The following is a 115,343-nucleotide window of genomic DNA, read 5'->3' as shown; positions in this document are numbered from 1 at the left end:
TCTACTACGGGTATTCCAACATCAAGCCAAATGCTGCAAGGATTTTTGTTAGCATTATGTTCTGGCGTTATAGCGACAATGACATTTTTCTTTGCTACTGACTTAGCCAAAGATAATCTCGCTCTACTTGGAGCTGTTGAAGCAACGCAAGCTGGAACGATGGTCTTTACCGTGCTTGGCGAAATTGTTTTCTTAAATGGTTCATTTCCTGGCGGGCTTTCCCTACTTGGAATGATTATTATTATGTTAGGAATGGTTGCAAATAGCATTTTAAACCGTTCTGTTCCAGTCGTTAAACAGAAAAAAACAGCATAAAAAAAGAGTATGGTTCTGTGACAAAGAACCATACTCTCTTTTTATTGTCCCCCTATTGCGCCTTATCAGAATAGTATTTCATTAACGGTTTATACTAAAACCTATGTTATAATACGGTTCATGCGCAACAATAGGAGGTAAATTATGTTAAAAAAAGCAATCGCTGAATTTATTGGTACATTTGTACTAGTATTATTCGGAACTGGAGTAGCTGTCATTGGCGGCGGAATTGAAGGAATTGGAACATTAGGAATCGCTATGGCTTTCGGTCTATCTATTGTGGCTATGGCATATAGCATCGGAACAATTTCTGGATGTCACATTAACCCAGCAGTATCAGTAGCTATGTTCATCAATAAAAGAATGAACGCTATGGAACTTTGTTATTATGTATTAGCTCAAATTTTAGGTGGTTTATTAGGAACTGCAACGTTAGTAACAATTTTAAAATCTGCTAAAACACCTTTAGATAATTTAGGTCAAAACGGTTTTGGAACTCTTGGTTTATCTGGAGCATTTCTAGTTGAATTTATTTTAACTTTCGTATTCATTTTAGTAATCGTTGCTGTAACAGGTAAAAAAGGAAGTTCTTCTCTAGCAGGATTAGTAATTGGTTTCACATTAGTTTTAGTTCACTTATTAGGTATTCCGTTAACTGGAACTTCTGTTAACCCAGCTCGTAGTATCGCACCAGCTTTATTCGCTGGCGGAGAAGCACTTTCTCAACTATGGGTATTCATCATCGCACCAATTGTTGGTGGTATCGTAGCAGCTATCGTAGGTAAATTCATTTTAAATACTGAAAAATAAAATTTTCAATATTTCTAAATAAAAAAAGGCGAGCCCTCATTATGAGGATGCTCGCTTTTTTACTCTTTCATTTTAGACTTTAAATTTGTAACTAATTGATCTACTGTTACATTTGCAAGTACATTTTCCATCGCTTCTTGCGCTTGCATTAAAATAATTTCTAATACTGATTGAATATTAGCTCCTACTGGACATTCAATGTTGGGATTTTCATGGAAGGAAAATAGCTGTCCTTCTTCTACAACTTCCACTGCTTTATATACATCAAGTAATGTAATTTCTTCTAAATCACGAGCAAGTGTCGTACCACCTTTACCAGCTTGTACATCAACAAGTCCTGCTCTCTTCAACATTCCTGTAATGCGACGAATCACAACTGGATTTGTATTCACACTACCGGCAATCCATTCAGAGGTACAGCGAGAGTTTCGATCTATCGCAAGTAATGTCAACATATGAACACCTACTGTAAAACGACTACTAATTCCCATCTGCACACCCTCCTTTTTATTCATTCTATTAAAAGACGACTCTTATTATTATATACTATTTTTAATTTATACATAAAGAAAAAGCACGATTTCAACAGGAAATCATGCTTTTCTCTCATTATTGACGCTTTATAAATTTCGCTAAATCTTTAAATTTTACTTTGTCTGAGTAATTCATTACACCATTTACGTAAATGCGACTTGCAAGCATATTGACGATAGCAATAGTCACCAATAAAATGACTAAAGTCACAATAATCTCTACAGTTCCTGCTTCACCCGCTACAAGCCTTGAAAATGTAACCATAGGTGTAAAGAATGGAATATACGAACTAACTACAGCTAATGTACTATTAGGATCAAATAGTGATTTAATACTAATGAAAAATGCTGCTATACCTAACATTGTAATTGGGAACGAAAGAGATTGCACATCCTCAATTTTTGATACAACAGCACCAACCGCTGCATATAACATTGCATATAGTAAGTAGCCTGTAACAAAATATACAACGAACATACTAATTACTACAGCATCCAACTTGGAAAAGTCTAGTGCAAGTCCTACTAAAGATGCATTTTCTAGGTCTACCCAACCTAATAAATACGGTACAAGAAAACCGAGAGAAGCAGTAATAAGTAATAGTAAAGCACTAGAAACAATTGCTAAAATTTTAGCATGTAGCATTGTTAATGGTTTTACTTTCGGAAGCATTAACTCCATAACACGGGATGATTTTTCGGATGCTATCGTCGTCCCAATTGCAGTTCCAAACACAATAATAAACATATATAAAGCAAACGAGAAAACATAGCCAATTCCAAAGGAAGATGCATGATCTTTTACCGCCTCTTGCTTTAACGGAATTTCCATCTGTAACTGTTTTGCTACTTCGGCAGATACGTTATTTTTTTCAATCATTACCGCTGTATACTGTTCCTTCAAATAACTTGCCATAAGTGTAGCCGTTGATTGACTCGGAAAACCACTATACATATACGTCACTTCTGGGATACCATTCTTTTCTGTAATACGGAATAAACCGTCTAAATCCCCATCTTCTACTTGCTTACGTAGTTTATTAAACTTACCCTTATTTTCTACCGTTACTTTAGCAGACGGAAGTAACTTCGTTATATCACTTTCTTGCACTTTATACGTATCGCTTTCTGTTACTACAGCAAATTTATCTTTTCCTTTATCGTTATCAGCTGTGAAATGATTAAATGCGAAAAGCCCAAACACAACTAAAAACAAAATCGCACTCGTAATTAATGATTTTTTAGATAAAAATGCTTCCCTAAAATAAAATGAAAATACGTGAGAAAATTTACGCATCGTTATTTCGCCCTCTCTACAAAGATTTCGTTTAACGTCGGCTCTAACATTTTAAATTGTCGTAAGGTAATACCTTGTTCTTGTAATTGTTGTAAAATGTTTAGAGCTTCTGCATCGTCTTGTACTCGCACATAAAGAAGGCCTTGTTGTTTTTCATACGATACATGAATAGCTTTTAATCCCTTCTCATTCTCTTCTGTATCTTCAATCGTTAAATTACGGAAACCATATTCTTTTTTAATATCACTTAATTGACCTTTTACGACTGCTTCACCTTTTTTCAAAATACATACATGTTGGCAAAAAGCCTCTACTTGTTCCATACGATGACTAGATAAAATAATTGTCTTTCCGTTCTGTACTTGTTCTTCAATAATGCTAGCTAACATCCCCGCATTCACTGGATCCAGTCCGCTAAATGGCTCATCTAAAATGAGAAGTTCAGGGTTATGAAGAAGAGCAGCAATTAATTGGATTTTTTGCTGGTTCCCTTTTGAAAGCTCTCCTGCCGTTTTAAATTTATATTCCGGTATTGCTAATCGATCTAACCAGTGATCAATAGCAAGATCTACTTCTTTTTTCGTCATGCCTTCTAATCTGCCAAAATATCGCAACTGGTCTACTACTCTACTTTTTGTATATAAGCCTCTTTCTTCTGGTAAGTACCCTATCGTTACTCCACTAGTCCCAAATGATTTTCCATCCCATGTAATAGACCCTTCATTAGGCGTTAATAATCCGAGAAGCATTTTGATTGTCGTTGTTTTTCCTGCACCGTTTCGTCCAAGCAATCCTAACACTTCACCTTTTGGTAATGAAATTTGCAAGCCGTTAACTGCTTTTGATTCCCCAAATTGTTTCGTTAAGTTTTGAATTTGTAAACTCAAAGTATAAAGCCTCCCCTTTACTATCATTCATACTCTCTTTCAAAGACTATGTTTATACAAGATAAAATATAGCACTACACTTTATCCTCTTAATATGTAACACCGCCTTAATCCATCATTTGTTCTATTTAGTTAAAATTGTAAATATTATCGTATGATTTGTCAATTATTATTGTCATTTCGACAATTAAACTTGTCAAAATAATTCCCATCATTTTTTCTCATCTTTCTAATATAGGACATACTACTACATATACAAAAGACAATATGCAAATGTTCATAAAAAAAATTTATATTTTAATATATAATATAAGATGATTTTTTAACATCAAGGAGGATACATATGAAGATGAAGAGGGGCATTACCACTTTATTATCTGTAGCGGTTCTATCTACATCGCTTGTAGCATGTTCAGGAACACAAGAGAAAACAGTGGCGAAAGAAGAGAAAGTAAAATTAACAGACCAGCAATTAATGGCTGATTTATGGTATCAAACAGCCGGTGAAACGAAAGCATTGTACTACCAAGGATACAATATCGGTCAATTGAAGCTTGATGCAGCTCTTGCAAAAGGAACCGAGAAAAAACCCGCTATCGTACTTGATTTAGATGAAACTGTTTTAGATAACAGTCCTCATCAAGCAATGAGCGTAAAAACAGGAAAAGGCTATCCGTATAAATGGGATGATTGGATTAATAAGGCTGAAGCTGAGGCCCTTCCAGGTGCAATTGATTTCTTACAATATACAGAGTCTAAAGGTGTAGATATTTACTACATCTCAAATCGTAAAACAAACCAACTAGATGCAACAATTAAAAACCTTGAGCGTGTAGGCGCTCCTCAAGCAACGAAAGAACATATATTACTACAAGACCCGAAAGAAAAAGGAAAAGAAAAACGCCGTGAACTCGTTTCTCAAACACATGATATCGTTTTATTCTTCGGTGATAACTTATCTGACTTCACTGGTTTTGATGGAAAGTCTGTAAAGGACCGAAACCAAGCAGTCTCAGATTCAAAAGCACAATTTGGGGAGAAATTTATTATTTTCCCAAATCCAATGTATGGCGATTGGGAAGGCGCTTTATATGATTATGATTTCAAAAAATCAGATGCAGAAAAAGATAAAATCCGCCATGACAACTTAAAATCATTTGATGCAAAATAAAAGAGGATGGCATGTGCCATCCTCTTTTATTGCAAATTTCTCGTTAAAGGTAAAATAAACACTTCTACACGTCTATTTTTCGCTTTTCCTTCTTGCGTATCATTTGGAGCAATTGACCGGTATTCTCCGTAACCAACTGCACTAAATTTTCCTGGTTGTAATTCTTTATTTTGCAGTAATACTTGCATAAAATTAACTGCCCGCTGCGTACTTAATTCCCAGTTCGATGCAAATTGCGCATTTGCAATAGGAACATTATCTGTATGTCCAGATACTGTGATTTCACGAGGTGATGCTGAAACAAGTAAATTAGACATTTCTTTCGCAATACTTAACGATTCTAATTTTACGTCCGCTTTCCCAGAATCAAATAGTACATTTTCTAATATCGTTACCTTCAATCCCTTTTCTGTTAAATCAGTTTTAAAAGAAGAAGATAATCGATTTTCCTCAATATACTTATCAATACCTTTTTGTACCGCTTTTAATTCGTTCATTTCTTGTTGCTTTACTTCAGCTTCAGCATTCTTTTTAATCTTCTCAGACTCTAAACTACTTGCTGATAATTCCTTTTCATCATTTGGCTTCTGATCACTTAAAAATTCTTTGTTACCTGTTCCACCAGCTAATTCACTTCGAAAAGCAACAGCCATCTGTTTAAACTTAGCAGCATCTATACTGCTCATTGCGAATAAAACGATGAACAATGCAAACAACAACGTTAACATATCAGAATAAGGGATTAGCCAAGTTTCATCGATATGTTCTTCGTGTTTTTTCTTTTTACTTCTTCTATTTTTTTTACTCCGCATTTTTTTCTGCCCCTTTTTCAAGCTTTTTGCGCTCAGTTGCAGAAAGTGCACCTAAAATGCGGTTCTTCATAATAAACGGATATGTACCTTCTTGTAACATTAATAGACAATCAATAATTAAACGTTTTTTCTCTAATTCAGCTGCAGATTTTTGCTTTAATTTATTTGCAAATGGATGCCATAGTATATAACCTGAGAAAATACCAAAAATCGTTGCAATAAATGCACCCGAAATAGCGTGACCTAACTTTTCAATATCAGTTAAATTACCAAGTGCAGCTACAAGACCAATAACAGCACCTAAAACCCCTAATGTTGGTGCATATGTACCAGCTTGAGAAAAAATTGCTGCTCCCTTTGCATGCCTTTCTTCAATTGCTTCTAATTCAGCTTCTAAAATTTGTTCTAAATCTTCTGCAGATACGCCATCAATCACAAATTTCATACCACGCAAAAGAAATTCATCTTGAATTTTGTCTAATTGCTGCTCTAAAGACAAAATACCGTATTTTCTACTTTCAGATGTCCAATGAACAAACAATTCTAGCAACTGTTCATAACTTAAATCTTTTTTATTAGAACCAAAAAGAACTTTAAATAATTTTGGAATCTTTTTCAATTGATTCATTGGAAATGCTATACATACTGCAGCAAATGTACCAACGAAAATAATTAATGCTGCGGCAGGATTAACTAAGGCCATTACGTCAGCGCCCTTGACGACCATTCCTACTACTACCGCCACTACTCCCAAAATAATTCCAATAAGTGTTGCAAAATCCATTCCCATTCACTCCTAGTCTATACAAGAAGTTTTTTATTCTCGATAATCGCTACATCTTCTTATGTGTATATATTACATAAAAAATGAATTTCATGAAAGACAAGAAATGAATTATATAAAAAAATACTACAATTTCACACATTTTCTGACATTTTCTTTGCATTTCTATTACGTTACGACTCTTATATTTCTTTTTCATTAAACTAGACTTATAATAAGAAACGATACACATTTTATTAAGAAAGGACTGTGATTACAAGGCATCATGAAAAAGATAATTATTATTTCTGCCACTACTATTGTAATCGGTATCACTTCTTTCGCTTACTTTAGTTCTAAATCACCACTACAAAATAATGCGAAAGCTGTCGAAAGTCAACAGCATAGTAACCACCAAAAAGAAGAGATTCCTGCTTTTCCAAAAGCTGATCATAATGCAAAGAAGCTAGACAATGATTTTTCCGTTGTAACAAATCCAGAGTCTAATCTTGTATTAGTTAATAAACATCGAAAACTACCAGACGGATACACACCTGAAGACTTAACGAGACCAAACGTACCATTTACTAGTCCAAAAGATAAAGAAAAAACATTGCTGCGCAAAGATGCTGCAGATGCACTTGAAAGTATGTTTGAAGCGGCAAAGAAAGAAGGACTAGAACTTACAGCTGTATCTGGTTATCGTTCATACAAACGCCAAAAATCATTACATGATACATACGTTAGACGTCAAGGTAAAGCTGAGGCGGATTCAGTAAGTGCCATTCCCGGTACGAGTGAACATCAAACTGGTTTAGCAATGGACATTAGTTCAAAATCTGCTAAATTCCAATTAGAGCCTATTTTTGGAGAGACAAACGAAGGTAAATGGGTTGCAAAACATGCTCATGAATTTGGCTTTGTCATTCGTTATTTAGAAGATAAAACAGAAACAACAGAATACTCATATGAACCGTGGCATTTGCGCTACGTTGGAAATCCATACGCTACATACATATATAAACATCATTTAACATTAGAAGAGGCGCTGGAAGACAAAAAATAAGAGAGCAATTTGCTCTCTTATTTTTCTTTCACTCTATCATTGTATTAATTTTTTCTTCCACTCTTCAGGCCACGGTTCGCCTCTTCCCGTTTTTTTCGATGCTTGGACCATCATTCCACGACCAACTAAACAAACCTCTCCTTCTGCATTCTTCACCATATAATGCAAATCTAATGAAGAATTTCCAACTGATCCCGCTTTTACATACACCTTCAACTGTTCATCAAAATATATTTGTTTAATAAAATTACATTGTAAATCCGCAACAACAATCATCGTTTCTGAAGATTCATGCGTCCATTCTTGCATAAATCCAAGTTCTTTAAACAATGCGATACGCGCTTCTTCAAAATAGGTGAAGGCAACGACATTATTTACATGTCCAAACATATCTACTTCACCAAAACGAACCTTTACAGGATTGTAAAACGAAAAACCACTTTCCCATTGCTCAAAGTCTTCAATATAAGAAATCCTCTTCATTGTTCCCTCTCCTTTTCGCTTTAAAATAAACAGAATAAACAGAAAAATATAGTTATAAATATTGCCTCTTCGATATGAAGAGGCAATATTTATTAATAGTTATTGTCGCTACCAAAGAAATCTTTGAACGATTGAATTGTTGTATCACGGTTTAACGCCGCAATTGAAGTTGTTAATGGAATACCCTTTGGACATGATTGCACACAGTTTTGAGAGTTACCACAGTTTGCAAGTCCTCCATCACCCATAATTGCACGTAAGCGATCTGCTTTATGCATTTCACCCGTTGGATGTGAGTTAAATAAACGAGCTTGTGATAACGGTGCTGGTCCAATAAAGTCCGATTTACTATTTACGTTTGGACATGATTCTAAGCAAACACCACATGTCATACATTTTGAAAGCTCATAAGCCCATTGACGTTTCTTCTCTGGCATTCTTGGTCCTGGTCCTAAGTCATACGTACCATCAATTGGAATCCAAGCTTTAACACGTTTTAGAGCATTAAACATGCGACTACGGTCAACTTGTAAGTCACGAACAACCGGGAATGTCTTCATCGGTTTTAAGCGAATTGGTTGTTCTAATTGATCGATAAGCGCTGTACATGATTGACGCGGTTTTCCGTTAATCACCATCGAACATGCACCACATACTTCCTCTAAACAGTTCATATCCCATGCAATCGGAGTTGTTTTGTTTCCTTTTGCATCGACAGGATTACGACGAATTTCCATAAGCGCCGAAATAATATTCATATTCGGACGATACGGAATTTCAAACTCTTGGTCAAACGCTTGCGCATCTGGTCCATCTTGTCTCGTAATGATGAGGCGGATTGTTTTCTCAGACATGTTGTTTATCCCCCTTCTCTTCACTCTTAGCAGCTACATCGTGTTTTGAAGAATAATCACGTTTACGTGGTTTAATTAATGAAATATCCACGTCTTCGTAATGGAATGCCGGTGCATTTCCTTCTCCTTCAAATTTCGCCATCGTAGTTTTTAAGAAGTTTGCATCATCACGATTTGGGAATTCAGGTTTGTAATGCGCCCCACGACTCTCATTACGGTTATATGCGCCAATTGTAATAACACGTGCTAATTCAAACATATTTGCAAGTTGGCGTGTAAATGAAGCACCTTGGTTGCTCCATCTCGCTGTATCGTTAATGTTAATACGTTTGTAGCGAGCCATTAACTCTTCAATTTTTGCATCTGTTTCTAATAATTTTTTATTTTCACGAACTACTGTAACGTTATCTGTCATCCATTCTCCAAGCTCTTTATGAAGAACATACGCATTTTCATTACCATCGAGTGTTAAAATATTGTTAAATTTCTCTGTTTCGATTAATTCATTTTGTTCATACACAGTAGATGAAACAGCATCTGATGATTTAGAAAGACCTTTCATATATTCAATTGCATTTGGTCCTGCTACCATACCACCGTAAATTGCTGATAATAGTGAGTTCGCGCCAAGACGGTTACCACCGTGCATAGAATAATCACACTCACCTGCTGCAAATAAACCTGGAATGCTTGTCATCTGCTTATAATCAACCCATAGCCCGCCCATTGAGTAGTGAACAGCTGGGAAGATTTTCATTGGTAGTTTACGAGGATCGTCACCTGTAAATTTCTCATAGATTTCAATAATTCCACCAAGTTTAATATCTAGTTCTTTCGGATCTTTATGAGAAAGATCTAAGTACACCATGTTTTCACCGTTAATACCTAGTTTTTGCTCTACGCAAACATCAAAGATTTCACGCGTTGCGATATCACGAGGTACAAGGTTTCCGTAAGCCGGATATTTTTCTTCTAAGAAGTACCATGGTTTACCATCTTTATATGTCCAAACACGTCCACCTTCACCACGTGCAGATTCACTCATCAGACGTAATTTATCGTCTCCAGGAATTGCCGTTGGGTGAATTTGAATGAACTCACCGTTTGCATAATATGCGCCTTGTTGATATACAGCAGAAGCTGCTGTACCTGTATTAATAATAGAGTTAGTTGATTTTCCGAAAATGATACCAGGGCCCCCTGTTGCCATAATCACGGCATCAGCTCGGAAACTTCTAATCTCCATAGTTTGTAAGTCTTGTGCAACGATTCCTCGGCACACACCTTCATCATCAATAACAGCTCGTAAGAAATCCCAACCTTCATATTTCGTTACAAGTCCTGCTACTTCGTGACGACGTACTTGCTCATCTAATGCGTATAGTAATTGCTGTCCAGTTGTTGCACCAGCAAATGCTGTACGGTGATGTTGCGTTCCACCAAAACGACGGAAATCAAGAAGTCCTTCTTCCGTACGGTTGAACATAACACCCATACGGTCCATTAAATGAATGATACCAGGTGCTGCTTCACACATTGCTTTAACTGGTGGTTGGTTCGCTAAGAAGTCCCCACCATAAATTGTATCGTCAAAGTGGATCCATGGAGAATCCCCTTCACCTTTCGTATTTACGGCACCGTTAATTCCACCTTGGGCACATACAGAATGCGAACGTTTTACTGGTACTAAAGAGAACAGTTCAACATTTACTCCTGCTTCCGCCGCTTTAATCGTTGCCATTAAGCCAGCCAAGCCACCGCCGACTACTATAAGTTTCCCTTTCATGCTCTCCCACTCCTTACTGGTTTGCTAGCTGTGGATCGATGAACGCTAATAATGCACTCACACCTACATAAGATAGACCTAAGAAAATAGCTAATGTTACATAAGTAGAGATTCTTTGTGAACGTGGAGATACTGTAATTCCCCAGCTGATGCAGAATGTCCATAGTCCATTTGCAAAGTGGAAAATTGTTGAAACAACACCAACTAAGTAGAATGCAAACATAGCTGGATTGTTTAAAATATCTGCCATCATGTCATAGTTTACCTCTTTACCTAACGCTGCTTGAATACGAGTTTCCCAGACGTGCCAAGAAATGAAAATCAGTGTAACGATACCTGAAATTCTTTGGAAGACGAACATCCAGTTACGGAAATAACCGTAAGAAACCGCATTGTTCTTAGCTGTAAATGCAATATATAAGCCATATATAGCATGGTACAGTATTGGTAAAAAGATAATGAAAATTTCTAGCGCATACCGGAATGGAAGGAGCTCCATAAAGCCTGCAGCTTTGTTAAAAGCCTCTGCTCCTCGTGTTGCAAAGTTGTTTACAATTAAATGTTGCGTCAAAAAGACACCAACCGGGATGACCCCCATTAATGAGTGCCACTTACGAAACGTATACTCGCGGCCTTTCATGTCCCCATTACCCCCCTTGAATGATTGACTGCTGTTTTCAGATTAGTTTATGGCAATAATGTTTTTTCACTATTGGCATAAGAAAAACTGAAAAAATTATTCGAAATATTTCAGCATAATTTGATACCAAGTTCATTTTACTCCTATTTTTGTCGAAGCGTCAAGAAAACGTATACATAATTTGCATATAATTTGCCAATTCTTTTTTTCTTCTTATATATTCAGATTTTCCTAAAGAAAAATCTGTTTTTATAAATGAGAAATGTTATATAATAATCCCTATAGAAAGAGGGGAATATTGTGAGTAAAAATACAATCGATACAACATCTTTAGAAGATGTTTCATTGAACGCCTTCGCTTACGAATTGCTACGTGAAGAATTACTACCTGATTTAATCGGTAACGATCTAGATGGTATTTTATACTGGTCCGGTAGAAACCTTGCAAGAAAATATCCACTAGACACAATTGAAGAAGTCATTCAGTTCTTTGAAAAAGCTGGCTGGGGCACTTTAAGCATTATTGAACATAAGCGTCGTGAAATGCAGTTCCAACTTAAAGGCACACTCATCGCTGAACGTCAAAAACAAAAAAGACATTCTTCTTATCAATTAGAAGCTGGGTTCATCGCTGAACAAATTCAAAAGCAACGAAACGTCGTTGCAGAGTCCTACGAAGAAAAGAAAAAACGTTCAGACTCTATTACATTTCTTGTAAAATGGGATATAAAAGATCTCATTGAAGTGTAGCATTACCCACAGTCAACTAGACATATCAGTTTAGTTGACTTTTTGCATTTTCATTCATTTGAATTTATTTTAAATCTTCAGAAATTATACCAAAAAATAGAAGACGTTGTAAACTACAACGTCTTCTTATCCGCTAAATAACTATAAATCGTCTCTGCGACATTTTTCGGCATACCTGCTTCGACAAATTCCTCTATAGAAGCTTCTTTCATCTTCTTTAATGAACCAAAATGTTTTAACAATACCTTTTTCCGTTTATCACCGATTCCGGGGATATCATCCAGTGCTGATTGAATGACAGATTTCCCGTGTAATTGACGATGAAATGTAATCGCAAATCGATGCACTTCATCTTGAACACGCTGCAATAAATAAAATTCTTGGCTATTTCTCTCAAGCATCACAGGTTCAGGTGGATCTCCAATAATTAAATGAGATGTTTTATGTTTGTCATCTTTTACAAGACCTGCCATCGGAATATATAAACCGAGCTCATTTTCTAAAACATCACTTGCAGCCGCCAGATGGCCTTTTCCGCCATCAATAATGATTAAATCTGGTAAAGGTAAGTTCTCTTTCAATGCCCTTGTATAACGGCGTCTCACAACTTCTCTCATAGACTCATAATCATCTGGTCCTTGAACTGTTTTAATTTTATATTTCCTGTATTCTTTCTTAGCTGGTTTCCCATCAATAAAAGCAATCATTGCCGAAACAGGATTTGTCCCTTGAATATTTGAGTTATCAAACGCTTCAATACGATAAGGCGTTTCAATTCCGAGCTGCTTCCCTAAATTCTCTACAGCTTTAATCGTTCGCTCTTCATCACGTTCAATTAAATAGAATTTCTCTTCCAAAGCAATCTTCGCATTTTTATTTGCCAGTTCTACAAGATCTTTTTTCTTACCGCGTTTCGGCTGTGTCGCTTCTACTTCTAAAAAGCGTTCTACTAATTCTGAGTCTATACTTCCTGGAACGACAATTTCCTTCGGCTTAAAATGACTGCTGTTTTCATAAAATTGACCGATAAACGTTAAGAACCCCTCTTCTGGTTCATCGTAGATTGGAAACATAGAAACATCACGTTCGATTAGCTTTCCTTTTCGAACGAAGAAAACTTGAACACACATCCACCCTTTATCAACTGCATACCCAAACACATCACGGTCCACTAAATCACTCATAATCATCTTTTGCTTTTCCATAATCGCATCGATATGAGCAATTTGATCACGTAACTCTTTTGCACGTTCAAACTCTAGTTTCTCTGAAGCTTCATACATTTTTGTTTCTAATTCCGAACGAACTTCTTTATGTCCACCATTTAAAAACTTAATAATTTCATCTACAATTTCTTTATTTTGTTCTTCCGTAACTTCTTTCACACAAGGTGCTAAACATTGACCCATATGATAATATAAACAAACTTTATCAGGCATATTTGAGCACTTACGAAGCGGATACATACGATCTAGCAGTTTTTTCGTTTCATGAGCTGATTGTGCATTCGGATAAGGGCCAAAATACTTTCCCTTATCCTTTTTTACATTTCTCGTAATAAGTAATCGTGGTTGTTTCTCAGCTGTAATTTTAATAAAAGGATATGTTTTATCATCTTTTAATTGAATGTTATATTTTGGATCATGCTTTTTTATTAAGTTCAACTCTAAAATGAGAGCCTCTAGATTTGAGGAGGTTACAATATATTCAAAATCTACAATTTCTCCTACTAGCCGAAGTGTTTTCCCGTCATGCGAACCAGTAAAGTACGAGCGCACACGATTTTTAAGCACTTTTGCCTTTCCGACATATATAACCGTTCCTTGCTTATCTTTCATTAAATAACAACCAGGTTGATCTGGTAAAATAGCCAATTTCTCTTTTAAATGTTCGTGCACTCGTTACCCTCCATTTCTACATGCTTAGCATTTTTATTTTCACATGAAAACATACTATGCCAAAACACCCAACATACGTTCTTTTATTGTAACGGAAAGGTGTAAAAAAGGAAAATAAAAAAAGCTACCAAATGGTAGCCCTTTTATTTTAGAAGTGTTTAGAAACTAATTCCACTAACGCTTCTTTCGGTTTGTAACCTAACGCTTGATCAACTACTTTACCGTCTTTTAATACGAAAAGAGCTGGAATGCTCATTACTTCGAATTGACGAGCAGTTTCTTGATTTTCATCCACGTCTACTTTTACTACTTTTACTTTTTCGCCTAGTTCTGCATCAATTTCCTCTAATACAGGAGCGATCATTTTACAAGGTCCACACCAAGGTGCCCAAAAATCTAATAATACAACACCTTCGCTAGTTTCTGCTGCGAAGCTTTGGTCATTTGCGTTTACAATTGCCATTTTATTTCCTCCTTCAAGTATATTCTACCAAGAGTATATCATTAACTTATATACGTGGCGAATAATATGTATCGTTATGTATTGTAACAAAAAAGTGTTCCTTTATACTATATAAAAATACGGATTAAATACTAAAAAGATGAGAGACAGGGGATCTCTCACCTTTTTCTATATATAGGGGTACTTCACTTGGAACTCAAGGGTACTCAAATCATGAATGTACTTTTAACTTTTTAAACTCTTCTGTTAAAAGAGGTACGACTTCAAATAGATCGCCAACAATACCGTAGTCAGCTACTTTGAAGATACTTGCTTCTGGGTCTTTATTAATCGCAACAATTATTTTTGAGTTAGACATACCAGCTAAATGCTGAATCGCTCCAGAAATACCGCATGCAATGTATAGGTCTGGCGTAACAACTTTACCAGTTTGACCAATTTGTAATGAGTAATCGCAATACTCAGCGTCACAAGCACCACGAGATGCTCCAACAGCGCCGCCTAATACGTCAGCTAACTCTTTTAATGGTTTGAATCCTTCTTCGCTCTTCACACCGCGTCCGCCAGCGATAATAACTTTTGCTTCAGAAAGATCAACGCCTTCTGCCGTCTTACGGACGACATCTTGAATGATTGTACGTAAGTCTTTCACATCTACTGTAATAGAAGACACGTCACCACTGCGAGACTCATCTTTTTCAAGCGTTGCGATGTTATTTGGACGCACTGTCGCAAATAAGATGCCGTCTGTTACAATCTTCTTCTCAAACGCTTTACCAGAGTAAATTGGACGAGTAAAGATAACATTTCCACCTTCAACTTCTAAAGCAGTTACGTCAGAAACTAGACCAGCTTCAAGCTTCGCTGCTAATTTTGGTGATAAATCTTTCCCAAGTGCTGTATGTCCAAATACAATACCTTCTGGATTTTCTTCAGCATATACAGCTAAAAATGCTTGTGCATAGCCATCAGATGTATATGATTTTAATTTATCATTTTCAACTGTCACAACGCGATCTGCACCGTAATGAATCAATTCATTTGCAAAAGAAGCAACGCTATCTCCAACTAGAAGACCTACTACTTCACCGCCTTCTGCAATTGTTTTTGCTGCTGCTACCGCTTCAAACGAAACGTTACGTAGCGATCCATCACGAACTTCACCCATTACTAATACTTTACGAGCCATAGATTTTCCCTCCTGCATATATAATTTCGTATTTTATTAGATTACTTTCGCTTCTGTATGGAGCAACGATACAAGTTCTTTTACTTGATCTTGCAGCTCGCCTTGTAACACTTTTCCTGCATCTTTCTTAGGAGGCAAATAGATTTCAATTGTTTTTGTCTTTGCTTCCACATCATCTTCTTCTAAATCTAAATCATCTAATTCTAATTCTTCTAGTGGCTTTTTCTTCGCTTTCATAATACCTGGAAGCGATGGATAACGGGGTTCATTTAAACCTTGCTGTGCTGTTACTAAAACTGGTAATGAAGTTTCAATCACTTCTGTATCACCTTCAACATCGCGCTCAATCTTCACGTTTGTACCGTCAATTTCAAGTTTTGTAATTGTCGTTACGTACGGAATATTTAATGCTTCAGCTACACGCGGACCAACTTGTCCAGATGCACCATCAATTGCAACGTTTCCGCCTAAAATTAAATCTGCATCTTTATCTTTTAAATATTCAGCAAGCACTTTTGCTGTTGTAAACTGGTCACCATTTTCTACATCATCTTCAATATTAATTAATACCGCTTTATCGCAGCCCATCGCTAACGCCGTACGAAGTTCTTTCTCACTATCTTCGCCACCAACTGTTACGACAGTAACTTCTCCACCTTGTGCGTCTCTTACTTGAATTGCTTCTTCAATTGCATATTCATCGTAAGGGTTGATGATGAATTCCGCTTCGCCATCGTAAATTGCACCGTTTTTAATTACGATTTTTTCTTCTGTATCAAATGTTCGTTTCATGAGTACGTAGATGTTCATTCCATTTACCCCCTTGTTTTTCAGAAAGATTCTATCAATTTTAATTTTCTGTTAATTTATATTAAAAAAATAATTGAACTACCTGCCGCTAAATGAAGGCTTACGCTTTTCTAAAAATGCTGCGACACCTTCTCTTCCATCTTCACTCGTAAATACTTCACCAAAGATTTGAGCTTCGCGTTGTACACCTTCATAATAATGAGACGATTTCGTTGTTTGCAATAACTCTAGTACAGCACGAGTCGTCGCTGGGCTTTTTCCAGCAATCTGTTTTGCAACTTTAAGCGTATCATCTAAAAATGTTTCTTCAGCAAAAACTCCGTTAACTAGTCCCCATTTTAATGCTTCTGCACCAGTAATCGGTGTACTTGTTAACATCATTTCACAAGCTTTCGCTTTCCCAACATAACGTGGTAATCGCTGTGTACCTGCAAATCCAGGAATTAATCCAAGTGTTAATTCAGGTAAACCAAGTTTTGCACTTTCAGTTGCAAAGCGCATGTGGCAAGACATAGCAAACTCAAGGCCGCCGCCAAGTGCCGCTCCATGAATTGCCGCGATAACTGGTTTTGAACATTTTTCAACGCGCTCAAACGTAACTTGTCCAAGCTGCGCTAATTCAGTCGCTTGCTTCGCTTCAGTAACAGATGTAAATTCTTTAATATCTGCTCCCGCCGAGAAGAAACGCCCTTCACCGTGAATAACAACAACACGAATGTTATCATCCTTCTCCACTTGATCAATTAATTCAGTAACGTCATGCATAACTTGTGAAGACATCGCGTTAGCTGGCGCATGATTTAACGTAGCCACCGCGATATGATCTTCAACTCTTACAGATAGGAATTTCAACATGATCCCTCCCATTATTGACGATAACCACAAGCTGCAATAAGTAGCCCATGTACCGTTTTTGAAAGTGCGACCAGATCATACTTATGATCGCTCATTACCCAATTGGTCACAACTTCATCTACTGTTCCAAAGATCATTTGTCTTGCCACGCGAACATTTAAATCCGCTCGGAATTCACCTTGCTTTATACCTGTCTCTAAAATCTCATCAATAACTTGTAAGTAGCCTTTTAATACTTCATTTATTTTTAGGCGTAAGTCTTGATTGGACTGTCTTAGCTCTAATTGCGTAACGATAGCAAGAGGATCATTTTGCGACAACAGCAAGAAGTGCGTTTCTACCAACATGAATAACTTCGATACAGCGCTTTCAATTCCTGCTGTTTTTTGACGAATTGTTTCGACAAATTCTCCCATCTTCTCTTGGAATAAGGATATTAATATATCTTCTTTATTTTTAAAATATAAATAAATCGTACCATCAGCTACCCCAGCTTGCTTTGCTATTTTAGAAACTTGCGCTTGATGGTACCCATTCTCCGCAATCACAATGACTGCCGCATCAATAATTTGATTGTATTTCGGTCTATTTTTCTTCACTTTACTGTCCCCTTCAAGAAGATGACTGAATGAATAGTCATTCATATTCTTATAATACTGACTATTTAGAAAAGTGTCAATCCCATTTTTTCAAAAAGAAAGGGCCTTAGCCCGTTTGCTCATCCTCATTCTTTCTTTTCTCTTCCTCAATTAGGACACGGCGTAAAATTTTTCCGACTGTCGTTTTCGGCAGTTCATCTCTAAACTCATATACTTTCGGCACTTTATAGGCCGCTAAATATTTACGAGCAAACTGATTTAATTCTTCCTCAGAACACTCCGTACCTTCTTTTAACACAACAAACGCTTTAACTGTCTCTCCCCTATACGGATCAGGAACTCCAATCGTCACTACTTCTTGCACTTTTTCATGCTCATATAATACTTCTTCTACTTCACGAGGATACACATTAAATCCACTCGCAACAATCATATCTTTCTTACGATCTTTCACATAGAAAAAGCCATCTTCATCCATGTAGCCAACGTCCCCTGTATGGAGCCATCCATCTTGCAGTACAGCTGCTGTTTCTTCTGGCTTATTCCAATATCCTTTCATAATTTGAGGGCCTTTTACTACAATTTCACCGATTTCTCCCGGTGGTAATGCCTCACCAGTTTCAAGCGACATAATCATTGCTTCTGTATCTGGCCACGGAACTCCAATGCTACCTGGCACTCGCTTTTCCCATAAAAAATTACTATGTGTAACTGGAGATGATTCCGTTAAGCCATATCCCTCTACTAATTTACCCCCTGTAACTGTTTCGAACTTTTCCTGTACTTCTACTGGTAGTGGTGCTGATCCACTAATACAAGCACGAATAGACGAAATATCGTATTCTTTTAAAAGCGGGCTATTTAAAAGAGCAATATAAATAGTTGGTGCTCCTGGAAACAATGTCACTTTATGCTTCTTAATCGCTTCAAAAACCATTTTCATATCAAATTTTGGAATAAGAACCATTTTGTATCCTTGCATAATACTTAAATTCATGACAGCCGTCATGCCATACACGTGGAAAAACGGAAGAACCCCAAGAACGACTTCTTCTCCTTCTTTGCAATTATATAACCATTGAACTCCCATCAAAGTGTTAGAAACGAGGTTTTTATGTGTTAACATAACGCCTTTCGGAAATCCAGTTGTTCCTCCTGTGTACTGTAAAAGAGCTAGATCATTTTCAGGATCACAAGGCACCTCAACACCTGTATTCACTTCTTTTTCTACTGAGTTCCAAAGGTGAATCGTTTCACTCTCTGATACTTTCACAACTAAATTCGACTGTTTTTTCTGCACAAATGGATACAATAGATTTTTAGGGAAGGGTAAAAAGTCCGCAATACGCGTTACGATAATATGCTCAACTTTTGTAGCAGATTGAACATTCGTTACTCTTGGAAATACTAAATCGAGGCAAAGAATGACTTTTGCTCCCGAATCATGAAGCTGATATTCTAATTCTCTTTCTGTATATAGTGGATTTGTTTGTACTACGATACCTCCTGCAAGTAATGTACCGTAATAACCAATTACAGCTTGCGGACAATTCGGCAACATAATTGCAACTCGATCACCCTTTTCCACACCGAGCTTTTGAAGATAATTTGCAAATCTCTTCACCTTATCATGAAAGTCTGAAAATGTAATATCCTTCCCTAAAAAGTGAAGCGCTTTCTTTTCTGGGTAGCGAGAAGCCATCTGTTCTACATATTTATGAAGCGACTGAATATCATAAGAAATTGTACTTGGAATTTCCTCTGGATAATTTTTCAACCATGGTTTTTCCACCTTCATTCCCCCTTCAAATACATAAAAAATAAATGAATGTTCATTCATGAGGTTGTTTTCATTATATTATAGTCACCACAACGTTACAATCATAATATTCTGACTTTTGTATAACTATGCTTCATTCCATTAACTTCTTATTATATGTACAAACTCTCCTAATCTATAAAAAATAAGAGAGTTATTTTTTTAGCTTAATCTTATTATCGTTAACACAGCTCCTGGTGTAGTTGTTGATAATGTTGCAACAGCTAACAAACCAAATAATTGCAAGCTAATAGCATCTCCTGCTGCGAGAGTTGTAATAATTGTTGCGCTAAATGATGTGGTTGCTACAGCAGGAGAATTTATCGTCCCAGCAAGGGGTGCTCCATTAATTGTAATTCGTGAACTGACCAATAATGAAGCTGTTATATTAATCGAATATGAAATATAATAATTCCCAGCATTTGCAACCGTAAATACTGTATTTCCCCCGGAAACCGTAATACCAGGACCGATATTTTGATTATTCGGAAGCGGGACATTCGTTCCACCGAGAAGTACCGATATCGCTGTTCCCGACGTATTATTTGCAAATGCATACGTCGCCGTGATACTTGTACCTGTTACTCCCGTCGCTCCGGTCGGACCTGTTGCTCCCGTTGGACCCGTTGCTCCTGTTATTCCTGTCGCTCCGGTCGGACCTGTTGCTCCCGTTATTCCTGTCGCTCCGGTCGGACCTGTTGCTCCCGTTATTCCTGTCGCTCCCGTTGGACCCGTTACTCCCGTTATTCCTGTCGCTCCGGTCGGACCTGTTGCTCCCGTTGAACCTGTTGCTCCAGTTGGACCTGTCGCTCCCGTTGGACCTGTTGCTCCCGTTGGACCTGTCGCTCCCGTTGGACCCGTTGCTCCCGTCACTCCCGTTGCTCCCGTTGGACCCGTTATTCCTGTCGCTCCCGTTGGACCCGTCGCCCCAGTTACTCCCGTTGCTCCCGTTATTCCTGTCACTCCGGTTGGACCTGTTGCTCCGGTTGCTCCCGTTACTCCCGTCACTCCCGTTGCTCCCGTTGGACCCGTTGCTCCCGTTATTCCTGTCGCTCCCGTTGAACCTGTCACTCCGGTTGGACCTGTCACTCCGGTTGGACCTGTTGCTCCCGTCACTCCCGTCACTCCCGTTGCTCCCGTTGCTCCCGTTGGACCCGTTGCTCCCGTTATTCCTGTCGCTCCGGTCGGACCTGTTGCTCCCGTTGAACCTGTTGCTCCGGTTACTCCCGTCGCTCCCGTTGGACCTGTTGCTCCCGTTATTCCTGTCACTCCGGTTGGACCTGTTGCTCCCGTTATTCCTGTCACTCCGGTTGGACCTGTTGCTCCCGTTGGACCCGTTATTCCTGTCGCTCCCGTTGGACCTGTCGCTCCCATTGGACCCGTTGCTCCCGTCGGACCAGTTGGACCTAGCTTAGGCACTGTCCCATCGCAACTAAAACAACACGAATCAACATGTACACCATTTTGATTATTACACTCACAATACCCATTTATATTATTGCGCCATGAAGACATGTTGATCCCCTCCTTCAAATTCAATCTTTTAAGTATAAGCAACAAATAAAAAAACACCTATCAAATACCCCAGAATAACTTTACTCCGTACATTCTAATAATTATTACATGCGATTTTTACCCCTTTTGCTTGTACTTTTGCCTTCTTACTCAAACGAAATTCTTTTTCTTAATAAAACCACTTGATGTTCTCGTACTTGGAGCACCTTATTTCTTATAGTTGATGAGGGAGAGTGGGAAGAAAGTTAATAAAAAAGAGGCTTCTTGTTAGGAGTCTTCTTTTTTATTTGTTCTTATAGGCCAAAAGGAAACTATCTTTTTTTCACGAATGTAACCTATGAACATAACTAGGAGGGATAACTATGTACCAAACAATTGAAGGCTTCTTGCAATCATGGACATACGAGACTGAGTCTACTCAAAAAATGCTCGATGTACTAACAGATGAATCTTTGTCACAAGAAATCGCACCTGGGCACTGGACGTTAGGAAGAGTCGCTTGGCATATCGTGACGGCAATTCCTGTTATACTATCTGGCACAGGGCTAAAGTTTGAAGGAGAAACGAAAGATTATCCCGTACCAACTTCAGCAAAAACAATTGCAGGTGGATATCGTAAAGTGAATACAGCTTTTGTTGAAGCACTTCAAAGCGAATGGACGGATAAAGACTTAACTACTATTAATGACTTCTTTGGCCGCCCTATGCCAAATTCTATATTTTTAATGACACTCATTAATCATCAAAATCACCACCGCGGACAAATGACAGTTTTAATGCGCCAGGCTGGCTTAACAGTTCCTGGCGTATATGGTCCTGCAAAAGAAGAATGGGCTACAGCTGGAATGGAAGCTCCTAAAATGTAACTACAGAAAAAGACAAGGTGTTTACACATCTTGTCTTTTTCTGTAACTTGTTTCATGTGAAACTATTTTACGTATTCTTATCATACAGTTATATCTTCCTTCTCTATATTTTTAATTCCGTAATATGCAATGGCAACTCCAATTGCTGCCAATGCTAGTTGAAGGGGAAGAAAAGTTGCCGTTGAAAACATTGGGGTGTTATTAATTGCAATTGATACAACGATAATTGATGAAACAATTGTAGTTGGCACTGAACGTTTACGCATTCCGAAATATAGTGGGATTAAACTTATTCCCGCAGTTGCAACGGCTAAAGGAACAAGGTTTATCCCTTCTTGCATCAATTGATCTACTGTGAATGAATGAGGAAGAATTGAAAAATAGCTATCTATCCCAAAGAAAACTCCTACTACTAAAATATTAGATAAAATAACTGTTATAAATGTTAATGTTGCTGTAATAATCAACTTACTAACCATCATTTTCTTTCGGTTAATTGGATAAGAAAACATAAGTAGTATTGTTTTGTTTTTATATTCACCAATTATTAACCTTGCGATTAACACACTACCAAAAATAATAAACGTTGCTCTTACTAATGTACTAGCCATTAACAAAACCATCTGTGGATCTCTTATTTCTGGATCGCCTTCTATTTGAGAAACGATGCTCGTAAAGATCAGTAATGTCAGTATAGCGATATTTGCAATAATCGCTCCCCTTACATACCATCCAAGCTTAAACTTCTTCATTTCTAGCTTCATAAGACGTAGCATAATAGTCCTCCTTTCATTTGAAATTTAATCGATATAAATCGCTCCTGTTTTACTTAAAATCTTCATTTCGTTTTTCGCATCACCAATGGTTCCTGCTTTTACATGTTCTGTATTTTTATCTTTCTTAAGTCCTTTTACATTCACCATTACGTCAGACGAATTACTTTTAGCCGTAAGTTTTAAAGAAGTCGGAACACCTTTATACCGTACGCCAATATCTCCTGATTTTGTTTCTACAAATAACGATTTTCCTTCTTTCATATCCTTCAGTAATACTTCTCCCGATGTTGAAGTGATGTTCATATTTGAGTTACTTACATTTGTTATATAGTTATCACCAGTCGTAGACTTTATATTTAATTCTTGTACTGAACTATCTTTTACAGCTAACTCTCCACTTTGCGATATGAATTCACCTTTCTCAGCTGATAGTCCTACAACCATTTCATCTCCAGACTTGCTTTTTGTCACGATACTTTTTACTACTATATCGCTTATTTTCACATCACCCGATTTATTATTTAATACAATTTTATCTATTTCTTTCTTCGGAATAGCTATACATATACTATTTTTCTTCCTAAACGTGAAACCATTAAAAAATCTGGTCGCCTTTTGTTTTTGCTTAACTATAACTTTATTCCCTGCCTGTTCTATTTCGACAGGATCTACCTCTTTATCTAAACGTTTACCTTGAGCCGAAATGACTATTTTGTTAGCTTCTGTACTTTTAAATTCAATATCCCAGTTTTCATTGTCCACTTCTATTTCTTTTATATTATTTATCTCAAAAGACTTTTCTTTCTTAAAATCTTTCCCCTGAAATACTTTAAAACAAAAAAACGCACTAGCAATTGTAATGAATAATATTGCAATTACTATTATTTTTTTCACTATTCATACCCCAGTTCGTTATTGTTTTATGCTACATCGATCTTGTCGATTTTACGATACGATAAATAACTAATAAAAATTCCTAATAAACAGAGTACAATTGGGATAAATATAAAATCATACATACTTACTTGACCGCTTCCAGGACCTACGTTACTGTTCATTAGCATCCCAATTATTACTGCAGAAGTAATTGTTGTCGGTGTAGATTTCTTTCTCATCCCAAAAAATAAAGGAATTAAGCTTATACCAGATATCATAAATGCACTTATAAAGGTAGCTGGAACAGTAGCTATTATTTCACCCATCGTAAGAGGTGTTTCAATTAACCCCATCATTGGGTTCATAAAAAATATGAGCAAACTAATAGTGAACGTAGCAATAATCATGCTGATAAAACAAAAACTAAAAACAATTGTTAATTTCGTCCTCATTAGCAATTTCCTTTGTAATGGGTACATAAACAATAGTTGCATTGTTTTGTTCTTATATTCATCAATTACTAAACGCGATAAAATGACTGCACTAAAAATAAGAAATGTCATTCTTATAAAAATGTTTGCTAAAGTCATATATTTTGTGAAATCAGTGAGGGCTGCGTCTACTTCACCTTTCACTCCCATCCCCATAAGACTTACCGCAGCAAAAATTGCTATAATACAAATTGCTACCCCTTTAAAATAACTAGATAATTTATGTTTCTTCCATTCAAGTTTCATCAATTTAAACATATAAACCAAGCCTCCATTACTGACATAACTATCTCTATGCTACTAACATTCTAATTCCAGCAGTAACTACGCTCATCATTCCTATCACTATTATAATTAACAACCATTTCCGCTCAGGTTTTCTATAATATAAAATTGCACTTATAAACATTACGATTAATCCACTCACTAGATTCACTAACAATCCATTAAGCATGAATGCCCTCTCCATCCATTACATTTAAGAAATACTCTTCTAAGGAACTATGTTTCTTATTCATACTTTCTATTTCCACATCGTTCATAATAAGTGCTTTTGAAATAGCCTGCTGCGTCGCCTTCAATTCATACACGCGAATCATATTTCCACTCATTATTTTGTAATTTTTTATACCGAGTTTATCTTCTAAAATATAAGCTGCACGCTTCACATCAAGAACAGTAATTTCAATGTACTCTGTTTGTTTTCCGTTAATACTCTGCATTGAAACTTCTTTTATTAGTTTTCCATTTTGAATTACACCAATTGTATCCGCCATTAGTTCCATCTCACCTAAAATATGACTAGAAACTAATAACGTAATGCCATATTCTTTGCAGAGCATTTTAAATAAGTCTCGTAACTCTTTAATACCAATTGGATCTAAACCGTTAATTGGCTCATCTAAAATGAGTAATTCTGGCTTTGTCATGATCGCCCTTGCAATACCAAGTCGTTGCTTCATCCCTAATGAAAAATCTTTTACTTTTTTATTATCGATCCCTTGCAATTTTACTAAATGTAAAGCATTGTCAATTGCGTTTTTATCGTAATAGCCCATATATTCACAATGTAATTCTAAGTTTTCTTTCGCCGTTAATTTATCATAAAAGATTGGATATTCGATAATTGTCCCCATGCGCTTTAATACTTCATAAGATGTATCCGTTAACTTCTCACCGAAAATTTCAATATCACCGCTCGTCGGTTTTATTAAATTTGTGATCATTTTCATAATCGTTGTTTTACCAGCACCATTCGGTCCTAAGAAACCGTATATCTCTCCTTTTTTCACATGCATGTTAACGCTAGAAATAATTTCTTTCCCCTTAAACACTTTCGTTAACTGATTCGTTTTTAATATATATGTCATGTCGTTTTCTCCTTTCGCACTACTTTATACTTCTATAATAGACAACGGAAATCTCTTTTTTCTTACCCGTTCCTTACAAATTCCTTACGCTGAAAAAAAGCTTGTAGAATCTATTTCTCTACAAGCTAAAACTGCATCTTTGTTAATACAATTGTAAAAATTGTTTTTTCATACGGCTTACTAAAAAGATGTATTTCTCCGTCCATCGCTTCTACAAGCCTTTTCGTAATCGTTAAACCTAGACCGCTTCCTTGGTACAATCTATTTCTGGAATCTTCAAGTGTGTACATACGCTCAAACACTTTATCAATATGAGATTCATCAATTCCTTTTCCTGTATCCCATACATCTATATACACATTCGTTTCATCATCTCTTAACGTCATACCGAGCGTCTTTCCATCATCTCCATATGTAATTGCATTTGATATTAAATTATTCAATACTCTACCTAATACTTCTACATTTCCAAGTGCATATATATTTTTTTCTGGTATATTAATATGAACATGAAAACCTTTCGTCGTCACTAAATCATAAAAAGATAAAATTTTCTCACGGCAAACTTCATTCATATTTACTTTTGTCATCTCGATTGCCTTGTCACCAGATTCTAGTTTTGCTAAATCAAAAAACTTATGAATCAGTTCCATTACTTCTAATGTTTTCACATGCACCTTTTCAAGTAATATTTGTTGTTCTTCTTCGTTTATCGTTTTATCCTTATTTAACATTTCTGTATATCCAAGAATAACTGTTAGTGGTGTTTTCAAGTCATGTGAAATATTTGAAAGCATTTTTCTCATCGAAATTTCTACTTTCGCATGATCAGCATTCGTTTTCTGTTTCGCATCTAACAATTGATTAATTGCCACTAACAACTTTTGCAATTCTAGATCATCTGTCATAACGAGTAACTTCTCGCCTGTTTTTTCATTAACAATACTTTCTAATTTTTCATATGTGTATCGCAAATTTTTGCTATTATTTTTCCTCATTTTATATTGTAGATAAATGACACATAACAATATAAAAATAATACCTATTAACAAATTGACCATATTACATCACGTCCAGCTTGTAACCGATACCCCATAACGTTTTAATGTATTCTGGATTAGATGGATCACTTTCGATTTTCTCACGCAATCTTCTCATATGAACATTAATAACGTTATCGTCACCGTAATACTCTTCGTTCCAAATTAGCGTATATATTTGTGCTTTCGTAAATACACGATTTTGATTCTTTACAAACAGTTTTAAAATCTCAAATTCTTTTAAAGTAAGTTTGAGAGGCTTCCCGTTTTTTTCCACAGTAAAATTAATTGGATCGATTGTTAAATCGCCAATTTGAATCATCTTTTCTGTTGTTTCTGTAGCTGAATATTTCGTAGACCTCCGAATACCCGCTTTTACACGCGCCGCCAATTCAATCATAGAAAACGGCTTACAAATGTAATCATCTGCTCCTAGTCCTAATCCAACAGCTTTATCAACATCTGTATCTTTTGCCGACATCATTAAAATCGGTACTGCACTTTTTTCTCGAATGATTCGTACAACCTCTAAGCCATCTAACTTTGGCATCATAATGTCGAGGATAATCAAATCAAATGAACCTTGTAAATATGTGTTCACGCCTTCCTCTCCATCAGACGCGATTGTAACTTGAAAGCCCTCTTTTATTAAATACTTCTGCACCATCTCTTGAATTGAAATATCATCTTCCACTAATAAAATATGATGTGACATATATCTATCCCCTTTTTTACAAACATTAACATTTTAATTGTATCGTAACTACTACAGACTGGAAACAATTATATGAATTTTCAAACCAACTTCCCTTCCTTCCATAACAATGATATGATGAAATTTACTACGATAGTTCATAATTAACTTTATATAAAGGAGACTTATCATGTCAGAAAACAAAAAAGTAAGCTTAGCTGATTTAATGCGTGAACAACTTGCAAAGAAAAAGCAAGGTAACGGTAATGGTCAAAATACAAAAAACCAAAGCCAAGAAACAAAAAAACTACAAAACCAACAAACAAAGAAAACAAACAACCAACGTAGACGTACAGGTGTATAAATGAACGGACAAAAACGTTCTAATATCGTACCCGGCCTTGAAGTTGATATTGTATTAAAACAAAATCAACGAACTGGCAAATTAACACGTGGCATTGTAAAAGATATTTTAACGAACTCCCCTTCTCATCCGCATGGCATTAAAGTGCGCTTGCAGGACGGGCAAGTCGGCAGAGTACAAAATATCGTTCAATAAGAAAAGGAGCTCAACTAAACTCGAGCTCCTTTTTCTTTATTACCCTTTAATTTTCTCAATGAAAACTACTTTTAAATAGTCTCCTTCTTTAAATTGATCGATTGTACGGAAATCTTCTGGTAAAGAATGTTCTTCTAATATTTTATATTTGCCATTCATTTCTTTAAATGCTGTATCGATAAAGCCTTTAAACTTTTTCATATCGAATGCGCTACAATTTGTTGAAGCAACGATAATCCCGTTATTTTCTGTAATGGCAATTGTTTCTTTTAATAAGTTTTTATAATCTTTCGCTGCACTAAATGTATATTTTTTTGAACGCGCAAAGCTTGGAGGGTCAAGTACGACCATATCAAATTTCATTTTTTTCTTCGCTGCATATTTGAAGTAAAGAAATACATCTTCTACAATGATATCTTGCGCTTCATAATCAACTTCATTTACACTAAACTGCTCAATCGTTTTACTTAAACTACGATTTGCAAGGTCGACACTCGTCGTTTTGCTCGCTCCACCAAGCGCTGCAAATACAGAAAAGGCACCTGTATAAGAGAACATATTTAACACTGTTCTTCCCTTCGCATACTTATCACGAATTTGTTTTCGCACGTTACGCTGATCTAAAAATACCCCAACCATCGCTCCGTCATTTAAATAAACAGCAAAGTTCACACCATTCTCTTTTACGATAAGCGGGAACTCACCGCGCTCTCCTGCTACAAAATCATCGCCTTCAATGTATTTTCCTTTCGTATCAAAACGCTTCTTCTCATAAATACCTTTAAAATTTGCTACTTTTTGAAGAGCTGCTATAATCTCATCTCTGAAAGTATAAATCCCTTCGCTATACCAACTTACTACATAATAGCCGTCATAATAATCGATGATTAAGCCTCCAAGCCCATCACCCTCACCGTTTAGGGCGCGGAATGCTGTCGTATCACTTGATTTGTAAAATTGCTTTCGTTTATGTAAGGCAGATTTTATTTTACTTTCAAAGAAAGATTGATTAATTTGTTCACTCTCTTTTCTCGTTAAAATCCAGCCGTATCCTTTATTTTGTTTTCCATAATAACCTTTTCCGACAAAGTGGTTCTTCTCATCTACCACTTTAATGATTGTTCCTTCTTCCTGAACATCATTTAAATTTTGAATCGCATCTTTTAAAATAAGCGGATATCCACTTTTAATTTCTTTTATAAATTTCGGTTTTATTTTTACAGTTACTTCTGATCGCATATAAAAACTTCCTTTCCATTTGCATGCTTTCTCTATAGGAAGCATTTGAAAAACGAGACTGAAAAAACAGCCTCGTTTCACTATACCATATTATTGCTTTGCTAGTACAACTCACTCATTCTCTCGCTTAACCGCCACCTATTTACTACATTTTGAAATGGAAATCTTACTGTCCAACATAATAGAAAAAATACTTATATATTTCATATTTACCATTGACAATGATAATGATTTTCATTATCATTTAATGTATATGAGTTCTCGAAAATAAAGTCTACAACTTATAGGAGGAATAAACATGATTATTGTTACAAATACAGCTAAAATCACAAAGGGAAATGGACATAAATTAATTGATCGTTTTAATAAAGTAGGTCAAGTCGAAACAATGCCAGGATTTTTAGGATTAGAAGTTCTTCTAACGCAAAATACAGTTGATTATGACGAGGTAACAATTAGCACGCGCTGGAATGCAAAAGAAGATTTCCAAGGTTGGACAAAGAGCCCAGCATTTAAAGCAGCTCACTCACATCAAGGCGGAATGCCAGATTATATTCTCGATAATAAAATCTCTTACTATGATGTGAAAGTTGTACGTATGCCTATGGCTGCAGCACAGTAAAAACTGTTTTTTAAAAGTATAGAATATGAGAAGCGTTACCACTTCTCATATTCTATACTTTTTTATTTACTGTCTTTTTACTAGTTTCGCATGTACGACTAATCTTCCTGCTTCTGGATCAAGTGCATAGTCACATGTAGAAAGTGTTATAATTTCATCATTAGCCGTCAATTTCGTATCCGTTTTGTAAAGGGATTTATCTTGAATTTGCTTTAAGAACGCTGTATACGCTGCATCGCTTTCAAAATCCGTTTCAATGTAATAAAAGTCCGTCGTTGTCGTATATACTGAAAAAACTTCAACGTCGTATCCTTCAAATAATGTATCGTAATACAATTTACGATGGGACATGAAGAAATCTTCATCCAACATCTTTTTTAAACTTCCAAACATAGAACCGTCCTTCATACGATGACCATATAAAATAGTATTTCGGTTTTGAGATTTCACATCATTACGATAATCCATAAAAATACTTCCCGCTCTCATATCCTCGCCTTTATAATTACGAAATAAATAGTAATCATTATCCTTCGCTTGAACGATTGGATAATTGATTTGTGTATCATCCATCGTAATCCATCCCACTATTTCTGGATTAATTTTTTGGAGAGCTTGAAACTGTTTACGTACTTCCCCATCTTCTGATTTTTCTTCCATTGGACTTCTCTTATAAATATGTTGCGCTTCAGCCATTACTTTACGATTTTCATAATAATCCATGAAAATCCCACCCAATTCATACATTGAATAGAAAAAGATTCCTAAAAATACAATTGTAAGTATTCGTTGAAAAAAAGAATTCTTTTTCCGTTCTTTCTTACTATTCAAATTATCACCTCAAAACGGATTATGCCCAGCCTTTAAATTCCCATTGGTACCATGTATAACCCTGTATCTTCGTCTTGTTTCACAACGACATCTACACCATATATTGCTTTAACCATTTCTTCTGTTATTACCTCATTAGGATTACCTTTCGTAACAATTTCCCCATCTTTCATAACGATAATATGATCACTATAACGAATGGCTTGATTAATATCATGTAGTACCATCACAATCGTTAATCCATACACTTCATTTAATTCTTTCACTAACTCTAATATTTCTAGCTGATAATAAATATCTAAATATGTTGTCGGTTCATCTAAGAAAAGCATTGGTGTACTTTGAGCTAATGTCATCGCAATCCAAACTCGCTGTCTCTCTCCGCCCGATAAAGCATGAATTGGCTTTTCACGCTTACTTTGCAAATTCGTACATGTTAGTGCACGCTCAATTGCTTCTCTATCTTCATTAGTTTGCGAAGAAAAAATATTTTTATATGGCATACGTCCAAAGCTTATTAGTTTTTCCACTGTAATATCTGCTGGCGCCTCATTTTGTTGATGGACAACAGCTAATTTTCTAGCAAACTCTTTCGGTTTATACTCACTAATCGCCTTTCCATCAAGTATTACTTCCCCACTATTAGGAGCATGATTTCTAGACATAACACCAAGTAATGTTGATTTCCCGCAACCATTCGGACCAATGATTGTTGTAATTTTCCCAATTTCTATTTCACTACTAACAGACTTTAAACGATTTGTTACATTATCGTATGAAAAGGTTACATTTTTAATTTCCATGAACTTTATCACTCTTTCTAAGCAAGAATATTAAGAATGGGCCACCAATAACTGCCATAATCGTCGCCGCTGGAATTTCGTTAGGTGGCACAATTAACCTTCCAATCGTATCCGCCGTCAAAATTAATAACGCTCCTGCAAGTGCAGAAAATGGAATCAACACTTTATGGTCTGAACCAACTAGTTGTCTCGAAATGTGCGGAACAAGTAATCCTACAAAAGCAATAACACCTGCAATCGCTGTTGATACTGCCGCTAAAAGTACTGCAATAGCAGAGATAATAAGACGAACTCTCGTCACGTGCAAGCCTAAGTTTTTCGCAGTCTTATCTTGTAGTGATAATAAGTTACACCAAGCTCCTACAAACAGAGCAAGAATAAGACCAATTGTTCCATACGTAACCATTATTTCTACATCACCCCACGTCTTCATCGTTATATTAGAAGTCGTCGTTTGCTTAATACTCTTTATGAAATATCCACAAATCGTAATGAACGATTCATTTAATCCAGTGAACATCGCATTAATAGCTATACCAACTAAAATAATGCGAAGTGGACTTAACCCTGACTTCCATGAAAAGGCATAAACGAGATAACATGCAAATGCACCACCTAAAAAGGCAAATACTGGTGTCCAGAAAAAGAATTGCGGGAATAACGTAATAATAACAAGTGTCATAAAACTTGCTCCTGAAGATATACCGATCACTCCAGCATCAGCGAGTGGATTTTTCATAACAGCTTGAAAAAGCACACCTGAAACTGCAAGAGCCGCCCCAGTGAACAGCGCAATAATAATACGCGGGAAACGTAAATCTTTAATCACTTCCACATCTTCATTAGCCCCTGTAAATATTCCTTGTACAAGGTCTACTATCCCTATTTCTAAACTCCCTTTCATTGCTGACAATGATGTCATAACAATAAGTAATACAGTAACAATGAAGAAACTCCAAGTTTTTTTATTCATTCCACTCTTCCTTTATATGAAAATGCATCACGGATACATCATTTTCTTCAATTCATCTAACGCTTCCATTGCCTCTAAATTTCCCGTCGTTCCAAATAAACGCTCTTCTAAATCGTAAACACGGTTATTCTTAACTGCAGCGAAGTGTTTCCAAATATCATTTGTTTTAAATTCTTTATCAAACATTTTTACAACTTCATCAGGCATACCATGTGCTGCTCGTAAAATAATATCTGGATCAGCTTTCTTTAAATACTCTGTATTAGAGGCTAAATACTCTACTTTCTCACCTTGTACAATGTTTTTACCACCTAATTGTTTCACCAAATCTCCAATATAGGAATGCTCAGTTGCTACTAAATAGCTCCCTGGTACACCTAATAAAATAAGCACTGTCGGTTCTTTCTTTCCTTTTACTTCTTTTTGAATGCTAGCAACCTTTTTATCTAACTTCGTTACAACTGCTTCAGCCTGCTTTTCGCGTCCATATTGCTTACCTAAATTACTAATGGAATTTTGCATATTTTTTAAACTAGTTAAGTCCACAAAATTTGCTTTCATACCTACACCGTCAAACACCGGCTTTAATTCATATTCAAGTGTTGTCACGGATAATACTTCTGACGGCTTTAACGACTTTACTTTTTCCATATCAGGGCTCATCGGATTCCCGACTTCAGCTAAACCTTTATATCTTTTTGGTAAATCTTTCGTACTCGTTGGCACACCAACTAAATCTACTTCTAACGCATCCATAATTTCAGTAACAGCGACGGTCGTTGCAACAACCCTCTCTTTATTTTCACTCTTTGCCGGCTTCGCTGTTTCTTTTTTTTGTGGGGAGCAACCAGCTATACTCACTAATAAAATGATAGCCATTAGTACACTTGCAATTTTCTTCACTCTTAATCACCACTCCTTTCCAAACAATATGAAACAAGTCTTGATGCGCCCGAAAACGCATCAAGACTCCCAAAATTACAATCTACCAGCTCTATATTTACGAACTAGTAAAGCGAGTGACCCAAGCAGTAGCACCATGTATAAACCAAGCTGTGCTGTATCTGCAGTTTTTGAGTTTTTCTCTTTTTTCGCATCATTATTTGTAGCTTCGTTTTTCTTTTTACCATCTGCATTTCGGTTAAAATCAGGAGTTCCTACTGTTTTTACATTATCTACTTTCGGTGTAGTTACTGGATTTTTCGGATCATTCTTCGGATCTTTTTTTGGATCCTCTTTAATCGTTCCTAACGCACCAATATTATTTGTATCAAATTGGATTTGTACATCGTAGAAATGATGGTAGTTCATTTCGTTAATATCTACTTTTACTTTTGCATTTAATTTTGCAAATAAATCACTTACTTCAAATTGCACTACTCTCGTATTTGCATTTTTATCTTCGCTCACTATTTTCGCATCAGCAAATAGACCATTGTTTTCTGTTTGGAATTTCGTAATCCACGCACTATTTTTCAGCGTCATCTCAATGTACTTTTTACCATCTTTAACGATTAATTTTGCTGGATGCACAGTATAGTCATGCATCTTTGAAAGTTCATTTGTTTTGTCTTTTAACACTTTAAATGGAATATCGTATTGACCATCTACTAAATTTTTCGGATCAACGATTACTTTCGGCTTATTATCTCCTTCTTGGTTATTGTTTCCACCTTGGTTTTCATTTCCACCTTGGCTATTGTTTCCGCCCTGGTTGTCATTTCCACCTTGGCTATCGTTTCCGCCCTGGTTGTCATTTCCACCTTGGTTGTTGTTTCCATCTTCGTTACCTGAAACTTTAATACTATTTTGATCAAACACAAATTGAACATCGTAGAAATGGTGATAATTCATCGCATCAATATCTACTTTTACTTTTGCATTTAATTTTTTTGATAAATCATCTACTTCTATTTCTACTACCTTTGTGTTTTTTTCTTTGTTCTCACTTAACGCTTTCGCGTCAACGAAAGAACCATTTTTTTCATACTCAAACTTTGTAATCCACGCACTATTCGTTAATGTAAACGATACATACTTCTTACCATCTTTTACTTTTAATACACCTGGACTCTTTGTATATGTGTTCATGATTGAAATTTCTTCTGTTTGATCTTTTAAAACTTTAAAACCAATGCTATATTCACCATCTTTAAGAGCTTTTGGATCAATGGTTGTGTTATTGCCTTGGTTATTGTTTCCACCTTGGTTTTCGTTTCCGCCTTCGTTGTTGTTTCCGCCTTGGTTATTGTTTCCGCCTTGGTTTTCGTTTCCGCCTTCGTTGTTGTTTCCACCTTCGTTGTTGTTCCCACCTTGGTTATTGTTTCCACCTTCGTTGTTGTTTCCACCTTGGTTTTCGTTTCCGCCTTCGTTGTTGTTTCCGCCTTCGTTGTTGTTCCCACCTTGGTTATTGTTTCCGCCTTCGTTGTTGTTTCCACCTTGGTTTTCGTTTCCACCTTCGTTGTTGTTTCCACCTTGGTTTTCGTTTCCACCTTCGTTGTTGTTTCCACCTTGGTTTTCGTTTCCGCCTTCGTTGTTGTTTCCACCTTGGTTATTGTTTCCACCTTGGTTTTCTACTGGCTGAATGCTATCTTTATCAAATGCAAATTGGATATTGTAGAAATGATGGTAATTCATTGAATCGATATCTACTTTCACTTTTGCATTTAACTTCTTAGATAAATCGTTTACTTCTACTTCCACTACGCGTGTATCAGCCTTTTTATCTTCACTTAATACACTTGCATCAATAAACGAACCATTTTTCTCAAATTCAAACTTTGTAATCCATGCACTATTCGTTAATGTGAATGATACATATTTTTTACCGTTTTTTACCTTTAACACGCCTGGACTCTTTGTATACGTATTCATCATTGAAATTTCTTCTGTTTGATCTTTTAAAGCTTTGAAATCGATGCTGTATTCACCATCTTTTATTGTGTCAGCATCTGGATTCTTGTTTCCATCTGGTTTTTCTACTTCTGGCTTTTTATCTTCATCCGGTTGCTTTTCTTCGTTCTTAATTGGCTCAAGTTTTTCTTGATCAAATGAAAGCTGTACCTCATGCGTTTGTTTATAATTTCTTGATGCCATTTCAATAAAAACTTTTGCATTTAGTTTTTTAGATACATCGTCTACTTCAAATTCTACGACTCTTGTATCTTTTTCTTTAACTTCACTCACTACTTTTGCATCAATAAATGCACCATTTTTTTCCGTTTGGAAATTTTTAATTAATGAGCTACTTTTTAGTGTTACAAATGCTTTTTTCTTACCGTTTTCTACTTTTAATACTCCTGGATTTACCATGTAAGTATTCATTCTAGATTCTTCATCTGTCTTATCTTTTAACACTTTAAATGGAATACTGTACTCTCCATCTGCAATTGTGTTAGAATTTGGTTGTTGATCTGGGTCAGGCTTTTGGTCGGGCTTCTGACCTGGATCCGTAGTTTCCTTTGGATCTGGCTTATTAGCTGGGTCCTCTTTTTCATCTGGTTTTTCTACATGAATTGGTGTAATGCTATTTTGATCAAATGCAATACGAACATCATATTCATGATGATAGTTCAGAAAATCAATATCTACTTTTACTTTCGCTTTTAATATCTTCTCTACATCTTCCACATCGAATTCTACTACTCTTGTATCTTTTTCTTTATCTTCACTAATTACATTTGTCTCAACAAGTTGACCTGCTTTGTCTGTTTCAAATTTCGTAATCCATGAACTATTTTTTAATGTAAAGGACACTTTCTTTTTCCCATCCTTCACTTTTAAAGTTCCTGGACTTACAGAGTATTCATTCATCATGGATACTTCATCCGATGCGTCTTTAAGAACTTTAAAACCGATTGAGTATTCACCGTCAGCTAATTGAGTAGCTGCTTGAACTGCAAGTGGTTGTAGTGTCGATACGAATGTAAATATCATTAAAAACATAGCAACAACGATCTTAAGATACCTGTTCAATGAAATAACGCTCCTTTTTATTTATTTACTAAACTTCACGTTACGAATTAAGAAAACACCTGAAATAAGAATTAACACCGCAAATAATCCGATACGTGCTTCATCTCCTGTTTTAGGATTATCTGTTTTTTCAGCTTTACCATTTTCATTTTTTGTATCTTTATTTGTTTCTTTGTTCGCTTCTTTGACTTGTGTACCTGTTTTCGTTTGATCATTGTTTTTTGTTGTAGCAGCCGCGCCGTTTTCTCCACCTACCGCTTTTACATTTGCATCAAATGCAAAGCGAATTGTGTAGTTATGGTCATAATTTACGTTTGGTACAACAACATGAATTTTTGCAGCTGCTGGTTTAGATAAATCATCTATTTTAAACTCTACTGTTCTTTTATCTGCCGATTCATCTTTACTAACAACTTTTGCATCAACAAAATTCCCGTTCTCAGGTGCTTTAAATTCTGTAATCCAAGCACTATGATTCATCGGGATTTGCACTCTCATCTCACCATTTTTCACAACTAGCTTAGCTGGTTTTTCAAAATAATCATTTGCCATTGAAGCTGAATCATTTTCCGCTTTTTGAATGACATAGTTAATATCGTAAGTACCGTCAGCTAGTTGTGCTGCAACTTTCCCATATGGCATGACAAGAAAAGCTAGCATACATACGAACGTTATAATAAAAGCGGGTAATACAGAAATCTTTCTCATTTAGCTTACTTCCTCCTTGTTTATCTTTCATCCATACTTTTTGAAAATGATAATTATTCTCATTATATTAGAAAAAAATAATAATCTTCTATCCTTATTTAATTGTAATTTGTTTATGTAATACAGATATTATTGATTATCATTCTCAATTCATGTTAAAAATAATATCCCTCTCTATTCTTTATAAAGAGCGATTCTTATTTTAACATAAGTCCCTATTTATTTCGTTGATTATCATTCTCAATGAATCTCAAAAAAAATAAAACTATCCATTTTCCTACTTGATCACCTCTATCTACAAAAATAATATTGTTATAGAAAACTTTATACCTTTCACTCCTCACTTTCCTTCCAATATTTCCACAACTAAGTCAATCTTAGCCTACTCATAATTTTTTTGTCAACTATATTACGTATAAAATTTTAAATATCTAAATTTCTCTATATATGGCTTTCCCTACAAAAAAAGAAGCTTTCTTTCATAGAAAGCCTCTTTTCTCTATTTTTCTACAGCAACTTCTTGCTTTTGAAACAAAGAAATAATATATCCAATTACAATACCTACTAGAGCAGGAACGAACCAACCAATCCCTACACTATATAATGGAATTTTATTTAAAATTGGTGTTAATGCTGCAATCTCAAGATTTGCATTGTGTAACCCATCAAAGAAACTAATCATGAATGCTCCTACAATACCACCTACATACATGACTAAAGGAAGACGAATATAGTTTTCAACAAGTGATAATACAATAAGCACGATACCAATTGGGTAAATTGCAATTAAAATCGGTAATGCTAATGCATTTAACTGAGTTAATCCAAGATTCGCTACCATAAATGCTAATACGCAGAAAATGAAAACAACCTTTTGATAAGAAAGTTTTGGTAATAAAGAAGAGAAATATTCTCCGCAAGCTGCAACAATACCTACAGAAGTTGTTAAACATGCTGCTGTAATTGCGATTCCTAATAATAGAGTTCCGTAACTACCGAATAAATGATTTACAACGTTTGTTAAAATAATCCCTCCGTTTGCTCCCATTCCAAGAGAAACACTAGAAGCTCCGAGATAAGCAAGCGCCAAGTAAACTAGTAGTAAACCAAGTGCCGCAATAAATCCTGCAAAAATTGTTACTTTTGCAATGCTATTTTTATTTGTAATACCTTTTTCTTTTAACGCATGAATTACAACATTTCCGAATACAAGTGCTGCAAGTCCATCTAAAGTTAAATATCCGTCAATAAAACCTTTAAATAGCGGAGCACTATATGCTTCTGTTGGTGCACCAAATTCACCCATTGGTGTAATAAGTGCTTTCACTACAATAATTGCAATAACAGCTAATAAAATCGGAGTTAATACTTTACCGATGCGGCCCACTAATTTTGATGGGTTTAAAGCTAAATAGAAAGTGACAGCAAAGAAAATAAATGTAAAGATAACAAGTGGATACGATTGACCAGCTATTTCACTTGATAAAAACGGTGCAACACTCATTTCATAAGCAACAGTTCCTGTACGCGGCACACTTACGAATACGCCTAAACATAAATAAATTGCAGTAATAAAAACTAGTGCGAATATAGGGTGTACACGCCCTGCTAGCTCATTAATATCTCCCTTTAAAGCTATAACGATAACTCCTAATAAAGGCAATCCAACGCCTGTTACGACAAAACCAAATAGTGCGATCCATACATCTGTTCCAGCGCCTTGTCCTAATGCTGGTGGAAAAATCATATTACCCGCACCGAAAAATAGTGCAAATAACATTAAACTTATTGCAAACATCTCAGAAAACTTTAAAGATGATTTCATTTCTACTAACCTCCTACATAATAATTATAAATTAACAAAATATTCTGAATCAAAATCCGTCACATATCCTCTTTCAAGCATACTTCCCCGTAAAAGAACGCAAAAAACACCCGTCCCTAACAAAGGGACGAGTGTTGAAATCGTGGTTCCACCCTTATTCTAATAAAATGAATTTATAACGAAATAAGCTCATTTTATAGCTCGTGTAAATTGATAACGGTTTTATCCGCCAAGAATTACAATGCATCATGCAGTTCACTCTTGAAGTTTAGAGGTGGTAAGTCTGTCTTTTCGTATTAGGAAGCTCACAGCCTAAGGCTTCCCTCTCTGAGAATCGTAAAAAACAACTCATGTCCTCATCATTACTTTTATAAAATATCTTGTCGAAACTTGTTGTTTTTTATTATATGGGCTATTTTTTAAAAAATCAATAGTTTTATTTTTTCTGACAAAAAAATATAGGGAGAAAATTTTTCCTCCCTATAGCTGCCCTATTAATATTTCTAATTCCCCATCTGTAATGTTTCGCCATTTTCCTACTTCAAGATCGTCTAGCTCTATATTCATAATGCGTTCTCTCTTTAACTTTGTTACAGTAAACCCGAAAGCTCGACTCATTCTACGAATCTGTCTGTTCATTCCTTGCGTTAAAACGATTCGAAATGTAGACTGATCAACCCTCGTCACTTTACACGGCTTCGTCATCCCATCTTTAATCTTTACACCGCTGGACATCTCATCAATAAACCAATCTGTAAAAGGTTTATCGACTGTGACAACATATTCTTTCTCATGCTCATGATCACCGTGTAAAATTTGATTTGCAATCGCACCGTCATTCGTTAATAAAATAAGGCCTTCTGACGCTTTATCTAATCGTCCAACAGGAAAGATACGCTCAGGGTAATTAATATAATCAATAATATTATCCTCAATATGATCAGCTGCTGTACAAGTGATGCCAACTGGTTTATGGAATGCGATATACACCTTTTCTTTCTCTTCTTTTGCAATAACCTGCCCATCAATCGTTACAACATCACCATCACCCACGAGTGCACCGTGCGTACATATTTCACCGTTAATCGCCACGCGTCCAGCTTTAATGAGGCAATCTGTTTCGCGTCTTGAGCAAGATTTTGCTTCGCTTATGTATTGGTTGATTTTCATAGCTTATTCCTTTTCATATATATTAAAAGCGTCAATCTATGGCAATATCATTATGCCACGATTGACGCTCGTTTACTTCGCAAAAACAACTAAATAAATAACCCCAATCACCAAAAATATTCCGCAACAAGCTAACAATACTTTTGCAAGTTTGTCCATAAACATATAATGGTTTCCCCTTTGTTTCGTTGTTTTCTATTTTAATTCGACAACTGTTACGCCTAGGCCTCCCTCGCCCATATCACCGTAACGGAATGTTTTCACACCGCGATGCTTCTTCAAGTAATCTTGTACACCTTGGCGAAGTGCTCCTGTTCCTTTACCGTGAATGATTGATACGCGAGGATAGCTTGCAAGCTGGGCATCGTCTAAATATTTCTCGACGCGCGCCATTGCATTTTCAAATCGTTCTCCACGAAGGTCAAGTTCTAAAGAAACGTGATAGTCTCTACCTTTTACTGTTGCAACTGCTTTTTTCTCTGTTTGCTTCGGTGTGTTAATGTATTCCATATCGGATTCTTTTACTTTCATCTTCAGAATACCGATTTGTACGCTCCACTCTGTATCGCTTACTTTTTCAAGTAATTGACCTTTTTGACCGAACGTTAATACTTTTACTTCATCACCTGCGCGCAACTGTTGTTTCGGCGCAGTGTTTTTCACGTTTACCTTTTGTTTCTTTACAAGCTCTGGCGCTGCGCCTTCTAGACGGCTCTTCGCTTCAATTAGCTCGTGATCTTTCACGTTTGCAAGCTGTGCTTTGCGCAATTGACGAAGTTCTTGAATAATGCCTTCTGCTTCTTTCTTTGCAGCTTCGACTTTTTCTTCCCCTTCTTTTTGCGCTTTTAATAATCGTTCATCACGTTCTTCGTTAAATTCAATAATTTGACGTTGTAATTCGCGATGCAGTTTTTCCGATTGCTTGCGAAGCGCTTCTGCTTCGTTCCAGTCACGCTCTGCATTCTTTTGACTTTCTTCTAGCTTCGCAATCATATTTTCAATTTTGTTTGTATCTGTACTAATGTGGTTACGCGCTTGTTCAATGACGCGATCAGATAATCCAAGACGTTTCGAAATTTCAAAGGCATTACTACGTCCTGGTACACCGATTAATAATTTATACGTTGGGCTTAACGTGTTTACATCAAACTCAACGCTCGCATTAATAACTTGCTCACGGTTATATCCGTATGCTTTTAATTCTGGATAATGCGTCGTAGCAACAACGCGAGCACCACGATTACATACCTCATCTAAAATGGAAATGGCTAGTGCAGCCCCTTCTTGCGGGTCTGTTCCAGCACCTAACTCATCGAATAAAACTAAGCTTTCAAAATCAGCTTTTTCTAAAATATCAACAATGTTCACCATATGTGAGGAGAACGTACTTAAACTTTGTTCAATCGATTGCTCATCACCGATATCAGCAAAGATATTTTTGAATACACAAATCTCTGACTCATCCATTACTGGAATGTGAAGACCTGATTGCGCCATTAATACACAAATACCAACTGTTTTCAGCGTAACTGTTTTACCACCTGTATTCGGTCCCGTAATAACAATTGTCGTGAAATCTTTCCCTAACATAATGTTATTTGGCACGATAACTTCTGGATCAATAAGCGGATGACGTGCCTGTCTTAAATCCATATAACGCTCGTTATTTACAATTGGCTTCGTTGCTTTAATACGCTTCGCATAAAAAGCTTTCGCAAAGATGAAGTCAAGATTTGCAACTACTTCTACGTTTGATAAAACGATATCCGCTTCTACTGCCACTTCTTCTGTTAACATTAATAAGATGCGTTCGATTTCTTGTTTTTCTTTCACACGTGCTTCTTGAAGCGCGTTATTTAATTCTACAATGACTTGCGGTTCAATAAATAACGTTTGTCCAGAAGCCGATTGATCGTGAACAATACCGCCATATACGCCGCGGTATTCTTGTTTTACTGGGATTACGTAACGTTCGTTACGAATCGTTACAATCGAGTCAGACAGCATCTTTTGCGCGTTTGAAGAACGCGTCATATTTTCTAACTTTTCACGAATACGGCTTTCCGCAGTACGAATTTGAGTACGAATACCGCGTAGTTTATCACTTGCGCTATCGACTACTTCCCCGCCATCACCGATACAATTTGTAATTTTCTTTTCTAAATCATATAAAGATACAATTTGAGCAACATGCGTTTCTAAAATGGGAAGCTCGACACCATTATCAACCATATCTTCAATGAAACGTTTCATATTGCGACTACCATACATCGTATTCGCAATATCAAGTAGTTCATTTGGACTTAACATACTTCCAATCTTTGCACGCTTCACATTGGAGCGAATATCCGTAATACCACCTAATGGTGCACTACCTTTTAAACGAATGACTTTCGCTGCTTCATCCGTTGTATCTTGCATTTCTACAATTTCTTCAAAATCAGTGCTCGGCACTAAATGCTTCACTTTGTCACGACCAAGTGAAGATGCTGTATGTTCAAGTAATTGTTCTTTTACTTTATTGTATTCTAATACACGCAACGTTCTTTCTAACATGTTGCAGGTCCCCCTTGTGTTACTTATTACGTTTAATATAGTCTAATAAACGTTCAATATCCCACGTGTTAATCACGTTATCTTTTTGAATCCAACCTTTACGCGCTGCCGCTACACCTGTTTCCATATCTTCTAACATTTCAAGTGTATGAGCATCCGTATTAATCGCTACTTTTACACCAGCATCTTGTGCTTGTTTTAATAATTTCGCGCTTAAATCTAGACGGTTTGGATTTGCATTTAATTCTAAAACTGTATTTGTTTCTTTTGCGAGTTCGATTAATAAGTCTGTATCTACATCATAACCTTCACGGCGTCCAAGAAGACGTCCTGTCGGATGAGCAATCATTGTGACATGCTTATTCTCTAGCGCCGCACGAAGACGTTTCATAATCGTTTCACGGTCTTGTGAGAAGCTCGAGTGAATTGCTCCAATGACATAATCTAATTCTGCTAATACTTCATCATCAAAATCAAGCGAAGCATCCGGTAAAATGTCCATTTCAATTCCGCGTAAAATTGTAATGTCTGGATACTTTTCGTTCATACGTTCAATTTCTTTCGCTTGTTCACGAAGGCGCTCTTTCGTTAAACCGTTCGCTACTTTCAAGTATTGTGAGTGATCCGTAATTGCCATAAATTTATATCCACGAGCACGGCATGCTTGTACCATCTCTTCAATAGAAAAAGCACCGTCACTCCATGTTGTATGCATATGTAAATCACCTTGTATGTCAGAGAACTGAATTAAGTTTGGATACTCTTTAATTAATTCAATTTCTTTTCCATCTTCACGCACTTCTGGCGGGATAAATGGAAGACCGAAATGAGCAAAGAATTCTTCTTCCGTCTCGAATGTTTTCACTTCACCTGTTTCCAAGTTCTCCACGCCATATTCACTAATTTTCTCGCCTTTATCTTTTGCGATTTGACGCATTTTTACGTTATGGTCTTTTGATCCTGTGAAATGGTGAAGAGTTGTAATAAACTCTTCTGGTTTTACTAAGCGGAAATCAATCGAAATATCATATTCATATTGAAGACGAACAGAAACTTTCGTATCCCCGCTCGCAATTACTTCAATCATATTATCGAATTGTAGTAAATGCTCACGTACTGCAGCTGGTTCTGTCGTTGCAATAATAAAGTCTAAATCTTTCACTGTTTCACGAACGCGGCGCAAACTACCAGCGCGCGAGAAACGAATTACCTCAGCAATATTCGACAATTTCTCCTCTATTTCCCCGGCAATAGGCAATACCATCGCGATTGGTAAACGCTCTGGACGAGATCCTACTTGATCGATTGCTTCTAATATTTTCTCTTCTGTCTTCTTACCGAAACCAGCTAAAGCTTGTACTTTATTTTCCTCACAAACCGCTTTTAGCGATTCCATATCAACAACACCAAGTTCTTTATATAACTTAGCTACCTTTTTACCACCAAGGCCTGGTAATTTTAATAACGGTAATAAGCTACTTGGCACTTCTTTTTCAAGCTCTTGTAATACTTCAGATGTTCCCGACTCTATATATTCTTGAATAACTGCTGCTGTTCCTTTTCCAATGCCAGGAATCTTCGTGAAATCTTCAATCTCAGAAAGACTACGATCATCACTTTCTAATGCTGCTGCCGCTTTACGAAACGCCGATATTTTAAATGGATTCGCGCCCTTTAGTTCCATAAAAAGCCCGATTGTCTCTAATAATTTAATCACTTGTTTTTTATTTACTTTCATCATTGTCCCGCCTTTCTTTCATAGAAAAAAACTTCTCTTTCCGAAAAAAGAGAAGTTATACTCTGCTACCTGTCTGCCATAGTTCCTTCACCTTTTCAGAGAGAATCGGTGTATCGTCTACAATTATTTTGCTAATTGATGATTGTTGTAATGGTGTTTGTAATTGTTCAATCGGAAGAATGTTCCCAATGATAATTAAGACAAACAAAATAATATATACTTCTAAAAATCCGAGGATTGCCCCCGCAAACGCATTTACTTGCTTTAAAACCGGTATTTCTGCAAACATATTTAACAAATTACCAAGTAATGAAAGTGCAATTTTTGTGATAATAAACAATATGATAAACGCAAGCGCTTGATAAAATACTGTCTCAATATTATTTGCATCAATCCATTCTGGAACAGATACGTTTTTATCAAATGGATACGGAATAAATTTCGCAAGTGCTGGCGCTAAATCTTTACAGTACCAGTATGCAACAAGGTATGCGATAATAAAGCTTGTTAACTTTACAAGTTGCAAGATGAACCCTCTGCGTAAGCCGAGGAAAAATCCCATAACAAGCAGTAAAATGATAATAATATCAATCATGTTATTCCATTCCTTTTTTTGTCATACTTTCTTTCAATTTCTCATGTTCTTCTTTTAATTTTATGTAATCGTGTATGACGTTTACCGCCGTCAATACCGCTAGTCTACTCGTGTCAAGCGAAGGATTCTTGGCATTGAGTTCGCGCATTTTATCATCCACAATCGCTGCTACCATGCGGATATGACTTGTACTTTCATCGCCAACAACTGAATATTGCTGACCATAGATTTCTACATTAATTCGACTTTTCTTTCCCTTTTGTTGTGACAACTCACCGGCCTCCAATCACGTACAGAATCCTAAAGTTTATCATACCATGAACCTTCATAATATGGAAACAGAAAGAACAATCCGATATGATAAAAATAACAATATAAAAAAAGGGGCGACCATTATGTCAAATTCTATCGTAATTCAAACAAGTTCTACAGTAATTGAAGACATGAAACAACAATATAAACATTCGCTTAGCCCGAAAACTCCGCAAGGCGGAATCTTCATGGCAAAAGTGCCATCGTGCACCATTACAGCGTATACATCCGGAAAAGTAATGTTCCAAGGTGGACGTGCTGAAGCAGAAGCTGCCCGTTGGCAAACTGTCTCCCAAACTCCAAAAACAGCTGTAAAAAAATCTGTCGATTCACACCGTTATGCACCGCCTGCTTCTATCGGTACAATGTCAATCGTAGGGTCAGATGAAGTGGGTACTGGTGATTTCTTCGGACCGATGACAGTAGTTGCTGTATATGTGGATGCGAAGCAAATCCCACTACTAAAAGAGCTTGGTGTAAAAGACTCTAAAAACTTAAATGACGAACAAATTACTGCCATTGCGAAACAACTTCTTCACGTTGTCCCTTACAGCTCTCTCGTCCTTCATAACGAAAAATATAACGAGCTATTTGATAAAGGAAACAACCAAGGTAAGTTAAAAGCTTTACTACACAATAAAGCTATTACAAACTTATTAGCTAAAATTGCACCTACAAAACCTGAAGGCGTCTTAATCGACCAATTTACACAACCTGATACATACTACAAATATTTAGCAAAACAAAAACAGGTACAGCGTGAAAATGTTTATTTTGCGACGAAAGGCGAAAGCGTCCATTTAGCAGTAGCCGCTGCTTCCATTTTAGCTCGTTACTCATTCGTAAAACAGTTTGACGAACTAAGTAAAAAAGCTGGTATGCCGCTTCCAAAGGGTGCTGGTAAACAAGTTGATATCGCCGCTGCTAAATTAATTCAAAAACTTGGTAAAGAGCGATTACCTGAGTTTGTGAAACTGCATTTTGCTAATACAGAGAAGGCGTTTCGCTTATTAAAATAGTATCGACAAAAACAGGAGCCTACAAACTCCTGTTTTTTGTTTCACCCTACTATTGTCCTTATAGTTTTGTTATAATTATAATATACAGATTATTCTAACATAGGAGGAGATTCCCATTGCTACTTCTACAAATGATTCTAAATATTTTACTAGGTAACCCACACGAAAGACAGTTTGAAATTAGAGAAAACATTCAGCTACTCAGTGAGCAACGAGAGTTCAACGATTTAATAGAGCGTTACGGCCGGTCTTTCTTATTAAACTTTCGGATTCGAAGATTTATCGGGAAACACGATGCCCGCTCGTTAATACATAATCCAGCAAAACTGCAACACTTTTGTGAGGAACTTGAATGTATGATTAGAAAAAAGAGGTTTTTCATATGAACGCTGTAAAAGTTAAAAAGGTACTATATGCTTTCGTACACATCGTAGGTCCTCTTTCTTACCTCACTATTTCTACCATTTGGGGAGCTTTTTTCACTACTAAATCTACATTTGAAAATATATCTGATAATCTTGGTGTGATGGCCATCTATTACGTGTTCATAAGTTTACTGTGGTTTTTCTATTTAGATCGATTAGACAAAGATGTAGATAATATTACAAAAGAGATTCATGATAAAAAGATGTAATACATAAAAAAGGAGAGTCTTGGCGACTCTCCTTTTTTATGTTAGCTTCGTTTCTGCTTCTTATTTGATGAAGGTACTTTATGAGAACCTGTTTCATGTGTTGTCGTTCCTTGTCCTTCTACTTCTGGAGAACCTAGGCCCGATCTTGAATGATCTTTTTTCACTTTTTTACTCATTTATATTCACCCCTTCGCGTTACTTTTTGCTACAGGAGAATAAACTATACAAAATAAAAAGCGAGAGGAAATCCTCTCGCTTTTTTCATATTTTAGAATTCAGAAGAACCTGGAGTTCTTGGGAATGGAATTACGTCACGGATGTTAGCCATGCCAGTGATGTACATTAGGAAGCGCTCGAAACCTAGACCGAATCCAGCGTGTTTTGTACCGCCGTATTTTCTAAGTTCTAAGTACCACCAGTAGTCCTCTTCGTTCATACCTAATTCTTTAATTCTGTCTACTAAAACGTCCATTCTTTCTTCACGTTGACTTCCGCCGATTAATTCACCGATGCCAGGAACTAGAAGGTCAGTAGCAGCCACTGTTTTACCGTCGTCATTTAAGCGCATGTAGAATGCTTTAATGTCTTTCGGATAGTCCGTTACGAATACAGGGCGTTTGAAGATTTCTTCTGATAAGTATCTTTCATGCTCTGTTTGTAAGTCAATACCCCATTCTACTGGGTATTTGAAGTCAGCACCTGATTCTTGAAGTACTTTAATTGCTTCTGTATAAGTGATGCGACCGAAGTCAGAGTTGATTACGTTGTTCATGCGCTCTAGAACTGTTTTATCAACGAAACTGTTGAAGAATTCCATTTCTTCTGGTGCATGCTCTAATACGTATTTCATTGCATATTTCAGCATATCTTCTGTAAGGTTCATTACGTCACCTAGTTCAGCGAATGCAATCTCAGGCTCAACCATCCAGAACTCAGCTGCGTGGCGAGTTGTGTTTGAGTTTTCTGCACGGAATGTAGGTCCGAATGTGTATACATCACGGAATGCTAATGCATAAGCTTCAGCGTTCAGCTGTCCACTTACTGTTAAGTTTGTTTCTTTGCCGAAGAAGTCTTTTGATTCATCAACTTGTCCGTCTTCGCCTTTTGGTACGTTGTTTAAATCTTGCGTTGTTACGCGGAACATTTCGCCCGCACCTTCTGTATCACTACCAGTGATGATAGGTGTGTGAACATGTACGAATCCACGCTCTTGGAAGAATTGGTGAATCGCAAATGCTGCGATAGAACGTACGCGGAACGTTGCAGAGAATGCATTTGTTCTTGGACGTAAGTGAGCGATTGTACGTAAGTATTCAAACGTATGACGTTTCTTTTGAAGTGGGTAATCAGAATCTGATAAGCCCTCAATATCAATTTTTTCTGCTTTAATTTCAAATGGTTGCTTCGCTCCAGGCGTTACAATTACTTTACCTTCTACTTTAACTGAAGAGCTAAGTGGAAGTTTTGCAATTTCTTTGAAGTTATCTAATTCTGTATCGAAAACGATTTGAACGCTTTTGAAAAAGCTACCGTCGTTTAATTCGATGAAACCAAACGCTTTTGAATCACGTAAGTTACGAATCCACCCTGATACTTGTACTGTTTGACCTGCGTATTTATCTGTATCTCTATACAGACTTTTTACTAATGTGTTTTCCATAGTGAAATTCTCCTTTGCTGATATATTTAAATACAAAAAAACCTTTCATCCATAAAGGGACGAAAGGTTAAACTTCGCGGTACCACCCAATTTGTCATAAAGACCAACTTTAACTCGTATGTAATACATACTTCCCGGTTTGTAACAGGCCGGATTCCCGTCTAAGTCTACTCTTGAATACAAGATTCAATTTCGGTTAGCAACTCCAAGGTGTTCTTCACATATACCGCCTCATCAGGCTTTCACCGTCCCTGACTCGCTTTGGATTATAGTATATACTACTTTTCCTTATCATCGTCTTTCATTTTGTTAAACTAAAATTAATGTACTACATTCGAGAGAAAGATGCAAGATGTCGGAAAATATATCGGCGATTTTTGTAATATATCGACATTTTCCGACAGCCAATCCAATAAAAAAATCACCGGAATAAATCCGGCAATTTCTTATTACTTACGTAACTCCGCACCAAATTTCTCTTCTACCGCTGTTAATACACGGTTATGTGCTTCTGTTACTTCTTCGTCTGTTAACGTACGCTCTGGATCGAAGTAGTTCATAGAGAATGCAAGTGACTTCTTGCCTTCTTCCATTTTTTCACCTTCGTATAAGTCAAATAGTGTTACGTCTTTCAGAAGTTCCCCGCCAGCTTCAGCAATAACTTGCTTCATTTCGCCAGCTTTTGTTTCTTTCGTTACGACAACAGCCATGTCACGTGTCATGGATGGGAAACGTGGAATCGCTGAGTAGTAAGTTTCTTCTGCGTCTGCACCGAATACTTTTACAAGAGATAGTTCAAATACGAATGTATTTTTCACATCTAATTGTTTTTCTGCTTCTGGGTGCAATTGACCGATGAAACCAATTACTTCGCCATCTAATACGATGTCAGCTGTACGACCTGGGTGCATACCTTCACGTTTTGCTGGTGCATATGTGATTTGGTTTGAAACGCCAAGTACGTCGAATAGTCCTTCTAGTACACCTTTCATAACAAAGAAGTCTACTACTTTTTTCTCACCTTGCCATGCATGGTGAAGAGCAAGACCTGTCATAACACCTGCAAGATGTTGTTCTTCTTTCGGAAGTTCTCCTTCTTCTGTCGGTAAGAAGATAGAACCTACTTCGTATAAAGCAACACTGTCGTTTTTACGTGCAACGTTGTATGAAACTGCTTCTAACAATTGTGGTACTAAGCTTAAACGAAGTTGGCTACGTTCTTCACTCATTGGAAGTGCAAGAGCGACAGGCGCCTTTTCGTTTGGCTCAACCATATATTGTTTCGCTTTGTCAGTGCTTGTTAATGAATACGTGATTGCTTCATATAAACCAGCACCTTCTAAGAAGCGACGTACTTTACGACGTTTCGTTTGTGCTGATGTTAATTTACCACGAGTCATTGTTCCAGAAGGTAATGTAACTGGAATGTGGTCATAACCGTATAGACGGCCCACTTCTTCTACTAAGTCTTCTGAAATTGTAATGTCAGGACGACGTGCTGGTACATTCACGTGGAATGTTCCTTCTACTTCTGTGAATGGGAACTTTAAGTTTGTGAACATTGTACCCATTTCACTTGCAGAAATATTTGTACCTAATACACGGTTTACTTTGTCAGCAGTAACAGATACTGTACGCTCTTGTACTTGTAAGTTGTCAGCTTCTACTACACCTTCAAGCGCCTCACCGCCAGCGTATTTCGCCATTAAAGCAGCTGCGTGTTGAATTGCTTCAAATGTACGTGTTGGGTCGATTCCTTTTTCGAAACGCGCACTTGACTCACTGCGAAGACCTAAGTCTTTTGATGTACGGCGCACTGTTTGACCCGCAAAGTATGCAGACTCAATTAGAACGTTTACTGTCTCATTTGTAACTTCAGAATCCGCTCCACCCATTACACCAGCAACAGCTAAAGCTTTTGTACCGTTTGTAATGACAAGATGGTGGCTTTGTAATGTACGTTCTTGATCATCTAACGTTTCAATTTTTTCACCTTCTTTTGCAAGACGAACAACGATTTCTTTTGAACCTAATTTATCGTAATCGAATGCATGTAACGGTTGACCGTATTCCATTAAAATGTAGTTTGTAATATCAACTACGTTGCTAATTGGACGAATGCCAGCTGCCATAAGGCGCGTTTGCATCCACATTGGTGACGGACCAATTTTTACGTTCTTTACCATTTTTGCAATGTATAATGGGTTTTCTTCTTTCGCTTCTACACTTACAGAAATGTAATCAGCAGTTTTTTCTGCTGTTTCTTGTAAGTCGATAGCTGGAAGTTTTACTTCACGGCCATAAATAGCAGCTACTTCATATGCAACACCTAACATGTTTAAGCAATCTGCACGGTTTGGTGTTAAACCAAGCTCAAGTACTTCATCATGTAAGTTTAAAATTTCAAGTGCATCTGCACCAACTTCAGCGTCACTTGGGAAGATGAAGATACCATCTGCATATTCTTTTGAAACTAACTTTCCATCAATGCCAAGCTCTTGAAGAGCACAAACCATACCGTGAGAAGCTTCACCACGTAGTTTTGCTTTTTTAATTTTGAAATTACCAGGTAGTACAGCGCCAACTTTTGCAACTGGCACTTTTAAACCTTTTGCAATGTTAGCAGCACCACAAATAATTTGAACTGGTTCTTCTTCACCGATATCGATTAAGCATTTGCTTAACTTATCAGCTTCTGGGTGTTTTTCACATTCTAATACGTGACCAACTACAACACCTTTTACACCTTTATTTAATACTTCAACGCCTTCTACTTCAATACCACTTTTCGTGATTTTGTCTGCTAGTTCTTGTGCCGTTACATCTTTAATATCTACATACTCTTGTAACCAACGATATGATACGAACATACTTATCCTCTCCTTCCCTTACGCTCGTTTGAATTGTTGTAAGAAACGTACATCATTTGTATAGAAATGACGAATGTCATCTACGCCGTATTTCAACATTGCGATACGCTCTGCGCCCATACCGAATGCGAAACCTTGATATTCTTTTGAATCATAACCAGCCATTTCAAGTACGTTCGGGTGAACCATACCTGCGCCTAAAATTTCAATCCAACCAGTTCCTTTACAAGTGCCGCAACCTTTGCCGTGACACATCATACAAGAAATATCCATCTCTACAGATGGCTCTGTGAATGGGAAGAAACTTGGACGAAGACGGATTTCACGATCTTCACCGAACATCTTTTTCACGAATACTTGCAGTGTACCTTTTAAGTCACTCATACGAATATTTTTATCAATTACAAGACCTTCAATTTGCATGAACTGGTGTGAATGCGTCGCATCATCGTCATCGCGGCGATACACTTTACCAGGACAAATAATTTTAATTGGGCCTTTTTCTTTATTATTTTCCATCGTACGTGCTTGCACAGAAGATGTATGTGTACGTAGTAACGTTTCTTCTGTAATGTAGAATGTATCTTGCATATCACGTGCTGGGTGATCTTTCGGTAAGTTTAATGCTTCGAAGTTGTAGTAGTCTTTTTCTACTTCTGTTCCTTCCGCTACTTCATAACCCATACCGATGAATACATCTTCAATTTGTTCAACAACAGCTGTTAACGGATGGTGACAACCTGTTTCAACAGGACGACCTGGTAAGGTAACATCAATTGTTTCAGTAGCTAATTTCGCTTCAATTACTGCTTTTTCTAAGTTGCTGATTTTGTCATCTAGACGCGTTTGAATCGCTTCACGTACTTCATTTACTAATGCTCCCATACGTGGACGCTCTTCTGCTGATAATTTTCCCATGCCGCGTAATACTTCTGTAATTGGACCTTTTTTTCCTAAATACGCTACGCGTACATCGTTTAAGCCTTTTAGCTCTTTCGCTTCTTCAATAAGCTCTAACGCTTTTTGCTTTAGCTCTTTTAAACGTGCTTCCATTTGGAACCCTCCTAATTTTAAAAATAAAAAAACCTCGCTCCCAAAAAGGGACGAGGTAAATTCGCGGTACCACCCTAAATTGACAGAACATGTCTGCCCACTCATTAGTTATAACGATCAATTCTGACCGGAACGCCTTTACATATACATGGTCCTGGCGTCAACTCCAGAGGTGAATTCACTTCCGTCTACCATAAGAATGCTTTCAGTCTACGGCATTCTCTCCCTATATGGCGATTTTGTAAGCTACTCTTCTCTATCAACGTTTTTCGTTATTTAACTTTTAATATAATGTACTTCAACTTATTATAAGAAGTTTTTTATTTGTTCGCAACCGGGCTTTGCAAATAATACGTTAAAATCCCTGCTGCAACTGCAACATTTAATGATTCTGCCCCGCCGTAAATCGGAATATACAAGTTTTGATCCGTTTTCGCAAGAATTTCTTGACGTACGCCGTTTCCTTCATTTCCTACAATTAATGCAAAACTACCAGCTGGTGTTACTTCCCCGTACGGAACTCCATTTTCAAGAGCTGTTCCATATACAGGAACGTTATTTTCTTTTAACTTGTCTACCCATTCTTCTAAGTTCCCTTTTACAATTGGTAAGTGGAAAATAGAGCCTTGTGTAGAACGGAGTACTTTACTATTATAAACATCAACACAACCTTCTCCAAGCACAACGGCATGAATGCCAGCTGCATCAGCTGTACGAATAATCGTCCCTAAGTTACCTGGGTCTTGCAGGCCATCTAGTAAAAGAAACTTTCCATCAGCAAGAGCTACTTCTTTCTCATGCTTTTCACAGACAGCAAATACACCTTGCGTCGTTTCTGTTTCACGAAGTACTTTTACGATTGCTTCCGGTACGATATACATCTCTACATCATTAACTGTCCAATCTTTCGGAAGGTCTGTCTGATCTGAAACGATAAGTTCTGTTACAACTCCTACTTTTAAAGCTTCCTCCACTAAGTGGAATCCTTCTACAAAAAATAAACCTTTTTTATCGCGTTCTTTTTTCGTTTGCAGCTTTTTCCACTGCTTCACACGCGGATTTTGTACTGAATCAATGTTTTTCATAATATGTATTTCCCTCTCTTCTTGTCTTATCATTATAGCCTATTTTTCATACATATTTACATAAAAAAGAACAAAAACTAACGTCAGTTTCAATTCTGAAGAAGAGGTGAAAACAATGAGTTTTAATTTACGCGGTGCTGTATTAGCAAATGTATCTGGTAATACACAAGATCAATTACAAGAAACAATTGTCGATGCAATTCAAAGCGGTGAAGAAAAAATGCTACCAGGTCTTGGTGTTTTATTTGAAGTCATTTGGAAAAACGCCGATGAAAATGAAAAGTACGAAATGTTAGAAACACTAGAGCAAGGATTAAAAAAATAAGCAATTTGAAAATCACCTTTGCATAGGCCAAGGTGATTTTTTTTTGCGGAAAATTTTTTTCTTCTCCTAAACATTTCTACTTTACTAACGAACTATGATGGAGTACAATGTTCAAAATACATTTAAACCGATCGATTTTCTTTATAGACACCATAAGATAAAGTGAAACTTTAATTAGTGGGGAGGGGTGTTCATCCCCACTAATTATTAGTTGAACCAATCGGGCTTTTACGGGCAGTTGATTCCTCACCTAACTTCCCCGTATTCGCTGAATTTTGAAGTAGGAATCTTACTGCCCGTTAAAGCGGGATAAAAGGAGTGAATGTTTTATGCACCGTATTACGCTTGAACAAATTTTTAAACACCATATTACACAAAAATACGTAAATCGTTCTGGGATGGTCCACGCGATTGCTGTCGCTTACCATGCGTTTCACTTAGCTAAAAAGCATCACGCCTCAGTCGATGCTGCTACAAAGGCTGGTTTCCTTCATGATATCGGACATCATACGTGGTACACAGGCGGCGAATGGGACTATGATTTATATAAAAAGAATGATATACACGCAATTAAAGGAGCAGAAAGAGCTCATAAATTGCTTATTAGATTAGGAGAGCACCCTAAACTAGCAAAAGAGATTTCTATCGCCATTCTTCTTCATACTGATTCTTTCTTAGTAGAACAAGAAATTGAAAGAACATCTCTTCAAAACATTATTAAATGGGCAGACGAAGCAGATGAAGAACCGGGCGGAGCGCATCATTATCGAACAATTTCTTATGAAAAAGCATTAAAAGCTATTCAACAGTTAGACCGTTTAGTAGAGCGTGAATTGCAAATAGAGCAATCAAAATCGAATAACAAAGCAGAACATAGTTATCAATAAGAAAGAGGCATCACTATAGGGTGATACCTCTTTTATTATTTTATGGAAAATACACCTTTATATGTAATATTTAAATGTTACACCCGAAAACAATATGCTTTACAATTAAATATACAAATATAAAGAGGTGATTTTACAAATGCAACCCGCTACACAACTTTCTAATGAACAGAAATACTCTATGTCATGGTTACAATTTATTAGCTCCGTTTTATTCGCTTTTTTCGGAACCGGACTTATTACTGTGTTCCTCGCAATGCCATTAACAATTTATACAGCTGGTCTCACAAATAAAAAACAAATTGCCCTGTACGAATCTATTGCCAATACCGCAAGTACCGTATTACAACTAGCCGTACTGTTATTCTTCATTTTTAAATTCGAACCCGCAAAAAAATTACTACTAAAATCTTTTAACTTTAAAGCACTGAAAGAATGGCGTACATACGTATATTTACTTCTTTTCTTCGTTATAAACATCGTACTCAATTACATACTGTTAAATTATGTGTTCCAAAATGCAACGAAGCAGCAATCTTCCGCACTAAGCTTAGACGTCTTTAAGCAATATCAAATATTATTGCTTCTCAGCTTCGCCATACTCACACCCATTTTTGAAGAACTTATTTTCCGTGGTTTTATACTTCGCTTCTTCTCAGAACGCTTTCCATTTTGGATCGCAGCCATCGTAACAAGTTTCTTCTTCGGTATCGCTCATACATACTCACTTGGGGTTATGGTAATTACTTTCTTCATGGGATTATTAATGGCTATTTTATGTAAAAAAACAAAATCCATTATTCCAGCTATGTTATTTCATATTATGAATAATATGTTGGCGTTCTTGAGTTAAAAAGAGGTATCATCGCGATACCTCTTTTATCATAACTTCAAACTCTTCTTCCGTTTACACAGAACATCAATGTAAAATTACTACGGTCTGTAAATATTAGCCTCAAAATATCATTTTTATTACAATGATGACTTTTTTGTATAAATATCCTATAATTTTTATATATAATTATAAAGTATAAAAGGATAGGTGATTCACTATTATACAAGCCACGCAACTAACTTACCCACAAAAACATCCTATGTCACTCTCACAATTTCTATTTTCACTCGTTTTTGCAATTTGGGGAACAGGATTTCTAGCAGACCTCTTTATAGGTCTTCCTACCGTTATTTATACAGAAGGTTTAACCAATCCAAAACAAATTGCTTTAACAAAATCACTTACTACTTTTGGGAAGAATTTATTTGTATTGTGCATTTTATTAATTTTAATTTATGCATATAAGCCATTAAGAAATTTAATTGTCCCAACACTAAACTTTACAGCATTAAAAAAAGTAAGCACATACATCTATATCATTCTTTTTTATGGACTACATATCGTTAATGATATATTTATAATTAATAATATTCTTCCTGATGCGGTAAAAGAGCAGTCATCCGCTTTAGACCTAGAAATGTTAAAACAATACAAACTATTATTACTAATAGGTGGCGCTATACTTGTACCTATTTTTGAAGAACTTATAGTCCGCGGTATTATTCTTCATTTCCTACTACAGCGTTTCCCATTTTGGATTGCAGCGCTTGGGTCTAGCTTCCTCTTCGGAATAGGTCATATATACTCAACTGGTGTGATGTTTAGTATGTTCATCATGGGTCTATTTATGGCCATTTTATGTAAAAAAACAAAATCCATTATTCCAGCTATATTACTTCATATTATGAATAATATGTTAGCCTTTTTAGGATAAAGAGAGGTATCATCACGATACCTCTCCTTACTCTTTTATCACAACTTCAAACTCTTCTTCCACATAATGCTTCATAAAGATTTCTTTATCGTTCTTCTTTAAATGATTTAATATATGTTTCATATCATTACTAATCTCTTTTTTAGTAGTATCGGTATGTACCGCTATTTCATCTATTTGATCTATTCCTTTTTCATTTACTGTCTTCGTATATTTTCTCGCATAATCGATATATTTATATTTTGTAATAGCTACAATCCAATTTTTTTAGAATATTTTTCTCTTCATCATACTTTTCAATATGATTCCAAATTGCCAATAACACATCATCCATACATTCCTCTTGCACATCTTCAAACGAAGCTAAATACTTCTGAATAATACTTTTTATTAGTCCGCTGTACTGCTCGATAATAAAATATAATGCTTTTTCCTCCCTTTTCCTTAGCTGATTCACAACATTTTCTTCTGTAATTTTCATACGTCTCCTCCTCTCTCATGCTCTACATCTATTAATTCGTATCGGTACTACTCATTTCTATCAATTTATACATATTTGTTAATAATATCCAAAATAAACCTCATGTAGTAAAATATAACTGATTACAAAGAAGGAGATTATATATGTTGAGCTTACTTTGGATTGTTTATATGCCACTTCTTGTTTTATGCGGATTTTTCGGTGGTATTTTTTTAATTGTTACTAGCGTGAAACACCGTAAATTATTTGTCGGTTTAATGGGGCTACTTAGCTTTTCCTTTGTCACACTCCCTTTTGTTTTTTGGGGCATGGGAGTGGAGAGCAATACAATCATCCCTATTTCAACTACTTTATATTGGATACTGTTTTCTTTAACTGGATTATTAGCAGGGATAAGTGGATTACAAGCCAAAATTAAAAGTATACGTAATATGGGATTCATTATTTTTACCGCTGGAATATTAGGGGTTATTTTCTGGGTGCTCATGTCTGTAGGTGATTCATTCTATATATAACATTTTTTGAAAACCAAAAATCGGAGGTAATACAGAAGTGTTCGGAATATTAACTTGGATGATTTTAGCTCTTACTTTGATGATATGTGAATTCGTCGTTAGTATCTTTTTAATTATTGTTGGTATTAAATATCGTAAATCAGTTACAGGGGCTACAAAAAAGAAGACAAATACATCAGCAACTACCACTACGCATATCACATCATCTCTTAAGCCAATTTTAAAAGCTAATATTCAAATAACACCAAATGGCGCAAAGAAAGTTGCATATTCAGTAACACCAAATAAAAAAAGTGTATCAACAAGTAAGACATGGCATTACACAGGTAAAAAGAAATATATATCTGTAAAAACAGCCGTACAAGTTACAACATCAATGGGTGTTTCACCTAATGGTTCTTCTGCGGGAGGAGTTACACTTGGAAAATAAAATAAAAGGGGTAAGTTCATATGGTAAATTCCATATATTTAATACTTTTATTTATCAATGGTTTAAATCTAAAGTAAATAAGGGACATACATTAGTCTCCTATATTCCTTTTATTACAAATGAGAGTCAAGTTGATGAAATGCGTCCATTCTTTGAGGAAGTAGAAGTGAATGTAGAAGATAATGATATTCAAACATCTCATATGACACATGAGGCAATGGATTTGATTTATAAAACATTAGTTGATAAAGAATGGGATTCTTCTTATTCAGATATTTTTTCCTTTTTTAATGATGAAGCAAATAAATTTGCTGTGTTGGATTTTGATTCTTTGCATAAAAAAAGAGAAAAAATTTTTTATCGGAGAGGTTCAAGTGCCCCATTAAAATTTGATGATTTTATATCTAATCTAAAGGTTGCAGATGAAAATGCGGAAAATTTTGAGGATGAAGGTACATTTTTATTCCCACCACCACTTATCGTAAATGAAGAAAAGATAAATAAAATGATGGATTATTTATCTAAATTTGGCATCACTGTTAAGATACGTACAGTTTCTACTGATATTAGAGAAGAGTATTGTTTGGACTATATTAGTGTGAAATTTAATGGTTAAAAGTAAAAAAGCAGGGAAATTAATTCCCTGCTTTTCTATTTGGTTTATTTCCTGATTGTAAGAAGAACGATAACACCCATGCAACACCTGCTAATATTGTTGCAATTAAGAATGCATCGTTAATACCGTTAATTGCAGATAGCTTTGAAATTTGTCCATATAATAGTTGCGTGCTCATCGCATCTCCTGCTTGCGCTGATCCAGCTAAGGCCGCTAAGCTTTGCCCCATGCCATGTACTTTATCAACTAAAATTGGGTTTGACGTTGTTAACATGTTACCGTAATCTGCTACGTGAGCAGTTGTTTGTTGCGTCATAAGTGTGATTAAAATCGCTGTTCCGATTGAACCAGCTACCTGCCTTGATGTATTTTGCGTTGCTGTACCGTGAGAAATTAATTTCATCGGCAGTGCGTTCATACCAGCTGTCATAATTGGCATCATAATGAATGACATACCAATTGAACGTATAATATAGTCCGTCATAATAACGCTATATGGCGTATCCATTGATAACTTTGTAAATTCATATGTCGCAAACGTTGTAATAGCTAATCCAACAATCGCTAACGGACGAATTCCATATTTATCAAATAGTTTACCTGCAATAGGTCCCATGATTCCCATAATTAATGAACCTGGAAGTAATAATAAACCTGATTCAATTGGTGTGAAGCCACGAATGTTTTGCAGATATACTGGAAGTAGTAACATACCTCCGAATAATGCCATCGTAACGATTGCGTTAATTAATAAAGTGAAAGTAAATACTGGATATTTAAATACTTGTAAATCAAGCATTTTATTGTCTGTTGTCAACTCTCTCCAAATAAATAACGCTAAACCAATTACACCGATAACAAGTGAAATAACAACTTCGGCACTAGTCCAACTATTATTTCCAGCTTCACTAAATCCGTACAACAAGCTTCCTAGTCCAATACTTGAACTAATAACACCAAATACATCTAATTTCGTTTTAGATACTGGCTGAGCTAGTGTAAAGAATTTTAAAGATAGGAAGGTAATAATTAAACCGATAATAAACATCGCATAGAACATTAAGTTCCAGCTGTAGTTTTCAATTACCCAACCTGTTACAGTTGGTCCGATAGCTGGAGCTAAAATCATCGCTACACCTAGTAATCCCATCGCTGCTCCGCGCTTATGAGGTGGGAATAATGTCATGAAGATATTCATACCAACCGGCATTAAAATACCTGCACCGACCGCTTGAATAATACGACCTGTCATCATCATTGTAAAGTTTCCTGATGTAGCACAAATGATAGATCCTACAGTAAAGAATAACATTGCTGCTACGAATAATTTACGATACGTAAATCGTGAAACTAAAAAGGCACTAATCGGTACTAAAATACCATTTACAAGCATGAATCCTGTAATTAACCATTGTGCTGTTGAAGTTGATACGTTAAATTCATTCATTAACGGTGGCAATGCAACGTTAATAATTGTTTGGTTTAAAATAGAAACGAACATACCGAGAATTAATACTGTTACAACTGCTTTTACATTTACATTCTCTATAGGCATAGACGTTTGTTTTTTCGGCATTTCTTTTTCTTGTTTTACTTCTTCTTGCTTGCTTGTTTCTAACTCAACTACATTAGAAATTTCTACTTCTTGCTTTTGTTCATTTTCTTTCTCTTCTGTTTCTACCTTACTTACTTCTATTTTACTTACGGCTGGGACTTGTTCTTCTCCCACGTTCGTTTTTTTCTTTCGTAAAAGACGATTTACAAGGAAGAAGACGATTATACAAAATAGTGCATATCCTACAATTGCAATTGAGGACATCTCATCTCCCCCTTACTTATGAATACGAACTGACACATTCATTCCAGGAACAATATTTACTGATTTACTATGATCTAAAGAAATTTTAACTGGTACAACTTGCTTTACTTTCGTATAGTTCGCTGTTGCGTTACTTGATGGTAACATTGAGAATGTGTTCGCTGTTGTTAAGCCAACTTGTTCTACTTTTCCTGTTAACGTTGTATCTGGGTATGCATCTACATATACATCTACTGTTTGGCCTTTTTGAACATCATCAATTACTGTTTCTTCAATATTTGCTGTTACCCATAAATTGTTCATATCAAATGCATAAGCAATCGGGCTACCTGCTCCAACGAAAGCATTTGTTGTTGCGTTTGATTGTACAACTGTTGCGTTTTGCGGAATTGTTACATCTACTGTTTGTTCTCCATTTGCTGCTGCTACAGTAACAGCACCTAATTTATCGTTTTCATTGTAGTTCTTACCTACTTCTGCTTTCCAGTCAGTTAGTTTACCTGCTACTGGTGACGCAATCGGAATTACCTTTCCGTCAATCTTTGCATTGTCTGTTTTTAAGTAATTTTCCGTTTGGTTGTAATAGTAATAAGCGCCAATACCGCCGCCAACTAGTACAATTAATGTGATAATGTTGATAATTACCATTCTTCGAAACTGATTCATTGCATTCCTCTCCTTATATCGCATATAATTTTTTTCTAAACTATTTATGTCCTTATTGTTTAGATTGCTTAATTGTTAATTATATTAACTTTTAAACAAAAAAATCACACCATCTGCGGTGTAAATCGAAATTTATCTACCTGCGAGCGGTGCTGATTTCTGAAGGACTATCGTTTATAATTATAAATAATTATTTTAAATCTACAACCGACAATTTACGTATGAAATGTCGTTTAAACAACAATATAACGCTGATATGTTGTTTAAGTAAAGAAAATTAAACAAGGGGAAATAAAAATGTCTATTAAAAATACAAATGATCCACGTGTAAAACGGACGAGACAACTCATACAGGATGCTTTTGTCGCTTTAGTAGGCGAAAAAGGGTTTGAAAATGTAACTGTTCAACATATTGCAGAACGTGCTCCTGTAAATCGTGCTACGTTTTATAGCCATTATCACGATAAATATGACTTATTAGACAAAAGCATTGAAGAAATGTTAGAGAAGTTAACAAAAGTCATTAAACAAAAAAATAGAAATAAAGAAGATTTTCAACTTACATTTGATTCACCACATCCAAGTTTTTTGGCCTTGTTCGAACATATTGCAGAAAATGCGAACTTCTATAACGTCATGCTTGGTGATAAAGCTGCCGGAAATTATACGTATAAAATGATGAAAGCAATTCAAACACATTTAACATTAAGCCTCTCTATTTCACAACCTAACGATGAAAAACTAATGGTTCCACGTGATATTCTTATTAGTTATGTTACTGGTGCCCACCTCGGCATGATTATGTCATGGCTAAAAAAAGGAATGATATATACCCCGCATTTTATGGCCATGCAATTAACTCGTTTAATCATTTTAGGGGCTCATACTGCAGCTGGATTAGAACGGCCTTTTTAAAACATAAAAAAGCGAAGGAGAGGCTCCTTCGCTTTTTCTATTAATTAAATGTAATGTTATGTACTGCCTCTTTATCAAGACGTTTAATAACTTCTACAATTAACTTCACTGCATTTTCATAGTCATCACGGTGTAACATTGCCGCATGAGAATGAATGTAACGCGTTGCAATCGTAATGGCCATAGACGGAATACCATTTACAGCAATATGAATGGCACCTGCATCCGTTCCACCGCCCGCTACTGAATCATATTGGTATGGAATTTGTAATTCATCAGCAACATCAACTACAAAGTCACGTAAACCTGTATGACCAATAACAGAAGCATCATATAAAATAATCTGTGGTCCATCACCCATTTTACTTTGCGCTTCTTTTGATGTTACACCAGGTGTGTCACCAGCGATACCAACATCTACTGCGAACGCGATATCTGGTTTAATATAGTTTGCAGATGTTTTTGCACCACGAAGACCGACTTCTTCTTGTACAGTCCCGACGCCATATACAACGTTTGGATGCTTTTCATCTTTTAATTGTTTTAATACATCAATTGCAATTGCACAACCAATTCGATTATCCCATGCTTTTGCAAGTAACATTTTTTCATTCTTCATCACTTGGAATTCAAAGTAAGGTACAACTTGATCTCCTGGTCGTACGCCCCACTCCATTGCTTCTTCTTGGCTAGAAGCACCAATATCGATGAACATGTCTTTAATTTCAACTGGCTTTTTACGCGCTTCTGGAGGTAAGATATGAGGTGGTTTTGAACCGATAACACCTGTTACATCTCCTTTACGCGTTACAATTGTTACGCGCTGTGCAAGCATAACTTGTGACCACCAGCCACCAACTGTTTGGAAACGAAGGAAACCTTTGTCATCAATTTGCGTAATCATAAAGCCAACTTCATCTAAATGACCTGCAACCATAATTTTCGGGCCGTTTTCTTCCCCTACTTTTTTCGCAACTAAACTTCCTAAATTATCAGTAGAAAGTTCATCCGCAAACGGCTCAATATATTTCTTCATTACTTCACGTGGTTCACGCTCGTTACCCGCAATACCACGTGCATCTGTTAATTCTTTTAGCATTGTCAATGTCTCGTCTAATTTTGTCATTGCCAACACCCTCCTTTTTCTTCAGTCACTTCATTATACAAAAGGAAATTGAAATATTCAAAAATTAACTTAGTATCCTTGTGTTTGACGCTGATGATTTACTTCGTTTTTATCTAAATATGCCTTTTCAATCTCTTCTTGTTCAAACTCAAGCGCTTGTCCTAGTCGAAGGTAGCTTGTAAATAATTCAATATAGTTCGTAATAGATGGTTGATCTGTAAAACGAATTACCTTCGCATATGTGTCTAAGAAAATTTCTACTTGTGTTTTATTCGTCTGTGCACACTTATAGAATAGGAAGTTTTTATCAATCCCTAAATCAATTCCGATTGATAAAATAAAATGTAAACCATCTACGTATTCTTCTAGTATGACTTCACGTTCTGATGCTGGTTTGTTGCTCCAATATTTAAAACAACGTGTTTCATTTGCAAGTTCTCCAATTTCTACAAGAAGAGCTAACATTTTCTCTTTTAACAATTTTTTCGGTTGTAAGTCATGTTCTTTCGCAATACGGTCATCTAATTCTTTTTGTAATTTAAATAGTTGTAGTAAGTCCACTCTATTGTCCTCCTCCAACATCGCATGTTACGCAACAATGTTGTTTCATTTCAAAGTTCATTATTATTTTTCATTTCTTATTAATAAGTAAGCCATTTACCTCTTTACAAAATAGCTTGTCCTTAATTTACAAATACGTTTCAATCATCACGATTAGATTGTTCACTCCGATTGGTGATAGGTAATCATTATCTGTGTATTGTCCACTAATGAAAATGTTATTTTATCTGATGAAAGTTCCATATCATCTTTCCATTATAGCAGTGTCGTTTCACCTAGGAAAGATACTCTTCTTTCCAAAGGGGCATAATAAAAAAAAGCCAGAAGGATTCTCCTGACTTCATATGTATATTCTTCTATATTGCTATAGCTTTTATATAGGTTTTGTCATATCAATAACGACATCTCTCTCTTTGTATACAAACAAAAAACCTTAGAAGAAAAATCTTCTAAGGTTTCAACTAATTAATTAGTTAATGTTGTTTTTTGCAACTGTTGCTAATTCAGCGAAAGCTTTTTCGTCATGAACAGCTAAGTCAGCAAGCATCTTGCGGTTAACTTCGATGCCAGCATTTTTAAGACCGTGCATTAAGCGGCTGTAAGAAAGACCATTCATACGAGCTGCTGCGTTGATACGTGTAATCCATAATTTACGGAAGTCACGTTTCTTTTGACGGCGGTCACGGAATGCATACATTAGAGATTTCATAACCTGTTGGTTAGCAACCTTGAATAATGTATTTTTTGAACCGTAGTAACCTTTTGCTAATTTAATTACTTTTTTACGACGTTGACGAGTAACTGTACCACCTTTTACTCTTGGCATAATATTACCTCCTAATTGTTCTATATATCAGCCGAACTTATTTTAAGTTGTCAAGCATTTGACGAATGCGTTTGAAGTCACCAGCGCTTACTACACCAGCTTTACGTAGTTTACGTTTAGCTTTTGTAGATTTGTTAGCGAATAAATGGCTTGTGTAAGCGTGAGAACGTTTCAGTTTACCTGATCCAGTCTTTTTGAAACGCTTTGCAGCGCCGCGATGAGTTTTTTGTTTAGGCATAGGTATTTCCTCCTCTATCTATTACTTATCGTTTTTCGGTGCTAAAACTAAGAACATACTGCGTCCTTCCATTTTAGGCTTAGATTCGATTGTACTAACTTCAGCACAAGCTTCTGAGAAGCGATCTAAAACACGTTGACCGATTTCTTTATGAGTAATGGCACGTCCTTTAAAGCGAATTGACGCTTTAACCTTGTCGCCTTTCTCTAAAAACTTGATAGCATTACGAAGTTTTGTGTTAAAGTCGTGTTCATCAATTGTTGGACTTAAACGAACTTCTTTCATGCTAATTACTTTTTGATTTTTGCGCTGTTCTTTTTCTTTCTTCTGTTGCTCAAAGCGGAATTTACCGTAGTCCATAATGCGGCATACTGGCGGTTTCGCATTTGGAGCAACTAATACTAAATCAAGATTAAGATTTGCAGCTAAGTCTAAAGCGTCATTACGAGACTTGATTCCAAGTTGATCGCCATTTGCGCCAACTAAACGTACTTCACGTGCACGAATTTGCTCGTTAATCATCATATCCTTGCTAATAGTAAGCCACCTCCAAGGTTTTCTCAGAACATAGTTTGTAGTCATAGAACCCGACAAAAAAAGTGCGGGCATACGACACCCACACTTGTAAAATCTTAAGTAAGAAATACATTTACCTGTAAACTGCGAATGCGTCCATCAGGTGAGAAGCGGGTGCTTCTACTTGTTCCACAAAACAATATTCTATTATCCTTGATGAGTTTATCATAGGACATGACGTCTGTCAAGAAGACGCGATGTGTTTTACTAACAACAAGAAATATTGTAACAAACAACTAACATACTTGCAATACTTTTTTATGATAAGTGTTACATGGTTTTTTTTTCTAATTTTTCTTACTCATATTACATAGAAAAGCCGCGGTATACCGCGGCTTTTTCTTATCGTTTTCCTTCTACTTTAATCATATCAACAAAAGCATCTAATGCGATTGTTTCTGATTTTTGTTCACCGTATTTACGTACGTTTACGCCGTTTTCAGTTACTTCATTGTCACCTACTACAAGCATGTACGGAATTTTTTGCATTTGTGCTTCACGGATTTTGTAACCAATTTTCTCTTCACGAGTATCTAATTCAACACGGATACCAGCACGGCGTAATTCGTCTTGTACTTTCTTCGCATAGTCTAAATGTACTTGCGGAGAAACTGGAATTACTTGTACTTGAACTGGAGCTAACCAAGTTGGGAATGCACCTTTGTATTCTTCAATTAAGAAGGCTACGAAACGTTCCATAGTAGATACAACACCACGGTGAATTACAACTGGACGATGTTGTTTACCGTCTTCACCAACGTAAGATAGTTCAAAGCGTTCTGGAAGTAAGAAGTCTAATTGTACAGTTGAAAGTGTTTCGTCTTTTCCAAGAGCAGTACGAACTTGAACGTCAAGTTTTGGACCGTAGAATGCCGCTTCACCTTCAGCCTCATAGTAATCAAGACCCATTTCATCCATAGCTTCTTTTAACATACCTTGTGCTTTTTCCCACATCTCATCATCAGCATAGTACTTTTTAGTATCTGCTGGGTCGCGATAAGATAGACGGAATGAGTAGTTCTCTAAACCGAAATCTTTGTACACTTCTAGAGTTAAGTTTACAACACGTTTTAATTCTTCTTTAATTTGATCTGGGCGTACGAAAATGTGCGCATCGTTTAAAGTCATTCCGCGTACACGTTGTAATCCAGATAACGCACCTGACATTTCATAGCGGTGCATTGTTCCAAGTTCCGCAATACGGATTGGTAATTCACGGTAGCTGTGAATATCGTTTTTATAAACCATCATGTGGTGAGGACAGTTCATTGGACGAAGAACTAACTCTTCATTATCCATTTCCATTGATGGGAACATACCATCACGGTAGTGGTTCCAGTGACCAGAAGTTTCATAAAGCTCTCTGCTTCCTAGTACTGGAGTGTATACGTGATCATAGCCTAAGCTTGCTTCTTTATCAACGATGTAACGCTCGATAATGCGGCGGATTGTTGCACCCTTTGGTAACCAAAGTGGTAAACCTTGTCCTACTTTTTGGCTATTAGTAAATAGTTTTAATTCTTTACCTAATTTACGGTGATCGCGCTCTTTCGCTTCTTCAAGCATACGTAAGTGCTCATCTAATTCTGCTTTCTTAACGAATGCAGTACCGTAAATACGTTGTAGCATTTTATTATTGCTATCACCGCGCCAGTAAGCACCTGCAACGCTTAATAATTTAAATACTTTAATTTTCCCTGTAGATGGAAGGTGAACACCACGGCAAAGGTCGAAGAATTCGCCTTGCTCATAGATTGAAATAACTGCATCTTCTGGAAGATCGTTAATTAAATCTAATTTTAACTCATCGCCGATTTCTTCAAAACGACGAATTGCTTCTGCACGTGGTACTTCATGACGAACGATTTCTAAGTTCTCGTTCACAATTTTTTGCATTTCTTTTTCGATTTTCTTGAAGTCTTCAACTGTAATTGCTTCTTCCATATCAATATCGTAGTAGAAGCCATTTTCAATTACTGGACCAATGCCAAGCTCAACCTTAACATCTTTATATAAACGTTTTAACGCTTGTGCTAAAAGGTGAGCTGTTGAGTGGCGTAAAATATATAAGCCATCTTCAGAATCTAATGTAATGATAGAAACTGCACCATCTTCTTCGATTGGTGTAACAAGATCGATCATCTCATCATTTAATTTTCCAGCCACAGCTTTTTTCTTTAAGCCTGGGCTAATAGAAGCTGCGATTTCTTCAGTTGTTACGCCTTTTGGAAACTCCTTCACAGCTCCATCAGGGAAAGTAATTTTAACTACATCTGCCATCACTGGTCACTCCTCTTTTTCTCAAAATAAAAAACACTCATCCCGTAAAAAGGGACGAGTGTTGAATTCGTGGTTCCACCCTTGTTCCAATTAACATAATTGTTAATTGCTCAAGTTCAACATAACGGTGTTGTCCGTTAGCAATTACTAGAAAAACCGTTCACTGCTAAAGTTTAGAGGTGGTAAGTAATAATCCCGTACTAGGAAGCTCACACCCTAAGGCTTCCCTCTCTGAAAATCGTAGAAAACTACTCATGTCCTCATCATGACATTTCAATATATTTCATTTATGTAGGTAATTATATGCTCAAAAACTTAGAAAATCAAGGGCGTTACCTTTATTTTTTAAATTTTTCACATTGCGCTCAAACTCATGTAATCCATGTAATTGTACCCGTTCTTGAAATACATTTCGCAAAGTAATAATCATATTATGGTCTTGTTCTTTCGTATATAAATAAATTTTTTTCGGCGAAATAGAAAGAAGTGGTGCAATTACTTTCGTATCAATATATACATCCTTTTGTTTTAATAAGTCTTCATCTATATATTGAACCAATTTCTCTTGTTTTAAACGTCTACCTTTATCATCATAGAAAATAAAACTTTCATCAAAAATAAGATGCACACATGACAAACGTGATTTCCGGCTACGAACTTGTTGCCGGAGCGTTTCAATAAACATTTGATATTCTTGTTCTAACTTATACTCATCAATTGCCACTTCAGCAAGCTTAGCTACCATTTCCCTATATGTACGAAGACGAAAGCGAACATATGATGAAAACGAGAATGAAAGTGGATCACAAAGCCAGTTATTTAAAGAGGATTTAATATATGATTCAAATGTGTGACGTGTTAATTCACGAGCAATTCCTTTTCTTCTCCCTTTTAAAATCTCTTGTGCCATATGCAATATTTGATGACACTCTTCCTCTTCTTCATAAAAAAACTTCTCTTTTAAGATTGTATATATCCACTCATTTTGTTTCACATTCACAATGAAATATACCATTACCGGCAATAAAATCTTTTCAATATAATTTGATTCACATACTGGTATGTGAATCACCACTTTTTGTTCCTGTAAATACACACTCGTTTCCTTATATAACAGTTCCGCTCTTTTCAGTAGTTGTCTATATACATGCATAGCATCATTTTTTTCTTCGAAGCAAATTTCAATCACTTTTGTCCCCCCTTTTATCCCTGCTCTAAAGGATTGTATCTATACGTTACAAATCCTATAAGAGTCCGTCCCGCGTGAAAGTTCACTCTTAGTAGAATTACATTTCCTATCGTTAGAAAATCCACTCGATATGGCTTGCTAATTTTATATATATTAAGGGAGGGAGAAAAAAATGATACAAGCTACTAGGAATTTTCAATAAGAACTTTTCATTTTATCATTCGACTACTTTAAAAAGCGTTTAACTACGAAAAAAAGAGCAAGCTTCTCAGCTTACTCTTTACTTATGACGACGGTTTTTCCCGCCAATTGGAATTGGTTTCGCTAAATATTTAATTCGCTCCATAATACGAGCTGCTTTCATTTCTTCCGCTTCACCGCGCTGCGTATATGTTAAATGATGTTCTAGCTGTTTAAAATCAAAGTTAGACGTAAAGAACGTCGGTAAGTTTTCTAACATACGGAATTGCAAAATTGCACCGAGTACATCATCACGCACAAAGCTTGACATCGCTTCTGCTCCAATATCATCTAACATTAAAACTTGTACGCGTTTCACCGCATCAATCTTTTCCCCAATTGAATTATCTTGAATCGAACTTTTAATTTCACGTAGAAATTCAGGGAAGTATACGAGCATCGAACTTATTTTCTTTCGAGCAAGCTCATTCGCAATTGCTCCTAACAAATACGTTTTCCCTACACCAAATTTACCGTACAAATATAAACCTTGTACTTTTTTACCAGGTTCATATGTACTTAAAAACTCATTAGCTGCACCAATCGCATCAATACGCGCATCTAAATCTGAAGGGTCTAAGTTTTCCATCGTTGCTTGTAAAATATCAGTTGGCATATATACACTTTGAACGAGCTTTTCATATTTCTTCCTCTCGTCATATGCTACTTTTCTAACACAACGATCATATTGAATATCAATCATCTTCCCTTGGATAACGAGCTTTGGCTCATATCCTTGCAGCATGTTTTTACACGAACCTAGATCCGGACAATCCGCGCAACCTACACTTTGTCCAATATATTCGTATAATTTCACAAGACTGCGTTCAATCATAGACGTTGTTACTTCCCCTTTATGTTCGTCTATAAATTCTTTCACACGCGGATGTGCCATTACTTCCGCCTTTAATACTTCATATCTATTTTTAAAATTTTCATTTTCCATTAACTTTGCAAATGAATTTTGAATATGCTCCATTTTCTCACCTCAAAGAGCGTTCATTCTCTTCTATTAATCACGCTTATATTTTTTTAACACTTCTTCTAATCGTTTTCGTTCGTCCTCTAACGTACTTGCACCTTTTTCAGCACTTACATCTTTTTTCACAGTTTCTTTCTCTTGTTCTTTCGGCTCTTCTTTCAGCCAATCTGGTACCATTTCTTTTCGTACTGTTTTCTTGGATGTACGACCTTTCTTCTTCGTCTCAGCCCATTCTTGATATTGACGATTTTCTTCTTTCGCTAATGCCATTGCTTCAGCAACTGTACCGACCTTTTTACGTGCCCAATGTCCAGCAATCTTCTCCACATACGTTTTCGCAAGTTTCATATCTGAGCGTAGCATAACGTAATAAATAAGTACATTCACAACACCTGGTGTTAACTTTTGATTCATCATTACATCTTCAACAATTTGCAAGTCAGCCTTCGTCGCCTCTGCACCGCCAGAGATTTCTTTCAATAGTTGCTTTGGTGAGATTTCCTCTAACTGTTTGATTAACATCTCTTCTTGCGATGTAGGCTCTTTTTCTTTCATCATACGTGCAGCGTGAGGCTGTACTCTTTCACTTAATACAGGTAACGCTTGACCGTTTTCGAACTGATACCAATCACGCGCTCCTTTTCTAAGCCTTTCGATATCAATTGTCTGCATCTCTGTCACCGCACCAAGAACGATATTTTGCATCGATAACACATCTACATCATACACGTAAGCAAGTGTAATGACACATTCTCGCACTTGATCTGTAATCGCCTTTTTAGGAACAAGAGCGGACAAGCCGTCTACAAATAAGGAGAAATCAAAGAAATCATTCCAAACTTTTGGAGCATCTCCCTTTTCATTACTTGGCATAACTGTCGCTTTTGGAATACGAAGATCTTCTTGCGCATGCTCAAGCTGTCCTGGATTAAACGAACCAAATACATCATTAAAAGAACGCGTAACATTTTCATACGATACAAAATCAAATTCTTCTTCTAAGAAATATTGTTTTACTTGATTATATTTTGTCCGACTCAATCGATTGTATAAAAAGATACTTAAAACAATATCATCAAAAAACTGCTTCGGGGATAAAGGTGGTTGCAGCTCATATATAAACATTCGAATATCTTTTTCTTTCTTAATATATACTTTTAAAAGCCCAATTGCTTCTAACTTTACTCGTTCCTCATACACTTCGGGAAGTTGCATTTGCATGGTCACCATAAGGGAATGGTGCGTATTCTCTTTTCCAAACACACGATCTTGATCTAACTCTCCCCATAGCGTCATGTACAAGCTAAAAGCTCTACTACCTATTAACGGCTGATATAACATCGTTAACACTTTTCGGTCGTAATTATGCAGTAACCCTTTCGCACTTACTTTATAACGATCAATCGGCAATAGCTCCATCCATGACTGTTTTTCCATTCTTGCTTTTCCTTTCTCTCATCCAATCTTCACTATATAATTTATTAGCGAAAAAGAGCTATTAGCTTTCGCTTCTAGCTCTCTTATCTCATTATTTACGGTATGTAAAGAGAATACAATACAGATTCTACTCTCTTTCTTTTTGCAGTATATCTTTTAATTCTTCAATAAATACATTTAAATCTTTAAATTGGCGATATACAGAAGCAAAACGCACGTAAGCAACATCATCGATATCACGTAGTTCTTCCATAACAATTTCACCAATCATATCACTTTTCACTTCTGATATACCTAAATTACGAAGTTCACGTTCCACACTTTGAGTTACTTCTTCTAATTGTCTTAAAGATACTGGTCTTTTTTCGCACGCTTTAATTAAGCCGCGTAAAATCTTTTCTTTATTAAACTCTTCTCGTGTTCCTTCTTTTTTTACAACGATAAGAGGTGACTCTTCCACTCTTTCAAATGTCGTAAAGCGGCTTAAACAGCTTTCACACTCTCTCCTTCTTCGAATAGAGCGCCCCTCGTCTACCGGACGCGAATCTAACACTCTTGTACCATTATGAGAACAGGATGGACAACGCAATATATTCACTCCTTTACACTATACTCTTTATTTTTCTCTACTTACTTCATCTGACAATATATATACAGTATTATATAACTCATTCTAACTCTCTTACCACTTTAAGTTTAAACGCATTATGTTATCATCTCGGTTCCAAAAATAAGATGGTAGAATAGGGCGTTAACTTATTCGCAAGAGCTCAATTCATTCAACTAACGAGCACGTCATATTTTTCCTTTTTTTCAAACTAAAAAAGAGGTGCATTATACACCTCTTTACATTTTAAATCAATTATGTTCTTTTTTAAAGAGCTTTTGTTTCTCTCTGCTTAATTTCGAAGCTACCAGTGCCTCGAGGAAGCTCGATGCTCTCACGCGTTTTCGCGTTTAAACCTTCTGCAATATATTCTGCAGCAACATTTGGATCAATACGATCCCCACAAGTATAAACATCAATACTCGCGTAACCGTGCTCCGGAAAGCTATGAATTGTTAAATGTGATTCCGAGATAATTACTACTCCACTTACACCTTGTGGTGCAAATTTATGGAAAGCCACCTCACGCACTTCAGCACCAGCTCTTAGTGCTGCATCCACAAATAATTGTTCAATATACGGCATGTCATTAAGCTTGTCGAAATCGCAATCCCAAAGTTCAGCGATCACGTGACGACCCATCGTATCCATAGTATCCATTCTACAGTTCCCCCTTGTAAATTTATTCTAACTGTTCGAATTGAAAACTAATTTGCAATTTGGCTTGCTCCACTACCACGGGGGAAAGTTAGTCCAGAGAGGTCCTAACCCTTTAAGTAGTGACTACGTACCTCAGCTCTTAAGTTTACGAGTGTTAGTATACTTTGTTTATTTTCATTTTGCAACAACAGTTTTTTCGATTTTCTGTCATATTTTCCTCTTTACTTTTCCCTAAAAAAAATAAATGATTCACGAATACAGTAACCTCAACGTTTCGTGGTATGTCCACTTCTAAAAATATACTTATATAATTTTTTTCCTTTTCAGAAAAAAATAAAAAAAAGAGGGCAAATATTCACTTGCCCTCCCCTTATTCAATTAAATATGTTGCACATTTTCTTGTTTCGCTAATTCATCCACAACTAACGTTACAAGATCTACAACACGACGAGAGTAGCCCCACTCGTTATCATACCAAGCAAGTACTTTCACTTTACGATCACCCATTACCATTGTAGATAAACCATCAATAATAGCTGAGTGTGTATTTGTATTAAAGTCAATAGATACTAAAGGCTCTTCGCTGAATTCTACAATGCCTTTTAACGCACCGTTTGCAACAGTTTTGAATGCATCGTTAATAGCTTCTACTGTCACATCGCGTTTTACATCTACTACTAAGTCAACAAGAGACACGTTTGGTGTCGGTACACGAAGTGCCATACCATGAAGTTTTCCATTTAAATGTGGAAGAACTTTTGCTAGCGCTTTCGCAGCACCTGTCGTTGTCGGAATAATTGATTGTCCGCAAGCACGTGCTCTTCTTAAATCTTTATGTGGGTTATCAATATTTTTTTGGTCATTTGTATAAGCGTGAACTGTCGTCATTAAACCGTTTTCAATTCCAAACTGCTCATCTAACACCTTCACAACAGGTGCTAAACAGTTTGTTGTACAAGATGCATTTGAAATAACAGTATGTTTTGTAATATCTAATTGGTCTTCGTTCACACCTACTACAATTGTTACATCTTCATTTTTACCAGGCGCTGTTAAAATAACTTTTTTCGCTCCAGCTTCAACGTGAAGAATTGCTTTTTCTTTTGAATTAAATTTACCAGTTGCTTCAATTACAACTTCAACACCTAAATCTGTCCAAGGCAATTCCTTTGGATCGCGGTTGTTTAAAAGGCGAATCATTTTCCCATCAACTAATAAGTGATCTTCAAATGCTTCTACTGTTCCGTCAAACTTGCCGTGAACTGTATCATATTTAATTAAATGTGCTAACGTTTCAGATGGATAGCTTGCATTGATTGCTACAATTTCGAATGCGCTTTCTTTTATTGCCTGACGAAATACCATTCTCCCAATACGTCCAAATCCATTAATTGCCACACGAGTCATAATATGTTATCCCCCTTGAATGCGTTATACTATTTATCTCCAATCCCAATAATAGTATAACACAAAAAGGGGATATGTCACTAAGCATTTTCATTAATTTCACAATTTTTTAGTCAATAATGTTCCAATTCTTTAAAATCACCTGTAATTGTGTTTTCGTTCCCATAATTGTGCCATCATTATTTATCACTTCATCTGCACGTTTCACTTTTTCTTCTAACGGCATTTGAGATTGAATACGAGCTGTTGCTTCTTCTTCTGAAAAATCGTTTCGCTTCATTAAACGTTCTAATTGCGTACGTGGCTTAACTGCTACAACTAAAACGCGGTCAACGAGACTTGTTAATTTACTTTCAAATAAGAGAGGAATATCTAACACAACCGCTTGCATACCTTCTTTTATGTACATTTCCTTTTGCCTATTCATTTCCTCACGCACTGCAGGATGAACAATTTTGTTTAACTGCAATCGTTTCTCTTCATTATAAAAAACGACACTTCCTAATTTCGGCCGATCCAGTTCCCCATCTTCTTGTAATACTTCCGTTCCAAACACTTCTACAATTTTGTTATATGCTGGCTTTCCTCGTTCTACAACTTCTCGTGCAATAATATCTGCATCAATAACTGGTATACTGAGCTCGCGAAACATTTGAGATACTGTACTTTTTCCGCTTGCAATACCTCCCGTTAATCCAATTACTACTGTCATCATACCCCTCCTCATAATAAAAGGCGCGAAACTAATGTTCCACGCCCGTACTTACATTTTCCAAATTCCAATAATAATGAGTAATACTCCAGGCAGGAATGTAAATTTTTGCAACCATTTCATATTTGATAAAACCGTTCCAAGTTTCATTCCAATAAATAAAAACAAAGAACTCATCACTGCAACTAATATCGCCATCATAGCCGGTGTATACCCTAATAAAGATGCACCAATTCCAGCACCGAATGAATCTACAGAAAGAGCGATACCAAGAAGTAATGCTTCTCCTGCAGAAATGGTGCCTGATTTATCGAAATCTGCTACAGTCGGTTTCCGTAAAATTTGAATGACTAACCCAAGCGAGGCAATCTCTAACTTCCAGACCTTCTCCTCTTGCTTCGGTTCTTCTTTTTTCTCACTTCGAAAAAATTGGTATAATACCCAAATTCCTATTCCAATAAGAACAAGCCCACCGATACGCGTTGCGATAACAGGTGAAAATACTTTCGCGATCATATGTCCAATTCCCATTGAAACAAGCATAACAGCCGCTGAACACATTCCGATAATTACAATTGATCTTAGTGGAATTCTTACGCTTCTTAAACCATATGTTAGCCCTACACTACAGCTATCTAAGCTTAATGTAAAAGCTAATAAAATAAGAGATAAATAAAGGTACATCGGTAAGCTCCTCCCTTATACATAGCTCTGCTGTATGTATATGACAAATGCCTATCCGATGTTATCTCTTTTCTATATTCTTGGCTGACAAATCGGGCAGTAATGCGTTCCTCTTCCGCCAACAACTGTTTTTTCTAATATCGTACCGCAAGTCACACACGGTTCTCCTTTTTTTCCATATACATTTAGAAGTTCTTGGAATGAGCCAATTTGCCCTTGTGAGTTGATATACGTTCGAATTGTACTTCCACCACGCTTCACTGCTTCGCCTAACGTTGTAACAGTCGCCTCATAAATTCGCTCAATTTCTTCTGCTGTTAAAGACGACGCTTCTCGTTCTGGATGAATTTGAGAACGGAATAAAACTTCATCTACATATATATTTCCAAGTCCTACTAAAAGACGCTGGTCTAATAATACAACTTTTATTTTACGATTTGTCTTTTGCAATCTCTCTTGTAAATACTGTGGTGTCAATTCAGCATCAAATGGCTCTGGACCTAAGTCAGCAAGAGGCATTTGATTCATTTCCTCACCTTTCTTAAAGAGATGCATCGTACCGAACTTTCTCACATCTTTATAATGTAATTCAGTTCCATCTGTAAATAAGAAACGGACGTGCGTATGCTTATCAATTGGCTCATCCTCTTGATGCAGTAAAAATTTACCTTCCATACGCAAATGTGAAACAATGACATAATTCGTTACATATAAAAGCAAAAATTTTCCTCTTCGCTTTATATTTTCAATCGTCTCGCCTTTTAGCATTTCTTTAAAGATTTTTGCATCATCTGGACGTTTTACTATTTTGGGATAGGTAACAATGACATCTTCAATTGTTTTTCCTGTTACAAGATTTTCAAGTGTCCGTCTGACGTTTTCAACCTCTGGTAATTCAGGCATTTCATCACTTCCTTATTTTGCATCGTACCAAGTTGGACCGTAAGAATAATCAACTTTCAGCGGAACTGCGAGTTCAATTGCATGCTCCATTACTTCTGGTACAAGCTTCTCTAATTTTTCAATTTCTTCTTTTGGTGCTTCAAATATTAATTCATCGTGTACTTGCAATAGAAGACGTGCTTGTAATCCTTCTTCTTCTAAACGATCTGCCATAATAATCATCGCTTTTTTAATAATATCTGCTGCAGTACCTTGAATTGGTGTATTCATAGCTGTACGCTCAGCAAAGCTACGCAAGTTGAAATTACGACTCGTAATTTCCGGAATGTAACGGCGGCGATTTAATAATGTAGCCACATATCCTTTTTGTTTCGCATCTTTTACGATGTCATCCATGTATTCTTGTACACCAGGGAAACTTTCTAAATACTTTTCAATAAATTCCGCTGCTGCTTTTCTTGTAATTCCTAAGTTTTGTGAAAGACCATAATCACTAATACCATACACAATTCCGAAGTTAACAGCTTTCGCTTGTCGTCTCATATTTGAAGTTACTTCATCTTTTTCAACGCCAAATACATCCATAGCTGTTTTCGTATGAATATCCATGTCATGTTGGAACGCTTCAACTAGCCCTTTATCATTTGCAATATGAGCTAATACACGAAGTTCAATTTGCGAATAATCTGCCGCGTACATAATCCATCCTTCTTCTGATGGAACGAATGCCTGACGAATCTTTCTTCCTTCTTCTAGTCGAATCGGGATATTTTGTAAGTTTGGATCCGTTGAACTTAATCGGCCCGTTTGCGTTAATACTTGATTGAAACGAGTATGGATTTTAGATGAATCTTCATGTACAACTTTTAATAACCCTTCAATATAAGTTGAATTTAGTTTCCCTAATTGACGGTAATGTAAAATGTTTGGAATAATTTCATGGTGATCCATCAGCTTGTCTAGTACATCAGCTGACGTAGAATAACCTGTTTTCGTCTTCTTAATAACCGGTAAGTTTAAATTCTCAAACAGAATAACACCAAGCTGCTTCGGTGAATTAATATTAAATTCTGTTCCCGCCAGCTTATAAATTTCCTGTTCCATCTCCTTTAATCTACCGGCAAGTTCTTCTCCCATATTACGAAGACGTTCTGTATCAACTTTTACACCTTTTACTTCCATATCAGCTAATACACGTGCAAGTGGTAATTCTAACTCTGTAAACAGTTCATATTGCTCATTCTTTTCTAACTCTTCAACGAACGTTTGCTTCACATCATATAATACATGCACTTTACGAGCTACATGCTCCGCTACTATCTCTAGCTCTGGAACAGCACGCTTCGCACCTTTTCCGTAAACTTCTTCATCGGATTTCACAGCATGCGTTTCTTTCATTTTCGCTACAGTGCGGAAATCTTTATCTGTATCAGCCGGATCAAGTAAATAAGCAGCAATTAATAGATCAAAGTCAATCCCTTGCACATCTATACCGTTCCATTTCAGTGCAACAATCGCACGCTTCGCATCAAATGTATACTTTCTCATTTCTCCATCCGCAAGCCACTCTTTAAAAGCATCTGACTTAAGAGCAATGTCTGTCTGAATAAAGTAACATCCATTTTCATTTTGAATACCGAAACCTTGAATATCTGCTTTATGATAATTATCTTCTTGTACTTCAACGATAAGCGCACTATCTTGTTGAAGCATTTCTTCTGTAACTTCTTCCACAATATCAAATGTAATATCATCTAATTCAGCTGGAGCCGTTTCTTCTGGCGTAACACCTAATTTATTTAAAAGAGATGTGAATCCTAAATTCTCGAACATTGGAATGACATCACTTGCTTCATACCCTTTATACTCCATATCATCCACATGCACAGTAATCGGCGCATCTGTAATAATCGTTGCAAGATCTTTACTCATAAGAGCTTGCTCTTTATTTGCTTCCAGCTTTTCTTTTAATTTCTTCCCGCTTACTTGATCTATATTTTCATACACTTCTTCAACTGTTCCAAACTGTGTTAACAATTTAATCGCCGTTTTTTCACCAACTCCTGGTACACCTGGAATATTATCTGATTGGTCTCCCATTAAGCCTTTCATATCGATAATTTGCTTTGGTGATAAGCTGTATTTCTCAAATAAAGCTTCTTTCGTATATTCATCTACTTCCGTAATCCCTTTTCTAGGAATGCATACAAGCGTGTTATCAGAAACAAGTTGAAGTAAATCTTTATCTCCTGAAATAACTTTTACACTAGCTCCTTGTTCACTCGCTTCTTTCGCTAGCGTTCCCATAATGTCATCCGCTTCATAATTTTCTAATTCATAACGCGGTACGTTGAATGCATCGAGCATCTCACGAATAAACGGGAATTGCTCTGATAACTCAGGTGGAGTCTTTTGACGTCCTCCTTTATACTCACTATATGTTTTATGACGGAATGTCGTTTTACCCGCATCAAATGCTACTAACATGTGCGTCGGTTTTTCTTCCTCTAATATTCTCATTAACATCATTGTAAAACCGTAAATTGCGTTCGTATGTATACCCTTGTCGTTATTTAAAAGCGGTAGTGCAAAGAAAGCACGATACGCGATATTATTACCATCTACTAATACGACCTTTTTTTCCAAATCAGAAACCTCCCCATACAAATTTGAAATGATTTTTTTCACAGAAAAAAACCGTTTCTTTCCTCTCTCTATATTAACATGACTAATAGAGAGAAGAAAAATAACGGTTATTTTCTTTCATATATAAAACAGACTTATATTGGCATAAAGGGAAGTGACGAGAACAGCTTAACTATTCTCGTCCAAAATTACTCCTTGGATGAAGGGGTTTTCATGTATTATATTAACAGAGCTTTATTAATATTTAATTAAGCCATTGTTAATATATTGTAAACATCCTTCATCCTATTTTTCAGTTGCTGATTTTGGTAAAACAACTGTAAATGTTGTCCCTTCCCCAACTTCACTATCCACTGTAATCGTACCGTGATGCGCCTCAACTAAATGCTTTACAATCGATAACCCAAGGCCTGTACCACCAGTGTTTCTACTTCTCGCTTTATCCACTCGGTAAAAGCGTTCAAAAATACGTGGAATTTCATCTTTACTAATACCAATTCCAGTATCTGATACTTTTATATAAGCATTATATTTATCTTCTGCTAATTCTACAGAAACAACGCCTCCAGCCGGTGTATATACGATTGCGTTATTCATTAAATTAATAAAGATCTGCTGCAAACGACTTGGATCTCCAATGACAGAGACACGTTTTAGTGTATTTACTTGTAAAGAGATTTCTTTTTCTCCCGCTTTATTATCAAGCACCATATGAATGTCTTCAAGAAGCCCCTTCATATCAACGGTCCCCATACTCAATTTAAATCCTTGTTGCTCAATCTTTGATAAATCTAATAAATCTTCAATTAATCCTTGCATACGTTCACTTTCTTTTAAAATAATATGCAAGAAATGCTCGCAGAATTTTTTATTATCCATAGCACCGTCTAAAAGTGTTTCTGAAAAACCTTTAATAGAAGTAATCGGCGTTTTTAGTTCATGGGAAACATTCGCTAAAAAGTCTTTTCTCATTTGTTCTAACTTTTTCAGCTCAGTAATGTCATGGAATACAAGGACAATCCCTTTCCATTCATGATTCGTCCCGATAATCGGTGCTCCATATACCTCGAAATGCTTTCGCTCAATGCCAAGTGGCAATAACATTTGTTTGCGCACTTTCACTTCTGTCATAAAGATTTCTTCCACAAGCTCTATAATTTCCGGATGATGAAACGACTCATAATATAAACGATCTAAATATTCTTCATCTGTGACGTGAAAAGTTTCCTTATACGAACGGTTTACAAGGTTGATATAACCGCGGCTATCAATTAAAATCATTCCACTTCCCATATTTTCAATTAACGTATGCAGACGATCTTGTTGCATTTCTTGCTCAAGTGTCATCTCTTGTAAATTACGAGCTAAAATATTAATCGCTTTACTTAACATTCCCGTTTCATCCGAATGACTTTCATAAGCGCGTGCTTTATAATTCCCCTTCGCTAATTCGATGGCAACTTTCGTAACGGATTCAATCGGCCTAATATATTGCCCTGTAATTTTCATACCTAAAAATACGACTACAAGACACGCAATAACAAATCCGATAATTAATAATCCCCACGTTTTTTGATGAACGTCTTTCAAAGGCTCAATTGTGCTCTTTACCAAAATGTATCCTTGTTTCCCTGCTACATCTTGCACGAACACCGCATGGTAAAATTCATTATTTTGATCTGTTTCTTTCGTAATGACTTTATTTCTTTGTTTCGTTGTTTCAGAGGAAAGTTCTTTTATTATCCCTTGGCTAAAAGCAGACGGTTCTCCCCCGCTATATTGAACTTTCTTTTTTTCATCTACAAAGGCAATAGAAGCCTGAATTTTTTCTTCTAGCTTTTTAAATATATATGGATTTTTTAAAACATCATCAAAACCTTGTTCTTCTGCTAATACCGCAACATACTCTGTCTCTTTTACCATTCTCTCTTTCGCATGATCTATATAATAGTTTTCAAACACGGTTTCCAGCAATAAACCGAGTCCGACTAAAATAAAAACAATAAGAGAAACAAATGTAAAAAGAAGCCTGGAACGAAATTTATTCATCCCCTTTTGGCTCCTCTAATTTATATCCTAAACCACGTATCGTTTTAATGTACGTCGGTTTTTTCGTATTTTGTTCAATTTTATCGCGCAAATGGCTAATATGAACGTCAACAATTCGTGTATCACCAGCGAAATCATAATTCCATACAGCACTTAATAATTGATCACGCGTTAATACGCGACTTTTATTTTTCGCAAGATAAACAAGTAGTTCAAATTCTTTTGGTGTTAATTCAAGCTTTCTTCCTTGGAAATAAGCCTCATAAAACTCTGGTAAAATTTTAAGTTCAGCAATTGTAATGCTCTCTTCATCTGATGATTCTGTAACTTGCTCTTCTTGTTGTAATTTCGTACGGCGTAAAATTGCCTTCACACGCGCGACAACTTCCCTTGGACTAAATGGCTTCGTCATATAATCATCAGCCCCAAGTTCAAGACCTAGCACCTTATCAAATTCATCATCTTTTGCTGTTAACATTAAAATCGGCGTCATAACGCGCTGCAATCGTAATTCTTTACATACTTCCATACCATCCATTTTTGGAAGCATTAAATCTAATATAATTAAATCTGGACGTTCTGTTGTCGCTTTTTGAAGCGCCATTTCTCCATCCATCGCTGTTATCACTTCAAAACCAGCTTGTTGTAAATTAAATTCGATTAAAGTTAAGATAAACTCCTCATCATCAACTACTAAAATACGATTGTTCATTCTTTTCCTCCAAGTTATAGACTTGAAACCTTCTTCATCCTAGTATTTTCCCCGTTATTCTCATCATACTAGAAAACAAGGTCCCTCTCAATATAATTGTCTATTCATGGATTCGGATTGCGCAATTAACTTGTAGTGATCCATACTTTATACACTTCTATATCTTTATTAAATTCAATACTCGTATGAATATGATATTCTCGACTTTGCGCTAAGAAAAAAGAAAGAGCATACGCTATTTTATAATCTAGCGTTTCATACCCATCAAATACTCTTCCATGCATTTCATTCGCAACCCCGTCCGCCCACACTTCAGCTTCTCTTATCGTTTCAAAGATAACGTCTTCTCTTTTCCATCTCACCTTAAAAATCACTCCTTTCATTGACTTACATTAATAATCTGTATATTATAAATTTAAATATATAGATATAAAAAGTATGGAGGTCTATTATGCGACTAGTTCTACCTATTCTATCTTTACTAGTAACATGCATCCTTACTTTCAACGCCCCAAGCTGGGATACGATTAAAATAGGGTGTTCAGATTTTGCTGAAGGGTTCGCACAAGGATTCTTTAACTAAAAATAGCGCTAGCACCCCTTATTAAAGGTATGCTAGCGCTATTCATATTTTCATGTTTTAAAAATTATCTAATGCTTTTTCCATAATAGAGACTGATTTGTAAGGTGGCGTTACTGTTAATGAGCCTTTCACAACAGTATCCCCTTTTTCATCATGAGCAGATACAAGCATATCAATTGTATGTTCCTCCTCAGAAACAGCCACAACTTCAAAGTGGATTTGTAACGTTTCATAATGGTGAACATGCTTCACGAACGTAAGGTCCTTTCTCGTAATATGACTACCTGGACCTGGTAAATATTTCGTAACTGCCGTTGTAATTATTCCAGTTAGCATAATGCTTGGTACAATCGGCTTTTCATACGGAGTTTGGGATGCGTAATCATGCTGAATATATAATGGATTGGCATCATTCGTTAACCCTAAGTACAATAACAAATCTTTATCCTCAATTTTTTCAGTGATAGATAATTTCTCTCCTACTGTAATTTCATCCATTTTACGACCGATTTGAACTTTTTTCTTTAACATGTTACAACCCCCTCCGATTTTTTCACCTTATTATCCTACGAAAAGCGATACCTGATCCGAAATTTACTATGATGAGGGCAATGTATAGTATAAATCTACAGTTTCATTATAGGATATTACAAATGATAGCGTTTTCATGTTATTTCAAAAAAACATTTGTATAAATAGTAGAAAAAGATTCGGGGCCCCGAATCTTTTTCTACTTCTATTTCATTATTAAACAAGAACTTTCATAACGTTACGTACAGATTCTACAGAGCGATCTAACGCCTCTTTTTCATCTGCAAGAAGTTCTAATTCAATAATTTTTTCAATTCCGTTACCACCAAGAATTACTGGTACCCCTAAGTAAAGATCGCTATAACCATATTCACCTTCAAGGTACGCAATAGCCGGTAATACACGGCGTTGATCTTTTAAGATTGCTTCTGTCATTTCAACTAAAGAAGCAGCTGGTGCGTAATATGCACTACCGTTTCCTAATAAGCCTACAATCTCACCGCCACCTTTACGGGTACGTTCTACGATTGCTTCTAAACGCTCTTTCGGAATTAACGTTTCTAACGGAATGCCACCTGCATAAGAATAACGTACAAGAGGTACCATATCGTCACCGTGTCCACCAAGAACAAATCCTGTAATGTCTTTCACAGAAAGATTTAATTCTTGAGCGATGAATGTACGGAAACGAGCTGTATCTAATACGCCCGATTGACCGATAACACGCTCTTTCGGGAATCCCGCTTCTTTAAATACAGAATATGTCATTGCATCAACTGGATTTGTTAATACAACAATAATTGCATTTGGTGAATGTTTTGCAATGTCGCGCGTAATACTTTTCATAATTTTAGAGTTTGTTGCTACTAAGTCATCACGGCTCATACCAGGCTTACGCGCAATACCTGCTGTAATCACAACAACGTCAGAATCAGCAGTATCTGCGTAATCAGATGTTCCAATAATGTTAGCATCAAAACCTTGTACTGGGCTCGCTTCTAACATATCTAACGCTTTCCCTTTTGTTGGATTTTCCAGTTGTGGAATGTCCACTAATACAACATCTGCAAGTTCTTTTTGTGCTAATAAGAATGCTGTTGTTGCTCCTGTAAATCCTGCACCGATGACTGAAACTTTCTTGCGTTTGATTGTCATAATTTACCCCCCGCTTTAATTATGCGTTTTTGATTATCGCTACATCCATGTTTTTAATAAGTTCATTAGCGAACTCAGAACATTTCACTTCTGTTGCACCTTCCATTAAGCGTGCGAAATCATAAGTCACTACTTTTGAAGCAATTGTTTTCTCAACTGAAGCAGTTACTAATTTCGCAGCTTCGTTCCATCCTAAGTGCTCTAATAATAATACACCAGAAAGAAGAACTGAAGATGGGTTTACTTTATCTAAACCTGCATATTTTGGAGCTGTACCGTGCGTAGCTTCAAAGATAGCATGTCCAGTCACATAGTTAATGTTTGCACCAGGTGCAATACCAATTCCACCTACTTGTGCAGCAAGTGCATCAGAGATGTAGTCTCCGTTTAAATTCATTGTTGCAACAACATCGAACTCACGTGGACGAGTTAAAATTTGTTGTAAGAAGATGTCTGCAATAGAATCTTTTACGATGATTTTTCCAGCCACTTCAGCGTCTGCCATCGCTTTATTCGCTGCATCTTTTCCATCTTTCTCAACGATACGATCATATTCAGCCCAAGTAAATACTTTGTCGCCGAATTCTTGTTCCGCTACTTCGTAACCCCAGTTTTTGAAAGCACCTTCTGTAAATTTCATAATGTTTCCTTTATGAACTAATGTAACAGAAGAGCGTTTTTCGTTAATTGCATATTGAATTGCAGCACGAACAAGACGTTTTGTCCCTTCTTCTGAGATTGGCTTAATACCAATACCAGATGTTTCTGGGAAGCGAATTTTATTCACACCCATTACTTCTTTTAAGAAAGTAAGAACTTTTTCTGCTTCTGGAGATCCTTGCGCATATTCAATTCCAGCATAAATGTCTTCTGTATTTTCACGGAAAATAACCATATCAGTATCTTCCGGACGTTTTACAGGTGAAGGAACACCTTCAAAATAACGAACTGGACGTAGACATACATATAAATCTAATTCTTGACGAAGTGCTACGTTTAGAGAACGAATACCACCGCCAACTGGAGTTGTAAGTGGACCTTTAATTGCGATTAAATATTCACGAATTAAATTTAAAGTTTCTTCTGGTAACCACTCGCCTGTTTGGTTGAATGCTTTTTCCCCTGCAAGCACTTCTTTCCAAACGATTTTCTTCTCACCATCATAAGCTTTTTCAACTGCTGCTTCTAGTACACGAGATGCAGCTGCCCAAATATCAGGACCAATTCCATCTCCTTCAATAAATGGAATAATCGGATTGTTTGGTACATTCATAACACCATTAGTTACAGTAATTTTTTCACCTGTCGTCAATGTGATAACCCCCATGTTTGAAATTTCATATGTATGAAACTGAGGGAATAACCCCTCAGTTCAAACCGTTAGTCAAATTAAAATATTCTAATCATTACATCTTTCCGAAAAAATCAGACTTTTGAAAGCGTATTTTCACTATCAAAATAGTGTTATTCGCTTATCGTTGTGCAATCGGAACATAAACTTGATGTGTTGGTCCATTATAATCAGCACGCGGACGGATTAAACGGTTATTTTCATATTGTTCTAGAATATGAGCTAACCAGCCTGACATACGGCTAATTGCAAAAATAGGTGTAAATAAGTCATGGTCAATTCCTAAACAATGGTATACAGAAGCTGAATAGAAATCAACATTTGGTGGAAGACCTTTTTCTTTTGTTACAATGTCTTCAATTTTGATAGACATATTATACCATTTCTCTTCTCCTAAAAGCACGCATAATCTCTTAGACATTTCGCGTAAATGTTTTGCACGTGGATCACCATGCTCATATACACGGTGGCCAAAGCCCATAATTTTCACTTTATTTTGAAGAGCATTATGAATATATGATTCTACATTTTCTTCTTCGCCAATTTCAGTTAACATCTTCATTACATTTTCATTTGCCCCGCCGTGAAGAGGACCTTTTAACGCACCGATTGCTGCTGTAATACCAGAATATACATCTGAAAGTGTAGCTACACAAACGCGTGCAGTAAATGTAGAAGCGTTTAACTCATGATCTGCGTGAAGTACAAGCGCCTTATCAAAAGCTTCAATTTCAACTTCGTTTGGCTCGCGATCATTTAACATGTACAAGAAGTTTGCAGCTAATGATAAATCATTTCTAGGCTCAACAACATCTAAGCCTTTACGGATTCTTGCGTAAGCAGCAACTAAAGTTCCTACTTGAGCCTGTAATTTAACCGCTTTCAAATAATTGGACTTTTCATCCATAATTTCAGCGCTCTCATCGTATAATGATAGCATGGAAATTGCAGTTCGTAAAACAGACATCGGATGTGCGATTTTTAAATCTACTTGTTTCAAATATGCTAAAATCTCACCTGGAACTTTATAGTATTCCGATACAATCTCCTTAAATTCCGCTAGTTCTTGCTCGTTAGGAAGCTTGCGATGCCATAATAAGTACACTACTTCTTCAAATGTAGCATTCTCAGCTAAATCATCAATATTATACCCAACATAAGTTAATGTATCATCAATAATAGAGCTCACAGATGATGTTGTTGCTACTACCCCTTCTAAACCTCGAATAACAGTCATGACATTCTCTCCTTTTCCTGAAAATTCTCCCAACCTTGCTCCTTATATCTATTTGCTCCCCTTTTGAATTATGAACGCCCGTTCACTCTTTAGGCAAGCAAAATGCACGATCATGCGAATTTGTTGCGATGTTCCCCTCTTATTGTCCATTGTTTACATGGAAAGCATGAGCGTGAATGTCTCCCCGAATCCTCACGCTCAAAACAACAAGTTAGTGAGGAAAATGAATTCCGAAGAGTTTTATGATAAAAACAACATAAAGCAATATCATTATAAAATTGTTTTATGTTGTTTTTATTTTATCTGGTGTAAAGTCTCTGCTGTTATGTAACTTTTCAAAGTTTCTAATCCTATTATAAACAATTATCTGACTTTTGTGAACAGAAAGAATTCAAAAATTTTATATTACTATAAAATTCTTTATTTAAACATCTGTATAATACTCATAACTGCATAGGCAATTCCAGCCCCAATTAATGGACCTACAGCGACCCCATTAAATAAAGCAACTGCTATAATTGTCCCGAAAACGAGTGCAGTTGTAATATGAGGATCTGTCGTTAATAATTGTACGCCACCTTTCGCTAACAGAGCAACTGCTACCCCTGAAGCTAAAGCAATCCATGCATAATACGATTTCGCTGCTTCCCCAAGTTGTTTAAAACCTATTTCCCCCGTTGCAATCGGTACGAGTACTGCTATTGTAATAACCGTAACACCGAGGTTAATCCCTTTCGTTTGTAGATAAGGGAAGACTTTATCTCCTAGAAACGTAAATTTCAATAGAAATAACACACCAATAGCTACAGTAAGCGATTGGTTTTTTGCAATAAGTCCTATAATAAGTAGTATGAATAAAAATAACGTTGACTGACTAATCATGTTTGCACTTCCTTTCTGAAAATAATGAACTCATTTCCAAACAAAAATACCTTTAAACCTATCGTTATACATGCTATATCGATGCCTATCCAACATGAATCACTTCATTTTTTATGCATTTTAAAATGAAAAACTGAGACTTTCACCATACAAATGTAAGCATGTATACATTTTAAAAAACGGGCGTCTCTCCTTTCTTTTCTAATTAGAAACAGGTAAAATAAAAAGAAGAGAAAATGAAGTTTTTACCATATAGTAGAAGCATCAACACCAAGCTTTCACAGTCACTCACGTACTGAAAAAGCAGGAAAAATCCATCATTCCACTATAACATAAAGTGAAACTTTAATCAGTGGGGCACACTCGTTATAAGTTGAACGAATTAGGATAATCCAAATTGGAATGGGAGGTATACATCTTTGAATCGAAACTTACTATATATGATATTGCGACTCATATTTGTCATTGTAGCTACGGTAGCCGGGTTCTATGCATTACTATATATGTCAGGACTTATCTATCCTTTTATTATCGCTTTCGCATTTGCTTATTTGATTAATCCTGTCGTCAATTTCCTTAATCAAAAACTACAATTTCCTCGCGCACTCGCAGTACTCGTTAGCTTAATTCTCGTATTTGGAGCTATCGTCGGACTCGTTACATACCTTGTAACAGAAGCAATATCTGCTACAACATACTTACTACAACTTGTTACAGTAAAATTTCCGGATATCGTTGCATTCGCTCAGCAGTTTGCACTTAATCATATTATGCCTCTCTATGATGATTTAATTTCTAAATTTAATCATCTTGGGGAACCACAGCGCTATACGATTACACAAAACATTCAAAACTTAGGAACTGAAGCAACGACGCAAATGAAAGAACTTTTAACCGCTATTATAAGCGGGTTAACAAATTTTATTAGTGCACTACCAACTACTTTAACTGTACTTGTTTTCGTTTTATTAGCCACTTTCTTCATTAGTTACGATTGGCATCGTCTTGCTCAGAAGGTAAGAAAGTTTTTGCCCAACCGTGTTCATGGCTATGGAAAAACTATTTTTGTGGATTTAAGAAAAGCTTTATTCGGTTTTGTTAAAGCACAACTTACACTCGTATCTATGACAACTGTTATTGTATTAATCGGACTTTTAATATTACGCGTACCATACGCCATTACTATCGCGATTATTACAGGGGTTGTAGATTTACTCCCGTATTTAGGAACAGGAGCTGTCTTCGTTCCTTGGGTTATATACGTATTTTTCACTGGCGACACTGCTTTCGCCATCGGTCTTCTCATTTTATACATCGTCGTGATTGTCCAAAGACAAATTATGGAGCCAAAGGTACTTTCATCTAATATCGGCCTTGATCCATTAGCAACACTGATTGCTCTATTTGTCGGCTTTAAGCTCTTTGGCTTCTTAGGATTAATTATCGGTCCAGTCACCTTAGTACTACTTAATACATTACACAAAGCTCGTGTATTCCATGATTTGTGGAAATATATTAAAGGCTCACCTTCAAAATAATAGTTTCTAATTCATACACAACAAAAAACTTACATGTAATCAGTGGGAAATTCCCACTGATTATTCCTTGTACTTATTTTTCATACTCATTACATAAAACAAGAGAATTGCACTCAAAAAAGATAATTCTCTTGTTTTTTTGCATAAAAAACGCATATTTCGTGGTGTTTTTACATATTTATTCTGTTATTATTATAATTATTACTTACATTTATTACTTTTTATGTAAATGAATAAATATACAAAATGGCATAAAATGAGACTTAAACTGACCGTTTGCCTATTCTTATTTAACTTTTTTCATTCCAATTCATTCTTTTTTACATACAAAAACAATCTTAAGTTCAGATTCCCACTTTAAACACACTAATTCAGAGTTAACAACTCCCCAAATCACATATCCAATCGAAAAAATACACAACAAATACAACAAAGTAAAACTTTAATCTACAAGGATCCTATCCCCATCGATTATTAACCGTCACATTCGCCGCATGTTAAAACACATCTTTCATTAACTAAACTTTAACCACCCTCTCATCCTTTTACAGACAAAAAAATAGTGCTTAGATCGCTATAATCTAAGCACTATTTCTGCACAATAATAGTTGAGTTTTTTCTAAACTTCCATTCCATCCACTTCATAACAAACGGCTTCAATACAGCCCTCGTCACAGGGACAACAAAGATGAAACCTATTATATCCGTTACATATCCAGGAAGTACTAAAAGAATACCTCCTATAAAGATAAAAATACCATCTAAGACCGCTGCTCCTGGCATTTCTCCTCTATTCAACTTAGATTGAATCTCTCCAAGCACTTTAAACCCTTGTCTTTTCGCCAAATATACACCTACAACGCCTGTAAATACGATCATAGCGAACGTAGACCACAAACCTATTACATGACTCGACCCAATTAAGACCGTAATCTCAATAGCCGGTATTAAAATAAACAAGAATAGTAACCACTTCATAGTTCTACACTCCTTTCATATCCCATCACTTTAAACACCCTCACAACGTCCATATACACCATATAAAAGCCAAACGCACTTTCCCATCAAACTTCATAATAAATAGCTTTTAAAAGCAATTTCAGACGTTTTAAGCTAATTTCACCTCATTTTTGTGTAAAAAAAAGAGAAGGACTCCGATCCTTCTCTCCGTATTACTTATAGCACTTCCGCATGTCCATTATAAACAATTCCGCGTGCTGCATCAACTGTTACTTCTTGGCCATTTTTTAAAGTTGCTGTTACGCCGTTTACACCAACGATAACAGGAATACCGATTGATACACCTACAACAGCCGCATGGCTTGTTAGACCGCCTTCTTCTACAACTAGAGCAGCAGCTTTTTCGATTGCAGGGATCATATCTTTATCAGTGCTTGTTGTAACAAGGATATCACCTTCGTTTACGTTCGCTACAGCTTCAGCAGCTGTTTTCGCTACAACTACTTTACCTTTTGCAGCTTTACGACCGATTCCTTGTCCTTTAGCAACTTCTTCACCAACAACGTGGATTTTCATTAAGTTTGTTGTACCAGTTTCAGCAACTGGAACACCAGCAGTGATTACTACAGTGTCTCCAAGTCCGATTAGACCTGCATCCATACCTGTTTGAATCGCTGTATCTAACATTTCGTCAGTAGAAGCTGCGCGCTTCTCAGCCATAAATGCTTGTACCCCCCAAACAAGCGCAAGACGACGTCCTACTTGCTCGTCAGATGTTACAGCTACGATTGGAGATTTTGGACGGTATTTAGAGATCATTTTCGCAGTATATCCACTTTCTGTTGGAGCTACGATTGCAGCTACATCAAGAGCAAGTGCTGTATGCGCAACAGATTGGCTAATTGCATCTGTAATTGTTGGAGTGAACTCTTTAATACGTTTTTTGAACATATCTTCATATTGTAATGATTTTTCAACACGTACTGCAATGTTAGCCATCATTGTTACTGCTTCTACTGGGTATTGTCCAGCAGCTGTTTCACCTGAAAGCATGATTGCGTCTGTACCATCGAAGATTGCGTTAGCTACGTCACTTGCTTCCGCACGAGTTGGACGTGGGTTACGTTGCATAGAATCTAACATTTGTGTTGCAGTAATAACTGGTTTACCTAACACGTTACATTTTTTGATTAGACGTTTTTGTACTAATGGTACTTCTTCTGGTGGAATTTCTACACCCATGTCACCACGAGCTACCATTAAACCGTCAGAAACTTCTAAGATTGAATCGATATTGTCGATACCCTCTTGGTTTTCGATTTTTGGTACGATTTGGATGTATTGAGCGTTATGCTCTTCTAGTAATTCACGGATTTCTAATACGTCAGCTGCTTTACGTACGAATGAAGCTGCGATGAAATCAACTTTTTGCTCGATACCGAAGATGATATCTTTTACGTCTTTTTCAGTGATACCAGGAAGCTTAATGCTTACGTTTGGTACGTTAACACCTTTTTTATTTTTTACAGTTCCGCTGTTAAGAACTTTTGTACGGATGTTTCCGTCAGCTTTTTCGATTACTTCTAGCTCGATAAGACCATCATCGATTAGAATGCGAGAACCTGGGTTTACATCGTCATAAAGACCAGCATAAGATACAGAGAACTTCTCTGCAGTACCTAATACTTGCTCAGTAGAAATAACAACTTCTGCACCTGTTACAAGCTCAGCTTGTCCGTCTACGAAGTCGTGAGTACGGATTTCTGGACCTTTTGTATCAAGTAAGATACCAACTGTTTTACCAGTTTTCTTTGAAGCTTCACGAATGTTTTTAATACGAGCGCCGTGTTCTTCATGGCTACCATGAGAGAAGTTTAAACGAGCAACGTTCATACCTGCTTCGATTAATTGCTCTAATTTTTCAATACTTTCACTAGCAGGACCTATAGTACATACAATTTTAGTTTTACGCATATTGCACCTCCGAAAATTATGAAACCGTTCCCAAATATCCGACATTACGCCGATTAGATGGATAATTCTTTAGATAATTGATACATATCTTTATCGATTGTATGCTTTTGAGCTAACGCTTCGATAATATCATGATCAACAAGTTTGTTATCTTGAATACCTACACAACGTCCACCTTTACCAGCAATTAATAATTCAACTGCTCTTGCACCAAGACGGCTTGCTAATACACGGTCTTGTGCACTTGGTGATCCACCACGTTGTACGTGACCTAATACAGTTACGCGAGTATCAAAGTTTGTTGCTTCTTCAATGTGCTTACCGATGTCAATTGCACTTCCAACACCTTCAGCTACAACGATAATACTGTGTTTTTTACCACGTTCACTACCGCGCTTCAGACGAGCGATAACATCTTCCATGTCATACTCTTCTTCTGGAATTAAGATTGTTTCCGCACCATCAGCTAAACCAGCCCATAATGCGATATCACCAGCGTGACGTCCCATTACTTCGATAACATATGTACGTTCATGAGATGTAGCTGTGTCACGAATTTTATCAATTGCATCAATAACAGTGTTTAAAGCTGTATCGAAACCAATTGTGAAGTCTGTTCCAGGGATATCATTGTCAATTGTACCTGGTACACCAACACATGGGAATCCTTGTTCAGTTAATTTTTTAGCGCCTTGGTAAGAACCATCTCCACCAATAACAACAAGTCCTTCGATACCGTGTTTCTTTAATTGCTCGATACCTTTTAGTCGTACTTCTGGGTCTTTAAACTCAGGACATCTTGCTGTATATAATTTCGTACCACCGCGGTGGATAATATCGCCAACAGAACCTAGTTCTAATTTTTCAATGTGACCAGAAATTAATCCAGCGTATCCATGGTAAATACCATATACTTCAATATCATGGAAAATCGCTTTACGAACAACTGCACGAATGGCAGCATTCATACCAGGTGAATCTCCACCACTTGTTAATACACCAATACGTTTCATTTGTACTCACCTCATAAAGATTATTTGCCTTATAATAAAATAACACGAAAAAATATAAAAATACAATGGAGAAGATGTGTCTTTTCATAATAAAAACGTGCATTCGCGAAGTGGAACGCACGCTTTTCTTATTTTATCCAAATGGAAGCGTTTGAAAACGAAACTTGCCCAATTTTCATATATTTTTCATAACGTTTTTCGATTAATTCATCTTTCGAAATTCCGTTTAATTGTTCAAAAGTTTTCCCTAGCATTAAATCTATATTTTCTGACTGTTTCAAAATATTACGGTGTGCTCCACCCTTTGTCTCTGGAATAATTTCGTCAATTACACCTAATTCTTTCAAATCCGCTGCTGTAATTCTCATCGCCTCTGCAGCTTCCTTTGCTTTTCCTGCATCTTTCCAAAGAATTGCCGCTGCACCCTCTGGCGTAATAACAGAATAAGTGGAATTTTCTAGCATATGAATGTAATCTCCTACTCCAAGACCTAGTGCACCACCACTACCACCTTCGCCGATAACGATACAAATAACAGGCACCGTTAAGCCTGCCATTTCGAATAAATTGCGGGCGATAGCTTCACTTTGACCACGTTCTTCAGCAGCTTTACCAGGATAAGCTCCTTTTGTATCAATAAAACAAATAATTGGACGGTTGAACTTTTCCGCCTGCTTCATTAAACGCAATGCTTTTCGATATCCTTCTGGGTGAGGCATCCCAAAATTACGGCGAATATTTTCTTTCGTATCTTTTCCGCGTTGATGCCCGATTACAGTTACAGGCATCCCTTTATACTTCGCAATGCCGCCGACAATCGCTGCATCATCGCCAAATAGACGATCTCCATGACATTCAAAAAAATCAGTAAATAAGTGCTCAATATAATCGAGCGTTGTCGGTCGTTCTGCATGACGAGCAATTTGAACACGGTCCCACACTTTCATATTGCCGTATATATCTTCCTCTAAATTTTCTAGCTTGTCTTCCAAAATACGAATCTCCTCACTGAAGTCCATCTGGCTGTTTTTCGTATAGTCTTTCAGTTCACGAATCTTATTTCTTAGCTCAACAACTGGTTTCTCAAATTCTAGCTCTGCCATACAGCCATTTCCCCTCCTTGATGAACTTCTAAAATCTTACGAAGCGATTCTCTCATATCATCACGATGTACCACCGCATCTAATTGACCATGTTCTAGTAAGAATTCTGCCGTTTGGAAATCTTCCGGTAGTTTCTCACGCACCGTTTGTTCAATTACACGTCTACCAGCAAATCCGATCAGCGCCCCTGGTTCTGCAAGATTATAATCACCAAGTGAAGCGAAACTCGCTGAAACCCCGCCCGTCGTTGGGTGAGTCATAACAGAAATAAATAATCCTCCTGCATTACTATGCTTTTTCAAAGCTACGCTTGTTTTTGCCATTTGCATTAAACTTAATATCCCTTCTTGCATACGGGCACCACCCGAAGCAGTAAAGATAATAAATGGAACTTGTAAGTCGTACGCCTTTTCAACCGCACGGGCAATTTTTTCTCCTACAACAGAGCCCATGCTCCCCATTCGAAAACGAGAATCCATTACTGCAACAACAACAAGCATGTCATCAATTGTTCCTTCACCAGTTACAACCGCTTCGTTCAATTCAGTCTTTTTACGATCGCTCTCTAGTTTCTCTTCATATCCTGGAAACTCGAGTGGATTTAATGAAACCATTTCTTTGTCATACTCACGGAATGACCCTTCGTCCAATATACTATCAAGACGTTCCCATGCATTCATAGGATGATGATATCCACAATTCACACATACTTTTAAATTTTTTAGAAGCTCTTTCGTATACATGATTTTTTTACATTTCGGACATTTTGTCATAACGCCGTCTGGTACATCTTTTCGTACTTGTTCTGAAGGTATTGCAGCGTACTTTTTCTTTTTCACGAATAAATCTCTTAGCACAATTTGACCCCCTTCGTTGAGAGCTAAGGTTAGCGTAAGAAGAAAATTGGGCTAACACCAAAGTTTGATGTTAGCCTTATCTTCTCAATCTGTCTAATAACCTCACTCTTTACGTTTAACTTTAACCGCTACGCGATAGAATGTTTGTCATAACGTGTCATGGTCATTTCGACAAATTTTATACATTACGAGTGAAACTGTATATTCTCTACTAATTCATCGTAAATTTTTAGTGCATCATTTTCTTGTTTTTCTTCCAAAATAGCGTAAAGCTTTCTATACATATCGATAGAATCTCCTGAAACTTTACAAGAAAGAGTTGATACGTAATCATTTACGATCATCCAAATGCGATATAGTAAATAATTATCGACTTGTTCAATAAGTGTTTTAAAGAACGTTTGGTGAAGCATTGGAACTGAGTTTTCATTTCCTTCAAGCACTTGATGTAATTTACTTAGCACTTTAGAAAACGTTTCTTTCGGTAAATTACATACAATTCGAATCATATCTTTCTCAAGCAATCGTTTTGTTTGTAATAAATCACGAATTGTTTTCTCATCTTGCAGCAAGAACGGAGCAATCAATTGTACAAGACCGTTATCGTAAAAGTTTCGAATAAACGTCCCTTCACCACGTCTCGTTTCAATTAATCCTACAAGTTCTAAAGCACGCAACGCTTCTCTTACAGAGGAACGTCCTACGTTTAAACGTGAACTTAACTCACGCTCAGACGGCAAACGATCCCCTGCTATCAATCCATCCTCTTCCATAATGGAACGGATTTTTTTTACAATTTCGAGATATACTTTTGTATTTGATGATGTCAATGGAAATTCCTCGCTTATTCTTTACCAATCAGCGCTAATTGTTTTGTTTTCTCAGCAACTTCATTTGGATCTACTTGACGGCGAGCTACTCCTGTCTCCATTGCAGCTTTCGCAACGTAAGCTGCTACTTGAGGCGCTACACGCGCGTCAAACGGTGCTGGAATGATATAGTCTGCATTTAACTCATCTTCTGCTACAAGCTCAGCAATAGCTTGTACAGCTGCCATCTTCATTTCTTCGTTAATTTGTGTCGCATGTACGTCAAGTGCACCGCGGAAAATACCAGGGAACGCTAGTACATTATTTACTTGGTTTGCGAAGTCAGAACGACCTGTTCCAACAACAGCTGCGCCCGCTGCTTTTGCCAATTCTGGCATAATTTCTGGAACTGGATTCGCCATTGCAAAAATAATTGCATCGTCATTCATTGTACGAACCATCTCTTCTGTTAATGCACCTTCTGCAGATACACCAATGAATACGTCCGCACCTTGTACAACATCAGCTAAAGAACCTTCGATACGATTCTTATTTGTATATTTTGCCACTTCATCCTTCACCGGATTCATACCTGTAGGACGACCTTCATAGATCGCGCCTTTACGGTCACACATAATAATGTCGCGTACGCCATAGCGATATAAAAGTTTAATAATTGCAATACCTGCTGCACCTGCGCCATTTGCGACAACTTTAATGTCAGACATTTTCTTTCCAACTAATTTTAGCGCGTTCACAAGACCTGCTACTGTTACGATAGCTGTTCCGTGTTGATCATCATGGAAGATAGGAATATTTGTTTCTTTTTTCAAACGTTCTTCAATAATGAAGCAGTTTGGTGCTGCGATATCCTCTAAGTTAACGCCGCCAAAAGTTGGCTCCATTAATTTTACAGTTTCAACAATTTTATCTACATCGTTTGTATTTAAGGCAATTGGGAATGCATCTACACCAGCAAAGCTCTTGAATAATACAGCTTTACCTTCCATTACTGGAAGAGATGCTTCAGGTCCGATGTTACCAAGACCAAGTACAGCCGTTCCATCAGTCACAACTGCTACCATATTTCCCTTCATCGTATATTCATATACCTTACTTTTATCGTCATAAATTTCTTTACAAGGTTCTGCAACCCCTGGAGAATATGCAAGACTTAAATCTTTTGCATTTTCTACTTTTACTTTTGATACAGTTTCTAATTTTCCTTGATGCACTTTATGCATGTGAAGTGCTTCTTCACGAAGTGTTGACAAACTATCCACTCTCCTCAAATTATTCTTGCTGATATCAATTTCTCCAAGTGGTCTGACCACGAACACTACTACTATAATAATCGAAGTGTAGGGAAATTGTCCATTATATTTTCACAACCACATTTTCTTCCCCGACAATTTCACGAAGTGCTCCTAAACATTCTTCACTTGGATGAATCGATAAACTTCGTGATAATTGTACCATTTTATGTTCCTTTTCATAATAAATTAGTACTTTCGCAAAACCCGAATAGTCAAACAATATTTTAGTAACCTGATTTAAAAGCTTTTTCTCATATCGAGACGGCAATTTCACGTAAACAGACGCATCTTTCTTTTCTTCATACACATCCATTTCTTCTAACGGATATAGTCCATTTACAATCCATTGCAGCTTATGATTTCTAAGCTCAATCATGCCGTCAACTAAAACAATTGCTCCTTCTTGTAACTTATCTGAGAAATGTATATACGTCTCGGGGAAAAGAACTGCTTCCATTTCATCATTTTGATCACAAAATGTAATAAATGCCATCTTTTGCAACTTTTTCGTACGAATCACTCTCACGCTTGTTATGTACACGATAGCTCTTTGTACTTTTTTCTTATGTCGCATCGCCTGAGCGAGAGTTGGAATTTCTAATTCTTTCGCTAACTTCACATACTGCGCTGTCGGATAGCTTGATAAATAAAAACCTAGTACTTCCTTCTCTTTATTTAACTGTTCAATAAAAGAGAGCTCTTCTCCTTGTACGTATTTTGATTTCGGAACAGCATCTCCTAAATCACGTGCAAGATTGGCATACTCTAACGCTCCTTTAAGACTTTTCCATAAATTCGTTCTCGAAACACCAAAATCATCAAAACATCCAGACCAGACGAACGCCTCTAAATTTCGCTCCGTTACAAACTTTGATGGCATGCGCAGACAAAATTCAAATAAATCTTCAAACATTTTTTTCTCTCGTTCTTCGATTAATGCTGTCACTGTAGCCATTCCGATGTTTCGAATGGAAAGTAAGCTGTAACGTATCGCATTTCCTTCTATTTGGAAATTGTAACCACTTCTCTGAAGAGACGGCGGCAAAACATGAAAACCTTTTCGCTTCGTTTCGCGTATATACTGCACAATCTTATCTTCATTTCCAATTGCACTCGATAATAGTGCCGTCATAAATTCCAGCGTATAATTCGCTTTTAAGTAGGCAAGTTGATATCCAATCATACTGTAGGCTACAGCGTGACTTCGGTTAAAACCGTAATTTGCAAATCTTACAATTAAATCATAAATTTTCTCTGCCGATGTCTCGTCATAACCATTTTGTAAACAACCTTGCACAAAATGCTTACGTTCCTGATCTAAAATATCACGATTTTTTTTACTCACTGCACGACGTAATAAATCTGCTTCTCCGAGCGAGAAGCCCGCCAACTTCGACGCAATTTGCATAATTTGTTCTTGATATACAATTACACCGTATGTTCTTTCTAAAATCGGTTTTAAGTCCGGATGTAAATATTCAATTTTTCTTTTTCCGTGCTTTGATTCAATAAAGGTTGGAATTTGCTCCATCGGTCCTGGTCTATATAACGAGTTAACAGCAACAATATCTTCAAATTCATTCGGCTTTAACCCGCGAAGTACATTTCGCATACCACCTGATTCAAGCTGGAATACACCTGTTGTATCCCCTCTACCTAACAATTGGAATGTCTTTTCATCTTGAAGTGGTAAATTTCTTATATCGATTTCTTTTCCTGTTTTTTGCACGATAAACTTTATAATATTTTCAAGTAACGTTAAATTCCGTAATCCTAAAAAGTCCATCTTGAGCAACCCAAGTTCTTCTAATGCATCAGCGGGGTATTGCGTAACATATACATCGTTATGCCCTTCTTGAATTGCAACACTTCCGGTTAATGGCTCTTGGCTCATAATAACGCCAGCTGCATGAATAGACGTATGACGTGGTAAGCCTTCTACACGTTTTGCAATTTCAAACACACGCTCATGCAAAAGGTTTCCTTGTATAAACTCCCGGAGTGATTGCGATTCCTCATATGCATCTTTTAACGTTATGCCAAGCTTTGATGGGATAAGTTTTGAAAATATGTCGATATCTCGTGGCGGAAGCCCCATTACACGCGCAATATCTCTAATTGCCGCTTTCGCTGCCAGCGTCCCGAACGTTACAATTTGAGCAACACGAAGCTGACCATATTTATCCTTCACATATCGAATCATCTCATCACGTCTTATATCCGGAAAATCAATATCAATATCTGGAAGTGTCACACGTTCGGGGTTTAAAAACCTTTCAAATAATAGATCGTATTCAATTGGATCAATATCTGTAATTTCTAATACGTAAGAAACGAGTGAGCCAGCCGCTGATCCACGACCTGGTCCTGTTAAAATATGATTTTCATGCGCGTACTTCATAAAATCCCAGACAATGAGGAAATAATCACTGAACCCCATGCTAGAAATCACGTTTAATTCATGATTCAAACGCTTTATATGTACTTCTTTCGGCGTACCATAACGTTTCTGCAATCCTTCTTCACAAACGCGGCGTAAATACATATCATTCGTTTCGTTAGATGGAACAGGAAATTTCGGTAATTGATTTACATGAAACGGTATTTCTACTCTGCAACGTTCTGCAATTTCTACTGTGTTATAAATCGCTTCTTCTACGTGAGAAAATAGTGCTTCCATTTCATCTGATGATTTTAAATAATATTGATCTGTTTTCAGCCTCGGCCTATCTGGATCCGTCATTTTCGTTCCACTTTCAACAGATAATAAGCATTCATGAACAAGTGCGTCACTTTGATTGATGTAGCGTACATCGTTTGTTGCGACGACTGGAATATTTATCCTACTTATAAATACAGGTAATTTCTCTTGCAGAAGCAGTTCATCTTGAATCGCATGATGCTGTAAACTCATATAAAAATTGCCGAACATATTTTGATACATACGAGCTACTTCTTCGGCTTGACTCTCTTTGTCTTCTAATAATAATTGTTCGATTTCCCCATCTTTACCTGGTGAAATAGCAATTAATCCTTTCGCATAATGTGCAAGCCATTTCTTAGGAATACCTTCTTTTGACTTCGTCATAATGCTACTAGAGATCTTTAATAAATTTTGATAACCTATTTCATTTTCAGCAAGTAAGACAAGCGGATAAGACTTTTCTTCTTCTTCACTAAAAATAGAAGCTGTTAAGCCGATAATAGGATGTATACCATGTTTCTTACATGCTTTATAAAACGGAATAACGCCATACATAACATTTTCATCCGTAATAGCAAGTGATGAATAACCGAGCTCTTTCGCCCTAACTACAAGTTCATCAATTTTACAAGCACTTTTTAATAAACTAAAAACGGTTTGACATTGTAAATGCACAAACTTCACTGTTGTACCCTCTCTTTACCTATTTGACTACTTTTATTATAGGTGAAGAGGAAAGAGGAAATCAAAACATACTTCTTATACTTTGTCCATATATATGAAGAAGAAAGGGGAATGACGATGGATGTAAGAGAACACACTTTTTTCTCTCTGCTTATTATTAGTTATTTTATTGCCTTTGGGGTTATACTTGGTGGTTCATTAATTGGTGGATTTGGTGCATTTCTTATCGGAAAACCAACTCTCACTTACATTAATCAATTCGCCCAAAATTTAAGAATTTGGGCACTCGTTGCAGCGATTGGCGGAACATTTGATACGTTTTATAGTTTTGAAAGAAGTTTCTTTGGCGGGGATATGAAAGATATCGTAAAACAAATTCTCCTTATTTTTTTCGCAACAGGTGGTATGCAAACTGGTCTTATTATTATTAAATGGCTAACGCAGGAGCATGTATGAGAGTACCAAGTGCCAATACAGCGAAAAGATGGTACTTAGTTTTAGCTGGCGCTGCTGTTGGAGGTGTGTTGAGCTGGTTTATTTTTTTGTACATATACGGTGTTTTTCAAGAAGAACAAGCTAGTAAAATAGCAGAACAAAGAGAAATTATAGAAAAACAAGAAGCAAAGCTCCACGTCCTTCTCGAAGATCAAGAAAAATTGAATACTGAAAATAAACGGCTCTTAACCATTCAAGAGATTAAAATAAAACTTATAAATCGAGAAAAATACGATTTAGACAATCTTACACTCGAAAATATGACTACATCTATCCATAATGACCTCCAGCATCTTTTAACGAAAAACATACAAAGTATCGCAAAAAATAAAGACCTACTCAAAAAAGTAATCGAAAACAAGACGTACAAACATTACGATCGGCTATACCGTTTTAAAGTCGATACAATATCTTTTGATACCGTGCTTGAAATTAGCATTACGATAGAGAAAGAAAAATAAAGAAGGAGGGCTTTAGCGCCACTCCTTCTTTTCGTTCTAACATATAATTTCTTATTTACAAATCTCACGTAAATCAGCAAATAGACGATCCGCTTCTTCCCAAGAAGATGCTTTTGCACCAGAAGCCATCGGATGTCCTCCACCGTTATATTGCATTGCTAATTTATTTATAACTGGTCCTTTTGAACGAAGGCGAACACGAATCACATCGTCTTCCTCTAAAAATAGAACCCATGCCTTTAATCCATCAATATTACCAAGTGCTCCAACAACGCCAGATGCCTCAGAAGGAAGTACATCAAACTTTTCTAATACTTCTTTCGTTAATTTAATGTAAGCTGCTCCTTCTTCTACCATCGTAAAGTTTTGTAAAATATAACCGTTTAAACGAGCGATTTTTTCTTTTGTTTTATACATTTCATTGTATAAATCTGTGAATTTCACATCCATATCAACAAGCTCACTTACGTAACGAAGTGTTTTCGCTGTTGTATTCGGGAATAAGAAACGACCTGTATCCCCAACAATACCTGCTAAAATAAGACGAGCTGCTTCTTTTGTTATTTGTAATCCTTTATCTTTTCCATAATTATAAAACTCATAAATCATTTCGCTTGTAGAACTTGCTGTCGTATCTACCCACGTAATGTCTCCGTATGGATCTTCATTTGGATGATGATCAATTTTGATTAACATCTTCCCTTTTGTATAGCGTTGATCGTCAACACGTTCTTGATTTGCTGTATCACAAACGATAACAAGCGCATTTTCGTATACACTATCTTCAATATCATCCATTACTCGTAAATATGCTAATGACGGTTCATTGTACCCAACTGTATAAATATTTTTCTCTGGAAACGATTCTTGTAGAATTGTACTAAGGCCGCCTTGTGAACCTAACGCATCTGGATCCGGACGCACATGGCGATGAATAATAATTGTATCAAACTCTTTCATTGCTCCTAAAATTTGCTCATGCATATGTATAATCTCCTTTTTATTCAACTTCTTCACTTCAACGTGCAGTAAAAAAACAATGAATGTAGGCTAATCATTAGCGCGGAAACATCCCCACACTAATGAAAGTCTCACTTTATCCTCCATTATAACGGAAAGTATTTCATACATGCGAACAATTGCTTTATAATAAAAGTTAGAAAGTTTAGATATTTTTTCTCCACTATTATTTTTCATAAAACGATGGGAGTGTGCATGATGCCAGTATTAGTCTTCTGTATTATCGTCTCATTTATGTTGTATCTCTTCTACAAAACAAAATACTTTCGTACAAACCGCCCAATGGAGAAAGGTTGGCTCTCAGGAAAATCCGCAATGGCACTCGGTTCATTCGTCTTATTCTTCGGGATAAACCAATTCTTTTTAGAACTTTCAACCGCTCGTATTATCGTTGGTGTTTTATTTGTTCTATTTGGTAGTGCAAGTGTATTTAATGGATTTCGCCAATATAAACATTTCTTACCATTAGCAGTTGAAGAAGCCGAAGTCTATGAAACAACGTAAAAAAGCATCAACATTGTGATGCTTTTTTACGTCCTCTAACTTTTAAAATCATATATGCGACAAACGCAGAAGGGATATTAAATGGGTTGCCTTGCACATGAAGGTGTAATTGTTCTTCCCCAAAAGACATTTTTTCATATAGCTCTCGCTGAGATAATCCTGTTTTTTTCTTTTTTTCATGTAAACCTTGTAAGTATAAATATTGAATCGGTATCATTATAAGAAAGTAAAATAGTGCGATACTACCAAAAAAGAGTACTGTTGATGACATAATGCATACCACCTTCCTAAAATCCATTTTCTTACAATATAATCATAACATAATATACAACCTAAATGAATTACTATTCTGTCTTTTCTTTATATAACTGTTTCTCCACATAACTCTTTTTCAGCATACTGAACATATCGCCGAATAAAAGCGCCAGGATCTTTTCTAATAGGTTCAATATCAAGCCTTAATGGTATTTTTCCAGCCATATAAAAGATTCTTGAAGCAGTTCCAAGTCGAATGGCTAGTTCTGAAATATGTTCCCCATATCCCATCATAAAATTCACCCATGCAATAATGAAACTTTCGTAAAACTATTTAAATTATATTGCTTACATAACCATTTTCCAGTGTGAAAATCCATTCCTATCCCCCTAGTTCGTATAGTGAAGCATAGTAATAATTAATAGCTTAAACTTTCTTATCGAGTAATCACCAATTTTCTATCCGCACCGATACATATCCTGCTACTTTTTTACTTCTCTACCCGAGCCCTTACGTAGCTTAAATAATAAATTCAAAACAAAATAAAACAAAATAAAGTTAAAGAAAAAGCCTAATGGATGAAACGAAATTTCCCATCCGCCATAATAAACAAATGTTTCAGCTGGTACACCAAAGTATAGAAAATCGCCCTTATTTTCTCCAGCTGTAGAGATAAAGGAACAAACAATAGCGAAAATCAAACTTACTACATACAATTTCTTTTTCTTTATATCCATTCTTCTATGTGTTAACACATGAAAAGTTATTGCAAATACTACCCCTAAAAAGAGAATTATTGCTCCCATTCGACACCTCCACAATTATTGTTCAAGCATCTTCAAACGATTGCGTGCCCATACTTATGAATATGAAACAGAACGCGATAGATTCGATTGCAAACTAAATTTACAAACTCCCTATTGTAGCGTTCTAAAAAAAATGGAACAAACCAAAGCGGCTTGCTCCATCTTTTTATTTATCAATTAACTGCACCATAAGTAACGCTTTTCCAACAACATTACCTTCATGATGTACTTCTACATCAACCTTACCAAATTTACGTCCAATTTCTAATACTTTCGGATGAACGGATACAACATTGTCAATTTGAACTGGTTTTACGAAATAAATTGTTAAGTTCTCAACAATTAAATCGCTCTTCTTTTGTGCACGAATAACGCGATTCGTTGCTTCTGTCACAATCGTTGCGAATACACCGTAAGATAGCGTTCCGATTGAATTCGTCATTTGCGGTGTCACTGAAAATTGATATAGATGCTCATTTTTCGCTTCTTTCGGCGTCATAAATTGATTCGTTACAATATCATCGATTGTTTCACCGACTTGCGGTTGACGCTGAATCATTTGCAACGCCTGAAGTACATCTTGACGGCTAATAATACCTTGCAACTTATTTCCTTCATCAACAACTGGAAGTAACTCAATACCTTCCCACACCATCATACGTGCCGCAGCTGCGACAGACATTTTTCCATTTACCGTAATCGGATGCTTTGTCATCACTTTATCAATTGGTGTTTCTTTCGCTACACCGATCATATCTTTTGAAGTTACAATACCTAACACCTTTTTATTTTCATCAACAATCGGATATCTTCCGTGCATCGTCTCTTCGTTATATGCATGCCATTGCTGCACTGTATCATCTGGCTTTAAATATAACGTTTCTTCAATTGGCGTTAAAATATCTTCAACGAGTACAATTTCTTTCTTAATCAGCTGATCGTAAATCGCACGGTTAATTAACGTTGCCACTGTAAATGTATCGTAACTACTTGAAATAATCGGCAGTTTTAATTCATCTGCTAATTTCTTCACATGATCTTCCGTATCAAATCCGCCCGTAATTAACACCGCAGCTCCAGTTTCTAACGCTAATTGATGTGCGTTCGTACGATTACCGACAATAAGTAAGTTTCCAGCTTCTGTATAGCGCATCATCGCTTCTAATTTCATTGCTCCGATTACGAATTTATTTAACGTTTTATGTAGTCCTTCTCTGCCTCCAAGTACTTGACCATCGACAATGTTAACGACTTCTGCATATGTCAGCTTTTCAATATTTTCTTTCTTCTTTTGTTCAATTCGAATTGTTCCGACACGTTCAATCGTACTAACATACCCTTTATTTTCTGCATCTTTAATTGCACGATAAGCTGTACCTTCACTTACACTCAAATCTTTTGCAATTTGCCTTACAGAAATTTTATGCCCTACTGGCAGGCTATTAATATGTTCTAAAATTTGGTTATGCTTGGTAGCCAAATGGTTTCACCATACTTTCTTTTCCCTAAATTCTTCATGTGTTGTATTTTCAGTATACTATATTTTCAAAACTGTTACACTCTCTCTTTATATATCTGTACTATTTTTTTTATAACAAAATACGCCTTACATTACACCACCGCTTCCATTACAACAATGTAATGGTATTGTCATCTCGTTCGATAGTTTGTCCAGCCGCTTCCATATACAATGAAGACAAGAAATAAAACAAAGGAGCGGATACATGATGAAAAAATTATTAGAAGTTGTAAGTGCTGTATTTTTAGCTTTCGTAGACGGGAAAAAAGTTGCAATGGAATTGAATGAAACACCTGAACAGCCACTTCCAAAAAGAAAAGAATCATCAAAACAAGTACAACCTTTACAAGCTGTTCTACACACGTAAAAAACCCTTCACTTGTCTTTTCAAATGAAGGGTTTCTTTTCTATAGTGTAATACTTTCTCCAGCTTCTAATACTTTCCCTGTACAATTTTGTAGCTTTTCTACAAATTGATATGGATCTTGTTCAATAACCGGGAACGTATTGTAATGCATCGGTACAACAGTTTTCGCCTGAACCCATTTTGCTGCTAAAACAGCATCTTCTGGTCCCATTGTGAAATTATCACCAATTGGTAAAAATGCTACATCAATGTTATTTAATTCCCCTATTAATTTCATATCAGAGAATAGGGCAGTATCCCCTGCATGGTACAAAGTCTTCTCTTCTGCTGTAAATAAAATACCCGCTGGCATACCTGTATATGTAATCGTCTTATTTTCTTCATCAATATAACTAGAGCCGTGGAATGCTTGTGTAAACTTCACTTTTCCGAAGTCAAATTCATGTGAACCACCAATATGCATCGGATGTGTTTTTACACCTTGCCAACTTAAAAATGTCGCTAGTTCAAATGGTGCCACTACAACTGCATTATTTTTCTTCGCAAGCTCTACTGTATCTCCAACATGATCACCATGTCCATGCGATAAAAGAATCGCATCTACTTTTACATCTTCAGCCTTTAAATCTGTTTTCGGATTTCCTGTTAAAAACGGATCAATTAAAATTACTTTTCCATTCGTTTCAATCTTTACAACTGAATGCCCATGATAAGATACTTTCATTATTACATTCCTCCCCTTATTACATTCTCACTTTTTATTCTACATGATTTTTCAATTCCCTGTCTTTTCTAACATCGATTTACTTGTCATAACGCTTTCTTCCGAGTTAAAGTTATATTTGTAATTAAATATCTCGGGGGTGCCAATCGATGAATGCTAGATTAGAAAATTTAATGCAATGGCTAAAAGAAAAAAACGTTGAAGCTGCGTTCTTAACTTCTACACCGAACGTCTTCTACATGACAAACTTCCACTGTGAACCACACGAAAGACTTCTTGGTATGTTTGTATTCCAAGAGAAAGAACCTATTTTAATTTGCCCTAAAATGGAAGAAGGCCAAGCACGTAACGCTGGCTGGGCACATGAAATTATCGGTTTTACTGATACTGACAGACCATGGGATATGATTGCAAAAGCAATTAAAGACCGCGGTATCAATGCAAATGCAGTTGCAATTGAAAAAGAACATTTAAACGTAGAGCGCTACGAAGAATTAACAAAACTATTCCCAAATGCAGCTTTCACGTCAGCTGAGGAAAAAGTTCGTGAACTTCGTTTAATTAAAGACGAAAAAGAACTTTCTATTTTACGCGAAGCAGCTAAAATGGCAGACTATGCTGTTGAAGTTGGTGTAAATGCAATTAAAGAAGATCGTAGCGAACTAGAAGTATTAGCAATTATTGAACACGAATTAAAAACAGAAGGCATACATAAAATGTCATTTGATACGATGGTATTAGCAGGTGCAAACTCTGCCCTTCCACACGGTATTCCAGGTGCAAACAAAATGAAACGCGGCGATTTCGTACTATTTGATTTAGGCGTAATCATTGATGGTTATTGCTCTGACATTACACGTACAGTAGCATTCGGTGACATTTCTGAAGAACAAACTCGCATTTATAACACTGTACTTGCTGGACAACTACAAGCAGTTGAAGCATGTAAACCAGGTGTTACACTTGGCGCAATCGACAACGCTGCTCGTTCTGTTATCGCAGATGCAGGTTACGGCGACTTCTTCCCGCACCGCCTTGGTCACGGACTTGGAATTAGCGTGCACGAATACCCAGATGTAAAAGCTGGTAACGAATCTCCATTAAAAGAAGGTATGGTCTTCACAATCGAGCCAGGTATTTACGTACCAAACGTAGGTGGCGTTCGTATTGAAGATGATATTTACATCACAAAAGACGGATCAGAAATTTTAACGAAATTCCCGAAAGAATTACAATTTGTAAAATAACAAAAAGGCAGCTTGAGTGCTGCCTTTTTCTATTTCCGCTTTAAAACCATCTTCTCCTCATACTTATCATCCCATTTAATCACAATCTCTATCGGTTCATCTTTAGATAGAGGCGCGCAACTTACACAAGAAGACTTCATTTCAATCCTTGCTCCTTTATGAACTTCTGACGTTTGTGTCATTGTACGAAACGTTTCACTAATAGAAATCTCCAAATTTTTGAATTCTGTATTCCCATCCCCGCCCTTATACTGAAACGTAAACATTCCATCTTCACTGTCATCCTTAATATATCCTTTATATTGCCCCGTCCAACTTTTGCTCTCGCTTGAAAAAGTAACATACCAAATCGAACAACTCCCTAAAAAGAAAATACTAATGAAAAAGAAGGCCACTTAAAAAGTGCCTTCTTCTATTTCACTAATATTTAATTGAAATTTCACGATCCAAACTGAGAAAAGGTGGACAAGAAGCGCAAACGCCATACATGCTCCGCTTAAAAAAGTTAGTATAGGATGCGAATACACGTGCCCTAATCCATAAGATATCGCCACGAAAAACATTGTTATGTAAATATAAATTGCTCCATGTATTTGCCTCATATAAACCTCCTTTTCACATAGTATAACATAAATTTTCTGATTATTCACATTAATAGACTGTAATTAATATTTCTCAACCGTTACACCTCTAACAGCCGCTTTAATATATGGCGCTCCTTGTAAACTTTGTAAATCCTCTGTTTTACCTGTTACGACTACACCATATATTGGTAGGTCTTTTGGTTTGGTGTTTTTTATTTCTTTATAGTTTGTCCTAAAAGATTCGTGATATCCCCTTTTATTTTCACTTAAAGATATCTAAATACAGCTTTCTAAATGTTTATTATAATAAAAAGCACATCTATTTTGATGTGCTCTACGCATATACTTTAGTAACATATGAATCATTTTTTGAAACAAAAACTCCCACTCATCTCTCCTCACACTATAGTTATGACTTAGTCGCCATAATAATTGAACGAGGATAAAACCCCAGCTTTTCATAAAACGATACAGCTTCATTTCCGTACACTACTGTTAATTCAATTTCATCTATCTTCTTCGCTTTAAACCATTCCACTGCACTATTCATTAATTTCAAACCAAATCCGTTTCTTCGGTATTTTTCATCAACGAATAAAACTTCAATCTTCCCACTTGCTCTTTTACTATACGCTATACAAAATCCTAATATATCATCTGTTTCCGACTCAACTAATAATTCAATTCTATATTCTCCGTACTTTGAATTTTGTTTATAATTTTCAATACGTTCCTCAAATGTCATTCTTGGATAATCACCAGAAAAATATTTTGATTTATTGTTATGATATTCATGCAATTTATTTAAAGGTTCTCTTACTATTTCTATTTCATCGAGAGTGATATATTTATTATTAATTGTCATCCTACAGCATCTCCAATAATATATATTCCAACCAAAAAGATGACCATGTTACGGTTACAAAATACCAATCTATTATTTCATCGCATCCTTCACAACTTCTTGAATCATAACGACTTCTGTTTTCATATCAACAGCGGATGCTTCTTCATCAATACATTCATACCAAAATTCCAAATGCTTTTTATCAATTTCATGATGAGAATTTTCGACAAGAGCCCCGCCTTCTCCTTGCACAGAATACCAATATAAGTACTCTTCTCCATCTCTTATTTCCCGGAAAATTGTCTCAACGTACATCTTTTCGTCGTTTAATGTCAAAAGTACTTCTTTCATATTGTCATTAAGAAGCTGCATCCATTCATCTACACGATGACTTTTACCAGGCTTTACTTTAAATCTCGTTAATTCCACATTCATTTTTATTCCCCCGTTTTCTTCCGTACAAATAATCTATATTCTATTGGATTATGAAAACTTAATTTGTTAGCTAATTTTCGCGAAGAAATATTGTCTACATAACAATCCCAGCACGGTGTAATATCATTTTGCATACAATGTTCAATGAACCGTGTTGCAACAGCTTGGGCTAATCCTTTCCCTTGATATGCTTTATGCGTCACAATATCAATTTCAGCGAATCCATTCCCACTAAATATTGAAACACATTCCGCTACAATCATTCCCTCTTGTTCTATACAAAATCCAAAACCACCGTTTAAAAATGTTTCTTTTGATCCCCAATATTCTTTGTAATACTCCTCTGTAAATTCACTGCTTCGTTCTATATCTCTTCTATCAATACGCTTCACTTCATATGTATTTTTGTTACAATCTCGTTTTCTCCCTTCAAAGGTTACACTTTGAAATTTCATTCGCGGAATGTTTCGAAGTACATGACTAAAACGCTCTTCTATCATCATTTCCCACTCGTCACTCGAAGTAAACAATGTAAATCTCTTCTCTGTTTTTTCAATAGACGTTTTTATATACGAAAATAAATCTTCGTTATAATTTTGATCATCCGTATGACCAAATACATAATAAATGCCATTCGCTGTACGAATTAGTCCTGCTGTTAACTTCTCGTTTACAAAAACCTCACCATCTATCATTTGATCACATACCGCATAAGCAAACGTCGTCGTTTTTGTATGACTTTCTAAAATCGGAAGGATTTTTCTATACTCGGCTACAGATAATTTTTTCATAATTGCTCCACTTTAATCGTATCCGCCTCTATATTTTCAAAACAAAGATTTACCGTTCTCTTTAATGCTCTCGTTCTATGAATCGTACATGCCGGAATTAAAATAGAATCATTCGGCTTTAATACCGCTGTTTCTCCATCTTCAAAATCAATAAGTAATTCTCCCTCTAACACAATAAATAATTCATCCGAATTCGAATGATAGTGCCAATCATATTCACCAGTAAATACAGCGATTCGTAAGCAATGACTATTCACATTTGAAACAACGAAGTTTTTATGTTGATCTTGAATGTCTTTTGTTAATTCTAATAAATTCACAGTCTCCATATTTCGTCCCACCCTTTCATTAATCGTTCTTCTGAAAAAACTAATTTAATCTCCACCGCCTCCGCAATCTCCTCCGCCATCACTTGAGCTACTACAATCACTGCTACTGTAGTCACCGAATCCACTTGATGAACTTGAGGCGTATGAAGATTTTTTGCTCATTTTTCTTTGCTTATCTTTCTTACTTTCATGACTAGGCCATACTTTATTAAATAATATAAAGAATAAGATTCCTTCTACCATAACAAGTGTAACGCCAAAAATACCTTCAATAAAATTAGGGGTGATCCCCAAACTTTTAACCATTCCGCATAAAAACACACAAAAAATTACGTACAAGAACATACAAATATACCGAAATGTTTTCTCTATCATAATGACTATTTTTTTAGAAAGAGGTATGTTCTGTTCCTGTTTTTTCTTTATATACTTTTGTCTCTTTGCTTGCTTTTTCCTCCTCTTTTTGCTTCCCACCCAATCCCCTCTTTTGACTTTCATTTTTCATTTAATTCCAAATTATCACAAAAAATAACATTATAACAAGCTATATTTCACGTAAAGTTTTATTTACTTTTTGTAAAGTTTCATTTACTTATTACCTAAAAATGGATATAATAAATGTAACAAATTTACAAAAAGGAGACTTTGTATATTTGATTAAAAATAAGGTAAAACAATTCCGCGTCGTTAGAGACATCACCCAAGAACAATTAGCTTCCTCTGTTCAAATCACTAGACAATCCCTCATCGCTATCGAAAAAAACAAATACAACCCAAGTTTAGAATTAGCATTGAAATTATGTGAGTTTTTCAACTGTAAAGTAGAAGATTTATTTCAATTAGATAAAACTGGGGAGGAAAAAGAATGAAAAATACTTTTAATCAAAAGTTCATTTCGCATCTTACCATTTTGCTGTTAGGTTCAGCTCTTCTTTATTTCAATAGTAATGACGAAGAAAAGATTAGTTCTGTCCTTTTATTCGCTGGCGTATACATACTCTTCTCTTTGATACTATTCGTAGTGAAACGAATATTCTTTAAGACAAAAAAGACCGATGCAGAGAAATATCCATTACCTGAGATGGATGAAAGAATCGAAAAGATGAGTTTAAAACTTATGGCACAAATTTTCGGTCTCTCTCATTTAGTCGGCTCCGCGATACTATTTATTTTATATATCACTGACAAAAACTCGATGATACGAGTTGAGTATGCCTTATATTACTTGTTCGGCATTCTTTTCTTTACAATGATGTTCGGATTGAAAATTGTAAAGAAACTAGACAATTAGCCTCAATAAAAAGCCCCTCCTTACGAAAGGAGGGGCTTACATGTATTTCTATTATGATAAAGCAGGAGCTTTTTCAAGTAGCTCTTTTGCATCAGCGTATTGTAAGCCGTGAGCTTCTGCAACTGCCTCGAATGTTACATATCCATCTAATGTGTTAATACCTTTTAATAATGCAGTGTTGCCTAAGCAAGCATCTTTATAGCCTTTGTTCGCAATTTGTACTGCATATGGTACTGTTACGTTTGTTAATGCAAGAGTTGATGTACGTGGAACCGCACCTGGCATATTAGCAACTGCATAATGAACAACGCCATGTTTTTCGTAAGTTGGGTTGTCATGAGTTGTAATACGGTCAGTTGTTTCGAAAATACCACCTTGGTCAATCGCGATATCTACAACGACAGAACCTGGCTCCATTGATTGAATCATTTCTTCTGTTACAAGTTTTGGCGCTTTTGCACCTGGAATTAATACTGCACCAATAACAAGATCAGATTCTTTTACAGCTTCTGCGATGTTATATGGATTAGACATTAATGTTTTTACTTGGTTACCGAAAATGTCATCTAATTGACGAAGACGTTCTGCACTTAAGTCGATGATTGTTACATCTGCACCTAAACCTACTGCAATCTTCGCTGCGTTTGTACCAGCTTGACCACCGCCGATAATTGTTACTTTGCCGCGTTTTACCCCTGGAACGCCTGCCAGTAAAATACCTTTACCGCCTTTGTTTTTTTCGAGGAATTGTGCACCAATTTGTGCAGACATACGACCAGCTACTTCACTCATAGGTGCAAGTAATGGCAGTGAACGATTGTCTAATTGTACTGTTTCGTATGCAATTGATACAACTTTGTTATCAATTAATGCTTTCGTTAATTCTGGTTCTGGAGCTAAGTGTAAGTATGTGAATAAAATTAAACCTTCACGGAAATAGCCGTATTCACTTGCAACTGGCTCTTTTACCTTCATAACCATATCTTGATTCCATGCTTCTTCAGCAGTTGCAACAAGTTTTGCACCAGCTTGTACGTATTCTTCATCCGTAAAGCCAGATCCTAAACCTGCTCCTTTTTGAACAAAAACTTCATGACCATTTTGTACTAAATGTACTGCTCCCGCTGGCGTCATTGCCACGCGGTTTTCATTGTTTTTAATTTCTGTTGGAATACCGATACGCATGATTAGTTCCCCCTTGAGTTATGAAATGACCCCTGAATCATTTTTTAAAGCGCTTTCTACGCTCTTATATTTTAACATAATATCTCAATATTTGACAAAAAATAATACAAGTTTTCCGATAGATTTAATCTTACATGAAAGGACAGTATTATCCGCACCTCTTTGCATACAGGATAAACTGTCCAGTTATTCGAAACTTCACTTTATTTTTCTCTATCGATGTCTATGAATAACATCTACTGCACCAGTCACTTCAATAATTGTACCGGTAATCATATCGGAATCGTCTTCACATAAAAACGAAATCGTTCTTGCGATATCTTCACCTGTTCCAGATCTACCAATTGGTGTGTTACGTTCTTTCAACTGACGTGCTTCTTGAATTGTCGCTTCTTTCATATCACCAATAATATCACCAGGACATACCATGTTTGCAGTAATACCATACTCTGCTTCTTCATAAGCTACTGTTTTCGTTAATGAAACAAGTCCTACTTTCGCTGCCGCAAAAGCTGAACGATAAATCCATCCCGGTGCACTATCCGCCCCTTGGAATCCGTAATTAATAATACGGCCAAAGTTCTGTTTTCTCATAACCGGAACGACAAGTTTCAACAAATGAAATACCGCTGTTAAATTACCCTGAATCATTTCGTTCCATTCGCATTCTTCATAATCGACTAACTTTTTTCTTTCAAATACATATGGACCAGCATTATTAATTAAGAAATCAATTTTACCAAAACGGCTTATCGATTCTTCTACTATTTTATGTAAATCTTCCTTTTTCGTGACATCCGCTTGCACGAATTGTAGACGCTCTTCCATATTTTTATATGTTTCTTTCATCTTTTCCATAGCCGTGATATCGCTATGATATGTTACTGTTACTGAATAGCCTTTAGCCAATAATTTTTCTGTTACTTGCTTTCCTAAACCTTTCGTACCGGCTGTAATGAGCGCGTGTCTCACAAAACGGCCCCCTTTTAAATTGCTATAGTTCATATGTAACAAGTTCTCGCACCAATTACAACTAAAATGAATCAAAACAGAGTTTTCGAAATTCTGTAACGTTTCCGACAAGCACATTACCAAAATTTGTTTTATAATAAAGTTGTAAACAGTAATAAAAATGATTGGGAGGAATTTACTATGAATAATACATATACAAATATTTTAATCGCGGTGGATGGTTCTAAAGAAGCAGAAAAAGCCTTTAAAAAAGCAATTCAAGTCGCAAAACGCAACAATGCAACATTAACTATTGCTCATATCGTTGATGTAAAAGCATACTCAGCAGTAGAAGCTTATAGCCGTGCAATTGCTGAACGTGCAAATCTATTTGCAGAAGACTTATTAGAAGACTACAAAAAAACTGCGCTTGAAGCTGGCCTTGAAAAAATTGAAACTGTATTAGAATTTGGTAATCCTAAATCAAAAATTTCAAAAGAAATCGCTCCAAATCATAAAGTAGATTTAATTATGTGTGGTGCAACTGGTTTAAATGCTGTTGAACGTTTCCTAATTGGTAGCGTCTCTGAACATATTATTCGCTATGCGAAATGCGATGTCCTTGTTGTTCGTGGCGATGAGGAGCAAGGTGAGCTTTAATTTATAAAAATGAATAGGGTAGATAAGAGACTTTCTCTTATCTACCCTATTTTCATTTATACTTTAGGAATTCTGTAATCTGGATTATGTTGCTCCCAGCCACCTTGTGTATTTACACTCGTATCCCCATCACCATCTACCCATATTGTTCTTCCATCAGGTAAAACTCTTTCATGGGGTGTTACATGATGAGTATTCGGGTTTTCCTCCGCTGCATATTCTACATCCATTGCTTCTGGAGCTGATGCTTGTGCTACACTA

Annotated in this window: 121 protein-coding genes, 3 pseudogenes and 5 other annotated features (2 of these 129 running past the window's edge); of the genes and pseudogenes, 30 read left to right on the top strand and 94 right to left on the bottom strand. The window is 36.3% G+C overall.

The window, feature by feature from the left end:
* Positions 1 to 315, top strand: partial view of a DMT family transporter gene (locus PDK19_RS00950; protein WP_014893494.1) — the 3' end only. 651 nt of this gene lie to the left of the window's left edge; 315 of the gene's 966 nt are visible here — the last part of the coding sequence; its start codon lies off the left edge, out of view; the stop codon is at positions 313 to 315.
* A gap of 144 nt (positions 316 to 459) precedes the next feature.
* Positions 460 to 1,125, top strand: a complete 666-nt coding sequence (locus PDK19_RS00945) for an MIP/aquaporin family protein (RefSeq protein ID WP_000913199.1) — start codon at positions 460 to 462, stop codon at positions 1,123 to 1,125.
* A 59-nt stretch (positions 1,126 to 1,184) separates the two neighbouring features.
* Here PDK19_RS00945 and PDK19_RS00940 read toward each other — a convergent pair whose 3' ends face one another.
* From PDK19_RS00940 to PDK19_RS00930, 3 genes are all read right to left on the bottom strand, one after another.
* A complete protein-coding gene (locus PDK19_RS00940; RefSeq protein WP_000512998.1) occupies positions 1,185 to 1,616 on the bottom strand; it encodes an Rrf2 family transcriptional regulator in 432 nt (143 codons plus the stop codon).
* 118 nt (positions 1,617 to 1,734) lie between these two features.
* Positions 1,735 to 2,955 carry an ABC transporter permease gene (locus PDK19_RS00935; RefSeq protein WP_001224999.1) on the bottom strand — a complete coding sequence of 407 codons (1,221 nt, stop codon included), beginning with the start codon at positions 2,953 to 2,955 and terminating at the stop codon, positions 1,735 to 1,737.
* A 2-nt stretch (positions 2,956 to 2,957) separates the two neighbouring features.
* Positions 2,958 to 3,842 (bottom strand): ABC transporter ATP-binding protein, encoded by an 885-nt coding sequence (locus PDK19_RS00930; RefSeq protein WP_000058128.1) that lies wholly within the window; start codon positions 3,840 to 3,842, stop codon positions 2,958 to 2,960.
* A 343-nt stretch (positions 3,843 to 4,185) separates the two neighbouring features.
* Between PDK19_RS00930 and PDK19_RS00925 the strand changes: the two genes are divergently transcribed.
* Positions 4,186 to 5,013, top strand: a complete 828-nt coding sequence (locus PDK19_RS00925; RefSeq protein ID WP_000782778.1) for a 5'-nucleotidase, lipoprotein e(P4) family — start codon at positions 4,186 to 4,188, stop codon at positions 5,011 to 5,013.
* 26 nt (positions 5,014 to 5,039) lie between these two features.
* Here PDK19_RS00925 and motB read toward each other — a convergent pair whose 3' ends face one another.
* Both motB and motA read right to left on the bottom strand, forming a co-directional pair.
* Positions 5,040 to 5,825, bottom strand: a complete 786-nt coding sequence (gene motB / locus PDK19_RS00920; RefSeq protein ID WP_001256752.1) for a flagellar motor protein MotB — start codon at positions 5,823 to 5,825, stop codon at positions 5,040 to 5,042.
* A complete protein-coding gene (motA, locus tag PDK19_RS00915; RefSeq protein WP_000344868.1) occupies positions 5,815 to 6,609 on the bottom strand; it encodes a flagellar motor stator protein MotA in 795 nt (264 codons plus the stop codon). The genes motB and motA overlap by 11 nt, the downstream gene beginning before the upstream one ends.
* A 265-nt stretch (positions 6,610 to 6,874) precedes the next feature.
* Between motA and PDK19_RS00910 the strand changes: the two genes are divergently transcribed.
* Positions 6,875 to 7,654: a M15 family metallopeptidase gene (locus PDK19_RS00910; protein WP_000720208.1), complete on the top strand. Its 780-nt coding sequence runs from the start codon at positions 6,875 to 6,877 to the stop codon at positions 7,652 to 7,654.
* 36 nt (positions 7,655 to 7,690) lie between these two features.
* Here the strand turns inward: PDK19_RS00910 and PDK19_RS00905 are convergent, their stop codons facing one another.
* From PDK19_RS00905 to sdhC, 4 genes are all read right to left on the bottom strand, one after another.
* Positions 7,691 to 8,137: an acyl-CoA thioesterase gene (locus PDK19_RS00905; RefSeq protein ID WP_000822739.1), complete on the bottom strand. Its 447-nt coding sequence runs from the start codon at positions 8,135 to 8,137 to the stop codon at positions 7,691 to 7,693.
* Positions 8,138 to 8,229: 92 nt separating this feature from the next.
* On the bottom strand, positions 8,230 to 8,991 hold the full coding sequence (sdhB, locus tag PDK19_RS00900) for a succinate dehydrogenase iron-sulfur subunit (protein WP_001291825.1): 762 nt from the start codon (positions 8,989 to 8,991) through the stop codon (positions 8,230 to 8,232).
* Positions 8,984 to 10,777, bottom strand: coding sequence for a succinate dehydrogenase flavoprotein subunit (sdhA, locus tag PDK19_RS00895; RefSeq protein WP_000676735.1), 1,794 nt, complete (start codon positions 10,775 to 10,777; stop codon positions 8,984 to 8,986). The genes sdhB and sdhA overlap by 8 nt, the downstream gene beginning before the upstream one ends.
* 13 nt (positions 10,778 to 10,790) lie before the next feature.
* A complete protein-coding gene (gene sdhC / locus PDK19_RS00890; protein WP_000678352.1) occupies positions 10,791 to 11,417 on the bottom strand; it encodes a succinate dehydrogenase cytochrome B558 in 627 nt (208 codons plus the stop codon).
* A gap of 300 nt (positions 11,418 to 11,717) precedes the next feature.
* Between sdhC and PDK19_RS00885 the strand changes: the two genes are divergently transcribed.
* Positions 11,718 to 12,167: a YslB family protein gene (locus tag PDK19_RS00885; RefSeq protein WP_000042220.1), complete on the top strand. Its 450-nt coding sequence runs from the start codon at positions 11,718 to 11,720 to the stop codon at positions 12,165 to 12,167.
* Positions 12,168 to 12,280: 113 nt separating this feature from the next.
* On the opposite strand, the gene uvrC is transcribed toward PDK19_RS00885, so the two are convergent.
* From uvrC to PDK19_RS00845, 8 genes are all read right to left on the bottom strand, one after another.
* Positions 12,281 to 14,065 carry an excinuclease ABC subunit C gene (uvrC, locus tag PDK19_RS00880; RefSeq protein WP_000544277.1) on the bottom strand — a complete coding sequence of 595 codons (1,785 nt, stop codon included), beginning with the start codon at positions 14,063 to 14,065 and terminating at the stop codon, positions 12,281 to 12,283.
* Between the two features lie 148 nt (positions 14,066 to 14,213).
* Positions 14,214 to 14,528 (bottom strand): thioredoxin, encoded by a 315-nt coding sequence (gene trxA, locus PDK19_RS00875; protein WP_001018943.1) that lies wholly within the window; start codon positions 14,526 to 14,528, stop codon positions 14,214 to 14,216.
* Between the two features lie 211 nt (positions 14,529 to 14,739).
* Positions 14,740 to 15,717 carry an electron transfer flavoprotein subunit alpha gene (etfA, locus tag PDK19_RS00870; protein WP_000101965.1) on the bottom strand — a complete coding sequence of 326 codons (978 nt, stop codon included), beginning with the start codon at positions 15,715 to 15,717 and terminating at the stop codon, positions 14,740 to 14,742.
* A gap of 36 nt (positions 15,718 to 15,753) precedes the next feature.
* A complete protein-coding gene (gene etfB, locus PDK19_RS00865; protein WP_001029030.1) occupies positions 15,754 to 16,527 on the bottom strand; it encodes an electron transfer flavoprotein subunit beta in 774 nt (257 codons plus the stop codon).
* A gap of 78 nt (positions 16,528 to 16,605) precedes the next feature.
* The gene (locus PDK19_RS00860) at positions 16,606 to 17,382 is read right to left on the bottom strand and encodes an enoyl-CoA hydratase (protein WP_000911295.1); all 777 of its coding nucleotides are present in this window, start codon (positions 17,380 to 17,382) and stop codon (positions 16,606 to 16,608) included.
* Between the two features lie 11 nt (positions 17,383 to 17,393).
* The gene (locus tag PDK19_RS00855) at positions 17,394 to 17,981 is read right to left on the bottom strand and encodes a TetR/AcrR family transcriptional regulator (protein WP_431077795.1); all 588 of its coding nucleotides are present in this window, start codon (positions 17,979 to 17,981) and stop codon (positions 17,394 to 17,396) included.
* Between the two features lie 106 nt (positions 17,982 to 18,087).
* A complete protein-coding gene (locus PDK19_RS00850) occupies positions 18,088 to 19,773 on the bottom strand; it encodes a long-chain-fatty-acid--CoA ligase (protein WP_124878177.1) in 1,686 nt (561 codons plus the stop codon).
* Between the two features lie 189 nt (positions 19,774 to 19,962).
* The gene (locus tag PDK19_RS00845) at positions 19,963 to 21,315 is read right to left on the bottom strand and encodes a BclA C-terminal domain-containing protein (protein WP_270706460.1); all 1,353 of its coding nucleotides are present in this window, start codon (positions 21,313 to 21,315) and stop codon (positions 19,963 to 19,965) included.
* A gap of 362 nt (positions 21,316 to 21,677) precedes the next feature.
* Between PDK19_RS00845 and PDK19_RS00840 the strand changes: the two genes are divergently transcribed.
* The gene (locus PDK19_RS00840; RefSeq protein WP_014893493.1) at positions 21,678 to 22,181 is read left to right on the top strand and encodes a DinB family protein; all 504 of its coding nucleotides are present in this window, start codon (positions 21,678 to 21,680) and stop codon (positions 22,179 to 22,181) included.
* Positions 22,182 to 22,261: 80 nt separating this feature from the next.
* Here the strand turns inward: PDK19_RS00840 and PDK19_RS00835 are convergent, their stop codons facing one another.
* From PDK19_RS00835 to PDK19_RS00805, 7 genes are all read right to left on the bottom strand, one after another.
* Positions 22,262 to 22,957 carry an ABC transporter permease gene (locus tag PDK19_RS00835; RefSeq protein WP_000945204.1) on the bottom strand — a complete coding sequence of 232 codons (696 nt, stop codon included), beginning with the start codon at positions 22,955 to 22,957 and terminating at the stop codon, positions 22,262 to 22,264.
* 24 nt (positions 22,958 to 22,981) lie between these two features.
* The gene (locus PDK19_RS00830) at positions 22,982 to 23,851 is read right to left on the bottom strand and encodes a DUF4097 family beta strand repeat-containing protein (RefSeq protein ID WP_000720985.1); all 870 of its coding nucleotides are present in this window, start codon (positions 23,849 to 23,851) and stop codon (positions 22,982 to 22,984) included.
* Positions 23,852 to 23,877: 26 nt separating this feature from the next.
* Positions 23,878 to 24,582, bottom strand: coding sequence for an ABC transporter permease (locus PDK19_RS00825; protein ID WP_074615536.1), 705 nt, complete (start codon positions 24,580 to 24,582; stop codon positions 23,878 to 23,880).
* Between the two features lie 34 nt (positions 24,583 to 24,616).
* The gene (locus PDK19_RS00820; protein WP_000931764.1) at positions 24,617 to 24,778 is read right to left on the bottom strand and encodes a hypothetical protein; all 162 of its coding nucleotides are present in this window, start codon (positions 24,776 to 24,778) and stop codon (positions 24,617 to 24,619) included.
* Positions 24,771 to 25,694, bottom strand: a complete 924-nt coding sequence (locus tag PDK19_RS00815; protein WP_270706457.1) for an ABC transporter ATP-binding protein — start codon at positions 25,692 to 25,694, stop codon at positions 24,771 to 24,773. Before PDK19_RS00815 ends, PDK19_RS00820 begins: the two co-directional genes overlap by 8 nt.
* Positions 25,695 to 25,819: 125 nt before the next feature.
* A complete protein-coding gene (locus PDK19_RS00810; RefSeq protein ID WP_014893492.1) occupies positions 25,820 to 26,755 on the bottom strand; it encodes a HAMP domain-containing histidine kinase in 936 nt (311 codons plus the stop codon).
* A gap of 1 nt (position 26,756) precedes the next feature.
* The gene (locus tag PDK19_RS00805; protein WP_000018053.1) at positions 26,757 to 27,449 is read right to left on the bottom strand and encodes a response regulator transcription factor; all 693 of its coding nucleotides are present in this window, start codon (positions 27,447 to 27,449) and stop codon (positions 26,757 to 26,759) included.
* A gap of 169 nt (positions 27,450 to 27,618) precedes the next feature.
* Between PDK19_RS00805 and PDK19_RS00800 the strand changes: the two genes are divergently transcribed.
* Together PDK19_RS00800 and PDK19_RS00795 are read left to right on the top strand one after the other, a co-directional pair.
* Positions 27,619 to 27,792 carry a hypothetical protein gene (locus tag PDK19_RS00800; RefSeq protein ID WP_001293581.1) on the top strand — a complete coding sequence of 58 codons (174 nt, stop codon included), beginning with the start codon at positions 27,619 to 27,621 and terminating at the stop codon, positions 27,790 to 27,792.
* On the top strand, positions 27,793 to 27,987 hold the full coding sequence (locus PDK19_RS00795; protein ID WP_001014318.1) for a YwbE family protein: 195 nt from the start codon (positions 27,793 to 27,795) through the stop codon (positions 27,985 to 27,987). It abuts the gene before it with no gap.
* A gap of 39 nt (positions 27,988 to 28,026) precedes the next feature.
* Here PDK19_RS00795 and PDK19_RS00790 read toward each other — a convergent pair whose 3' ends face one another.
* On the bottom strand, positions 28,027 to 29,226 hold the full coding sequence (locus PDK19_RS00790; RefSeq protein ID WP_001255958.1) for a class I SAM-dependent rRNA methyltransferase: 1,200 nt from the start codon (positions 29,224 to 29,226) through the stop codon (positions 28,027 to 28,029).
* Between the two features lie 298 nt (positions 29,227 to 29,524).
* Between PDK19_RS00790 and isdG the strand changes: the two genes are divergently transcribed.
* Positions 29,525 to 29,848: a heme oxygenase gene (gene isdG / locus PDK19_RS00785; RefSeq protein WP_000587815.1), complete on the top strand. Its 324-nt coding sequence runs from the start codon at positions 29,525 to 29,527 to the stop codon at positions 29,846 to 29,848.
* Positions 29,849 to 29,914: 66 nt separating this feature from the next.
* On the opposite strand, the gene srtB is transcribed toward isdG, so the two are convergent.
* The 12 genes from srtB to zapA all read right to left on the bottom strand — a co-directional run bounded on the left by srtB (position 29,915) and on the right by zapA (position 45,293).
* The gene (gene srtB / locus PDK19_RS00780) at positions 29,915 to 30,679 is read right to left on the bottom strand and encodes a class B sortase (protein ID WP_001086113.1); all 765 of its coding nucleotides are present in this window, start codon (positions 30,677 to 30,679) and stop codon (positions 29,915 to 29,917) included.
* Positions 30,680 to 30,711: 32 nt separating this feature from the next.
* Positions 30,712 to 31,482: an ABC transporter ATP-binding protein gene (locus PDK19_RS00775; protein WP_000403751.1), complete on the bottom strand. Its 771-nt coding sequence runs from the start codon at positions 31,480 to 31,482 to the stop codon at positions 30,712 to 30,714.
* The gene (locus tag PDK19_RS00770; protein WP_001036817.1) at positions 31,472 to 32,455 is read right to left on the bottom strand and encodes a FecCD family ABC transporter permease; all 984 of its coding nucleotides are present in this window, start codon (positions 32,453 to 32,455) and stop codon (positions 31,472 to 31,474) included. Before PDK19_RS00770 ends, PDK19_RS00775 begins: the two co-directional genes overlap by 11 nt.
* Positions 32,456 to 32,482: 27 nt before the next feature.
* Positions 32,483 to 33,358: a heme ABC transporter substrate-binding protein IsdE gene (gene isdE / locus PDK19_RS00765; RefSeq protein ID WP_074568225.1), complete on the bottom strand. Its 876-nt coding sequence runs from the start codon at positions 33,356 to 33,358 to the stop codon at positions 32,483 to 32,485.
* A gap of 75 nt (positions 33,359 to 33,433) precedes the next feature.
* The gene (locus tag PDK19_RS00760) at positions 33,434 to 36,430 is read right to left on the bottom strand and encodes an NEAT domain-containing protein (RefSeq protein WP_270706453.1); all 2,997 of its coding nucleotides are present in this window, start codon (positions 36,428 to 36,430) and stop codon (positions 33,434 to 33,436) included.
* 21 nt (positions 36,431 to 36,451) lie between these two features.
* Complete coding sequence (gene isdC, locus PDK19_RS00755) at positions 36,452 to 37,138, bottom strand: heme uptake protein IsdC (RefSeq protein ID WP_001226897.1); 687 nt, start codon at positions 37,136 to 37,138, stop codon at positions 36,452 to 36,454.
* A 499-nt stretch (positions 37,139 to 37,637) separates the two neighbouring features.
* Positions 37,638 to 38,963 carry a branched-chain amino acid transport system II carrier protein BrnQ6 gene (gene brnQ6 / locus PDK19_RS00750; RefSeq protein WP_000842668.1) on the bottom strand — a complete coding sequence of 442 codons (1,326 nt, stop codon included), beginning with the start codon at positions 38,961 to 38,963 and terminating at the stop codon, positions 37,638 to 37,640.
* 120 nt (positions 38,964 to 39,083) lie between these two features.
* Positions 39,084 to 39,335 (bottom strand) — a binding site (T-box leader).
* 108 nt (positions 39,336 to 39,443) lie between these two features.
* On the bottom strand, positions 39,444 to 40,133 hold the full coding sequence (locus PDK19_RS00745) for a 23S rRNA pseudouridine(2604) synthase RluF (RefSeq protein ID WP_000700717.1): 690 nt from the start codon (positions 40,131 to 40,133) through the stop codon (positions 39,444 to 39,446).
* A gap of 195 nt (positions 40,134 to 40,328) precedes the next feature.
* Complete coding sequence (locus PDK19_RS00740; RefSeq protein WP_000893733.1) at positions 40,329 to 42,689, bottom strand: endonuclease MutS2; 2,361 nt, start codon at positions 42,687 to 42,689, stop codon at positions 40,329 to 40,331.
* 19 nt (positions 42,690 to 42,708) lie between these two features.
* A complete protein-coding gene (gene polX / locus PDK19_RS00735; RefSeq protein ID WP_000867537.1) occupies positions 42,709 to 44,427 on the bottom strand; it encodes a DNA polymerase/3'-5' exonuclease PolX in 1,719 nt (572 codons plus the stop codon).
* A gap of 55 nt (positions 44,428 to 44,482) precedes the next feature.
* On the bottom strand, positions 44,483 to 45,022 hold the full coding sequence (locus PDK19_RS00730) for a CvpA family protein (protein ID WP_000565408.1): 540 nt from the start codon (positions 45,020 to 45,022) through the stop codon (positions 44,483 to 44,485).
* A 1-nt stretch (position 45,023) separates the two neighbouring features.
* Positions 45,024 to 45,293: a cell division protein ZapA gene (zapA, locus tag PDK19_RS00725; RefSeq protein ID WP_000082701.1), complete on the bottom strand. Its 270-nt coding sequence runs from the start codon at positions 45,291 to 45,293 to the stop codon at positions 45,024 to 45,026.
* 124 nt (positions 45,294 to 45,417) lie between these two features.
* On the opposite strand from zapA, the gene rnhC reads away from it, so the two are divergent.
* The 3 genes from rnhC (at position 45,418) to PDK19_RS00710 (ending at position 46,987) form a co-directional block, all read left to right on the top strand.
* Positions 45,418 to 46,353 (top strand): ribonuclease HIII, encoded by a 936-nt coding sequence (gene rnhC, locus PDK19_RS00720; RefSeq protein ID WP_270706452.1) that lies wholly within the window; start codon positions 45,418 to 45,420, stop codon positions 46,351 to 46,353.
* 116 nt (positions 46,354 to 46,469) lie between these two features.
* Positions 46,470 to 46,739, top strand: a complete 270-nt coding sequence (locus tag PDK19_RS00715; RefSeq protein WP_014893491.1) for a hypothetical protein — start codon at positions 46,470 to 46,472, stop codon at positions 46,737 to 46,739.
* A complete protein-coding gene (locus tag PDK19_RS00710; RefSeq protein ID WP_000994755.1) occupies positions 46,736 to 46,987 on the top strand; it encodes a hypothetical protein in 252 nt (83 codons plus the stop codon). Before PDK19_RS00715 ends, PDK19_RS00710 begins: the two co-directional genes overlap by 4 nt.
* 41 nt (positions 46,988 to 47,028) lie before the next feature.
* Here PDK19_RS00710 and PDK19_RS00705 read toward each other — a convergent pair whose 3' ends face one another.
* The 5 genes from PDK19_RS00705 to PDK19_RS00685 form a co-directional block, all read right to left on the bottom strand.
* Complete coding sequence (locus tag PDK19_RS00705) at positions 47,029 to 47,163, bottom strand: YuzL family protein (RefSeq protein WP_000039588.1); 135 nt, start codon at positions 47,161 to 47,163, stop codon at positions 47,029 to 47,031.
* 92 nt (positions 47,164 to 47,255) lie between these two features.
* Positions 47,256 to 48,647, bottom strand: a complete 1,392-nt coding sequence (asnS, locus tag PDK19_RS00700) for an asparagine--tRNA ligase (protein WP_000432167.1) — start codon at positions 48,645 to 48,647, stop codon at positions 47,256 to 47,258.
* Positions 48,648 to 48,699: 52 nt separating this feature from the next.
* Positions 48,700 to 48,951 (bottom strand) — a binding site (T-box leader).
* A gap of 145 nt (positions 48,952 to 49,096) precedes the next feature.
* Positions 49,097 to 51,517, bottom strand: a complete 2,421-nt coding sequence (gene pheT / locus PDK19_RS00695) for a phenylalanine--tRNA ligase subunit beta (RefSeq protein WP_000498165.1) — start codon at positions 51,515 to 51,517, stop codon at positions 49,097 to 49,099.
* A gap of 18 nt (positions 51,518 to 51,535) precedes the next feature.
* Complete coding sequence (gene pheS / locus PDK19_RS00690; RefSeq protein ID WP_000388219.1) at positions 51,536 to 52,570, bottom strand: phenylalanine--tRNA ligase subunit alpha; 1,035 nt, start codon at positions 52,568 to 52,570, stop codon at positions 51,536 to 51,538.
* 43 nt (positions 52,571 to 52,613) lie between these two features.
* Positions 52,614 to 52,842, bottom strand: a binding site (T-box leader).
* A 48-nt stretch (positions 52,843 to 52,890) separates the two neighbouring features.
* Positions 52,891 to 53,688 carry a TrmH family RNA methyltransferase gene (locus PDK19_RS00685; RefSeq protein WP_016718637.1) on the bottom strand — a complete coding sequence of 266 codons (798 nt, stop codon included), beginning with the start codon at positions 53,686 to 53,688 and terminating at the stop codon, positions 52,891 to 52,893.
* An 82-nt stretch (positions 53,689 to 53,770) separates the two neighbouring features.
* Between PDK19_RS00685 and sspI the strand changes: the two genes are divergently transcribed.
* The 4 genes from sspI (at position 53,771) to PDK19_RS00665 (ending at position 56,636) form a co-directional block, all read left to right on the top strand.
* Positions 53,771 to 53,980: a small acid-soluble spore protein SspI gene (gene sspI, locus PDK19_RS00680; RefSeq protein WP_270706450.1), complete on the top strand. Its 210-nt coding sequence runs from the start codon at positions 53,771 to 53,773 to the stop codon at positions 53,978 to 53,980.
* A gap of 329 nt (positions 53,981 to 54,309) precedes the next feature.
* A complete protein-coding gene (locus PDK19_RS00675; protein ID WP_000554788.1) occupies positions 54,310 to 54,867 on the top strand; it encodes an HD domain-containing protein in 558 nt (185 codons plus the stop codon).
* Between the two features lie 139 nt (positions 54,868 to 55,006).
* Positions 55,007 to 55,720, top strand: coding sequence for a CPBP family intramembrane glutamic endopeptidase (locus tag PDK19_RS00670; RefSeq protein ID WP_001182127.1), 714 nt, complete (start codon positions 55,007 to 55,009; stop codon positions 55,718 to 55,720).
* Between the two features lie 241 nt (positions 55,721 to 55,961).
* Positions 55,962 to 56,636, top strand: a complete 675-nt coding sequence (locus tag PDK19_RS00665; RefSeq protein ID WP_049111603.1) for a CPBP family intramembrane glutamic endopeptidase — start codon at positions 55,962 to 55,964, stop codon at positions 56,634 to 56,636.
* A 51-nt stretch (positions 56,637 to 56,687) separates the two neighbouring features.
* Here the strand turns inward: PDK19_RS00665 and PDK19_RS27255 are convergent.
* A pseudogene (locus PDK19_RS27255) lies at positions 56,688 to 57,117 on the bottom strand (sigma-70 family RNA polymerase sigma factor); the annotation flags it as partial.
* Positions 57,118 to 57,260: 143 nt separating this feature from the next.
* Here PDK19_RS27255 and PDK19_RS00655 point away from each other — a divergent pair.
* From PDK19_RS00655 to PDK19_RS00645, 3 genes are read left to right on the top strand one after another with little or no spacing between them, the layout of a single operon-like run.
* Complete coding sequence (locus tag PDK19_RS00655) at positions 57,261 to 57,632, top strand: hypothetical protein (RefSeq protein WP_000950042.1); 372 nt, start codon at positions 57,261 to 57,263, stop codon at positions 57,630 to 57,632.
* A gap of 37 nt (positions 57,633 to 57,669) precedes the next feature.
* Positions 57,670 to 58,062, top strand: a complete 393-nt coding sequence (locus tag PDK19_RS27250) for a hypothetical protein (RefSeq protein WP_333563850.1) — start codon at positions 57,670 to 57,672, stop codon at positions 58,060 to 58,062.
* A complete protein-coding gene (locus PDK19_RS00645; RefSeq protein WP_014893485.1) occupies positions 58,052 to 58,678 on the top strand; it encodes a hypothetical protein in 627 nt (208 codons plus the stop codon). The genes PDK19_RS27250 and PDK19_RS00645 overlap by 11 nt, the downstream gene beginning before the upstream one ends.
* A gap of 19 nt (positions 58,679 to 58,697) precedes the next feature.
* Here the strand turns inward: PDK19_RS00645 and PDK19_RS00640 are convergent, their stop codons facing one another.
* Together PDK19_RS00640 and PDK19_RS00635 are read right to left on the bottom strand one after the other, a co-directional pair.
* Complete coding sequence (locus PDK19_RS00640; protein ID WP_000094780.1) at positions 58,698 to 60,497, bottom strand: DHA2 family efflux MFS transporter permease subunit; 1,800 nt, start codon at positions 60,495 to 60,497, stop codon at positions 58,698 to 58,700.
* Positions 60,498 to 60,509: 12 nt separating this feature from the next.
* A complete protein-coding gene (locus PDK19_RS00635) occupies positions 60,510 to 61,163 on the bottom strand; it encodes an HlyD family secretion protein (protein WP_001071400.1) in 654 nt (217 codons plus the stop codon).
* A 297-nt stretch (positions 61,164 to 61,460) separates the two neighbouring features.
* Here PDK19_RS00635 and PDK19_RS00630 point away from each other — a divergent pair, with 297 nt between their 5' ends.
* Positions 61,461 to 62,078 (top strand): TetR/AcrR family transcriptional regulator, encoded by a 618-nt coding sequence (locus tag PDK19_RS00630; RefSeq protein ID WP_000023673.1) that lies wholly within the window; start codon positions 61,461 to 61,463, stop codon positions 62,076 to 62,078.
* Positions 62,079 to 62,118: 40 nt separating this feature from the next.
* Here the strand turns inward: PDK19_RS00630 and PDK19_RS00625 are convergent, their stop codons facing one another.
* The 19 genes from PDK19_RS00625 to PDK19_RS00535 all read right to left on the bottom strand — a co-directional run bounded on the left by PDK19_RS00625 (position 62,119) and on the right by PDK19_RS00535 (position 82,275).
* A complete protein-coding gene (locus PDK19_RS00625; protein WP_000163568.1) occupies positions 62,119 to 63,204 on the bottom strand; it encodes a M42 family metallopeptidase in 1,086 nt (361 codons plus the stop codon).
* A gap of 69 nt (positions 63,205 to 63,273) precedes the next feature.
* A complete protein-coding gene (locus PDK19_RS00620) occupies positions 63,274 to 63,765 on the bottom strand; it encodes a dUTP diphosphatase (RefSeq protein ID WP_000365050.1) in 492 nt (163 codons plus the stop codon).
* A 469-nt stretch (positions 63,766 to 64,234) separates the two neighbouring features.
* A complete protein-coding gene (rplT, locus tag PDK19_RS00615; RefSeq protein WP_001138362.1) occupies positions 64,235 to 64,591 on the bottom strand; it encodes a 50S ribosomal protein L20 in 357 nt (118 codons plus the stop codon).
* 37 nt (positions 64,592 to 64,628) lie between these two features.
* Positions 64,629 to 64,829 (bottom strand): 50S ribosomal protein L35, encoded by a 201-nt coding sequence (gene rpmI / locus PDK19_RS00610; protein ID WP_001125945.1) that lies wholly within the window; start codon positions 64,827 to 64,829, stop codon positions 64,629 to 64,631.
* Between the two features lie 21 nt (positions 64,830 to 64,850).
* Positions 64,851 to 65,354 carry a translation initiation factor IF-3 gene (gene infC / locus PDK19_RS00605; protein ID WP_000973214.1) on the bottom strand — a complete coding sequence of 168 codons (504 nt, stop codon included), beginning with the start codon at positions 65,352 to 65,354 and terminating at the stop codon, positions 64,851 to 64,853.
* 62 nt (positions 65,355 to 65,416) lie between these two features.
* Positions 65,417 to 65,537 (bottom strand) — a sequence feature (ribosomal protein L20 leader region).
* A gap of 210 nt (positions 65,538 to 65,747) precedes the next feature.
* Positions 65,748 to 67,685 carry a threonine--tRNA ligase gene (thrS, locus tag PDK19_RS00600; protein ID WP_000786083.1) on the bottom strand — a complete coding sequence of 646 codons (1,938 nt, stop codon included), beginning with the start codon at positions 67,683 to 67,685 and terminating at the stop codon, positions 65,748 to 65,750.
* A 47-nt stretch (positions 67,686 to 67,732) separates the two neighbouring features.
* Positions 67,733 to 67,961 (bottom strand) — a binding site (T-box leader).
* A gap of 31 nt (positions 67,962 to 67,992) precedes the next feature.
* Positions 67,993 to 68,874 (bottom strand): putative sporulation protein YtxC, encoded by an 882-nt coding sequence (gene ytxC, locus PDK19_RS00595; protein ID WP_000569618.1) that lies wholly within the window; start codon positions 68,872 to 68,874, stop codon positions 67,993 to 67,995.
* A gap of 280 nt (positions 68,875 to 69,154) precedes the next feature.
* A complete protein-coding gene (gene dnaI, locus PDK19_RS00590; RefSeq protein WP_000400101.1) occupies positions 69,155 to 70,093 on the bottom strand; it encodes a primosomal protein DnaI in 939 nt (312 codons plus the stop codon).
* A 33-nt stretch (positions 70,094 to 70,126) separates the two neighbouring features.
* Positions 70,127 to 71,533 (bottom strand): replication initiation and membrane attachment family protein, encoded by a 1,407-nt coding sequence (locus PDK19_RS00585; protein ID WP_000415018.1) that lies wholly within the window; start codon positions 71,531 to 71,533, stop codon positions 70,127 to 70,129.
* A gap of 127 nt (positions 71,534 to 71,660) precedes the next feature.
* Positions 71,661 to 72,122: a transcriptional regulator NrdR gene (gene nrdR / locus PDK19_RS00580; RefSeq protein ID WP_001203687.1), complete on the bottom strand. Its 462-nt coding sequence runs from the start codon at positions 72,120 to 72,122 to the stop codon at positions 71,661 to 71,663.
* A 285-nt stretch (positions 72,123 to 72,407) separates the two neighbouring features.
* Positions 72,408 to 72,791, bottom strand: a complete 384-nt coding sequence (speD, locus tag PDK19_RS00575) for an adenosylmethionine decarboxylase (protein ID WP_002003660.1) — start codon at positions 72,789 to 72,791, stop codon at positions 72,408 to 72,410.
* Positions 72,792 to 73,178: 387 nt separating this feature from the next.
* Complete coding sequence (locus PDK19_RS00570; protein ID WP_000198972.1) at positions 73,179 to 74,207, bottom strand: glyceraldehyde-3-phosphate dehydrogenase; 1,029 nt, start codon at positions 74,205 to 74,207, stop codon at positions 73,179 to 73,181.
* Positions 74,208 to 74,316: 109 nt separating this feature from the next.
* Entirely contained in the window at positions 74,317 to 74,919 is a 603-nt protein-coding gene (gene coaE, locus PDK19_RS00565) for a dephospho-CoA kinase (RefSeq protein WP_000219318.1), read from the bottom strand.
* A 51-nt stretch (positions 74,920 to 74,970) separates the two neighbouring features.
* The gene (ytaF, locus tag PDK19_RS00560; protein ID WP_000281752.1) at positions 74,971 to 75,603 is read right to left on the bottom strand and encodes a sporulation membrane protein YtaF; all 633 of its coding nucleotides are present in this window, start codon (positions 75,601 to 75,603) and stop codon (positions 74,971 to 74,973) included.
* Between the two features lie 72 nt (positions 75,604 to 75,675).
* Complete coding sequence (gene mutM, locus PDK19_RS00555; protein WP_001114498.1) at positions 75,676 to 76,506, bottom strand: DNA-formamidopyrimidine glycosylase; 831 nt, start codon at positions 76,504 to 76,506, stop codon at positions 75,676 to 75,678.
* Positions 76,507 to 76,518: 12 nt separating this feature from the next.
* A complete protein-coding gene (polA, locus tag PDK19_RS00550) occupies positions 76,519 to 79,152 on the bottom strand; it encodes a DNA polymerase I (protein WP_062821911.1) in 2,634 nt (877 codons plus the stop codon).
* A 285-nt stretch (positions 79,153 to 79,437) separates the two neighbouring features.
* Positions 79,438 to 81,201 carry a sensory box histidine kinase PhoR gene (gene phoR, locus PDK19_RS00545; protein ID WP_001032116.1) on the bottom strand — a complete coding sequence of 588 codons (1,764 nt, stop codon included), beginning with the start codon at positions 81,199 to 81,201 and terminating at the stop codon, positions 79,438 to 79,440.
* Positions 81,194 to 81,913, bottom strand: coding sequence for a two-component system response regulator PhoP (gene phoP / locus PDK19_RS00540; protein WP_001065225.1), 720 nt, complete (start codon positions 81,911 to 81,913; stop codon positions 81,194 to 81,196). The genes phoR and phoP overlap by 8 nt, the downstream gene beginning before the upstream one ends.
* Before the next feature lie 125 nt (positions 81,914 to 82,038).
* Positions 82,039 to 82,275 (bottom strand): hypothetical protein, encoded by a 237-nt coding sequence (locus tag PDK19_RS00535; RefSeq protein WP_001267377.1) that lies wholly within the window; start codon positions 82,273 to 82,275, stop codon positions 82,039 to 82,041.
* Positions 82,276 to 82,364: 89 nt separating this feature from the next.
* On the opposite strand from PDK19_RS00535, the gene PDK19_RS00530 reads away from it, so the two are divergent.
* Positions 82,365 to 82,496 carry a hypothetical protein gene (locus PDK19_RS00530; protein WP_074567708.1) on the top strand — a complete coding sequence of 44 codons (132 nt, stop codon included), beginning with the start codon at positions 82,365 to 82,367 and terminating at the stop codon, positions 82,494 to 82,496.
* Positions 82,497 to 82,553: 57 nt separating this feature from the next.
* On the opposite strand, the gene PDK19_RS00525 is transcribed toward PDK19_RS00530, so the two are convergent.
* From PDK19_RS00525 to PDK19_RS00505, 5 genes are all read right to left on the bottom strand, one after another.
* A complete protein-coding gene (locus PDK19_RS00525) occupies positions 82,554 to 83,027 on the bottom strand; it encodes a MaoC family dehydratase (RefSeq protein ID WP_000914173.1) in 474 nt (157 codons plus the stop codon).
* Positions 83,028 to 83,243: 216 nt separating this feature from the next.
* Positions 83,244 to 84,182 (bottom strand): malate dehydrogenase, encoded by a 939-nt coding sequence (gene mdh, locus PDK19_RS00520; RefSeq protein WP_000153232.1) that lies wholly within the window; start codon positions 84,180 to 84,182, stop codon positions 83,244 to 83,246.
* Between the two features lie 19 nt (positions 84,183 to 84,201).
* Positions 84,202 to 85,494: an NADP-dependent isocitrate dehydrogenase gene (gene icd, locus PDK19_RS00515; protein WP_000206904.1), complete on the bottom strand. Its 1,293-nt coding sequence runs from the start codon at positions 85,492 to 85,494 to the stop codon at positions 84,202 to 84,204.
* A gap of 160 nt (positions 85,495 to 85,654) precedes the next feature.
* Positions 85,655 to 86,803: a citrate synthase gene (gene citZ / locus PDK19_RS00510; RefSeq protein WP_000503657.1), complete on the bottom strand. Its 1,149-nt coding sequence runs from the start codon at positions 86,801 to 86,803 to the stop codon at positions 85,655 to 85,657.
* Between the two features lie 387 nt (positions 86,804 to 87,190).
* A complete protein-coding gene (locus PDK19_RS00505) occupies positions 87,191 to 87,652 on the bottom strand; it encodes a DUF441 domain-containing protein (protein ID WP_000625507.1) in 462 nt (153 codons plus the stop codon).
* 419 nt (positions 87,653 to 88,071) lie between these two features.
* On the opposite strand from PDK19_RS00505, the gene ytvI reads away from it, so the two are divergent.
* On the top strand, positions 88,072 to 89,190 hold the full coding sequence (ytvI, locus tag PDK19_RS00500; RefSeq protein ID WP_001081377.1) for a sporulation integral membrane protein YtvI: 1,119 nt from the start codon (positions 88,072 to 88,074) through the stop codon (positions 89,188 to 89,190).
* 588 nt (positions 89,191 to 89,778) lie between these two features.
* Here ytvI and PDK19_RS00495 read toward each other — a convergent pair.
* From PDK19_RS00495 to dnaE, 8 genes are all read right to left on the bottom strand, one after another.
* The gene (locus tag PDK19_RS00495; RefSeq protein ID WP_000871623.1) at positions 89,779 to 90,168 is read right to left on the bottom strand and encodes an FxsA family protein; all 390 of its coding nucleotides are present in this window, start codon (positions 90,166 to 90,168) and stop codon (positions 89,779 to 89,781) included.
* Between the two features lie 198 nt (positions 90,169 to 90,366).
* Positions 90,367 to 92,124 (bottom strand): pyruvate kinase, encoded by a 1,758-nt coding sequence (gene pyk, locus PDK19_RS00490; protein WP_001232661.1) that lies wholly within the window; start codon positions 92,122 to 92,124, stop codon positions 90,367 to 90,369.
* A gap of 53 nt (positions 92,125 to 92,177) precedes the next feature.
* A complete protein-coding gene (gene pfkA / locus PDK19_RS00485; RefSeq protein WP_000821163.1) occupies positions 92,178 to 93,137 on the bottom strand; it encodes a 6-phosphofructokinase in 960 nt (319 codons plus the stop codon).
* 128 nt (positions 93,138 to 93,265) lie between these two features.
* Positions 93,266 to 94,240, bottom strand: coding sequence for an acetyl-CoA carboxylase carboxyl transferase subunit alpha (gene accA, locus PDK19_RS00480; RefSeq protein ID WP_000818797.1), 975 nt, complete (start codon positions 94,238 to 94,240; stop codon positions 93,266 to 93,268).
* Entirely contained in the window at positions 94,228 to 95,097 is an 870-nt protein-coding gene (gene accD, locus PDK19_RS00475) for an acetyl-CoA carboxylase, carboxyltransferase subunit beta (protein WP_000942865.1), read from the bottom strand. Before accD ends, accA begins: the two co-directional genes overlap by 13 nt.
* A 185-nt stretch (positions 95,098 to 95,282) precedes the next feature.
* Positions 95,283 to 95,927: a FadR/GntR family transcriptional regulator gene (locus PDK19_RS00470; RefSeq protein ID WP_049112441.1), complete on the bottom strand. Its 645-nt coding sequence runs from the start codon at positions 95,925 to 95,927 to the stop codon at positions 95,283 to 95,285.
* Positions 95,928 to 95,941: 14 nt separating this feature from the next.
* Entirely contained in the window at positions 95,942 to 97,150 is a 1,209-nt protein-coding gene (locus PDK19_RS00465) for an NAD(P)-dependent malic enzyme (protein ID WP_011199012.1), read from the bottom strand.
* A 133-nt stretch (positions 97,151 to 97,283) separates the two neighbouring features.
* Positions 97,284 to 100,610, bottom strand: a complete 3,327-nt coding sequence (gene dnaE / locus PDK19_RS00460) for a DNA polymerase III subunit alpha (RefSeq protein WP_000673749.1) — start codon at positions 100,608 to 100,610, stop codon at positions 97,284 to 97,286.
* Positions 100,611 to 100,652: 42 nt separating this feature from the next.
* Here dnaE and PDK19_RS00455 point away from each other — a divergent pair, with 42 nt between their 5' ends.
* Together PDK19_RS00455 and ytrI are read left to right on the top strand one after the other, a co-directional pair.
* Positions 100,653 to 101,066, top strand: coding sequence for a YtrH family sporulation protein (locus tag PDK19_RS00455; protein ID WP_001998397.1), 414 nt, complete (start codon positions 100,653 to 100,655; stop codon positions 101,064 to 101,066).
* Positions 101,063 to 101,566, top strand: coding sequence for a sporulation membrane protein YtrI (gene ytrI, locus PDK19_RS00450; protein WP_001265736.1), 504 nt, complete (start codon positions 101,063 to 101,065; stop codon positions 101,564 to 101,566). The genes PDK19_RS00455 and ytrI overlap by 4 nt, the downstream gene beginning before the upstream one ends.
* A gap of 51 nt (positions 101,567 to 101,617) precedes the next feature.
* Here ytrI and PDK19_RS00445 read toward each other — a convergent pair whose 3' ends face one another.
* The gene (locus PDK19_RS00445; protein WP_000545154.1) at positions 101,618 to 102,550 is read right to left on the bottom strand and encodes a DHH family phosphoesterase; all 933 of its coding nucleotides are present in this window, start codon (positions 102,548 to 102,550) and stop codon (positions 101,618 to 101,620) included.
* A gap of 234 nt (positions 102,551 to 102,784) precedes the next feature.
* Between PDK19_RS00445 and PDK19_RS00440 the strand changes: the two genes are divergently transcribed.
* Positions 102,785 to 103,090 carry a YtpI family protein gene (locus PDK19_RS00440; RefSeq protein ID WP_001144773.1) on the top strand — a complete coding sequence of 102 codons (306 nt, stop codon included), beginning with the start codon at positions 102,785 to 102,787 and terminating at the stop codon, positions 103,088 to 103,090.
* A gap of 7 nt (positions 103,091 to 103,097) precedes the next feature.
* Here the strand turns inward: PDK19_RS00440 and PDK19_RS00435 are convergent, their stop codons facing one another.
* The 4 genes and pseudogenes from PDK19_RS00435 to PDK19_RS00420 all read right to left on the bottom strand — a co-directional run bounded on the left by PDK19_RS00435 (position 103,098) and on the right by PDK19_RS00420 (position 105,632).
* Entirely contained in the window at positions 103,098 to 103,361 is a 264-nt protein-coding gene (locus PDK19_RS00435; protein WP_049111430.1) for a DUF3949 domain-containing protein, read from the bottom strand.
* 89 nt (positions 103,362 to 103,450) lie between these two features.
* Positions 103,451 to 103,654, bottom strand: a pseudogene (locus PDK19_RS00430) (phosphotransferase enzyme family protein); the annotation flags it as partial.
* A gap of 174 nt (positions 103,655 to 103,828) precedes the next feature.
* On the bottom strand, positions 103,829 to 104,152 hold the full coding sequence (locus tag PDK19_RS00425; RefSeq protein ID WP_049111432.1) for a hypothetical protein: 324 nt from the start codon (positions 104,150 to 104,152) through the stop codon (positions 103,829 to 103,831).
* A 166-nt stretch (positions 104,153 to 104,318) separates the two neighbouring features.
* Positions 104,319 to 105,632, bottom strand: coding sequence for a CBS domain-containing protein (locus tag PDK19_RS00420; protein WP_000201583.1), 1,314 nt, complete (start codon positions 105,630 to 105,632; stop codon positions 104,319 to 104,321).
* Between the two features lie 244 nt (positions 105,633 to 105,876).
* Here PDK19_RS00420 and PDK19_RS00415 point away from each other — a divergent pair, with 244 nt between their 5' ends.
* Positions 105,877 to 106,038: a hypothetical protein gene (locus tag PDK19_RS00415; RefSeq protein WP_041184491.1), complete on the top strand. Its 162-nt coding sequence runs from the start codon at positions 105,877 to 105,879 to the stop codon at positions 106,036 to 106,038.
* Positions 106,039 to 106,078: 40 nt separating this feature from the next.
* On the opposite strand, the gene PDK19_RS00410 is transcribed toward PDK19_RS00415, so the two are convergent.
* Positions 106,079 to 106,762 carry a metal-dependent hydrolase gene (locus PDK19_RS00410; RefSeq protein ID WP_000868938.1) on the bottom strand — a complete coding sequence of 228 codons (684 nt, stop codon included), beginning with the start codon at positions 106,760 to 106,762 and terminating at the stop codon, positions 106,079 to 106,081.
* Positions 106,763 to 106,911: 149 nt separating this feature from the next.
* On the opposite strand from PDK19_RS00410, the gene pepQ reads away from it, so the two are divergent.
* Positions 106,912 to 108,009 (top strand): Xaa-Pro dipeptidase, encoded by a 1,098-nt coding sequence (gene pepQ, locus PDK19_RS00405; protein WP_000994041.1) that lies wholly within the window; start codon positions 106,912 to 106,914, stop codon positions 108,007 to 108,009.
* A gap of 29 nt (positions 108,010 to 108,038) precedes the next feature.
* Here pepQ and PDK19_RS00400 read toward each other — a convergent pair whose 3' ends face one another.
* The 8 genes and pseudogenes from PDK19_RS00400 to PDK19_RS00365 form a co-directional block, all read right to left on the bottom strand.
* Positions 108,039 to 108,404 carry a hypothetical protein gene (locus tag PDK19_RS00400; protein WP_000863718.1) on the bottom strand — a complete coding sequence of 122 codons (366 nt, stop codon included), beginning with the start codon at positions 108,402 to 108,404 and terminating at the stop codon, positions 108,039 to 108,041.
* Positions 108,405 to 108,611, bottom strand: a complete 207-nt coding sequence (locus tag PDK19_RS00395; protein WP_001248905.1) for a hypothetical protein — start codon at positions 108,609 to 108,611, stop codon at positions 108,405 to 108,407.
* A 63-nt stretch (positions 108,612 to 108,674) separates the two neighbouring features.
* A pseudogene (locus tag PDK19_RS00390) lies at positions 108,675 to 108,866 on the bottom strand (anti sigma factor C-terminal domain-containing protein); the annotation flags it as partial.
* 136 nt (positions 108,867 to 109,002) lie between these two features.
* The gene (locus tag PDK19_RS00385; protein WP_049111433.1) at positions 109,003 to 109,458 is read right to left on the bottom strand and encodes a GNAT family N-acetyltransferase; all 456 of its coding nucleotides are present in this window, start codon (positions 109,456 to 109,458) and stop codon (positions 109,003 to 109,005) included.
* Positions 109,459 to 109,530: 72 nt separating this feature from the next.
* On the bottom strand, positions 109,531 to 109,875 hold the full coding sequence (locus PDK19_RS00380) for a DUF6176 family protein (protein ID WP_088106383.1): 345 nt from the start codon (positions 109,873 to 109,875) through the stop codon (positions 109,531 to 109,533).
* A 2-nt stretch (positions 109,876 to 109,877) separates the two neighbouring features.
* Complete coding sequence (locus PDK19_RS00375; protein ID WP_000736736.1) at positions 109,878 to 110,666, bottom strand: GNAT family N-acetyltransferase; 789 nt, start codon at positions 110,664 to 110,666, stop codon at positions 109,878 to 109,880.
* Positions 110,663 to 110,995 carry a cupin domain-containing protein gene (locus PDK19_RS00370; RefSeq protein ID WP_000450952.1) on the bottom strand — a complete coding sequence of 111 codons (333 nt, stop codon included), beginning with the start codon at positions 110,993 to 110,995 and terminating at the stop codon, positions 110,663 to 110,665. The genes PDK19_RS00375 and PDK19_RS00370 overlap by 4 nt, the downstream gene beginning before the upstream one ends.
* A 45-nt stretch (positions 110,996 to 111,040) precedes the next feature.
* On the bottom strand, positions 111,041 to 111,469 hold the full coding sequence (locus PDK19_RS00365; protein ID WP_073529839.1) for a hypothetical protein: 429 nt from the start codon (positions 111,467 to 111,469) through the stop codon (positions 111,041 to 111,043).
* Between the two features lie 131 nt (positions 111,470 to 111,600).
* On the opposite strand from PDK19_RS00365, the gene PDK19_RS00360 reads away from it, so the two are divergent.
* Together PDK19_RS00360 and PDK19_RS00355 are read left to right on the top strand one after the other, a co-directional pair.
* Positions 111,601 to 111,864 carry a helix-turn-helix transcriptional regulator gene (locus tag PDK19_RS00360; RefSeq protein WP_002003636.1) on the top strand — a complete coding sequence of 88 codons (264 nt, stop codon included), beginning with the start codon at positions 111,601 to 111,603 and terminating at the stop codon, positions 111,862 to 111,864.
* Positions 111,861 to 112,286: a hypothetical protein gene (locus tag PDK19_RS00355; RefSeq protein WP_074567714.1), complete on the top strand. Its 426-nt coding sequence runs from the start codon at positions 111,861 to 111,863 to the stop codon at positions 112,284 to 112,286. Before PDK19_RS00360 ends, PDK19_RS00355 begins: the two co-directional genes overlap by 4 nt.
* Before the next feature lie 51 nt (positions 112,287 to 112,337).
* Here the strand turns inward: PDK19_RS00355 and ald are convergent, their stop codons facing one another.
* Positions 112,338 to 113,471 (bottom strand): alanine dehydrogenase, encoded by a 1,134-nt coding sequence (gene ald, locus PDK19_RS00350; RefSeq protein WP_001219392.1) that lies wholly within the window; start codon positions 113,469 to 113,471, stop codon positions 112,338 to 112,340.
* A gap of 213 nt (positions 113,472 to 113,684) precedes the next feature.
* Positions 113,685 to 114,476, bottom strand: coding sequence for an SDR family oxidoreductase (locus PDK19_RS00345; protein WP_041184571.1), 792 nt, complete (start codon positions 114,474 to 114,476; stop codon positions 113,685 to 113,687).
* A gap of 147 nt (positions 114,477 to 114,623) precedes the next feature.
* On the opposite strand from PDK19_RS00345, the gene PDK19_RS00340 reads away from it, so the two are divergent.
* Complete coding sequence (locus PDK19_RS00340; RefSeq protein ID WP_001066673.1) at positions 114,624 to 115,082, top strand: universal stress protein; 459 nt, start codon at positions 114,624 to 114,626, stop codon at positions 115,080 to 115,082.
* Between the two features lie 56 nt (positions 115,083 to 115,138).
* On the opposite strand, the gene PDK19_RS00335 is transcribed toward PDK19_RS00340, so the two are convergent.
* Positions 115,139 to 115,343: the final stretch of a hypothetical protein gene (locus tag PDK19_RS00335; protein WP_049112489.1), read on the bottom strand. It continues 467 nt past the right edge of the window; the window shows 205 of its 672 coding nt (coding positions 468–672); its start codon lies off the right edge, out of view; it ends in the stop codon at positions 115,139 to 115,141.

It is taken from the genome of Bacillus cereus group sp. BcHK124 (assembly GCF_027712065.1).
Lineage (GTDB): Bacteria > Bacillota > Bacilli > Bacillales > Bacillaceae_G > Bacillus_A > Bacillus_A pacificus.
This window is presented reverse-complemented; position numbering and strand designations above follow the sequence as displayed.

Excerpts from the sequence above, each read along its gene's own strand:
- PDK19_RS00805 (WP_000018053.1), bottom strand. The coding sequence starts at position 27,449 with ATGTCACATCATATTTTATTAGTGGAAGATGATATTTCAATTCAAGAG.
- motB (WP_001256752.1), bottom strand. The coding sequence starts at position 5,825 with ATGCGGAGTAAAAAAAATAGAAGAAGTAAAAAGAAAAAACACGAAGAA.
- pfkA (WP_000821163.1), bottom strand. The coding sequence starts at position 93,137 with ATGAAACGTATTGGTGTATTAACAAGTGGTGGAGATTCACCTGGTATG.
- accA (WP_000818797.1), bottom strand. The coding sequence starts at position 94,240 with ATGGCAGAGCTAGAATTTGAGAAACCAGTTGTTGAGCTAAGAAATAAG.
- PDK19_RS00635 (WP_001071400.1), bottom strand. The coding sequence starts at position 61,163 with ATGAATCAGTTTCGAAGAATGGTAATTATCAACATTATCACATTAATT.
- pepQ (WP_000994041.1), top strand. The coding sequence starts at position 106,912 with ATGAATGCTAGATTAGAAAATTTAATGCAATGGCTAAAAGAAAAAAAC.
- ytrI (WP_001265736.1), top strand. The coding sequence starts at position 101,063 with ATGAGAGTACCAAGTGCCAATACAGCGAAAAGATGGTACTTAGTTTTA.
- PDK19_RS00525 (WP_000914173.1), bottom strand. The coding sequence starts at position 83,027 with ATGTTAAAGAAAAAAGTTCAAATCGGTCGTAAAATGGATGAAATTACA.
- PDK19_RS00585 (WP_000415018.1), bottom strand. The coding sequence starts at position 71,533 with ATGGAAAAACAGTCATGGATGGAGCTATTGCCGATTGATCGTTATAAA.
- polX (WP_000867537.1), bottom strand. The coding sequence starts at position 44,427 with ATGAAAGTAAATAAAAAACAAGTGATTAAATTATTAGAGACAATCGGG.
- pheT (WP_000498165.1), bottom strand. The coding sequence starts at position 51,517 with ATGTTCGTATCATATCGTTGGTTACAAGAGTATGTAGATATTAAAGAT.
- PDK19_RS00630 (WP_000023673.1), top strand. The coding sequence starts at position 61,461 with ATGTCTATTAAAAATACAAATGATCCACGTGTAAAACGGACGAGACAA.
- PDK19_RS00705 (WP_000039588.1), bottom strand. The coding sequence starts at position 47,163 with ATGAGTAAAAAAGTGAAAAAAGATCATTCAAGATCGGGCCTAGGTTCT.
- etfA (WP_000101965.1), bottom strand. The coding sequence starts at position 15,717 with ATGGCTCGTAAAGTATTAGTAATGGGTGAAGTTCGTGATGGATCGCTA.
- PDK19_RS00395 (WP_001248905.1), bottom strand. The coding sequence starts at position 108,611 with ATGAGGCAAATACATGGAGCAATTTATATTTACATAACAATGTTTTTC.
- PDK19_RS00795 (WP_001014318.1), top strand. The coding sequence starts at position 27,793 with ATGAACGGACAAAAACGTTCTAATATCGTACCCGGCCTTGAAGTTGAT.
- thrS (WP_000786083.1), bottom strand. The coding sequence starts at position 67,685 with ATGGCAGATGTAGTTAAAATTACTTTCCCTGATGGAGCTGTGAAGGAG.
- PDK19_RS00845 (WP_270706460.1), bottom strand. The coding sequence starts at position 21,315 with ATGTCTTCATGGCGCAATAATATAAATGGGTATTGTGAGTGTAATAAT.
- PDK19_RS00375 (WP_000736736.1), bottom strand. The coding sequence starts at position 110,666 with ATGAAAAAATTATCTGTAGCCGAGTATAGAAAAATCCTTCCGATTTTA.
- PDK19_RS00505 (WP_000625507.1), bottom strand. The coding sequence starts at position 87,652 with ATGATTAGTCAGTCAACGTTATTTTTATTCATACTACTTATTATAGGA.
- infC (WP_000973214.1), bottom strand. The coding sequence starts at position 65,354 with ATGATGATTAACGAGCAAATTCGTGCACGTGAAGTACGTTTAGTTGGC.
- PDK19_RS00820 (WP_000931764.1), bottom strand. The coding sequence starts at position 24,778 with ATGCTTAATGGATTGTTAGTGAATCTAGTGAGTGGATTAATCGTAATG.
- PDK19_RS00710 (WP_000994755.1), top strand. The coding sequence starts at position 46,736 with ATGAACGCTGTAAAAGTTAAAAAGGTACTATATGCTTTCGTACACATC.
- PDK19_RS00435 (WP_049111430.1), bottom strand. The coding sequence starts at position 103,361 with ATGTCATCAACAGTACTCTTTTTTGGTAGTATCGCACTATTTTACTTT.
- PDK19_RS00800 (WP_001293581.1), top strand. The coding sequence starts at position 27,619 with ATGTCAGAAAACAAAAAAGTAAGCTTAGCTGATTTAATGCGTGAACAA.
- PDK19_RS00445 (WP_000545154.1), bottom strand. The coding sequence starts at position 102,550 with ATGCATGAGCAAATTTTAGGAGCAATGAAAGAGTTTGATACAATTATT.
- coaE (WP_000219318.1), bottom strand. The coding sequence starts at position 74,919 with ATGACAGTAGTAATTGGATTAACGGGAGGTATTGCAAGCGGAAAAAGT.
- PDK19_RS00815 (WP_270706457.1), bottom strand. The coding sequence starts at position 25,694 with ATGACATATATATTAAAAACGAATCAGTTAACGAAAGTGTTTAAGGGG.
- sdhA (WP_000676735.1), bottom strand. The coding sequence starts at position 10,777 with ATGAAAGGGAAACTTATAGTAGTCGGCGGTGGCTTGGCTGGCTTAATG.
- PDK19_RS00745 (WP_000700717.1), bottom strand. The coding sequence starts at position 40,133 with ATGAAAATCAACCAATACATAAGCGAAGCAAAATCTTGCTCAAGACGC.
- pheS (WP_000388219.1), bottom strand. The coding sequence starts at position 52,570 with ATGGAAGCACGTTTAAAAGAGCTAAAGCAAAAAGCGTTAGAGCTTATT.
- PDK19_RS00940 (WP_000512998.1), bottom strand. The coding sequence starts at position 1,616 with ATGGGAATTAGTAGTCGTTTTACAGTAGGTGTTCATATGTTGACATTA.
- PDK19_RS00465 (WP_011199012.1), bottom strand. The coding sequence starts at position 97,150 with ATGCATAAAGTGCATCAAGGAAAATTAGAAACTGTATCAAAAGTAAAA.
- PDK19_RS00345 (WP_041184571.1), bottom strand. The coding sequence starts at position 114,476 with ATGAACTATAGCAATTTAAAAGGGGGCCGTTTTGTGAGACACGCGCTC.
- sspI (WP_270706450.1), top strand. The coding sequence starts at position 53,771 with ATGAGTTTTAATTTACGCGGTGCTGTATTAGCAAATGTATCTGGTAAT.
- PDK19_RS00440 (WP_001144773.1), top strand. The coding sequence starts at position 102,785 with ATGCCAGTATTAGTCTTCTGTATTATCGTCTCATTTATGTTGTATCTC.
- PDK19_RS00810 (WP_014893492.1), bottom strand. The coding sequence starts at position 26,755 with ATGGTCAATTTGTTAATAGGTATTATTTTTATATTGTTATGTGTCATT.
- PDK19_RS00495 (WP_000871623.1), bottom strand. The coding sequence starts at position 90,168 with ATGAAGTGGTTACTATTCTTGTTTATTTTAATACCGGCTATTGAGATT.
- PDK19_RS00775 (WP_000403751.1), bottom strand. The coding sequence starts at position 31,482 with ATGGAAATTAAAAATGTAACCTTTTCATACGATAATGTAACAAATCGT.
- PDK19_RS00925 (WP_000782778.1), top strand. The coding sequence starts at position 4,186 with ATGAAGATGAAGAGGGGCATTACCACTTTATTATCTGTAGCGGTTCTA.
- ytaF (WP_000281752.1), bottom strand. The coding sequence starts at position 75,603 with ATGTACCTTTATTTATCTCTTATTTTATTAGCTTTTACATTAAGCTTA.
- PDK19_RS00380 (WP_088106383.1), bottom strand. The coding sequence starts at position 109,875 with ATGAATGTGGAATTAACGAGATTTAAAGTAAAGCCTGGTAAAAGTCAT.
- PDK19_RS00355 (WP_074567714.1), top strand. The coding sequence starts at position 111,861 with ATGAAAAATACTTTTAATCAAAAGTTCATTTCGCATCTTACCATTTTG.
- rpmI (WP_001125945.1), bottom strand. The coding sequence starts at position 64,829 with ATGCCTAAACAAAAAACTCATCGCGGCGCTGCAAAGCGTTTCAAAAAG.
- PDK19_RS00905 (WP_000822739.1), bottom strand. The coding sequence starts at position 8,137 with ATGAAGAGGATTTCTTATATTGAAGACTTTGAGCAATGGGAAAGTGGT.
- PDK19_RS00625 (WP_000163568.1), bottom strand. The coding sequence starts at position 63,204 with ATGACAAAATTAGACGAGACATTGACAATGCTAAAAGAATTAACAGAT.
- sdhB (WP_001291825.1), bottom strand. The coding sequence starts at position 8,991 with ATGTCTGAGAAAACAATCCGCCTCATCATTACGAGACAAGATGGACCA.
- ald (WP_001219392.1), bottom strand. The coding sequence starts at position 113,471 with ATGCGTATCGGTATTCCAACAGAAATTAAAAACAATGAAAACCGCGTG.
- rplT (WP_001138362.1), bottom strand. The coding sequence starts at position 64,591 with ATGCCAAGAGTAAAAGGTGGTACAGTTACTCGTCAACGTCGTAAAAAA.
- phoR (WP_001032116.1), bottom strand. The coding sequence starts at position 81,201 with ATGAATAAATTTCGTTCCAGGCTTCTTTTTACATTTGTTTCTCTTATT.
- PDK19_RS00730 (WP_000565408.1), bottom strand. The coding sequence starts at position 45,022 with ATGATTGATATTATTATCATTTTACTGCTTGTTATGGGATTTTTCCTC.
- motA (WP_000344868.1), bottom strand. The coding sequence starts at position 6,609 with ATGGATTTTGCAACACTTATTGGAATTATTTTGGGAGTAGTGGCGGTA.
- PDK19_RS00685 (WP_016718637.1), bottom strand. The coding sequence starts at position 53,688 with ATGATAAGACAAGAAGAGAGGGAAATACATATTATGAAAAACATTGAT.
- isdC (WP_001226897.1), bottom strand. The coding sequence starts at position 37,138 with ATGAGAAAGATTTCTGTATTACCCGCTTTTATTATAACGTTCGTATGT.
- PDK19_RS00740 (WP_000893733.1), bottom strand. The coding sequence starts at position 42,689 with ATGTTAGAAAGAACGTTGCGTGTATTAGAATACAATAAAGTAAAAGAA.
- speD (WP_002003660.1), bottom strand. The coding sequence starts at position 72,791 with ATGGATACGATGGGTCGTCACGTGATCGCTGAACTTTGGGATTGCGAT.
- isdG (WP_000587815.1), top strand. The coding sequence starts at position 29,525 with ATGATTATTGTTACAAATACAGCTAAAATCACAAAGGGAAATGGACAT.
- pyk (WP_001232661.1), bottom strand. The coding sequence starts at position 92,124 with ATGCGTAAAACTAAAATTGTATGTACTATAGGTCCTGCTAGTGAAAGT.
- PDK19_RS00655 (WP_000950042.1), top strand. The coding sequence starts at position 57,261 with ATGTTGAGCTTACTTTGGATTGTTTATATGCCACTTCTTGTTTTATGC.
- PDK19_RS00570 (WP_000198972.1), bottom strand. The coding sequence starts at position 74,207 with ATGACTCGTGTGGCAATTAATGGATTTGGACGTATTGGGAGAATGGTA.
- rnhC (WP_270706452.1), top strand. The coding sequence starts at position 45,418 with ATGTCAAATTCTATCGTAATTCAAACAAGTTCTACAGTAATTGAAGAC.
- PDK19_RS00945 (WP_000913199.1), top strand. The coding sequence starts at position 460 with ATGTTAAAAAAAGCAATCGCTGAATTTATTGGTACATTTGTACTAGTA.
- PDK19_RS00825 (WP_074615536.1), bottom strand. The coding sequence starts at position 24,582 with ATGTTTAAATTGATGAAACTTGAATGGAAGAAACATAAATTATCTAGT.
- brnQ6 (WP_000842668.1), bottom strand. The coding sequence starts at position 38,963 with ATGAAATCATCTTTAAAGTTTTCTGAGATGTTTGCAATAAGTTTAATG.
- sdhC (WP_000678352.1), bottom strand. The coding sequence starts at position 11,417 with ATGAAAGGCCGCGAGTATACGTTTCGTAAGTGGCACTCATTAATGGGG.
- PDK19_RS00860 (WP_000911295.1), bottom strand. The coding sequence starts at position 17,382 with ATGTTGAAATTCCTATCTGTAAGAGTTGAAGATCATATCGCGGTGGCT.
- PDK19_RS00675 (WP_000554788.1), top strand. The coding sequence starts at position 54,310 with ATGCACCGTATTACGCTTGAACAAATTTTTAAACACCATATTACACAA.
- phoP (WP_001065225.1), bottom strand. The coding sequence starts at position 81,913 with ATGAACAATCGTATTTTAGTAGTTGATGATGAGGAGTTTATCTTAACT.
- PDK19_RS00425 (WP_049111432.1), bottom strand. The coding sequence starts at position 104,152 with ATGGGAGCAATAATTCTCTTTTTAGGGGTAGTATTTGCAATAACTTTT.
- asnS (WP_000432167.1), bottom strand. The coding sequence starts at position 48,647 with ATGGAAAACACATTAGTAAAAAGTCTGTATAGAGATACAGATAAATAC.
- PDK19_RS00385 (WP_049111433.1), bottom strand. The coding sequence starts at position 109,458 with ATGACAATTAATAATAAATATATCACTCTCGATGAAATAGAAATAGTA.
- PDK19_RS00935 (WP_001224999.1), bottom strand. The coding sequence starts at position 2,955 with ATGCGTAAATTTTCTCACGTATTTTCATTTTATTTTAGGGAAGCATTT.
- PDK19_RS00340 (WP_001066673.1), top strand. The coding sequence starts at position 114,624 with ATGAATAATACATATACAAATATTTTAATCGCGGTGGATGGTTCTAAA.
- etfB (WP_001029030.1), bottom strand. The coding sequence starts at position 16,527 with ATGAACATCTACGTACTCATGAAACGAACATTTGATACAGAAGAAAAA.
- PDK19_RS00640 (WP_000094780.1), bottom strand. The coding sequence starts at position 60,497 with ATGTCCTCAATTGCAATTGTAGGATATGCACTATTTTGTATAATCGTC.
- PDK19_RS00770 (WP_001036817.1), bottom strand. The coding sequence starts at position 32,455 with ATGAATAAAAAAACTTGGAGTTTCTTCATTGTTACTGTATTACTTATT.
- PDK19_RS00665 (WP_049111603.1), top strand. The coding sequence starts at position 55,962 with ATGTCACTCTCACAATTTCTATTTTCACTCGTTTTTGCAATTTGGGGA.
- PDK19_RS00370 (WP_000450952.1), bottom strand. The coding sequence starts at position 110,995 with ATGGAGACTGTGAATTTATTAGAATTAACAAAAGACATTCAAGATCAA.
- PDK19_RS00410 (WP_000868938.1), bottom strand. The coding sequence starts at position 106,762 with ATGAAAGTATCTTATCATGGGCATTCAGTTGTAAAGATTGAAACGAAT.
- trxA (WP_001018943.1), bottom strand. The coding sequence starts at position 14,528 with ATGGCAATTGTAAACGCAAATGACCAAAGCTTCGCAGCAGAAACTAGC.
- PDK19_RS00670 (WP_001182127.1), top strand. The coding sequence starts at position 55,007 with ATGCAACCCGCTACACAACTTTCTAATGAACAGAAATACTCTATGTCA.
- mdh (WP_000153232.1), bottom strand. The coding sequence starts at position 84,182 with ATGACAATCAAACGCAAGAAAGTTTCAGTCATCGGTGCAGGATTTACA.
- PDK19_RS00530 (WP_074567708.1), top strand. The coding sequence starts at position 82,365 with ATGCGACTAGTTCTACCTATTCTATCTTTACTAGTAACATGCATCCTT.
- mutM (WP_001114498.1), bottom strand. The coding sequence starts at position 76,506 with ATGCCTGAATTACCAGAGGTTGAAAACGTCAGACGGACACTTGAAAAT.
- PDK19_RS00910 (WP_000720208.1), top strand. The coding sequence starts at position 6,875 with ATGAAAAAGATAATTATTATTTCTGCCACTACTATTGTAATCGGTATC.
- PDK19_RS00360 (WP_002003636.1), top strand. The coding sequence starts at position 111,601 with ATGGATATAATAAATGTAACAAATTTACAAAAAGGAGACTTTGTATAT.
- PDK19_RS00790 (WP_001255958.1), bottom strand. The coding sequence starts at position 29,226 with ATGCGATCAGAAGTAACTGTAAAAATAAAACCGAAATTTATAAAAGAA.
- PDK19_RS00840 (WP_014893493.1), top strand. The coding sequence starts at position 21,678 with ATGTACCAAACAATTGAAGGCTTCTTGCAATCATGGACATACGAGACT.
- PDK19_RS00835 (WP_000945204.1), bottom strand. The coding sequence starts at position 22,957 with ATGCTACGTCTTATGAAGCTAGAAATGAAGAAGTTTAAGCTTGGATGG.
- dnaI (WP_000400101.1), bottom strand. The coding sequence starts at position 70,093 with ATGGAGCATATTCAAAATTCATTTGCAAAGTTAATGGAAAATGAAAAT.
- PDK19_RS00415 (WP_041184491.1), top strand. The coding sequence starts at position 105,877 with ATGATGAAAAAATTATTAGAAGTTGTAAGTGCTGTATTTTTAGCTTTC.